This is a genomic window from Streptomyces sp. NPDC050161, assembly GCF_044460025.1.
In the GTDB taxonomy this organism is placed as follows: domain Bacteria; phylum Actinomycetota; class Actinomycetes; order Streptomycetales; family Streptomycetaceae; genus Streptomyces.
In genome coordinates this window covers 228,245-334,706 of record NZ_JBITJM010000007.1, presented here as the reverse complement: position 1 = coordinate 334,706, position 106,462 = coordinate 228,245, and the positions used below count along the sequence as shown (strand labels likewise).

Genomic DNA, 106,462 nt, shown 5'->3' with positions numbered 1-106,462 from the left:
GCGGGTCTCGCGGCGCGTTGTGAGGTGCAGGTGGCGTATGCGATCGGCAAGGCGGAGCCGGTGGGTCTGTTCGTGGAGACCTTCGGTACCGCCACCGTCGACACCGACAAGATCGAGCAGGCCATCGGCCAGGTCTTCGACCTCCGCCCCGCCGCGATCATCCGCGACCTGAACCTGCTCCGCCCGATCTACGCGCAGACCGCGGCTTACGGGCACTTCGGCCGTGAGCTGGACGACTTCCCCTGGGAGCGCACCGACCGCGTGGACGAGCTGCGTAAGGCGGCGGGTCTGTAATCCCGCTGCCACCCGGCACCGCATGACGAACGGCCTCGGACCTGATGGTCCGGGGCCGTTCGTCATGCGCCGCTGTCAGTGGCGTCTGCTAAGACTGGATGCTGTGAGCAGGGAGAACGGGTGTCCGGGGGCGGAAGCGGGTGCGGGTGAGCAGTTGGCCCTCATCCGGGAGAGCGTGCGGGAGACCAAGGCGTCGCGGGCCAAGCCGCGGACGTGGCGGGGGGCCGAGCTGGCGGCGGAGCTGCCGGTGGCGCGGGTTCTGGTGGACAAGGGCCTGGTGCACCTCGACCGGTACTTCGACTACGCGGTGCCCGCCGCCATGGATGCCGAGGCGCAGCCCGGGGTGCGGGTGCGGGTGCGGTTCGGCGCGGGGGAGAAGGGGGGCAGGCGCGAGGGCGGCAGGCTGGTCAGCGGGTTCATCGTGGAGCGCGCGGCGGAGAGCGATTTCCGGGGGGTGCTGGCGCCGCTCGCGCAGGTGCTGTCGTCCGAGCGGGTGCTGACGCCCGAGCTGCTGGCCCTGTGCCGGGCCGTCGCCGACCGCTACGCCGGCACGCTCGCCGACGTCGTGCAGCTCGCGGTGCCGCCGCGCAGGGCGCGCGCCGAGGCGAAGGCGTCACCTGCTCCCTTGCCGGTCAACGAGCCACCGGATGCCGGGAGTTGGGAGCGGTACGGTGCGGGGCCCGGGTTTCTGGAGGCGCTGGCGCGGGGGGACGCGCCGCGGGCGGTGTGGACGGCACTGCCGGGGCCGACCTGGCCGCAGGAGCTGGCCCGTGCGGTGGCGGCGGCGCTGGCGTCGGGGCGTGGCGCGCTGGTGGTGGTGCCGGACGGGCGGGCCGCGGCGCGGGTGGACGAGGCGCTCGGCGAGCTGATCGGGGCGGGGCGGCACGTACTGCTGACCGCGGACGCCGGGCCCGAGGAGCGCTACCGGCGGTGGCTCGCGGTGAGCCGTGGCGCGGTGCGCGCCGTGATCGGGACGCGGGCGGCGATGTTCGCGCCGGTCGCCGACCTGGGTCTGGTCGCGCTGTGGGACGACGGGGACGCCAGCCACAGCGATCCGCACGCTCCGCAGCCGCACGCCAGGGAGGTGCTGATCCAGCGCGCGGTGGGGGAGCGCGCCGGGTTCCTGCTCGGCGGGCTGAGCTGCACCGTCGAGGCGGCTCAGCTGGTCGAGACGGGCTGGGCGCGCCCGCTGGCCGCCGAGCGCGAGCGGGTGCGGGCCGCCGCCCCCCGGGTGCGGACGGTCGGGGACGGCGACGAGGCGCGGGACGCGGCGGCCCGCGCGGCGCGGCTGCCGACCATGGCGTGGCAGGTGGTGCGCGAAGGACTCAAGCAGGGGCCGGTGCTCGTTCAGGTGCCCCGGCGTGGCTACGCCCCCCGGCTGGCCTGCGAACGCTGCCGGGCACCGGCCCGCTGCCGGGCCTGCGCGGGGCCGCTGGAGTCGCAGGATGCCGGTGAGTTGGCGTGCGCCTGGTGCGGTCGTCAGGAGCCGGACTGGCACTGCGGGGAGTGCGGCGGCGCCCGGCTGCGCGCCCAGATCGTGGGCGCCCGGCGGACGGCGGAGGAGCTGGGCCGGGCGTTCCCCGCGGTCCCGGTGCGGACGTCGGGCCGCGATCACATCCTGGCGACGGTGCCCGACGCTCCCGCCCTGGTCGTGAGCACGCCGGGCGCCGAACCCGTGGCCGAAGGTCCCGGGTACGCCGCCGCGCTGCTGCTGGACGGCTGGGCGCTGCTGGGCCGACCGGATCTGCGGGCCGGGGAGGAGGCGCTGCGCCGCTGGCTGGCCGCCGCGTCCCTGGTGCGCGGCCAGGAGGCGGGCGGCGCGGTCGCGGTGATCGCGGAGCCGACGCTGCGGCCGGTGCAGGCCCTGGTGCGCTGGGATCCCGTCGGGCACGCGGTCCGTGAGCTGGCCGAGCGGGCCGAGCTGGGCTTTCCGCCGGTCTCCCGGATGGCGGCGGTCGCCGGCCGTTCCGAGGACGTCGTGGAGCTGCTGCGGGCCGCCGAACTCCCGCCGGGGGCCGAGGTGTTGGGGCCGGTGCCGCTGCCGGTCGCGGATCCCGGCCGACCGCGGCGGCCCGGCGATCCGCCACCGGGCGAGTCGTGGGAGCGGGCGCTGGTGCGGGTCAGACCGGGCCAGGGCGCGGCGCTGGCGGCGTCCCTGAAGGCCGCCCGCGCGGCGCGCCTGGTCAAACGGGAGGGGGAGGCGGTGCGGGTGCGGATCGATCCGCCCGATCTCGGGTGAGATGACGCCGCGGCGGGTGGCCGGGAACCCGATGGCGGGGGAGAGGGCCCGGCGCTCTCGGCGTGGGCCCGGCCCCGGCGGCGCGTCAGCCGTTGCGCGGGCCGGGGAAGGCGCCGGGCCGGGTCTCGTCCCGGGCGCCGGGCGAGGACTGCGTGGGCATCGTGCGGGCGGCGGGGACGGACGGCTTGCCGGGCAGGCCGGCGACGGTCACCGGGCGGGCCGCGGGCGCTTCGGGCGAGCGGGAAGCCGGTTCCCCGCCGTCGGCCGCGGGCTGGGCGCCGGCCCGGCGGCCACCGTAACGGCGGTGCACCGCCTGCTTGGTGACGCCGAGCGCCGAGCCCACGGCGTCCCAGGAGAAGCCGAGCGAGCGGTCGAAGTCGACGGCGGCGGTGACGAGTGTTTCGACGCTGTCCCGCAGCTCCTGGGCGAGGCGCACGGTGGGGGCGGGCGCGCGCCCGTAGACGACGAAGCCCGCGGAGGGGCCGGTGCGGCGCGGCCGGTAGACGTTGCCGAGCTGCGCGGTCAGGGTGCGCAACGCGTCCACCTGCCGGCGTACCCGCTCGATGTCGCGCACCAGGAGATGCAGGCTGGCGCGCGCCTGGGCGTCGTGGGTTGCGTGGTCGGCCATGGGCAAGCCTCTCGAACCGGCGTGGAAAAGGAAGGATGAAGACGACTGGGCCGTCCGGGCGGCCCGGTGGTGGGTCAATGCTGTTTGACCAACGCGGCAGCAGCGGATCGGGTCACGGTGTGGGGGCGTACGAGCTTGTGCGCGGGGCGCGGCCGGGTGCGTACGCCCCCGCGTGGAAACCGTCCGCGACCTGCGGCCCAGGCGCTCCGCCCGACCGTCTGCATGCCAGGCGTCGCAAGCCGGGCAGGACTTTGCGGGCACGTCCTAGACTGATGCGTCGTTCCGCAGCGTGTGAGAGGTAGTGCGCCACCCATGAGGCTCGTCTTCGCCGGTACCCCCGAGGTCGCCGTACCCGCCCTGGATGCTCTGATCGCCTCGGACCAGCACGAGGTTGTCGCCGTCGTGACCCGGCCCGACGCGCCGGCCGGCCGCGGCCGGCGGCTGGTCGCGAGCCCGGTCGCCGAGCGCGCCGAAGAGGCGGGCATCGAGGTGCTCAAGCCCGTGAAGCCGGGGGACGAGGACTTCCTCGCCCGGCTGCGTGAGATCGCCCCCGACTGCTGTCCGGTCGTCGCCTACGGCGCGCTGCTGCCGAAGGCCGCCCTCGGCGTCCCCGAGAAGGGCTGGGTCAACCTGCACTTCTCGCTGCTGCCCGCCTGGCGCGGCGCGGCGCCGGTGCAGCACGCGGTGCTCGCGGGCGACGAGGTGACCGGCGCCTCGACCTTCCAGATCGAGCCGGGCCTGGACTCCGGTCCTGTCTACGGCGTCCTGACGGAAGAGGTGCGCCCGACGGACACCAGCGGCGACCTGCTGACGCGGCTGGCGTTCGCCGGCGCGGGACTGCTCGTCGCGACGATGGACGGCATCCAGGACGGCACCCTGCACGCCGTCCCGCAGCCGTCGGAAGGCATCTCCCTCGCGCCCAAGATCGAGGTCGAGGACGCGAAGGCGGACTGGTCGGCGCCCGCCCTGCGGGTGGACCGCCTGGTGCGCGGCTGCGCCCCGGCCCCCGGTGCCTGGACGGTGTTCCGCGGCGAGCGTCTGAAGCTGATGTCCGTGGCGTCCGCAGGTCCCGACGCCGATCTGCACCTCGCGCCCGGCGAGATCGCCGCCACGAAGAAGGCCGTGTACGTCGGCACCGGCAGCCATGCCGTGCAGCTCCTCTGGGTCCAGCCGCAGGGCAAGAAGCCGATGCAGGGCGCCGATTGGGCGCGCGGGGTCCGTATCGAGGCCGGGGAGCTGATGGGCGAGTAGCGGGCCGTCCGGGCGGGGCGGCGCGACGGGCGGGTGACCAGCCGTCCGTCCCCGTCCCCGCGCGGGATCGCGAACCGCTCCGCGTAGGCTGGTCACAGACCTCTCTTCTCGTATCCGGAGCACCTTTTCTGTGAGCCAGCAGCCGCGCCGTCGCCCCAGCAAGCCCTACCGCCGCCCGCAGAAGGACCCGGTCAGGATCCTCGCGTTCGAGGCGCTGCGGGCCGTCGACGAGCGGGACGCCTACGCCAACCTCGTCCTGCCGCCGCTGCTGCGCAAGGCGCGCGAGAGCGCCGACTTCGACAGCAGGGACGCCGCGCTGGCGACGGAACTGGTCTACGGAACGCTGCGCCGCCAGGGCACCTACGACGCGATCATCGCGCAGTGCGTGGACCGTCCGCTGCGCGAGGTCGACCCGCCGGTGCTCGACGTGCTGACGCTCGGCGCGCACCAGCTCCTCGGCACCCGGATCCCGACGCACGCGGCGGTCAGCGCGAGCGTGGAGCTGGCCAGGGTCGTCCTGGGCGACGGCCGGGCGAAGTTCGTCAACGCCGTGCTGCGCAAGATCGCCGCCAACGACTTCGACGGCTGGCTGGAGCGGGTCGCGCCGGACTACGACGAGGACCCCGAGGACCATCTCGGCCTCGTGCACGCCCATCCGCGCTGGATCGTCTCGGCCCTGTGGGACGCGCTCGGCGGCGGCCGGGCGGGCATCGAGGACCTGCTGGAGGCGGACAACGAGCGGCCCGAGGTGACGCTGGTGGCGCGCCCCGGCCGGTCCACCGCGCAGGAGCTGCTGGACGCCGTCGGCGAGGACAGCGCTCTGCCGGGGCGCTGGTCGCCGTACGCGGTACGGCTCGCCGAGGGCGGTGAGCCGGGCGCGCTGGACGCGGTCCGTGAGGGGCGCGCCGGCGTGCAGGACGAGGGCAGCCAGCTGGTCGCCGTCGCGCTGGCCAACGCGCCCGTCGAGGGCAGCGACCGTGCCTGGCTGGACGGCTGCGCGGGCCCCGGAGGCAAGGCGGCGCTGCTGGCCGCGCTGGCGGCGGAGCGCGGCGCGGCCCTGCTCGCGTCCGAGAAGCAGCCGCACCGTGCCCGTCTGGTCGCCCGCGCGCTGGAGGGCAACCCCGGTCCCTACGCGGTGATCGCCGCCGACGGCACCCGGCCCGCGTGGCGCCCCGGCTCCTTCGACCGGGTGCTGGTGGACGTGCCGTGCACCGGTCTCGGCGCGCTCCGCAGGCGGCCCGAGGCGCGCTGGCGGCGCCGGCCCGACGACCTGGAAGGCTTCGCGCCGCTCCAGCGCGAACTGCTCCGCCAGGCGCTGGCGGCGGTGCGGGTCGGCGGCGTCGTCGGCTACGCGACCTGCTCCCCGCATCCGGCCGAGACCCGTGCCGTCGTGGACGACGTGCTCAAGGGGCACGGCGGAGCCCCCGTCGAGGTCGAGTGGATCGACGCCCGCCCTCTGATGCCCGGCGTCCCGGCGCTCGGCGAAGGACCGGACGTCCAGCTGTGGCCGCATCTGCACGGTACGGACGCGATGTACCTGGCACTGCTGCGCCGGACGGGCTGAGGGGCGCACACACCGCCCCTGACGCCGGGACCGACCAGGCGCTGCCCGGCCATGTGCGCTCCTTGCCAGGTCCTACGACTCGTCAGGTCCTACGACCGGCTCACGGGGCGGCGTGCTGTGCGGGACAGTACGTGTCGTGCGCGGGCCGCTTCCCGGTGGCCAGGTAGTCGGTCACGGCGTCGTTCCCGCAGGCGTTCGGGCCCGTCAGGTAGGCCACGTGCCCGCCCTGGTCGACGGTGACCATCCGGGCGCGCTCGCCCAGGGCCCGGCGCGTCCGCAGCGCCCCGGGCAGCGGGGTCGCCGGATCGCGGAGGTTCTGCACCATGAGCACGTCGGAAGGGCCCCGATCGGTGATCTTCACCTTTGGCTCCGCCGGGGCCGGCCAGAAGGCGCACGGCCTGACGTTGGCCGCGAACGCGCCGTACATCGGGTAGCGGGCACGGTCGGCTGCGACGTTGTGCTGATACGTCGTCAGGGCCGTCGGCCAGCGGGAGTCGCCGCAGATCACCCCGAGGTAGGCGGCGGGGTAGTTGTCGCTGTACGCGCCGCCGCCGACGTCGCCGGAACCCGGGGGCGGCTGGTTCGTGTCCAGGGCGTGCCAGATGGCGGCGAGGCCGGCGAGGTCGCTGTCCGCGCGCATCATCGCCGCGGTGACGACGCGGAAGGTCGTGCCGTCGTACCCGTGTACGGGCTTGTTGCCGAGACGCGCGGCGAGTTGGAAGTACTTCTCGCGTACCGCGGCCGGTGTGCTGCCCAGGTGGTACTGCCGGGACGCGGACGCGGCGAACTTCGCGAAGTCGGGGAAGCGGTTCTCGAAGCCCGCGCCCTGGCTGCGCAGCGCTTCGGCATCGTAGCCATCGGGCGGCAGGCTGCTGTCGAGCACGATGCGGTCGCCTCGGTGGGGGAAGAGGGTGGTGTACACCGCGCCGAGGTAGGTGCCGTAGGACTCGCCGTAGTACGAGATCTTCGGCACGCCCAGTGCTGCCCGGATCCGGTCCATGTCCCGCGCGGTGTTCGCGGTGGTGAGGTACGGCAGCAGGTCCGCGGTTTTCGACGTGGTGCACTGTGTGGCGAGCCTTTTCGCGGCAGCGGCCTGCGCCGCCACGTCGGCGGCGTTGCCCGGGGTGGGCGGGTTGGCCGCCACCTCACCCTGAGCACGAGTGAAGCCGCAGGTCACAGGGGCGCTGTGGCCGACGCCTCGCGGATCGAACCCGATCACGTCATAGCGGTCGCGCACCTTCTCGGGCAGCTTCATCAACGCGGGAACGGGGAGTCCGGGCAGGCCGGGGCCCCCGGGGTTGAGCAGGAGTACGCCGCGCCTCTCGGCCGGCTTCGTGCTCGCCAGACGGGACACCTCGACATCGATCGTCCGCCCGTCGGGGCGGCGGTAGTCCAGCGGCACCGCGAGCCTCGCGCACCGCAGTGCCGCCTCCGCCGGACCGGGGCACGCGCCCCACCGCAGCGGCGACCGGGATGGCGCGCCCGCCTGCGACCGGGACGGCATGTCTGCCGTGGTCATCTGCGCTATGCCCGCGGTCACCGCCGCCGCGCCCACCGTGACGGCGAGCGCCGCGAGCCAGGTCCTGCGCATGGTTGTTCTCCTCACTTCGGGACTTCGAGACTTCGGGACTTCGGGACTTCGAGAGGGCAGTGGGTGTCGGCGCGCTCGGGCCGGAGCGTCAGCCGCCCGCGAGGGAGGCCGGCCGGACGGCTGCCGCTGCCCGCTTGCGGCGCCTGCGCAGCAGCACGACGACGAGCGCGAAGACCTGGAGCACGAGTTCCAGGCCGGGCAGGTCGGCGGTCACCTCGGAGTGGACGTGTCCGGTGCGGCGGATCGTGCCGACGGGCTCATCGTCGTCGCCGATCATGGTGTGCTCCCGGTCCGCCGCCGCGGTCTGCCGGAACGGGATGACTTGCCCGGAGCACGTCATGTTCCAGCTGCGGCGCACCCGGTCCGTGGTCGCGACGGCGGTCCCGTCGGAGTCGAGCAGTTCGTGGTCACCACTGAAGCGGTGCGTGCGGACGACGTAGTCGACCCCGCGCAGTGTGAACCGCGCGCCGATGTGGCCTCTGCGCAACGAGAACGTCGTCAGCGCCCGGCCGTCCTCGGTCAACTCGTATTCCTGGGCCGGCAGTTGGATCCTCTTCGCGTGCAACATGCCCTCATCGCAGCATCGGCCCGCCGGCCGGACCCATGTCATTTGTCATGCACGACCGGTGACAATCCGAACAGGGGCGCCGACCACGGGTGGGCCATGCTTGCCTGCATGACCCTGCATCACCCCCCGGACCACCGCTTGGGCGTCCCGCGGCAGCCCGGCCCTGACATGACCGACGTGGGTGCACGCGATCCGGACGAGTTCTCCGTCGACCAGTGGCCGGACTGGAGTTTCTGGAAGGACCAGCCGGACAGCCCCCGGGCAGGCGGCCGGGGCCGCGTGACGGTCACCACGGCCACGGCGCTGGCCTCCCTCGCCTTGATCGCACGGGCCGAGGACATCGCGCACGGCTCCCGACCTCCCCTGCTCACCTCGCTTGCGATCGGCCTCGTCGCCTGCTACGGCATCGGCTGCGTCCTGGCGCCCTGGTACGGGCCGGTGACGCTGCGCCGGGGACGCATCGCCATCGTGGCCGTGATGTTCCTGCTCGGCGCGGCACCGGCGGTGCTTCTCGCGTCGCCGTCCCACCTGACCGATCTGACCTATGCCCTCTCGATCGGACTCATGCTGCTGCCGCTGCGCCATGCGCTGCTGCTCGGCCTCGTCACGGTGCTGGGGCAGATCGCCTGGATGCGCCTCGCCCAGGGCGAGGTGGCCTGGGCGCAAGTGGCCATCCTCGTCGGCGTGACCGCGGCACTCGGCACCGTCTTCGCGCTCAACTTCACGATCGGTCACCTGCGGGCCGCGCGCGAGCAGGTCAAGCGGCTGGCCGTGCACCAGGAACGGGAACGGGTCGCCCGGGACATGCACGACATCCTCGGCCACACCCTCTCCACGATGACCGTCAAACTCGGGCTGACGCGCCGCATCCTGGAGTCCTCCGCAGACGTGGCCGTCGCCGTCGGCCAGGTCACCGAGCTGGAGAACATGGCGCGCACGGCGCTGTCCGACGTGCGGGCCACCGTCTCGGACTACCGCACCCTGTCGCTGGACAGCGAGCTCGCCGGCGCCCGCATGGCGCTGCGCGCCGCCGGCATACGGGCCGATCTGCCCGCCGCGACCGGCACCGTGCGCGCCGAGCTGCGCGAGGTCTTCGGCTACGTCGTGCGCGAGGCGGTCACCAACGTGCTGCGGCACTCCGACGCCGAACTGTGCACCGTCCGCATCGGGCCCGACCGGGTCGAGGTCACCGACAACGGCAGTCCCACCGGCCGGGCGAGCGCCGGGAACGGTCTCACCGGCCTCACCGAACGGCTGGCCGCCGTGTCGGGCACCCTCGAACACGGGCCTGCCCCCGGCGGCGGGTTCCGCGTCGTCGCCCGCGGACCGGCGATCCCCCTCACACCTCAGCAGGAAGCCGAACCGACATGATCCGTGTCCTGCTGGCAGACGACCAGGCACTCGTACGCGGCGCTCTTGCGGCCGTGCTCCGGCTGGAGCCCGACATCGACGTGGTCGCCGAGATCGGCACCGGCACCGAGGTGCTGGCCGCCGCGCAGCGGACCGCGCCCGACATCGCGCTGCTCGACGTACAGATGCCCGGCCGGGACGGCCTGACCGTCGCCGCCGATCTCCAGCGGGCGCTGCCCGGCTGCCGCACCATCATCTGCACGACCTTCAGCCGGCCCGGCTATCTCTCGCGGGCGATGTCCGCGGGCGCGGCCGGATACGTCGTGAAGGACTCCCCGCCCGAACAACTGGTTGACGCGATCCGCCGCGTCCACGCCGGCCTGCGCTTCGTGGACCCGGCCCTCGCCGCGGAAGCGCTGGCCGGCGGCGCGAGCCCGCTGACCGGCCGCGAGGCGGACGTGCTGCGCGCCGCCGCCGATGGCGGCACCGTGGCCGACATCGCCAAGGCGCTCCGGCTGTCCCAGGGCACCGTGCGCAACCACCTGTCGTCGGCGATCGGCAAGACGCAGGCCCGCACCCGCGCCGAGGCGGCCCGGCTCGCGGAGGCCAACGGCTGGCTGTGATCGCCGCCGGCCGCCACCGGGACAGGGCCTCAGCAGGGTTCAGGGAACTCGCGGGATACCGCATGACCAGCAGGGTGACGCGGCATCACGGGCGCACCCACATGGCCGAGACCGCTGGGCACGAGGGTTGAAAATGAGCTCGCCCGTCGTTGCGTCGGTGGTGGCGGGCGGTTCGGGGCGGACTCTGGGGCCATGTCTCATCATCTCAGTGGCCCGAACCTCCGCTCCCCGCTGGGGGATGCCCGGCTGGATATGACGGACCTGTTCGCGTTCACGGTGCCGGGCGACCGCACCGTGCTCATCCTGAACGCCAACCCCATCGCCCCCACCGGCGGCGCCGCGTACCACCCGGACGCCGTCTACCGGATCAACGTCGACACCGACGGCGACAACCAGGCCGACATCGCCTTCAGTTTCGTCTTCTCCGAGCCGCAGAACGGCAAGCAGACGGTGACCGCGTACCGTGCGACCGGGCAGCAGGCCCGCTCGCACGAGGCCGCCGGCGAGAAGATCTTCACCGACGAGCCCGTGTCTTTCGGGTCCGAGCCCGAGGTGGCCGCGTCCGGCCGGTACCGGTTCTTCGCCGGACTGCGCAGCGACCCGTTCTTCGCGGACCTCGACGGCATCGTCAAGGAATTCCAGTGGACCGGTGTGGACTGGGGCGCCGACAAGAACATCTTCGGTATCGCGCTGGAAATGCCGACCGCGGAGCTCAGCCCCGACCCGGCCATCGGCGTCTGGGCCCGGGTGAGCGTCCGGCAGAACGGGCAGCTCAAGTCCGTCGACCGCGGCGCCCACCCCTCGGTGACCGCCTACTTCAACGAGGAAGACGCGAAGGACGCGTACAACGAGGGCGAACCCGCCGACGACTGGAACACCTACCTCCGGCCCTGGACCGCGGTCCTCGCGCACACCGGCGGCTACGACGCCAAGGCGGCCGAAGAGACGCTGCGCACCATCCTGCCGGACGTCCTGCGCTACGACCGGTCCCAGCCCGCCGCCTACCCCAACGGCCGCACCCTCACCGACGATGTCGAGACGGCACGGATCGACATGGTCTCCGGAGGCAAGGTCCCCAACGCGGGCATCCCGCCGCACACCGACCTGCTGCCGGACTTCCCGTACCTGGGCCATCCCCACCCCGCCCGGAACGGCGGCTGAACGACCCGATCCTCGTGCCCCCGTGCCCCCGTGCCCGGCAAGAGGTACGGGGGCACGGCCGGTTCGTCCACCATCGCGATCAGCGCCTCGTCGGGGCGGACGATCAGACCGGCCCACGGGCCGTCACCGTCCCGGCTGCCGCAGAGCGGTGCACACGCACAAGGGGCAGCCTCTCCGCCTCCCTCGTCCTGGGATGCGCACTCGTCTGCCGGCGACGCCTGACATCACTGCGAGAGGAGTTCCCAGGGTCGTGAGGCGTCTTTCACGGGAGGGGGACGACATTGACAGCGATGGGGCCTTTGGGGCCCTGCTCGACCTGGTACTCGACCCGTTGGCCTTCTTCCAGGGTCCGGTATCCCACGCCCACGATCGCCGAGTAGTGGACGAAGACGTCCTGACTGCCGTCATCCGGTGCGATGAACCCGTACCCCTTGTCAGCGTTGAACCACTTGACCGTGCCGAAGTTGACCAGGGCGCGCAGATTCTGCGACGGGCCGGCGGCCGGCTGTCCGGTGGCGGCCTGGGCAGGCAAAGAGGCGCCCGCCACGGTGCAGAGTGCGAGGGCAGGCGTGCAGAGCAGGGCAGCGGACCACCGCGCCCGGCCGCGCCGGGGTGAACGAGTCGTCCGTGTCTTCTCGGTGCCGATTCCGCTGTTGCCTGCGCGGGACTTGCTGTGCATGGGGAACCTCTTTCGATGGGTGCCTGGGCGGGCCGGGTGCAGCTGCTGCTTCTTTTGAGGCACGGGGAGCGTGGTCGCGTCTCGGGGTGGTTGAGGTTGCCCGGGGCCCCGCTGTTCCGCCGCGGCCGACGTGTTCCTGGACTCGCTCGGGAATCCGAGCCGCGTCGGCTGGAGACAGCAGCGGCTTCCATGCTTCGGGCTCCGCTCCCGGAACGGAGCCCGAAACGATGTCACCAGGTGATCAGCGCATAGCCGGGTCCTGCGTTCCTGCCGGCCGTTCCGGGGGTGCCGGCGGAGCCCCCGGAGCCGTCGTCGCCTCCTCCGATGCTGCCGGCCCCGTCACCGCCGTCACCGCCGCTGCCGCCGCTGCCGCCGTCACCGCCCCGCCCGCCGACCCCGGTCCCGCCGGGCGGGGTCACCGCGCCGCCGGGCGCGGAGCCTCCGGCACCTCCCGCACCCCCCGCCCCGCCCCGGCCACCGGCCTCACCCGGACCGGGAGTGGAGCCGCGCCTGCCCTCGCCGCCGGTGACACCCGCACCGCCTGCGCCGCCGCCCTGCCCGGCGGATCCGAGCCTGCCGGACAGGATGGTCTCGTTGGTGCCGTCGCAGAAGCCCGGGGCGCGGCGGGTGTCCGCGGCGCCCCCGGCGGACGCCCCGCCCGATGTGCCGCCCGAACCACCGGGATTCGTGACCCCGGTCCCGCCGCCGTCACCTCCGCTGCCGGCGCCTCCGGCCGGGCCCGCCCCCGCCGGGGTGCCCTCGGCGCCCCCGCCGCGCGCCAGCGCCCCCTCAAAAGTGCGCTGCTCTGTTACCTCCACAGTGGTGCCGTTCTGGGGTCCGTACCCGGCCCGGCTTCCCCCGCTTCCGGAGGACCCTGACCTGCCGTCGGCAAGCACAGATCCGCCGTTACCGCGGCTGCCCCCGGCCCCGCCGCCTCCCGGACGCGACACGGTGGAGGACGTGAAGAAGTCAACCTCCAGCTCATCACCGGGGACGACAGGAAGCGTGCAGGCGACATAGGCGCCACTGCCGCCTCCACCACCGCCCCCGCCACCGCTGCCCCCGGCCCCGCCACCGCCGCCACCACCGCCCAGCGTGTCGGGGATCCCGAGGTTCGACCCGCCGCCGCCACCACCCCCACCGCCTCCGCCCCCACCGCCGCCGGCCGCCCCCGGTCCGCCGCCGCCCCACAGATACATGGTCACCGACGTCACCTTCGCCGGAACCGTGAACGTGCCGCTGCCGGTGAACGCCATCTGACCCGCCAGGCGAGGGGCCCGCAGATCTTTGGCACTCGCCGCTCCTGCGGAAGAGGGCGCGGCCAGGACACCTGCGGTGGCGGCCAGGACGACCAAGGCCGCAGACAGCGCGGGAAGCCGGCGCGGCACCTTCGAGACGGTGGACGATGACAACGCTGTTCTCATGGGCTCTTCTCCCTGCTACGAAGCTGCTTCGACTGTGCGGCGGTGGCGCGGTCGCCCCGGACGAAGCCCGCCGGCATGCCGATCACGAACCACAGACCGCGAAGGCTTTCGGGGATATGAGGTCTCTGCACGTTCCTGAGGGCGCCTCGCTGCCCTGAGGCCGCGAGGGCAGCGGGCCGGTCGCGCCTTCACACGGATGTGATGGGTCCATGCCCAGGACGGCACACGCACACCCTGCCGCCACCCGTCAGGGGAACGGCGCATCGATGCGAAATCCCCGGAAACCCGCGCCCAGCGCACACCGGCCCCACCAGCACCCGGCTCGGGCGCGCACAGACACGACAGCGCTCCCCGCCGAGGCTCTGCTTCCACGGTCCGCTCGGACGGTGTCAACGGCCTTGTGGGCAGCGTGTGTTGCCCGGTGCGTCCGGACGTCGGACGGTGGTGCCGAGGGTGCCGGGCGCGTGGATCGGGCCGGGGAAGGGGGCAGGGGAGGCGCAGGGAAGGGTGGGGAAGCGGATCCGCCTCGCGCGTCGGCCCCGGGGCAGTCGGAAGCGGGCGGAAGGGGCCCGGGAGCCCGCTGCGAGGTGGCCGCTCGGGCAGGCCATACTGGGTGCATGGCCTTGATCAACCCCAGCATCCTGTCCGCGGACTTCGCCCGGCTCGCCGAGGAGGCGAAGGCGGTCGAGGGCGCCGACTGGCTTCATGTCGACGTCATGGACAACCACTTCGTACCGAACCTCACGCTCGGCGTGCCGGTCGTCGAGTCGCTCAGCAAGGCGACGGACACCCCGCTCGACCTGCACCTGATGATCGAGGACCCGGACCGCTGGGCGCCGCAGTACATCGAGGCGGGGGCGGGTTCGGTGACCTTCCACGCGGAGGCCGCGGCGGCGCCGGTGCGGCTGGCGCGGGAGATCAGGGCGCAGGGCGCGCGGGCGTCGATGGCGCTCAAGCCGGCCACGCCGATCGAGCCGTACGAGGATCTGCTGCCCGAGCTGGACATGCTGCTGATCATGACGGTGGAGCCGGGATTCGGCGGCCAGGCGTTCCTGGACATCATGCTGCCGAAGATCCGGCGGACCCGTGAACTGATCTCGCGGCACGGCCTTGAGCTGTGGCTCCAGGTGGACGGCGGGGTCTCGGCCTCGACCATCGAGCGGTGCGCCGAGGCGGGCGCGGACGTGTTCGTGGCGGGCTCCGCGGTCTACGGCGCGGACGATCCGGCCAAGGCGGTCCGTGACCTGCGCGAGAAGGCCGACGCGGCGACGGCGGCGAGCTGGGGCTGCGCCCACTGATCCGGCGGGCGGGGCGCGTCCGCCTCGTCCCGCTTCTTTCATCCTTGCCCCGCTCCCGGTTGTCCACGGCGCCACCCCGCGTTCACACCCAAGGGGTGGTCGTGGTCCCCGTCGGCCCCGGGTTTCTGAAAGGATGAGCAAAGACTCGATCAGATGCGCAACAGGGGAGATTTTCGTGGTAGCCAGCCGCCCGCAGTCCGGTATGGGCCCCGCCGAGCTGGTGCAGGCCGCGGCCATGGCCCGCCGCTTCTATCTGGAGAGCAAATCGAAGATCCAGATCGCGGAGGAGTTCGGCGTCAGCCGGTTCAAGGTCGCCCGGGTGCTGGAGACGGCCCTGGAGCGTGATCTCGTACGGATCGAGATCCGGGTGCCGTCCGAGCTGGACGCCGAACGCTCCGACGCGCTGCGGGCCCGCTACGGCCTGCGGCACGCGGTCGTCGTCGAGTCGCCGGCCGACGCGTCCGAGGACGCGGCCGACCCGGAGAACCTCGGCGAGGTCGCGGCCGACCTGCTCGGCGAACTGGTCGCCGAGGGCGATGTGCTGGGCCTGGCCTGGGGCCGGTCCACCATCCACATGGCGGCGGCCCTGCACCGGCTCCCGCCGTGCACCGTCGTCCAGCTGACCGGCGTGTACGACGCGGGCACCGCCGACCGGGGTTCGGTCGAGGCGGTGCGCCGGGCGGCCGACGTCTCCGGGGGTGAGGCGCACCCGATCTACGCGCCGATGCTGCTGCCGGACTCGGCGACCGCCGCCGCGCTGCGCGGCCAGACCGGCATCGCCAGGGCCTTCGACTACTTCGACAAGGTCACCGTCGCCTGCGTCTCCATCGGCTCCTGGGAGCCCGGTGTGTCGACCGTCTACGACATGCTGGGCGAGGACGAGCGCGAGCACTACGCCTCGCTCGGCGCCGCCGCCGAGATGTCCGCGCACCTCTTCGACGCCGACGGCCGCCGGATCGGCCGCGATCTGGGCGAGCGCTGCATCACGGTCGAGGCGGACCGGCTGCGCCGCATCCCCGAGGTCGTCGCCATCGCGGGCGGCCGGCGCAAGGCGGCGGCGATCGGCGCGGTGCTCCGCTCCGGACTGGTGACGAGCCTGGTCACGGACACCGCGGCGGCCGACCACCTGCTGCTGGAGACCGGCCCCGGGCCCCGCCCCGCCCTGGACCGCGCGGACCCCGACGGGGCGTGACGCCGGGCCGGAACGGCGGATCGGGGCGGCGGGTACCGCGCCGCCGCCACCGGCGCGCAGCACGGCCACCGCTGTGACAGCATCGGCGCCATGATGATCCGTTCCGCCCCACGTACGGCCACCGCCGTCATCGGTGCGCTCCTCGCCGGTCTGCTGCTGGTCCTCACGGGATGTTCGACGGGCGGTGCGGGCAAGGGGAGTTCGGGCGCGCCGGGACCTGCCGGTACGGCCGCCTCCGCCACCCGGTCGCCCGGCGCCTCCGGCGCACCGTCCTGGGCGCACGGCATGCCCGTCGTCCCCGCGTCGGGACTGCCCAGCCAGGCCAGGGACACGCTCCGGCTCATCGACGCGGGCGGGCCCTTCCCGTACCCGAAGGACGGCACGGTCTTCGGCAATTACGAGCGGCTGCTGCCCCGCCAGACGCGCGGTTACTACCACGAGTACACGGTCCGTACCCCGGGATCGCGGGACCGCGGCGCGCGCCGGCTGATCACCGGTGACCGGCACGAGACGTACTACACGGACGATCACTACCGGTCCTTCAAGGCGGTGCTCCGATGACGGGTTCCGTGCCGGTGCCGCTGGTGGCGGTGCTCGACGGCAGCACACCTCCCGGGGTGCTGTCCTGGCCCGCCGAGCGGCCGGTCGCCGACGCGCTGGCCGCGGCGGCCGAAGCGGGCTGGAGCGGCGCCGCGCTGGATCTCGAAGGCGCCGCCGACAAGGCGGAGTTCCTGGACCGCTGCGCCCGCGCGCTGCGCTTCCCCGACTGGTTCGGCGGCAACTGGGACGCGCTGGCCGACTGCCTCACCGATCTGTCCTGGTGCCCGGCGGGCCGTGGCCGGCTGCTGGTGGTCACCGGCTGGCAGTCCTTCGCCGCCGCCGCTCCGCAGGATTGGAGTGTGGTCGAGAACGTACTCGCCGACGCGGTGGCGTACTGGCGCGGCACGGACACCGGACTCGCCGTGATCCTGGCCAGAGGCCCGTCGCGGCGGGAGCGCTGAGAGCGGTGTCCCGGGGCGCGGACGGCGGCGCGAGCGGCCGTTTGTCGCATCGCACAGGACGCCCCGACGAGTAGTCGGATGATCGCATCACTGCAGGTGGTGACCCGTATCCTGGCGGTATGCGATTCCTGAACCCGAAGAACGGTGCCCTCGAAGAGTGTTCTTCGGTGCCGTACGACCTGACGTACGACGACGTGTTCATGGTGCCCGGCCGCTCGGCCGTGGGCTCCCGGCAGGGCGTGGATCTGTCCGCGCCGGACGGCAGCGGCACCACCATTCCGCTGGTGGTCGCCAACATGACCGCGATCGCCGGCCGCCGGATGGCCGAGACCGTCGCCCGCCGCGGCGGGCTCGTCGTCATCCCGCAGGACATCCCGATCGACGTCGTCACCGAGGTCGTCACCTGGGTCAAGCGCCGGCACCTGGTCCTGGACACGCCCATAGTGCTGTCGCCGATCGCGACCGTCGCCGACGCCCTGTCGCTGCTGCCCAAGCGGGCGCACGGCGCGGGCATCGTCGTCGAGGGCGGCCGGCCGGTCGGCGTGGTCACCGAGCACGACCTGGCGGGGGTGGACCGCTTCACCCAGGTCGCCGAGGTCATGAGCCGGGACCTGCTGGTCCTGGACGCGGACATCGACCCGCGGGAAGCCTTCAACCGCCTGGACGCCGCCAACCGCAAGCTGGCCCCCGCGGTCGACGCGGACGGCATGCTCGTCGGCATCCTCACCCGCAAGGGCGCCCTGCGCGCGACCCTCTACACCCCGGCGACGGACGCCGACGGCAAGCTGCGCATCGCCGCCGCCGTCGGCATCAACGGCGATGTGGCGGGCAAGGCGAAGGCGCTGCTGGCCGCCGGTGTGGACACCCTCGTCGTGGACACCGCGCACGGTCACCAGGAGTCGATGATCAGCGCGGTCAAGGCCGTACGGGCGCTGGACCCGCAGGTGCCGATCGTGGCCGGCAACATCGTCGCCGCCGAGGGTGTGCGCGACCTCATCGAGGCCGGCGCGGACATCATCAAGGTCGGTGTCGGCCCCGGCGCGATGTGCACCACCCGCATGATGACCGGCGTCGGCCGCCCGCAGTTCTCCGCGGTGCTGGAGTGCGCCGCCGAGGCCAGGAAGTACGGCAAGCACGTCTGGGCCGACGGTGGCGTACGGCACCCGCGTGACGTGGCGATGGCGCTGGCCGCCGGTGCCTCCAACGTCATGATCGGCTCGTGGTTCGCCGGCACCCTGGAGTCGCCGGGCGACCTCCAGCACACCGCCGACGGCCGTCCGTACAAGGAGAGCTTCGGCATGGCCTCGGCCCGCGCGGTGCGCAACCGCACGAGCGAGGAGTCGTCGTACGACCGGGCCCGCAAGGCACTGTTCGAGGAGGGCATCTCCACCTCGCGGATGTTCGTCGACCAGGCGCGCCCCGGCGTCGAGGACCTGATCGACTCGATCATCGCCGGTGTCCGCAGCTCCTGCACCTACGCGGGCGCCGCCTCGCTGGCGGAGTTCGCGGAGAAGGCGGTGGTCGGCGTGCAGAGCGCGGCCGGCTACGCCGAGGGCAAGCCGCTGCACGACAGCTGGAGCTGATCAGCGGCGCCCCGTACCCGCATGGCGCAGGCCCCGCACCGGAGCGATCCGGTGCGGGGCCTGCCGCATGTGCGGGGCCTGCCGGGGCGCCCCGCTGTCCGGCGGGCGGTACGGCGTACGGCCGCCGTACGATCGGACGGTGGGCGCGCAACGAACGACCGCCCGCCGCTCCGGTGCGCAACGATCGTCCGTGGTTGCGCAAGGAACCTGCATTACGGCAGGTCAGCGCCTGGCCGTAAGGTCAAGCGCTGTACGTGGAGTGGCGGGGACCGCCTGCTCGGCGGTCTCCTGCTGCGGGGTGTTTCGTCGCGCCCGCATGCCGACCGCTGCCCGGTCGCCGTCATCCGGACCATCTGACCGGCAGCGATAAAGGAGCCACCCCAGTGTTGGACCACGGCGCAGCCCCACCCGCAGGGGACAGCGACCCACGGCGGCCCTCCTCCGGGGGCCTCGGCACCCGGCTGATGCGGCGCAAGCCCGTCGAGCGGCTGGTCGCCGAGGGCGGTCAGGGTGAGGGCGGCACGCTCCGCCGCACGATGGGCATGTGGCAGCTGACCATGATCAGCATCGGCGCCACGCTCGGTACCGGCATCTTCGTGGTCCTCGGCGAGGCCGTCCCCAAGGCGGGGCCCGCCGTCATCATCGCGTTCGTCATCGCCGGCGTCACGGCCCTGTTCTCCGCCCTGTCCTACGCGGAGCTGGCCGGCACCATCCCGGTGTCGGGGTCGTCCTACTCCTACACGTACGCCACCCTCGGCGAGCTGGTCGCCTGGGTCTGCGGCTGGTGTCTGATCCTGGAGTACGGCGTCTCGGTCGCGGCCGTCGCGGTCGGCTGGGGCCAGTATCTGAACGAGTTCCTGGCCGGCACGATCGGGGTCACCATCCCCGACGCGCTCTCCCAACCGCCGGGCCACGGCGGCATCTTCAACCTGCCGGCGCTGCTGGTCGTGCTGCTCGCGATGGTCTTCCTGCTGGGCGGCGCCAGGGAGAGCGCCCGCGCCAACACGATCATGGTCGCGGTGAAGATCGTCGCGCTGCTGCTGTTCTGCGGCGTCGCCCTCCAGGGCGTGAAGTCCGGCAACTACCGGGACTTCATGCCGATGGGCATGGCGGGGGTCAGCGCCGCGGGGGCCACGCTGTTCTTCTCGTACATCGGCTTCGACGCGGCCTCCACGGCGGGTGAGGAGGCCAAGAATCCGCAGCGCGACCTGCCGCGCGCGATCATGCTCTCGCTGGTGATCGTCACGACGCTGTACTGCCTGGTCGCCGCGGTGGCCGTGGGCGCGCTGCCCTGGAAGAAGTTCGTCGGCTCCGAAGCCGCGCTGGCCGGCATCCTCAAGGACGTCACGGGACAGGACGTCTGGGCCGTCCTGCTGGCCGCGGGCGCCGTCGTCGCCATCGCCAGCGTCGTGCTCACCGTGCTCTACGGGCAGACCCGCATCCTCTTCGCGATGTCCCGGGACGGCCTGGTGCCGAAGGTGTTCTCCAAGGTGCACGCGAAGTCAGGCGCCCCCCGGGTGAACACCGTCATCGTCTCGCTGTTCTGCGGGGTGCTCGCCGCCGCCGTGCCGCTCGGTCAGCTCGCGGACGCCACCAGCATCGGCACCCTCTTCGCGTTCGCGCTGGTCAACGTCGCGGTGATCGTGCTGCGCCGTACCCGGCCCGACATGAAGCGCTCCTTCCGTACGCCGCTCTCGCCGCTCTTCCCGGCGATCGGCTTCGTGCTGTGCGTCTACATGATGGGCAGCCTGGGCGTCGTGACCTGGGTGGTCTTCGGCATCTGGATGGCCGTCGGCCTTGTGGTCTACTTCGGTTACGGCTTGCGCCGGTCCCGATTGGCCACGGCAGAGAAGTGATCCACCCGCAGTGCGACTGAACGACCTCGACGAACGTATCGTCCACGCCCTCGCCGAGGACGCCCGGCGCAGCTACGCCGACATCGGCCAGGAGGTCGGGCTCTCGGCGCCCGCCGTCAAACGCCGGGTGGACCGGCTGCGGGCCGAGGGCGCCATCACGGGATTCACGGTACGGGTCGACCCGGCGGCGCTCGGCTGGAAGACCGAGGGCTACATCGAGCTGTACTGCAGCCGCAACACCTCGCCCGAAGCGATCCACCGCGGCCTGTCGCGCTATCCGGAAGTGGCGTCCGCCTCCACCGTCACCGGCGAGGCGGACGCCATCGTCCAGGTCTTCGCGGCCGACATGCGCCACTTCGAGCGGGTACTGGAGCGGATCGCCGGCGAACCGTTCGTGGAGCGCACCAAGTCGGTGCTGGTCCTCTCGCCGCTGCTGCGCCGCTTCAGCTCGGGTACGCCGGGCTGAACCCGCAGGTCACGGCCGCGGCGACCCCGAAGATCCCGGCCGCGGCGCCACACCTGGGAAGCTGGAGCCCCACCGGAACGGCCGGAACGATCTCCAGGACAAGGGGGGCCGCCACCCGATGACGCGCGACCCGCACATCGACCTCAATCTGCTGACCGCACTGGACGCCCTGCTCGAAGAGGAAAGCGTCGCCGCAGCCGCCGACCGGATGGGGCTTTCGGGGCCCGCCATGAGCCGCACCCTCGGCCGTATCCGCCGCGCCCTGGGCGATCCCGTCCTGGTCCGCGCCGGGCAGCAGATGGTGCCGACGCCGCGTGCCCTGGAGATCCGCGCCGAGGTGCGGCGGCTGGTCGAGGCGGCGCACGGGGTCTTCGCGCCGCCCGCGCCGGTCGACCCGGCACAGCTCGACCGGATCTTCACGATCAACGCGAACGACCTGCTCATCACCACCGTCGGTCCCGGCCTCGTCGCCCGCATCGCCCGCGAGGCGCCGCAGGTGGTGCTGCGCTTCATCGGCGAGAGCCACGTCGATCTGCCGCTGCTGCGCGACGGCGCCGCCGACCTGGAGCTGGGTGTCATCGACAGCCGCGAGCCCGAGGTCGTGACCGAGCCGCTGTTCGCCGACCACGGGGTCGCCGTGGTGCGCGAAGGCCACCCGCTCACCGAGGCCCGCCTCACCGCCCGCCGCTTCGCCGACGCCCCGCACCTCAACTTCTCCCGCCGCGGCCGGCTCACGGGACCGATCGACGCGGCCCTCGCCGACCTGGGGCTGCGCCGCCGGGTGATCGCCACCGTCCCGACCTTCGCGGCGGCGCTGCTGATGGTGCGGGACAGCGACGCGGTCGGCCTCTCCACCGAACGGCTCGGCGCCGTGGCGGTCCGGGGCCTCGGACTGCGGACCCTGGAGATCCCGCTCGGCCTCCCACCGATGCCGATGGCCATGGCCTGGCATCCGCGGCAGGACGCGGACCCGGGACACCGCTGGCTGCGCGGCCTGGTACGCGAGGTGATGACGGCCGCTGCCGGTGCGCCCCCGCAACGAATCGCCGCTGAGCGGCCGTAACGCGCAACGAATCGTCCGTCGACGCGCAACGGTGCCGCCTTGTCCCCGGTGATCAGCGGCCCGTACCGTCAAGGCGTCCCACCAGAACCGTCCCGCCGAGGGGTCTCATGTCGTCGCTGCGCACCGCCCTGCTCCAGAGTTCGGGCACGCCGGGCGATACCGCGCACAACCTGCGGATCCTCGATGACGCGGCGCGGGACGCGGCGGCATCCGGTGCCGGACTGCTCGCCTGCCCCGAGATGTTCCTCACCGGCTACGCCATCGCCGACGGCGTCCACCGGCTCGCCGAGACCGCCGACGGCGCGAGCGCGGCGGCCGTCGCCCGGATCGCCGCCGACCACCGCCTCGCGATCCTCTACGGCTACCCCGAGCTCGACCCCGACCCCGGCAGCGACGCGGTCTACAACTCCGCCCAGCTGATCGGCCCGGACGGCGCCCGGCTCGCGAACTACCGCAAGACACACCTCTTCGGCTGTTTCGAGCGCGAGTGGTTCACCCCCGGCGCGCAGCCGGTCGTCCAGGCGGAGCTGAACGGCCTCCGGATCGGCCTGCTGATCTGCTACGACGTGGAGTTCCCCGAGAACGTCAGGGCGCACGCGCTGGCCGGCACCGATCTGCTGCTGGTGCCCACCGCGCAGATGCACCCCTTCCAGTTCGTCGCCGAATCCGTCATTCCGGTGCGCGCCTTCGAGAGCCAGATGTACGTCGCGTACGTCAACCGGGTCGGCGCGGAGGGCGAGTTCGAGTTCGTCGGACTCAGCTGCCTCGCCGGTCCTGACGGCGTCGTACGCGCCCGCGCGGGCCGCTCGGAGCAGCTGGTGCAGGCCGAGGTGGACGCCGCCTTCCTCACCCGGTCGCGGTCGGAGAACCCGTACCTCGCCGACCGGCGCCCCGGGCTCTACGGCTCGCTCGCCTGACCGCAGCCCCGCACCTCACCACACCCTTCCGGGCCGCCGCCCGCACCCACCTCCCGCCTGCCGTCCGACCTGCCCGCAAGGAGTCCGTACCCGATGACGTCCACGGTGCCCACCGCAGCCCACCACGCGGATGCCCAGCCGCCGATCACCATGTTCGGCCCGGACTTCCCGTACGCCTACGACGACTTCCTCGCGCACCCCGCGGGCCTCGGCCAGATCCCGGCGACGGAGCACGGCAAGGAGGTCGCGGTCATCGGCGGCGGCCTCTCCGGCATCGTCACCGCCTACGAGCTGATGAAGATGGGCCTCAAGCCCGTCGTCTACGAGGCGGACGAGATAGGCGGCCGGCTGCGGACCGTCGGCTTCGACGGCTGCGACCCGTCGCTGACCGCGGAGATGGGCGCGATGCGCTTCCCGCCGTCCTCCACCGCCCTCCAGCACTACATCGACCTGGTGGGCCTTGAGACCCGGCCGTTCCCCAACCCGCTGGCGCCCGACACCCCGTCGACCATCGTCGACCTCAAGGGCGAGTCGCACTACGCCCGTACGGTCGACGACCTGCCCGAGGTCTACCACCAGGTCATGGACGCCTGGAACGCCTGCCTCGAAGAGGGCGCCGACTTCTCCGACATGAACCGGGCGATCCGCGAGCGGGACGTCCCGCGCATCCGCGAGATCTGGTCCCGCCTGGTCGAGAAGCTCGACAACCAGACCTTCTACGGCTACCTCTGCGACTCCACCGCCTTCAAGTCCTTCCGGCACCGGGAGATCTTCGGCCAGGTCGGCTTCGGCACCGGCGGCTGGGACACCGACTTCCCCAACTCCATCCTGGAGATCCTGCGGGTCGTCTACACCGAGGCCGACGACCACCACCGCGGCATCGTCGGCGGCAGCCAGCAACTGCCGCTGCGCCTGTGGGAGCGCGAGCCAGGCAAGCTCCTGCACTGGGCGCAGGGCACCTCGCTCGCCTCGCTGCACGGTGGCACGCCGCGCCCCGCGGTGACCCGGCTGCACCGCACCGCGGGCAACCGCATCACCGTCACCGACGCCGACGGCGACATCCGCACCTACGAGGCGGCCGTCTTCACCGCGCAGTCCTGGATGCTGCTGTCGAAGATCGCCTGTGACGACGCGCTGCTGCCCATCGACCACTGGACGGCGGTGGAGCGCACCCACTACATGGAGTCGTCCAAGCTGTTCGTCCCCGTCGACCGGCCGTTCTGGCTGGACACCGACGAGGAGACCGGCCGGGACGTGATGAGCATGACGCTCACCGACCGGATGACCCGCGGCACCTACCTCCTGGACAACGGACCCGACGAGCCGGCCGTCATCTGCCTCTCCTACACGTGGTGCGACGACAGCCTCAAGTGGCTGCCGCTGAACGCCAACGAGCGGATGGAGGTCATGCTGAAGTCGCTGTCGGAGATCTATCCCAAGGTCGATATCCGGCGGCACATCATCGGCAACCCGGTGACCGTCTCCTGGGAGAACGAGCCCTACTTCATGGGCGCCTTCAAGGCCAACCTGCCCGGCCACTACCGCTACCAGCGGCGCCTGTTCACCCACTTCATGCAGGACCGCCTCCCCGAGGACAAGCGTGGCATCTTCCTCGCGGGCGACGACATCTCCTGGACGGCGGGCTGGGCCGAGGGCGCCGTCCAGACCGCCCTGAACGCGGTGTGGGGCGTGATGCACCACTTCGGCGGCAGCACCGACGCCGCGAACCCGGGCCCCGGTGACGTCTACGACGAGATCGCGCCGGTCGAACTCCCGGAGGACTGACACCAGGGGCGGCCCCTGTGGCCGCCCCTACAGCCCGGCCGCGCGTACCCCCGCGTACAGTTCGGCCGCCTGATCGGCGAGTTCGCCGCCGTCGGCGCAGTGCGTCTGGAGGTCCAGCAGCACCTCCTGCGCCCCGGCCCGCTCGGCCTCGGCCAGATCCTGCACGATCTGGTCGAGGCTGCCGCTGTACGGGCGGCGCCCGGCGGCCGGCAGCGGCGCGCCGGTCGGCTCCGCCTCGACCCGCAGACAGACCGCGATCTCCGCCGCGTCCCGGCCGTGCCGCTCGGCCGCATCCGCCAACTTCCGCCGCTGGAAGGCCAGTTGCTCACCCGTCAGGTGGGCAGGAAGCCAGCCGTCGGCCCGCCTGGCCACCCGCTCCAGGGCCCGGCCGCCGGCCGCCGCCAGATACACGGGGACCGGCCGGGCGGGTTTGGGCCCGACGTCGGACGGCGCGATCTCGGCGTAGCGGCCCGAGTACGCCACCGGATTCCGGCCCCAGACCGCGGCGCAGACGTCCAGCAGCTCGTCCAGCTGGGCCCCGCGGTCGGCGAAGCCGGTGACCTTGGCCGCGCGGTACTCGTCCTGCGACCAGCCGGTCCCGAATCCGGCCAGCACCCGGCCGCCGCTCGCCGCGTCGAGCGTCGCGAGCGTACGGGCCAGCGGGAACGGCGCGTGCAGCCCGGAGACCAGCACGCTGCTGCCCAGACGCACCCGGCGGGTGACGGCGGCGGCCAGCGACAGCGTCACCAACGGGTCGGCGCAGGAGTGGTAGTGGTCGAGCCAGGGGACACCCGCCGTGCCGTAGAGGCCGTCCAGCGGCGCACGCGGAAGCAGCGCCCGCTCGTAGACCCACACACTGTCGTATCCGGACCGTTCCGCGGTGCGCGCCACCTCCAGCACGTCGTGCCCGGGGTCGTACTGCGCCATCTGGGGCAGCCCCAGTCCCAGCCGTAGCGTCATGGGCGCACCCTACGGCGGCGGTCCGTCCGGCGGAACCGGCGCGGCCGTGCGCCGCGCGGCCGGTGCGGAAGGCTCAGCCCAGCGGCGTCAGCAGGCAGCGGCCCACCAGGCCGACGCTCGCGTCGAGCCGTTCGGCGAACTCGTCGGCGAACTCCGGCAGCCGGCGTGCGCCCCACAGCATCCGGGCCGCGGCCCAGGCGCCGTCCCTTGCCATCTCCAGGCTCCAGGAACCTGCCAGGTGGGTGAGCGGATCGGCGATGTCCAGGAGGTCGGGTCCTGGCATCAGGCGTTCCCTGATCCGCTCCTCAAGGCCGGTCAGGACCGTGCCGACGCGGTCGAAGTCCCCTTCCAGGTGGGCCGGTTCACAGCCCAGGGCGTGGCAGGTGTCGACCACGGCGAGCGCCAGGTCGTGCCCGATGTGGGCGTTGATCCCGGCCAGCGCGAACTGGAGGGGACGCACGCCGGGATGGCGTCTGAGCTGGAACAGCGGACGCCAGCAGGCCGGGGTGGGCAGCCCCGTGGCGGCGGCGTCCACCGCGGCGAAGTACCGCCGGGCGAACCGCAGATCCAGCTCGCCGGCGGCCGACGGGTCCTGGAATCCGCCGCCCCCGATCCGCCGGTCCACCTCTTCGGTGACCGCGAGGTACACGCCGTTGAAGACGGCCACCCCGTCGTCGGCGGGCAGCGCGGCGTCCAGCGCCCGCATCCGCGCCAGCGCCTGTGCCGCGCCGCCGGCCGCGTCGGCGGGGAGCCGCCGCGCCCGCTCCGCCCTGTCCGACGGGCTTTCGCCGCCGCACTGCTGAGTAGTCGTCACCGGCTCAGCGTGGCACCTTGCGTGTGAACAATGCGGAGAGCCGTGTGGCTTTGACCGGATCGGGGTAATAACCGGCGCGCCCTCTTGTGGCTTTCGGCCGTTCAGCGAGCGCAACAGACCTTTGAGAACCGCATACTTTCGGCGTCCCGGGAAGCGTTCAACGGACAACGCGGCGCCGAATTCCGGAGGTTGCAGTATGTCCCGAAGACTCGCCGCCGCACTGACCGCCCCCCTCTTCGGCCTGAGCGCGATGCTGGTCGCCGCCGCTCCCGCACAGGCCGTACCCGCCGACAAACCCCGGGTCCTGAAGACCTGGACGGAGACCGGAGCGTCCAGCTACACCACCTGGGTGGCGGCTCGCGGAAACCAGTCGAAATGGTCCGCGTACGGATTCGACTGGTCCACCGACTACTGCTCAAGTTCACCCGACAATCCCCTGGGATTCCCCTTCCAGATCTCCTGCGCGCGGCACGACTTCGGGTACCGCAACTACAAGAAGTCGGGTGGCTTCGCGGCGAATAAACCGCGGCTCGACAGCGCGCTGTACGCGGATCTCCGGCGTGTGTGCCTGCGCTACTCGGGCGCGTCGAAAGTCTCCTGCAATGCGCTGGCCTGGACGTACTACCAAGCCGTGAAGAAACTCGGCTGAACGGGACGGCGGGGGAGCCCGAAGCGGGCGGCGGGTCGCTGCCGCGCTTCCCGCCCCCGCCGTTCGCTCCGCCCCGGCCACGACGTCGCGCCGCGGCCTCCCCGTGCCGTCGGCCGGTGATCCCTAGCAGCTCACGGGCGCCGGAAACACCCTCGGGTTCGGTTTGTCCAGAAGCAATCGTTCGACTATGAATCACCTCGGCTCTGTGACGTGCAGGGCGTCGCGGATGTGGAGTGTGATCATGGCTGGTTTCGGGTGGAAACTGCACGGAGACGGGCGTCACCTGGAGCCGGGGGAGGTGGTTAAGCCCGGCGAACGCCTCACCTGGGGGCGGACGATCGGGCTCGGCGCCCAGCACGTGGTCTCGATGATCGGGGCGTGTTTCGTCGCCCCGGTGCTCATGGGCCTGGACCCCAGCCTCGCCCTCATGGCGTCCGGCGTCGCCACCGTGCTGTTCCTGGTGATGACGCGCGGACGCATCCCCAGCTACCTGGGCTCCTCCCTCTCGTTCGTGGGAGTCTCCGCGGTGATCGCGGGCCAAGGGGGTGACGCCGGCACCCTGACCGGCGCGATGCTCGTGGTGGGCGCGTGCCTGGCAGGCTGCGGCATCGCCATCCACGTCCTCGGGCCACGGGTCATCCACGCGGTGCTGCCGCCCACGGTGACCGGCGCCGTCGTCATGCTCATCGGCTTCAACCTCGCGCCCGTCACCGCGTCCACCTACTGGCCGCAGGACCAGTGGACCGCGCTCGCGACGATGCTCTTCACCGGCCTCGCGCTCGTCGTCCTGCGGGGCTTCTGGTCGCGCATCGCGATCTTCCTGGGCCTGGTCTTCGGCTACGCGCTGTCCTGGGTGCTCGACCGCATCGCGGGCCCGATCCACTCGGTCAACGGCGCGGGCAAGCTGACCGACCACTGGCGGATCGACTTCTCCGGCGTGGCCAAGGCCGACTGGATCGGCGTCCCCACCTTCCACGCCCCGAACTTCTCGGCGTCCGCGATCCTGGTCGCGCTGCCCGTACTGGTGGCCCTGGTGGCGGAGAACGCCGGGCACGTCAAGGCGGTCGGCGAGATGACCGGCGATCCGCTGGACGACAAGATGGGCATGGCGATCGTCGCCGACGGCACGGCCACGGTCGTCTCGACGGCGGTGGGCGGCCCCGCCACCACGACCTACGCCGAGAACATCGGTGTGATGGCGGCGACCCGCGTCTACTCCACCGCGGCCTACACCGCTGCGGCGGGCTTCGCCGTGCTCTTCGGCCTCTGCCCGAAGTTCGGTGCGGTGGTGGCCGCGATCCCCGGCGGTGTGCTGGGCGGCATCACCGTCATCCTGTACGGGATGATCGGCCTGCTCGGCGCGCAGATCTGGGTGCGCAACAAGGTGGACTTCACGGTGCCGCTGAACCTCATCCCCGCGGCGGCCGGCATCGTCATCGCCATCGGCGGCGTCTCGCTGAAGTTCACCGACACCTTCGAACTGAGCGGCATCGCTCTCGGCACGCTCGTCGTGCTCACCGGCTACCACGCGCTGCGCTGGCTCTCCACCGCGGCCGGTCAGCGCCGTACGCCCCTCCTCGACGCGGGGACCAGTGATGACGACGGATCCGCGGGCAAGGACGGCTGAGGCGTTCCGCGGTCCCCGGCGCGGCGGGGACCGCGGAGGCGGCGTGGCCGGGCCGGGGTCGCGGACGTCCCGGGCAAAAACATTCTGAGCAGCCGCTTACGATGGTTTCGTTCTGTACTACTTGCACCACCCGTACCCACGGCTGCGTCCGCCGGCCGGCGAGCTGTGCCTCACCGGCCGACGGCGTTCCGCGCGCCCCGCACGGCAGCCGTACCGAGCACTTCAGGAGCACCACCCGTGAGCGTCGAACCCCGCCAGGCCGCGAGCCCCGTCCCCTACGGGCAACTGGTCCCCGTCACCGTCCACTTCGACGACCTCGACGCGCTCGGCATGCTCCACAACTCCCGCTTCCCGCTGCTGGCCGAGCGCGCCTGGGCCGCGTACTGGGAGGGCCACGGCTTCACCTTCGACGGCGACTGGTCGGCCGCGGGCGACATGTGCAACGTCATCAAGGAGATGAAGATCTCCTACGAGCGCCCCGTCACCGGCGCCGGCCGCTACGCCGCCCACCTCTGGGTCGAACGCGTCGGCCGCACCGGCCTGACCTACGGCTTCCGGATCTGCTCGGCCGACGGCACCGAGACCTACGCCAGGGGCCACCGCGTCCTGGTCCGCGTCGACCCGCAGGCGCTGCGCCCCACCCCCTGGTCGGACCGTGCCAGGACGATCGCCACCGGGCTGCTGTGGAGCCCGGAGCCGTCCGAAGCGGCCGACGCCGCGGCGTGACGGAAGGCGGACGCCGGTCCCGGAGGGCGCTCAGGCCCGCCCCGCACCGCCGGCGTCCGCCGTCCCCCGGCTGCCGTCCGCCGTCGTACGGCCCGGCAGCCGCAGCACCCGCGCCCCCACGATCAGGCCCGCCGCCAACACCGTGACCAGCGTGAACGACGCCGTCAGCGAGGTCGCCTGGGCGATGCCGCCGATCGTGGAGGGCGCGATGAGGCCCGACGTGTAGGTGATCGTCGCGACACCGGCGATGGCCTGGCTGGGGGCGGGGCCGCTGCGCCCGGCCGCCGCGAAGGCCAGCGGTACCACCACGGCGATACCGAGCCCGATCATCGCGAACCCGGCCAGCGCCATCGCCGGCTGCTGTGCCGCGACGACCAGCAGGCCGCCCGCGGTGGCCAGCGCGCCGCCGCCCCGCACGGTGCGTACCGGGCCGAACCTGGCCACCACCTTGTCGCCCGCCAGCCGCACCGCCGCCATCGTGCAGGAGAAGGCGGTCGTGGACGCGGCGGCAAGACCCGCGTCGGTGTGCAGCACGTCGCGCAGGTAGACCGCCGACCAGTCCAGGCTCGCCCCCTCGGCGAACACCGCGCAGAACCCGACGGCACCGATGACCAGCGCCGCCTTCGGCGGCAGGGTGAAGCGCGGCGGCGGGTGCGCGTCCGGGGCGCTGCGCAGATCCAGCACCCCGCCGCAGGCGGCCGTGCCGATGACGGTCAGGACCAGCGCGGCGACGCCCAGATGCAGCCGGGCGTCCGTCCCCGCGTGCGCGGCCACCGTGCCGGCCGCCGAACCGAGCAGCGCGCCCACGCTCCACATCCCGTGCAGCCCCGACATGATCGGCCGCCCCAGCCGCTCCTCGGTCTCCACCCCCAGGGCGTTCATCGCGACGTCCGCCATCCCGGCGCTCGCGCCGTACACCAGCAGCGCGCAGCACAGCGTGATCAGGCCGGGGGAGAGGGCGGGCAGGATCAGCGCCAGGGTCCACAGGGCCAGCAGCCCGCGCAGCGCGGTACGGGCTCCGAAGCGGTGGCTGATCCGCCCGGCGAGCGGCATCACCAGGGACGCGCCGATCGCGGGGAAGGCCAGGGCGAGGCCGAGTTGGCCGGTGCTGATGCCGACGTGGTCCTGGATCCACGGGATGCGGGTGGCGAAGTTGCCGGTCACCGCGCCGTGCACGAGAAAGACCAGGGCGATGGCCCAGCGCGCGCGGCGCAGCGAGGTGCGGGGGTTTTCGTCCGAGGGACGTGGGGGCGGATGGGTCGCGTCACAGACGTCATGGCCGGCCATGCGCCGTAAACTATCAGGAACCCTGCCTGTTAATAAGAGGGTGACTTCTGGAAAGATTCCGCCATGCATGCACCGCGCACGGTGGCCACCGGCCGTACCGCGTCCCCGAGCACCGCCCGGCGGATCAACGACCGGCTTGCCCTGCAACTCCTGCAATCCGAAGGCCCGTTGACGGCGAACCAGCTCAAAGCGCTGACCGGCCTGTCCCGCCCGACCGTCGCCGACCTCGTCGAACGCCTCCAGGAAGCGGGCCTCATCGCGGTCGTCGGCGAGAGCGGCGCCGCGCGGCGTGGCCCCAACGCCCGCCTCTACGGCATCGTCGCCGACCGCGCCCACCTCGTCGGCCTCGATCTGCGGCCCCACCGCGCCACCGTCGCCGTCGCCGATCTGCTCGGCCGCACCCGCGCCGAACACAGCGTCTCCATCCGCCCCGGCACCCCGGCGAAGCGGGCGGTGGCGGCCACCCTCAAGGCTCTGGACACCGCGCTGCGGACGTCCGGCGCGTCCGGCGCGCACACCCTCGCCGTCGGCGCCCCCGGCCTCGTCGACCCGGCGACCGGCAGGCTCGGCGGCACGGACCGGCTCTCCGCCTGGCACGCCGACCTGATCGCGGCGCTCCGTGCCCGCCCGGCGCCGGTCCTGCTGGAGAACGAGGTCAACCTCGCCGCCATCGCCGAGCAGCGCGACGGCGCGGCCCGCGACCGTGACACCTTCGTGCTGCTCTGGCTGAGCCACGGCACGGGGGCCGCGGTCGTCCTGGACGGCAGGCTGCGCCGCGGCGCCTCCGGCGGCACCGGCGAAATCGGCTTCCTGCCCGTCCCCGGCACCGCGGCCCTGCCCTCCGCGCACGGCTGCGACGGCGGCTTCCACTCGCTCGCGGGGTCGGCGGCGATCGTCCGGCTGGCGACGGAACACGGCATCACGGCGGGCGCGGCGGCCCGGGACGGCGACGTCCCCCCGGACGGCGGCGCGCCGCCCGCCGAAGCCCTCGTACGGGCCGCCCTCGCGGACCCGGAGGGTGGTGACGCCTTCCTCGACGCGCTCGCCGGGCACATCGCCATCGGCGCGGCGGCGGTCAGCGCCGTACTCGACCCCGGCTGCGTGGTGCTCGGCGGCGAGATCGGCCGAGCGGGCGGCACGGAACTCGCAGACCGGGTCGGTGCCCGGCTCGCCCGGCTCTCACCGCTGGCCACCGAGGTGCGGGCGGGCACGACCGGCGGCTCCGGCGTGCTGCGCGGCGCGGTGCTGGCGGCGATGGACGCCGCGCAGGAGGAACTGTTCGCGGGCGGCGGCTGACCGCGCCGACGGCCGGGGCCCGCCTCCGCACCGCCCGTTCCCCGCACCGCCCGTTCCCCGTACGGCCCGTCGCGCGTACCGGCCTCACTCGTACGGATGGCCCCTCGGGCTCAGGCAGGACGCCCCGCCCGCGCCGCGAGGAACGCCTCGTACGTCCCTTCCCCGACGGCGTGCTCCGGGGCGAGGATGCCGCCCGCCCGGAGCGCGGTCGCCGCCCTGCCCGGCAGCCACAGCGGCACCAGCAGCCGGCGCCGGCCCGCGTACCGCAGGGTGAGCCGGATCAGTGCGCGGGTGTCGAGCACCTCGGGCCCGCCCATGTCGGCGACCCGGCCGGCCGGCGGCGCGGACGCCAAGTCGGCCAGCCGGCCGGCCACTTCACGCACCTCGATCGGCTGCACCCGCACCCCCGTCGGCACCGGCAGCACCGGCGAGCGGGAACCCGCCTTCACCACCCTCAGCACCAGGTCGTGGAATTGCGTGGTGCGCAGCACGGTCCAGCCGATGCCGGATTCCTCGATCGTCCGCTCCACCGCCCGCTTGGTGCGGTAGTAGCCGATCGGCACCCGGTCCACGCCGACGATCGAGATGTAGACGAGGTGCCCGACGCCGGCCGCCCGCGCCGCGGCCACCAGCCGTCCCGCGGCCTCGCCGTCCCCGCCCGACGGCGTCGAAGCGCAGTGCACCACCGTGTCGGCGCCCGCCACCGCCGCCGCGAGACCGGTGCCGTTGCGCAGGTCCACCGCGTACGTCCGCAGTCCCGGGCGCGGCGGGCCCTGCGCGGGCCTGCGGCTCAGCGAGCGGACGTCGTGGCCGTCGTGGAGCAGCCGGTCGACCAGGGGCCGCCCGAGTGCGCCCGTGCCGCCGGTCACCAGAATTGTCGCCATCGGGGATCAGTCCTTGAGGTCGGAGTCGTGCGGGAGGTTCCCCGTGATGACGGTTCACCCGCCGTATCCGTGACATCCGACGTGCCCGTGGCTTGTGAGACAGCCCACAGGCTTCGCCCGCATGGCCGTCGATCAGCCGTGGCAGACTGGCCCTGTACTGAAATGAGCAGCAGCGCACTCCGGGGTCGGTGTAATTCCGAACCGGCGGTAACAGTCCGCGACCCGTCCGCAGCCAGCGGCCGGTTGAGCAGGTGAAATTCCTGCACCGACGGTGAAAGTCCGGATGGGAGGCAGTGCGCGGCGGGCGAGCTTCGGTATACCGCCGTCGGCGGCACACCCGGTGCGTTGTTCCGGGTGGGCTCTCTGTTTTCCGGCCGGTATGCCATGGCTTGTTTCCGCTTCTGTCGTCCAGACAGCCCCGGAGTCCGTGCCCGAAGAGGCAGGAGGACCCGGTGGCCACCACAGAACCCGCCGAGACCGCGGCGATGCGCCGTGCCATCGAGCTTGCCGCCCGCGGCCTCGGGCACACCAGCCCCAACCCCGTCGTCGGCTGCGTCGTCCTGGACGCCGACGGCCGCACCGCGGGCGAGGGCTGGCACCGGCGCGCCGGCGGCCCGCACGCCGAGATCCACGCACTGCGCGCGGCGGGCGAACGCGCCAGGGGCGGCACCGCCGTGGTCACCCTGGAACCCTGCAACCACTCAGGTCGCACCGGACCCTGCGCCCAGGCGCTGATCGACGCCGGTGTCGCCCGCGTCGTCTACGCCGTATCCGACCCGAACCCGACCGCGACCGGCGGCGCCGTCACCCTCGCCGAAGCCGGGGTCGACGTCGAGGGCGGACTGCTCGCCGACGAGGCGGCGGCCGTCAACGAAGCCTGGCTGACGTCCGTACTGCGCGGCCGTCCCTTCGTCCTGTGGAAGTACGCCGCCACCCTCGACGGCCGGATCGCCGCGGCGGACGGCACCAGCCGCTGGATCTCGTCGCCCGAGTCGCGCGCCGACGTGCACCGGCTGCGCGCCCGCGCCGACGCCGTCATCGTCGGCTCCGGAACCGCCCGCGCGGACGATCCCCAACTGGGCGCCAGGATCAGCGGGTTGACGGACGACGAGGTCAGCCAGCCGCTGCGGGTCGTCGTCGACTCCGGCGCCTCGGCCGTCAAGCCCGGCGCCCGGGTCCTGGACGGCACCGCGCCCACCCTCATCGCGGTCGCCGACGACGCCGACACCGCCCACCTCGAAGGACTCGCCCCGCTCGTCCGGCTGCCGCGCGCCGCCGGTGGCCGCGGGCTGCACATCCCCGCGCTGCTCCAAGCGCTCCACGAACGCGACGTGCGCTCCGTACTCCTGGAAGGCGGCCCGACCCTCGCCGGGGCGTTCCTCGCCGCGCGCGCCGTCGACAAGGTCGTCGGCTATCTCGCGCCGGTGCTGCTCGGCGCGGGCCCCGCCGCCGTCGGCGACGCCGGAATCACCACCATCGGGCAGGCGTTGCGACTCGATGTGACCGAGACCGCGCGGCTCGGCCCCGACCTGCGCATCACCGCCACTCCCACCCGCCACACGCTCCACGAGGAGAACTGAAGTGTTCACCGGAATCGTCGAAGAACTGGGTGAGGTCACCGCCGTCGAGAACCTCGGCGACGCCTCCCGCTTCCGCCTGCGCGGCCCGGTCGTCACGGACGGCGCCCGGCACGGCGACTCCATCGCCGTCAACGGCGTCTGTCTGACGGTCGTGGACACCGCCGACGGTGAGTTCACCGCCGATGTGATGGCCGAGACCCTCAAGCGCTCCAGCCTCGGCGCCCTGACCGTCGGCTCGCGGGTCAACCTCGAACGCCCCATGGCGCTCGGCGGCCGGCTCGGCGGGCACCTCGTCCAGGGGCACGTCGACGGCACCGGCACCATCACCGGCCGCACCCCCGGCGAACACTGGGAGATCGTCACGATCGCGCTGCCCGCCGGGCTCGCCCGCTACGTCGTCGAGAAGGGGTCGATCACCGTCGACGGTGTCAGCCTGACCGTCGTCGACGCCGCCGACGACCACTTCACCATCAGCCTCATCCCCACCACCCTCGCCCTGACCACCCTCGGCATCAAGAAGACCGGCGACCCCGTCAACCTGGAGGTCGACGTCCTCGCCAAGTACGTCGAGCGGCTGCTCGGCGCGGGCGGCGAGGGCGGCAAGGACCGGGAAGGGGCCGTCCGGTGAGCGCCCTGACCTGGCTGAACGGCGAGGCGTTCACCGCCTTCGGACAGCACGTCATCTGGTCCGACATGGTCGGCAACACCATCGGGCTCGCCGCCCTGGCACTCGGCTGGCGTCGCTCCATATGGACCTGGCCCGCCCAGTTCCTGTCCGGCGTCATCCTCGTCGCCGCCTACGCGTCCGCCCACCTCAGCGGCGGGGTCGGCAAGCAACTGCTGGTCATCGGTGTGGCGCTGTGGGGCTGGCGGGCCTGGCAGCGCGGCCGTCGGCAGGCCCAGGACGGCTCCATCGCCGTCCGCTTCGCCACCTGGCGCGAGCGCGGGCTGCTGATCGGCGGCACCGCGCTCGGCACCGCCGCCGTCGGCGGGCTCTTCACGCTCGTCCCGCAGCTGTCCTGGAACCCCTGGCCCGACGCCTACATCTTCGTCGGCACGCTCGCCGCGATGGTCGCCCAGGCGCGCGGCCTGGTGGAGTTCTGGTTCGCCTGGCTGCTGGTCGACCTCGTCGGCGTCCCGCTCGCCTTCAGCAGCGGGCTCGCCTTCTCCGGATTCGTCTACGTCGTCTATCTCGCGCTCGTCGCGTGGGGCATGCGCGACTGGTGGCTGCGCTCGCGGACGAGCGCCGCCGCCGTCTTGGAAGGAGCAGCGGCATGACCGCACTGCAGAGCTGGTACGAGTCCGCCGACGACGCGGACCTGACGCTCGATCCCGTCGAGCGGGCCATCGCCGACATCGCGGCCGGCCGGCCCGTCGTGGTCGTCGACGACGAGGACCGCGAGAACGAGGGCGACCTGGTCATCGCCGCGGAGAAGGCCACCGCCGAGATCGTCGCCTTCATGATGAGCGAATGCCGCGGCCTGATCTGCGCCCCCATGGAGGGCGCCGACCTGGACCGGCTCGGGCTCCCGCAGATGGTCGAGCACAACACCGAATCGATGCGGACCGCCTTCACCGTCACCGTCGACGCGACCCCGGAACACGGCGTCAGCACCGGCATCTCCGCCGCCGACCGCGCCACCACCCTGCGGATGCTCGCCTCAGGCGCCACCGTGGCCGGCGACTTCGTGCGCCCGGGGCACATCTTCCCGCTGCGCGCCAGGCCCGGCGGCGTCCTGGTCCGCAACGGCCACACCGAGGCGGGTGTCGACCTCGCCCGGCTCGCCGGACTGCGCCCGGCCGCCGCCATCGTGGAGATCGCCGGCGAGGACGGCGCGATGCTGCGGCTGCCGGAACTGGTGCCGTTCGCCCGCAAACACGGCATCGCCATCATCTCCATCAAGGACCTCATCGCCTACCGCAGGACGTCCGCCCCCACCGTCCGCCGCGAGGCCGAGACCCGGCTGCCCACCGCGCACGGCGAGTTCACCGCGTACGGCTACCGCTCCACCGTCGACGGCGTCGAGCACATCGCGCTGGTCGCAGGCGACATCGGCGACGGCGACGACGTCCTGGTCCGGGTCCACTCCGAGTGCCTGACCGGCGACGTCTTCCACTCGCTGCGCTGCGACTGCGGACCCCAGCTGGAGGCGTCGCTGGAGCGGATCGCCACCGCCGGCCGCGGCGTGGTCATCTACCTGCGCGGCCACGAGGGACGCGGCATCGGCCTGCTGTCCAAGCTGCGCGCCTACGCACTCCAGGAACAGGGCCACGACACCCTGGACGCCAACCTCGAACTGGGCCTGCCCGCCGACTCACGCGACTACGGCGCCGGCGCCCAGATGCTCCAGGACCTCGGCGTCCGCTCGGTCCGGCTGCTGACCAACAACCCCGACAAGGCCGCGGCCCTGATCCGCGACGGCCTCAAGGTCAGCGGCCGGGTGCCGATGCCCGTGCAGGCGGGCGAGCACAACCTCCGCTACCTGCGCACCAAGCGCGACCGGATGGGCCACGACCTGCCGTGGCTGGACGCCGGACACACCGGCGACTGCGACAACCGGTAGCCGCGGACCCCGCCCCCACCCACCGTCAGCACGCACAACATCACCCGTACGAGGAGAACCGTGAGCGGCAAAGGCGCACCCGAACTGACCGTGAAGAACTGCGGAGACCTGCGGGTCGCCGTGATCGCCGCGCAGTGGCACGAGCAGATCATGGACGGCCTGGTCGACGGCGCCCTGCGTGCCCTGGCCGAGCTGGGCATCGACGAGCCCACGCTGCTACGGGTGCCCGGCGCCTTCGAGCTGCCCGTCGTCGCCAAGGTCCTGGCCGGGCGCGGTTACGACGCGGTGGTGGCGCTCGGCGTCGTCATCAAGGGCGGCACCCCGCACTTCGACTACGTCTGCCAGGGCGTCACCCAGGGCCTGACCCAGGTCGCGGTCGACACCGGCGTCCCGATCGGCTTCGGCGTACTGACCTGCGACACCGAACAGCAGGCCCTGGACCGCGCGGGCATCGAAGGATCCACCGAGGACAAGGGCCACGAAGCGGTCACCGCGGCGGTCGCCACCGCCGCCACCCTGCGCACCGTGTCCGAACCCTGGCGCTGACCGGCCGCCACCCTTCAGGGGTGGCGCTGCGCCCCCGCCCGTCGCCCTCCGCCACCCTTCCGTGGTGGCGCTGCGCGCCGCTGCGACATTGCCCGCTAGGGTAGGGATCACCATGTCCAAGAAGACTTTCGAGGAGCTCTTCTCCGAGCTCCAGCAGAAGGCCGCCACCGGCGACCCCGCGTCCTCCCGTACCGCCGAGCTGGTCCAGGCCGGCGTCCATACGATCGGCAAGAAGGTCGTCGAAGAGGCCGCCGAGGTCTGGATGGCCGCGGAACACGAATCGGACGAGGCGGCGGCGGAGGAGATCTCCCAGCTCCTCTACCACCTCCAGGTCATGATGATCGCCAAGGGTCTCACCCTCGACGACGTCTACAGCCACCTCTGAGCGCCCCCGCTCACCACTCAACACCCCACCCACCGAAGGAAGTCCACCTCATGCTGCGCATCGCTGTCCCCAACAAGGGTTCACTGTCCGAGCCTGCGTCGGCGATGCTCCATGAGGCCGGCTACCGCCAGCGCAAGGACCGCAGGGAACTGGTCCTGGTCGACGCCGAGAACGAGGTCGAGTTCTTCTTCCTCCGCCCGCGCGACATCGCGGTCTACGTCGGCTCGGGCAAGCTCGACATCGGCATCACCGGCCGCGACCTGCTGCTGGACTCCGGCTCGCAGGCCGAGGAGATCCTCCAGCTCGGCTTCGCCGGATCGACGTTCCGTTACGCCACCCGCCCCGGCACCGCGAAGGACGTCACCGAGTTCGGCGGCATGACGGTCGCCACCTCGTTCTCCGGCCTGGTCACCCAGCACCTCGCCGACAACGGCGTGGACGCCTCGGTCGTCCACCTCGACGGCGCGGTGGAGACCGCCATCCAGCTCGGCGTCGCCGAGATCATCGCCGATGTCGTGGAGACCGGCACCACCCTGCGCAACGCCGGTCTGGAGATCATCGGCGAGCCGATCCTCAAGTCCGAGGCCGTCGTCATCCGCCGCACCGGCGCCCCCGCCGACGACCCGAAGGTGCGCCAGTTCCTGCGCCGCATGCAGGGCGTCCTGGTGGCCCGCCGGTACGTGATGATGGACTACGACATCCGCGTCGAGCACGTCGAGAAGGCCGTGGGCCTCACCCCGGGCCTGGAGTCGCCGACCGTCTCCCCGCTGCACCACGAAGGCTGGGTCGCGGTCCGCTCGATGGTCCCGTCCAAGGACGCCCAGCGCATCATGGACGAGCTGTACGACCTCGGCGCCCGCGCGATCCTGACCACCGGCATCCACGCCTGCCGACTCTGACCCGCGGCCGTCGAACGGCCCGCACCACCGCATGCCCACGAGACGGAAGACCGACGACGTGTCCGCGCCCGCACCCCTGCCCAGCCTCCCGGTGACCTTCCGGCCGACCCGTACCCGGGCCGTCCTGTACGGCGTCGGCCTCGCCCAGTTCGCCGCGCTGACCGCCATCGCGCTGGCGCTGCCCGCGCTGACCGGGGGCGAGCGGCTCAGCTTCATCTTCACCGGACTCGTGGTGCTCGCCGTCCTCCTGCTGCTCGCCCGCCCCAAGGTGATCGCGCGGCAGGAGGGCCTCACGGTCGTCAACCTCACCACCCGGCGCGAGCTGGACTGGGCCCAGGTGCTGCGCGTCAACCTCCGCAACGGTGACGCCTGGGTCCATCTGGACCTCGCCGACGGCACCAGCCTCCCCGCGATGGGCATCCAGCCCGGCATCGGCAGGGAGCACGCCGTCCGCGACGCCCGCGCGCTGCGCGCGCTCGCCGAGAGCCACGGAACCGGCGGTTCCGCCGCCGCGTGACCCGGCCGTGGGTGACCTCGCTCTCCGAGGTGTTCCCCGCCGATCCGCGCCCCGCTGATTACTCTGTTCCGCGGGGCGCTCTTCACGCCCTGCCCCGCCCCGGGGCCACTGCGACCTGAGGAGTGACTCCCTCCAGCAATGGATGGATCGTCCTGTAGTACCTGCGCCGCCCCTCCCCGACCCCCGCGGACGACGGAGGCGGCGGCATGACCGGCCCGCTGCTGCTGCTCGCCGCCGCCCTCGTACTGATCCTGGCCAACGGCTTCTTCGTGGCCGCCGAGTTCGGGCTCGTCACCGTGGAGAAGGCCGAGGCCGAGCGGGCCGCCGCCGAAGGCGACCGCCGCGCCGCCACCGTCGTATCCGCGCTCCGCGAGCTGTCCTTCCAGCTGTCCGGCACCCAACTGGGCATCACCATCACCTCGTTGGTCGTCGGCATGCTCGCCGAGCCCGCGCTCGCCGAGCTGCTGAACGGGCCGCTGACCGCGATCGGGCTGCCCCGGGGCGCGGTGCCCGGTATCGCCGTGGTGCTCGGCATGCTGCTGGCCTCTGCCGTCCAGATGGTGATCGGCGAGCTGGTGCCCAAGAACTGGGCGGTCTCCAAGCCGCTCCAGGTGGCCCGCTTCGTCGCCGCCCCGCAAGACGCCTTCTCCCGCTTCTTCCGCCCGGTGATCACCCTGCTGAACACCGTCGCGAACCGTCTCGTCCGGGCCCTCGGCGTGGAGCCGACCGACGAACTGGCCTCCGCCCGCACCCCCGGCGAACTGGTCTCCCTGGCCCGGCACTCCGCCCAGGCGGGCGCCATCGAGCAGGACACCGCCGACCTGTTCGTACGCAGCCTGTCCCTCGGCGACCTGACCGCGGAGAACGTCATGACACCTCGGGTACGGGTCAGCGCCCTGCAGGCTTCGGCCACCGCCGAGGACGTCGTCAACCTCACCCGCGCCACGGGCCTTTCCCGCTTCCCCGTCTACCACACCCGCCTCGACGAGGTCGTCGGCATGGTGCACCTCAAGGACGCGCTGGCGATCCCGGCGCACGACCGGCTGCGCACACCCGCGGGCCGGCTCGCGGTGCCGCCCCTCCAGGTGCCGGCGACGCTGCCGGTGGCGCCGCTGCTGGAGCGGCTGCGCAGCGAGCAGCCCATCGCGGTGGTCGTCGACGAGTACGGCGGCACCGCCGGTGTGGTCACGCTGGAGGACATCATCGAGGAACTCGTCGGCGAGGTGCGGGACGAGCACGACCGGGTGGACCTGCCCGAGCTGGGCCAGGCTCCGGCCGAGGACGGCAGGCCCGCCTGGGACGCCGACGGCGGCTGCCGGGTCGACAGACTGCGGCGGATCGGCCTGGAGGCGCCCGACGGGCCGTACGAGACGGTGGCGGGAATGGTGGCCCACATACTCGGCCGGATCCCGGCCCCCGGCGACATCGCCGAACTCGACGGCTGGCGGCTGCGGGTGCGGCTGGTCTCGCACCACCGCGCCGAGCGGATAAGGATCGTGCGCACGGCTCCGGCCGGCGCGGCACCGGCCAGGGAAACCGTCGGCGCCGGAGCGGAGGTGGCACGATGAGCGCCGCCCAACTCCTGCTCGCCGTCCTCCTCGTGCTCGCCAACGGCTTCTTCGTCGGCGCCGAGTTCGCCCTGGTGTCGGTACGCCGCAGCCAGATCGAGCCGCTGGCCACCGAGGGTTCCAAGCGGGCCCGCCAGGTGCTGCACGGTCTGGAGAATCTGCCGCAGATGATGGCGGCGGCCCAGTTCGGCATCACCGTCTGTTCCCTGACGCTCGGCGCGGTCGCCGAGCCGACCGTCGCCCACCTGCTGGAGCCGGTCTTCCACGCGGTACATCTGCCGGAACCGCTGATCCACCCGCTCGGCTACGCCATCGCCCTCGCCCTGGTGGTCTTTCTGCACCTGGTCATCGGCGAGATGGTCCCCAAGAACCTCGCGATGGCGGCGCCCGAGAAGACCGCCCTGTGGTTCAGCCCCGGACTCGTCGCCTTCGCCCGCCTCTGCCGCCCGGTCACCGCGCTGCTCGGCGCCTGTGCCCGGGGCGTGCTGCGGATCTTCCGCGTCGAGCCCAAGGACGAGGTCGAGGCGGTCTTCACCAGCGAGCAGCTGACCCATCTCGTCGAGGACGCGGGGCAGGCGGGCCTGCTCGCCCCGGCCGAACAGGAGCGGCTCGCGGACGCGTTGGAGCTGGGCAGCCGCCCGGTCACCGACGTACTCCTCGACCCTGCGGGCCTGGTGACCGTCGACCCGACGGTCACCCCGCGCCAGGTCGAGGAGCTGACCGTGAAGACCGGCTACTCCCGCTTCCCGGTCTGTGCATCCGGCGGGGCGTACATGGGATATCTGCACGTCAAGGACGTGCTGGACCTGGAGGAGCGGGACCGTGCGGTACCGCAGCGGGTCTGGCACCCGATGGCGACGCTGCGCGCCGAACTGCCGCTGGACGACGCCCTGACGGCGATGCGCGGCGCCGCCTCCCACCTCGCCGCCGTCGCCGGGCCCACCGGCCGGGTCGTCGGCCTGGTCGCGCTGGAGGACGTCCTGGAGATGCTGGTGGGCGAGATGCGGGATCCCGCCCACCGCACCGCGAGCGGCAGCCACGGCGCCCGGGACGCGCGCCCGGTGGCCGCCGATGCCCGCCTCGGCGAGCCGCGCGACGGCTCGCAGCCGCACGCGGGCGCGGTGCCGCAGGACGATCCGGCGTACCAGGACCGGGCGCTGGCGGGCTGACCGGCAGGTCAGGGGCCGGCGCCGGTCAGTCCGGCGGCGGCCCCTGCGGGTCGGGGCCGCGGCCCGACAGCACCTCGCCGTACGCCTGCATCAGATCGGGCAGCCGCAGCGTGGCGAGGTCGTCGCGGCCCGGGGTGCCGCGCCAGGTGGAAAGCCGCAGGTCGCGGTAGGCGCAGCTCTTCTCGTACAGGGTGCGCAGGAAGCGGCCGTTGCCGAGTTCGTCGATCCAGCCCTGTTCGACGACGTGGCCGCTGATGCTGCACAGCTCGTCGCGTGACTCCTCGTCCCAGCGGTCGCCGTTCTCCGCCGCCAGCACCTCGCCGATCGCGGTCAGTTCCAGCGGCCGGTAGCTGGGGAAGTCGACGCGGGAGGTGAAGCGGGAGGACAGGCCCGGGTTGGCGGCCAGCAGGCGGTCCATGCCCTCCGGGTAGCCGGCGAGGATGACGACGAGCCGGTCGCGGTTGTCCTCGGCGCGTTTGAGCAGCACCTGAAGGGCTTCGTCGCCGTACGCGTCGCCCTTGCTGTAGCCGGAGTTGGCCAGGCTGTACGCCTCGTCGACGAAGAGCACGCCGCCCAGCGCCGAGTCGATCAGCTCGTTGGCCTTGACGGCGGTCTGGCCGAGGAACTCGCCCACCAGGTCCGCGCGTTGGGCCTCCACCAGGTGATCGCCGCCGAGCAGCCCGAGCGCGTAGAAGACCCGCCCGAGTATCCGGGCCACGGTCGTCTTGCCGGTGCCCGACGGGCCGGAGAAGACGAAGTGCCGCTTGGGCGGCTGCACCGGCAGCCCCTGCCCGGCCCGCAGTCCGGCCATCCGCAGCTGCGCGGAGAGCGCCCGTACCTGGCGCTTGACCGGCTCCATACCGACCATCCGCTCCAGCTCGGCCAGCGCCTTCTCCAGGAGTACCGGGTCGGCGGGCCCGGCCGGCAGCCGTTCGGTGCCGCGCGGCACCGGCGCCGCCTTGTTCCGCGCCGGACCGGCCCCGCCGAGCGCGCCGCCGGCCCCTTCGGGGGCGCCCGTCTCGCCGCCGCCCAGCAGCTCGCGCCCGTCGACCGGGTCGAGCGGGGCGAGCGGGTCGAGGTCGCCGCCCACCTCCTGGCCGAAGCCGGATGCGGAGACCGCGGCGAGGTCCCCGCCCTCCTCCAGGCCGTCCGCCTGGGCGATGGCGGCGAGCCGCGCGGTGGTGTCCATGAACGCCTGGTCGACGCGGTGCACGGCGCGGTAGAGGGGGAGTGCGGCGGCCGAGCGGCCGGTGCCTTCGTGCGCGCGGGCCAGCCAGTAGCGCAGCTCCTTGCGCTGCGGCTGCTCGCTGCGGCAGCGCATCAGGGCGGTGGACAGCAGCGGCGCGGCCTGGCCGTACATCTCCAGGCGCACCCGCGCCATGCCGCCGAACAGCCCGGCCTCGATGCCCAGCGCGGGATCGTCGAGCAGCGGTTCGGTGTGCCGTACCAACTGGTCCCAGTCCTTGACGAGATAGCCGCGGCAGGCGTGCAGGAAGCGGACCTGGGGATCGGTGTCGACCGGCGGGCAGCAGGCCAGCGCCTGGTCGAGTTCGGCGATGTGGCGGCCGTCGAGCCAGTGGGAGGCGTGCGCGAGCAGCAGGTCACGGCTGGTCTCCAGCACCGGCTGGACCCACCAGCCCAGCCAGTACCAGGAGTTGAGGGACCGTCGGTGTCTGGCCCGCTGCTCGCCGAAGCGGTCGCGGTGGCGGTGCATGCGCAGCAGCGCGGTGGAGGTGTCGGCGCGCAGCGCGTGCAGCCCGAGCCAGGCATCCGCCATCGTCGGGTCCAGCCGCACCGCGGCCCGGAACTCCTCCTCGGCCTGCGGATACGCGCCGACGGTGTACGCGTCGACCGCGCGCAGCCAGGCGAGTTCGGCCGGGGCGGGCGGCGTGCCCTGTGTGCCGGAATCCATCGCGTCCCCCCACAAAAAACGTACCCCCGTGGTGTGCCGCCGGACGAGTGCCGGACCGCAGTCCGCCGTGAACCGGCGTCCTTGGGGCGGGAGTTGCCTTCACCGCGCGCGTCGCCGGTCCTCGCCCGTCCTTCGGTGGCACCGACTCGCATGGTACCCGCGGTATCGGTGCAGGCCGTAGGGGGCGGTGCGGGGAGAGCGGCAGGACCGGCGCGAAGGGTGCGGTGACCCTGGGTGAGGAGGACGCGGCGCCGAGGGCGGCAAAAGGGAAATCAGGGCAGAACGAAGCCCCCGATCACGGGGGAACAACCGGGGGCTTCGCGACTGCGGGCGGTCCGTCAGAACCGCACAATGAGAACGTAAGTCCTGTACGCCCCCCAGGTCAAGCCGAGTTGGGGCACTCGGCGGGAGCTGTGCGGAGATAGTCCGTGTACGGTTCATGTCTGGTAACGGAGCGTGAAAATACCGGGAGTTCAGCCGTCGGCTGCGGGCCCCATGCGCACCTCGTACCCCAACTTTCCCTGGAGCACCAGGAGATCGGCGTACGGCCGGGACGGGTCCGCCGCGAAGTGCGCGCGCTCCGCCGGGATCCAGCCATCCCAGAAACCGGAGAGGTCGGGTCCGTCCCGCCGCCGCCCCCGTTCCCAGGAGTGCGCGTCCGCCAGCTCCATCCACAGCAGGCACGCCAGGTACGGCCGCAGCGCACGGCGCCCGCTGCCGACTCCTTCGACCAGCACCACCGGCGCCGGCTCCAGCTCGCGCGCCCCGGCGAACGCGCCGCGCACCCAGTCGTAGACCTCGTAGCGCGCCCGGCGCCCCCGGGACAGCGGCTCCAGCAGCTGCGTACGGAACCGCTCGGCCCAGTCGAAGAGCTGCTCGTGCGTGGCGAGGTCGTCGGTCGGTACGACGGGCGCGCCCCCGAGTGCTTCGGACAGCCGCCGGGCGAAGGTGCTCTTGCCGGAGCCCGCGTGCCCGTCGACGCCGATCAGCCGCACCGGCCCGCAGGACGGCGGCAGGGCGCCGAGCCGGGCCGCGAGCGGCGCCAGATCCTGGTTCATCGCGCCAGCGTACGTCAGTGGTCTGCACCAATATTGCCGCCGCGACGCGCGTCGAACCGCTGGCCGAAGCCCGGCAGGAACGGCGATAGTTGATTGCCTGCCGACGGGTGGGGCCCGGGTACGTCGCCCGGCCACCGCGCCCGCCGCCGTGCCGATCCGACCCGCGTTCCGCCCGCCGAACCGACTGGGGGATCCCCGATGACCAGCTCAGCGCCCCGCCGCACCGTCCTGGCCGCCGCGCTCGCAGCGGCGGCCGGCGCCGCGGCCCCCATGGCGTCCGCCGCGCCCCGCCCCGCCGCACCCGCCACACCCGCCCCCACGGAACCCGCGGCCCCCCGGCCGCAGAGGAGCCTTGTGGACTACCACGCCTGGACCACAGCGGCCGACTGGCGCTCCGGCCGCGCCGACGGCACCCGCGTCGTGTCCGGCCGCCGCCCCGGCCTCACCCTCGCCACCCCCGTGGGCACCGCCGACTACCACGACCCGCACACCGGCAGGACCGCCACCTGGGAATACGCCACCTGGACCGGCCCCCGGCACACCCTCACCGTCCCGGCCACCGAGATCATCGCCTCCTGGAACGCCCACACCCCGCCCGGCACATGGCTCACCGTCGAACTGCGCGCCACCTACGGCGACGGCGTCCGCACCCCCTGGTACGTCATGGGCCGCTGGACCTCGGGCGACGGCGAGGCCGACATCCGCCGTACCTCCGTCGACGGTCAGAAGGACGGCCGGAGCAGCGTCTCCACCGACACCCTCGCCCTCGATGACCCGTCCGGCGGCCTCCGCCTGACGGCTTATCAGCTCCGCCTCACCCTCCACCGCACCCCGGGCAGCGACCGCACGCCGACCGTCTGGCGGCTCGGCGCGATGGGCTCGGACGTCCCCGACCGCTTCGAGGTCCCCGCCTCCCGGCCGGGGGATGCGACCGGCAGGGAACTCGAGGTACCGCGCTACTCGCAGGAGATCCACAAGGGCCAGTACCCCGAGTACGACAACGGCGGCGAGGCGTGGTGCAGCCCCACCTCGTCCCAGATGATCATCGAGTACTGGGGCCACAGGCCCACCCCCGAAGACCTGGCCTGGGTCGACCCCGCCTACGCCGACCCCCAGGTCTGCCACGCCGCCCGCCACACCTTCGACGGCCAGTACGCAGGCTGCGGCAACTGGCCGTTCAACGCCGCCTACGCCGCGACCTACCCCGACCTCCAGGCCGTCGTCACCCGCCTGGACTCCCTCACCGACATCGAGCACCTGATCCAGGCGGGCATCCCCGTCATCACCTCCCAGTCCTTCCTGGCGAACGAACTCGACGGCGCGGGCTACGGCACCGCCGGCCACCTGATGACCGTCATCGGCTTCACCGCGTCCGGCGACATCATCGCCAACGACCCCGCCTCCAAGGACGACGCCGCGGTCCGGCACGTCTACCCGCGCCGCCAGTTCGAGAACATCTGGCTGCGGACGAAGCGGTATGACGACAAGGGGAAGGTCAAGGGCGGGTCCGGGGGTGTGTGTTACCTGTATTTCCCGGTGGAGTTGACGGGGGATCAGGGGCGGGTGTTGGGGGAGGTGGGGGTCCGGTGAGGTCTGGCCCCTCGTCCCTGACCTGAAGCCGCCGCCCCTTGCCCCTCAGGACCGCACCGCCCCGGAAGCCGATGGTTTCGTGAGGGGTTCCCGGTCGGCCGGTGTGGTGACCCGGCCCTCGTGGAGGAGATGGAGGGTGTCGGTGTAGGGGGTGATGAGGGGGAGTTCGTGGCTGACGAGGACGAGGGTGAGGTGGCGGTCGGTGCGGAGGTGGGTGAGGAGTTCCAGGACTGCGGTGGCTGTTACCGGGTCCAGGGCGGAGGTGACCTCGTCGCAGAGGAGGAGGTCGGGGCCGGTGGCCAGGGCGCGGGCGATGGAGGCGCGCTGGCGTTGGCCGCCGGAGAGTTCGTGGGGGTAGCGGTCGGCGAAGTCGGCGGGGAGGCCGACGTCGTCGAGGAGTTGGCGGACCCGGGCGGGCCTGTGGGGCCTGGCGACCGTGCGGTGGAGCTGGAGCGGGCGGGTCAGGGAAGCGCCGATGGTGCGGGTGGGGTTGAGGGCGCCGAGCGGGTTCTGCGGGATGAGTTGGATGCTGCGTTGCTGGGTGCGGCTGCGTTTGCGGACGTCGGCGGGGAGCGGCTGTCCGTTCCAGGTGAGAGAGCCGGCGTTCGGTTTCTGGAGTCCGGCCAGGGTGCGCAGGAGGGTGGTCTTGCCGGAGCCGGACGGTCCTGTGATGCCGGTGGCGGAGCCGGCCGGTGCGTGGAAATCCGCGTCGTCCAGGGCCTGGTGGGTGTGGCGGCGGTGGGTGAAGGCGACGTGGAGGCGGGTGGCGCGCAGGCCGTCGGCGGGGGTGTCCGGACGGTCGGGGGTGCGGGGGCGGGCGGGTTCGCGGGGCGGGGTGCGGGGTGCGGCCTCGGCGGGTGTGCCGAGGGCGGTGACGGTGTCGGCGCAGGCGTCGACGACGTGCGGGTCGTGGCAGGACAGGACGATGCTGATGTCGCGGGTGGCGGCGAGGCGGCGGAGCAGGTCGGTGATCTCGTCGCGCAGCGCGGTGTCGAGGCCGGCCGTGGGCTCGTCGAGGAGGAGGACGTCGGGGCGTCGGGCCAGTGCGCGGGCCAGGGCGAGGCGGCGCTGTTGTCCGCCGGACAGGGCGCCGGGGCGGTGGTGGGCGAGCGCTTCGGGGAGCAGGCACTCGGCCAGCAGCGCCGTGACCGCGCCGGGTGTGGCGTCGTCGGCGACCTCCGCGATCAACTGCGCGGCGGTCATACGGGGGTTGAGGGCGGAGCCGGGATCCTGGCCGACGTAGGCGATGCGGCGGCGGCGCAGGGCGCGCAGTGCGTCGGGGGTGAGGGCGAAGACGTCCTGGCCGAGGATCCGGACGGTGCCCGAGGTGCGGTGGGCGCCGTGGGGGAGGTCGCCGATGAGGGCGCGCAGCAGGGTGGTCTTGCCGGAGCCGGAGGGGCCGGTCAGCGCCGCGATCCTGCCCGCTTGCAGGCTGAGGTCGGTGGCGTTCAGCAGGACCGGGCCGTGGGACAGGCTGATTTCGAGGTCGGTGACCGTGACGGGTGGCGGCGTGCGGGACGTGTCCACGGGCGTGTCCTGGGGTGTGAGTGCGGGGTGGCCGGTGGTCATCGCAGGGCGGACCGGCGCGCGGTGGCCGGTGCCAGGGCGTTGGCGGCGAGGTTGACGCTGATGGCGAGCAGCCCGATGGCCAGGCCGGGGGCGACCACGGCCCAGGGGTTGAGGAGGATGCCGGGGCTGTTCTCACGGATCATCAGCGCCCAGTCCGCCTCGGGTGGCTGGGGGCCGAGCTGGAGGAATCCGGCCATCGAGATGACGTAGACCCCGTCGACGAAGCGCAGGCCGAACAGGGCCAGGACGACGGCGCGGAGGTTGGGCAGGATTTCGCGCAGCGCCAGGTGGGTGGTGCCCTCCCCGCTCGCGACGGCCGCCTCGATGAAGCCCGCGCCGGCGAGCGGGGCGGCTGCGCTGGCCACGATGCGCACCGCGTAGGGCGTGCCGAGCGCGATGGCGGCCAGGGTGATGGCAGGCCGCCCGCCGCCGGGCCAGGCCAGCGCGATGAGCATGATGCCGAGGACCGGCGGCAGCAGGATGGCGGTGTCGGATGCGCGCTCGATCAGGCGTCCGAGCCGGGGGCTGAGCACGGCGTAGCAGCCGAGCAGGGTGGCCAGGGCGGTGACGGCGAGCGACACGATCAGGGCGTTGCCGATCAGGGCGCTGCCACCGTTGAGCAGTCGGCTGAGGACGTCGCGGCCGAGCTGGTCGCCGCCCAGGACGGCTTCGGCGCCGGCTTCCGCGTAGGGGGCGGTGACGGGTTTGTCGAGGGGCCGGGCGGCCAGCGCGGGGCCCAGCACCGCGGTCAGGACGAGCAGGACGGCGGGGGCGACGGGCAGGAGGATCCGCGGCCAGGTGCGGCGCGCGGGCCGCTGGTCGAGGACCGCGGTGGCGCTCATGAGCGGGCTCCCAGGGTGCGGGCGCGGACGAGGTCGGCGAGGAGGAGGACGACGGTGATCAGGGCTGCCGCGCAGGCCACGACGGCGGCGATGACGGGGGTGTCGCGGTCGGCGACGGCTCCGGCCAGCACGGTGCCGATTCCCGGGTAGTTGAAGAGGGTCTCCACCACCACCGTGCCGCCGAGCAGCATTCCGGTGGATGTGGCGATGCCGGTGGCGATGGCGGGCCAGGCTCCCGGCAGGGCGTGGCGCAGCAGGACCCGGCGCAGCGGCAGTCCGTCCAGGTGGGCGGCCTCCACGTGGGGCGTCGCTGCCTGGTCGGCGAGGGCGGCGCGGACGATCCGGGTGTTCCAGCCGGTCTGCGGGACGGTCAGCGCCAGTACCGGCATCACCAGCATGGTCCAGCTGGCCGGGGCGCCGTCCCCGCCGGTGACGGTGGCGGCGGGCAGCCAGCCGGTCCACAGGGCCAGCACCAGCAACAGGCCGATGGAGACGACGAATTCGGGCAGCGCGAAGGCGGCGGTCGAGGTGAGGTCCACCACCCGGTCGACGACGCCGCGCGGCCGGGCGGCGGACCAGATGCCGAGTGCCAGCGCGGCGATGACGGTGAGCACGAAGGCGGTGCTGCCCAGCACGATGGTGTTGGGCAGCGGCGCGGCGAGCAGGTCGGTCACCTGCTGGCCGCGGGCCGATGTGCCGAGGTCGCCGGTGGGCAGGGCGGTGATCCAGTCCCAGAAGCGTTCCCACACCGGCCGGTCCAGGCCCAGCAGATGACGGCGGGCGGCGATTCCGGCGGCGCCCTCACCGCGTTCGGACGTCGCCGTCGCCGCGTCGCCCGGCAGCAGTTCGATCGCCGCGAACACCACGGCGAGCAGGATCAGGAGCATGGCGAGGCGTTTGCCCAGCACGGATGCGGTCCGCAGGGCGAGTAACCCCGCGCGGCGTGCCGTCGATGCCGTCACGGGCCGGGTGGCGGCCTCGGCCGGGGGAGCGGTGGTTCCGGTCATGGGGCCAGCCAGACGTTTTCGAGCTGCACGCGGCCGTAGCCGGGGAGCTTGGGCAGGCCGTGGACCTTGGGCGCGGCCAGGTCGATGCCCTCGGCCACGCCCCACAGCAGGTAGCCGGAGCGGTCGTGCTCGATCTGCTGGAGGTCGTGCAGGGCGGTGGCGCGTGCGGCGGTGTCCGAGGTGGCGATGGCCTTGTGGTAGGCGGCGTCGAAGTCCTTGTCGGACCAGTCGGCTTCGTTCTGGCCGGATCCGGTGGTCATGGTCTTGGAGGCGAAGAAGACCACGGAGTCGTTGGTGCCCCAGTAGTTGGTGTAGAAGTCGCCCTTGAGCCAGGTCTTCTGGTAGAAGGTGCCGGATTCCTGCTTGACGACCTTGACCTTGATGCCGGCCTCGCGGGCCTGGGAGGCGAAGAGCGTCGCGGATTCGGCGAGTCCGGCGACGTCTTCGGTGGTGACCAGTTCGTAGGTCCTGGAGAAGTCGAACCCGGCTTCCTTGAGCAGCTTTTTCGCCTTCGCCAGGTCGCGGTGGCGCTGCGGGATGTCCTTGGCGTAGTCGGGGTCGCCGGTGCCGAGCATGTCGTTGCCGACGGTGCCGTATCCGGACAGGGCCTGCTTGACCATCGCCTCGCGGTCCACCACGAGTTTCATCGCCTCGCGGACCTTGGGGTCGGCGAACGGGCCGCTGGAGGTGCGCATCACGATCGGCATGGCCATGTCGTTGGGGCGCCGGACGATCTGGATGTCCTTGCGGGCGGCGGCGGTACGGGCGGCGACCGCACCGGCGTTGGATGCCACGTCGATCTGACCGGACATCATGGCGTTGGCCATCGCCTGCGGGCTTTCGAACATGGTCACTTCGATGGCGTCGAGGTGGACCTGCCCGCCGTGCCAGTGCTCGTTGCGCAGCAGGCGGGCGTTGCCGCCGCGGTACCAGTCGAGCGTGAAGGGCCCGGTGCCAGGCGACGTGGCGATGTCCTTCTCGGGGGTGTCCTTCTTGAGGATGAACGTCGACAGGCGGGTGAGCGAGGGCAGTTCGGCGTTGGCGTAGTCGGAGACGAGGACGACGGTGCCCTTGCCGTCGGCCGTGATGTTCTTCGCCTGGATGCCGGGCAGCCGGGCCGCGCCCGCGGGGGTGTGGCGCAGCCGGCGCAGCGACCACACCACGTCGTCCGCGGTGACCGCGGTCCCGTCGTGGAAGGTCGCTCCCTTGGCGATGGTGAAGCGCCAGGTCTTGAGGTCCTTCGATGGCGTGAAGGTGTCGGCGAGGCGGCCGACGGTGTTGTCCTTCAGGCCGGGCGCGGTCAGCGTGTCGTAGACGAGGGCGATGACCAGGTAGTCGCTCTCGTTGCCCTGGCTGCCGTGCGGGTCGCGGGTGATCGCCGAGGAGCGGCCGAGTGCGCCGATGCGCAGCGTGCCGCCCTTTCTGGGTTTTCCGCCGGAGTCGGATGAGGCCGCACCGTTGCCGCCCGTGCAGGCGGTCAGCAGGGCGGCCACGCCTATGCCGCCGCCGGCCCACAGCGCCTGTCGCCTGGTGAAGTCCACGTTGCCTCGCTCCGCTCAGTTCCGGTCGGATCCCACTGCTTAGGTTTGCCTACCCTGATCCTGGCTGATTCCGCAAGGCGATAGGCACCGATCACGGGAATTGGTCGACGTCAACCGGCCCTTTAACGGCGAGAGTTGAACGAACCCGGACACACGGCCGCAAAATTTAGTTAGGTTTGCCTTACCTTACGGCTGTGGGTACCTTCGTCACCGTCCGCCAGACACCGGGCACGGAGCGGAACCGCCAGGCCCCCCGTGCCGGTCCGTCAGGCGTGCTGCGCCCTGCCCGTCCGGCGCCGCACCGCACCTCACTCCCCGCCTTCAACGGAACGGATTACCTCGACATGAGCACGGGAGCCGCACCCGTTCGTCAGCTCGACGCCGCCTGCGTCGGGGAACTGCGCCACGCCGCCGAGAAGATCCTCACCGAATTCGGAACCTCGGCGACCTCCCCCGAACTCCTCGCCCGTGTCGCCGAATTCGCCGGCGATCTCAGTGACCTGCTGCGCCACGCACTGCGCCCCGTCGACACCGACGACGGCCTGTTCATCCTGCGCGGCCTGGAGGTCGACGACGCCGGAATAGGCCCGACGCCCGGCAGTTGGGCCACCGCGGGCGACCGCGCCGCCGTCCACGACATCGAACTGCTGCTGCTCGCCACCGTCATGGGCAACCCCATCGCGTGGGAGGGCCAGCAGGACGGCCGCTTCGTGCACAACATCGTCCCCGCCCCGGGACACGAGACCGAACAGACCGGCGCCAGCAGCACCGTGCTGCTCAGCCCGCACACCGAGGACGCCTTCCACCCCGGGCGCGCCCACCTGCTGATGCTCGGCTGCATGCGCAACCACGACCACATCGCCACCACCGCGGCCGGCATCCGCAACGTCCGGCTCGACGAGGCGGACATCGCGACGCTGACCAGGCCCGCGCTGCCGATCCTGCCCGACGACGCGTACACCGAGGCCCAGGGCTACGCGGACCGGGCGCCCGCACCGGTGCCCGTCCTCTTCCGCGCCGACGACGGCCTGACGCTGCGGTTCGACCCGGCCTACACCCCGCTCGCCGACGCCGACGCGGAATACCGCGCCGCCTACGGGCGCCTGGAAGCCGAACTCGCCCGCGTCTCACGGGCCGTGAGCCTGCACCCCGGCGAGGTGCTGATCGTCGACAACGACCTCGTCGTGCACGGCCGGGTGCCCTTCCGTGCCCGGTACGACGGCACCGACCGCTGGCTCAAGCGCGCCTCCGTCCGCGTACCCCGACGCGGCACACGCCCCCTGGCCGAACAGGACGAGCACGGCTACGGTCAGGCCGCCATCGAAGCCCACGCAGCCTGAGCGCCCACCACGCACCGAGGACGGACATGACCGACACCACCGTGGCCCACCAGGCCCGTTCCCTCCCCGCTGACGACACGACCCTGCGCGTCCTGTCGAAGAGCGACCTCGCCGGGATCGACATATCCCTGGCCGATGTCGTCGCCACCGTGGAAGGCGCCTACCGCACCCTTCAAGCCGGAAATTCGGACAACCCCCGCAAGCTCACCGTCAAGCCCGACGACGGGCACTCGGTCTCCTACGCGATGCTGGGCAGGGACGGCTCCCGCAACGTCGTCGCGATCAAGACCTCCTACAAGCACGGACTCGACAAGGGCCGCGAGGCACAGCACTACTACACCTCGCTGACCCTCTACGACGACGTCACCGGGCTGCCCGTCGCGATGATGGACTGCGGGCGCATCGGCTCGCTGCGCACCCCGGCCGTCTCCGCGCTGCTGGCCCGCGAATGCGCCAGGCCCGGCGCCCGCAGCGCCCTGGTCATCGGCACCGGCACCCAAGGCCGCCTGGCCCTGCCCTTCCTGCTGACGACCCTGCCCGACCTGGACCGCCTGATGCTCTTCGGCACCCACTCCGAGGGCATCGCCGCCGTACGCGAACAGCTGCGCGCGCACTTCCCCGAGCGGGACGTGGAGATCGTCACCGACCTGCGGGCCGCCGCGGCCGACGCCGACATCATCCTCGCCACCGCGGGCGGCCACACCCCGGCCGCCGTCGAATCCGGCTGGCTCAAGCCCGGCGCGCTGTCGGTCCTCGTCGGACACGGCCTCGCGCCCTCCACCCTCCACCAGGCCGACCGCGTCGTGGCCACCAGCGAGGCCCAGATGAAGGTCACCGGCACCGACATGGCCGACGAGCACGGTGAATTCCCCGCCGTCGACACCGAGTTCCCCCCGGTCATCGCGGGCATCACCGCGGGCCGCAGGTCCCCGGCCGAGCGCATCTTCGCCTACAACAGCGGACTCGTCGTCACCGACATCGCGCTGGGCCACCGCTTCGCCCAGCTCGCCCTGGACCAGGGCCTGGGAGTGCAGGTGCCGCTGTGGCAGTGACCGGACCGCACCCCGCGACCGTGCCGACGCTGCCCGCCCACACCGACCCCGACACCGACCGGGTCCTGGACAGCGGCCTGCTGCACGAACTGTCCTACGCCTTCGGCGGCCCCTTCCACTTCCTGCTGCCGCACCGCTTCGACGCGAACCTCGCCGCCTTCCGCGCCGCGCTCCGCGACGCCGGGGTCGAAGGGCGGGTGTACTACGCGAAGAAGGCCAACAAGGCCGCGGTGTGGATGGAACGCTCCGCCGCCCACCAGGCAGGCGTCGACGTGGCCAGCGCGGGCGAACTCCGCGAGGCACTGGGACACGGCGTACGCGGCGAGCACATCGTCGTCACCGGACCCGCCAAGAGCGACGAACTGCTGCGCCTCGCCCTCCTCCAGGGCTGCCTGGTCGCCGTCGACGCGCTCGACGAGCTGGACCTGCTGATCACCCTGGCGCTGACCGGCACCGTGCGCCCGGCCAGGCTGCTGCTGCGCCGCCTGCCGCCCGCACAGCCGCACAGCCGCTTCGGCATGACGACCGCCGAGCTGGAGACCGCGCTCGACCGGTGCGTACACGCCCGGGACGCGGTACGGATGGAGGGCTTCAGCTTCCACCTGTCCGGCTACGCCACCCAGCCGCGCGCCGACCTCGCGGGCGAACTCGTCGACCTGTGCCTCAAGGCCAGGGTGCGCGGGCTCCAGGCCGACCGGATCAGCATCGGCGGCGGCTTCGCCGTCGACTACAGCTCCGCCGACCGCTGGCACACCTTCCTCGCCGGCCAGCGCCCCGAGCACTACCACGCGCACAAGACGTTCCAGAGCGGCGACTTCTACCCGTACCACTCGCCCGTCGCCGGAGCCGACGCCCTGCGCACCATCCTGGCCACCGTCCCCGAAGGCGGCCAGGACACCCTCGCGGCCCGGCTCAAGGACACCGGCACGCTGCTGATGATGGAGCCTGGCCGCGCCCTGCTGGACAGGGCGGGCGCGTCCGTCTTCTGCGTCCAGGGCGTCAAGGACCGCGACGGGTACCGGATCGTGACGGTCGACGGCACCAGCCTGAGCCTGTCCGAGCAGTGGTTCAACAGCGAGTACCTGCCCGACCCGCAGCTGGTGACCCCGGCCGGGCGGGCCCGCGGCGGCGCGGTGCACCCCGCGTGCGTGGGCGGCGCGTCCTGCCTGGAGTCGGACATGGTCACCTGGCGCAAGATCCCCTTCCCCGCCCGGCCCGGCGTCGGCGACCTGCTGGTCTACCCGAACACCGCCGGCTACCAGATGGACTCCAACGAGTCGCCCTTCCACGACCTGCCGCTGCCCACCAAGGTCGTACTGGACCGCCTGGACGGCCGCCCGCGCTGGCGCCTGGACCGCCGGCCCGCCTGCTGACCCCCTTCGAACGCCCAGGAGTCTTTCCCATGAACGAGGCACTCGCGCGCCCCGCCGTGGTCTCCCGCATATCCGACCTCATCGGCCGCACCCCGCTGCTGGAGCTGTGCCGCACCGAAACCGGCAGCCGTCTCCTGCTCAAACTGGAGATGTACAACCCCACGGGCAGCGCCAAGATCCGCATGGCCCGCGCCATGGTGGACGCCGCCGAGCAGGACGGCACCCTGCGCCCCGGCGGCCGGATCATCGAATCCACCTCCGGCAACACCGGCCTCGGCCTGGCCGTCATCGCCGCCGAACGCGGCTACACCTTCACCGCCGTCGTCGACCACCACGCCGCCGCCGACAAGCTGCGCGGCATGAAGGCCCTGGGCACCGAACTCGTCTACGTCGTCGACGACGGCACCGAGGAGTTGGCCACCGCCGCCCGCGAAGAGCTGGCCGAGGACATGGCGCGCGGCCAGGACAACACCATCTTCACCGAACAGCACAACAACCCCGCCAACGGCGTCGGTTACTTCCCCGTCGCCCACGAAATCCACCAGGCGCTCGGCACCGTCGACGTCCTGATCGGCGCGGTCGGCACCGGCGGCATGCTGTGCGGCACCGCCCGCGAACTGCGCAAGCTGGCACCGGACTTCACCACCGTCGGCGTCGAACCCAAAGGATCCATCGCCTTCGGCGGCCCCGCCCACGACTACTACCAGTCAGGCACCGGCACCCCCGAAGGCGCCGAGATCGGCGCGCTCGTCGACTTCGACCTGATCGACGAAGGCGTCAAGGTCGGGGACGTGGAAGCCTTCGCCACCGCCCGCGCACTCGCCCGCACGGGGCTGCTCATCGGCGGCTCGGCGGGCGGGGTGCTCCACGAGGCCCTGACCCGCCTGCCGTCCCTCCCACCGGACAGCACTATGGTCGCCCTGGTCAACGACGGCGGCGAGAAGTACATGGACACCGTCTTCAACGACGACTGGATGCACGCCCGCAACCTCCTCGATCCCGCCGTCGAGCGCGAGATCGACGAGAAGCTCACCAAACTCCGCAGGATTTGATGCCAGCCATGTCACTGACCACCCTCATCCGCGACAGCCGGGCCCTGGCCACCCTCGCCGTCCCTCTGATCCTCACGCAGCTCGCGCAGGTGGCGCTGACCACCACCGACACCGTGATGATGGGCATGCTCAGCACGGCCGACCTCGCGGCGGGCGGGCTGGCCATCGTCCTCTTCAACCAGCTGCGGACCATGGGCGTCGGCCTGGTCACCTCCGTCGGCAATCAGATCGCCGCCGCCGACGCGCGCGCCGAGACGGAGCGGGACGGCGCGGCGCCCGGGGACACGGGGCACGGGAGCGGCGACGAGGTGCGCAAGATCGTCCGGGCCAGCCTGGCCGTGGCGACGCTCGCCGGCATCGCCGGGGCCGTGCTGATGCTCCTCATCGGCCAGGCCCTGACCTTCCTGGGCCAGGAGGCCGACGTCGTCGACCGCGCGCAGACCATGCTGCTGGCCCTCGCACCCGGCCTGCTGCCCTGCCTGTGGTTCCAGGCCATCCGCCAGTTCACCGTCGGCATGCGCCGCCCGCAGGCCCTGCTGCAGATCACCATCGCCTCCGTCGCCGTCAACGCCGGCCTCAACTGGGCCCTGATCCACGGCACATGGGGGCTGCCGAAGCTGGGCCTGCCCGGTGTCGGCGTGGCCACCTCGCTGGTCTACCTGCTGACCTGCCTGGCCCTGTACCTCTCGGCGAAGAAGGACCCGGTACTCGGCCCGCTGCTCAGCGTCAACATCGCCAAGGCCGACCGCGCCACCGTCCGCCGCCTGATCCGGCTCGGCATCCCGATCGCCGCGACCTACGGTTCCGAGGCCGGCTTCTTCTCCGTGACCGCGCTGATGGCCGGCTCCTTCGGCAGCGCAGCCCTGGCCGCGCACACCGCCGTCAACCAGCTCGTCTACATCGTCTTCCAGGTCGCCGTCGGCCTCTCGCACGCCGCGTCCATCAACGTCAGCCGCGAACTCGCCCTGGACCGGCCCGAGAACGCCCTGCGCATCAAGAACACCGCGCTGGCCTGCGCGGGCGCCGTGATGGTCGTCGTGGGCATCGTCTACGTCACCCTCCCCGACCTGGTGCTCAGCCCCTTCTTCGACACCGGCAGCGCCCGCGACGCCCAGGCGGTGTCCATCGCCACCCACCTGCTCCTGGTGATCATGGTCCTCCAGTTCTTCGACTGCGCCCAGAACATCGGCGTCGGCCTGCTGCGCGGCCTCGACGACACCAAGAGCGGCTTCCGCATCACCCTCATCGGCTACTGGCTCATCGGCCTCCCCGCCGCATGGCTGCTCGGCTACGCCGCCGGACTCCACACCCTCGGCATCTGGCTCGGCCTGCTCACCGGCCTCGCCGCCACCGCCATCCTGCTGCTGCGCCGCTACAGCGCCTCCCTCCGCACGAAGTTCACCGTGGAACAGGCGGTTCCGGCGGCCTAGGGATGGTCGTCGAGGTCCCGGACGGGCCGGGGCCTCGACGACGAGGACCCCGCCCCCGAAACCGCCCGGCCGCGGCCTGTCAGGAGGTGAGGACGGAGATGCCGTCGCCCAGCAGTTTCCACCCGAGAACGAAGAACAGGACGGCCATCACGGCGACGTTGTGCTGAGCTGCCCAGTCCTTCCAATTGCCGAGCGTGGTTCTCGCCCGCTCTCCTCCGAGGAAGAAGATTCCCAAGGGGGCCAGCAGGCCGAGGGTGGCGATCAGAACGAAGATCGCCAGCGAGGCGACCTGCTGCCCGACCGGCAGTCCGGCCGAGCCGATCGCGGCGCCCGCGGCGATGGTCAGCGGGGCGTTCTTGGCGTTGAGCGCGGCCAGGGCCGTTCCGAGCCCGAAGACCTTGACCGGCGTGAGGCGGTCGATCGCGCCCATCCACTTCGGCAGCTGGGCCTGCGAGGGATCCGCCGGGCGGCGGTGCCACTGCCGGGCGCCGAAGAGGACGAGGAGCACGCCCAGGGCGAGCTTGAGAACGCCCACCCAGGTGGCCGGGTGATCGTGGGCGGAGGCACCCGCGGGTGAGGCGATCGCCAGCATCACCGCGCCCAGCGCCGACAGCCCCAGGATCCAGCCGACGGCGAACAGCGGTCCGTTGAGGCGTCCGCGCGGCGTGGCGAGTACGAGGATGACGGCGATGATCGGGAGCGGGCTGATCGCGACGCCGGCCGCAAGACCCAGCACGTCACCGAGAACTTTGCCCATGGTTGCCTCCGGTGGGGGCGGAAGTGCCTGCCCGGGAACGTGACGACGACGTACTCGGCACCTCCCGGTCCATCTTCCTGCGCCCGGCCGGATCTGTCCTCGGGAGCTTCCCGGGACGCGAGGACCCCGTATCGGTCTGCCGCACCCGCGTCGCTGCACCTGCGCCGCCGGAGATGCGAGGCGGCGCAGACGCAGTGAGGATGAAGAGGCGAGGGCGAGGGCGCTCCATGTCCGAGCGCTTGGCGACCCTCGCGCCGATCCGTGGCAGGAGAATCCCACGATGACTGCGACGTCAGGGGCAGCCCAGCCCGAGCGCCCGGGTATGAAGGACGGGGTGTGTGGCGAGTTCACCGTCTTCACCAAGATCAAGCCGGGCCATGCCGAGGCGATGCGTGAGGATCTCGCCACGCTTGCCGGCGGGTCGGCCGACGTGAAGGCCCGTGGGGCGCTGCGCCAGATCGGCACCCTGCACGATGCACGCCATGTGCTGTTCGACAACGACACCCGGCACATGTTCGCCAGCGTCTTCGACGGCTCCTGGGACACCTATATCGACGACTTCGGCAAGACGGCGATCGGGGGCCGCTTCGACAAGGTCTTCTCGCACACCGAAGGGTTCCCCGGCATCAGTGATCCAGCGGTGAAGGACTGGTTCGTTGCCCAGCAGGAGCCCGCGGGGGTCTTCGTCAGCTCGTACCCCGATCTGACCGTTCAGCAGATCTGGAAGGACCAGCGCGTGAACGAGGCATTCCAGGCGGTGCTGGACACCCCCGAGTTCCGGGCGGCGCTGGAGAACCCGGCCAACGCGGAGTTGGTGAGCACTCCGGCCTTCCAGAAGCTGCTGGAGGAAGCCTCGGCCTAGAACCGGACACGGCCCCCCTCATAACCGACCCGACACCGGTGGACCGCGTCGGATGGCGCGGGCCGGCCGTGGCAGGGCTGCCCGGACAAGCACCGATGTGGAGGCACAAGCGATCATGAACACGGTGGCGAGCGGCAGCGCGCCGGGTGTGCGCGTCGAGATCGACGACGTCCAGAGCGGGGCGCTGCGCCCGCGGCCGGTGCCGTACGAGGGACGGTTCATCTTCCTGCGCGTCGACGACCGCCACGCCGGACGCGCCCTGCTGCGGCGGCTGCTCCCGTTGACCTCGGCCGGTCTGCCCGACGTGGACCGGAGCCGGGATGCCTGGGTGGCGGTGGCATTCACCTATCAGGGGCTGAAGGCCCTGGGGGTGCCGCAGGAGTCGCTCGACAGCTTCCCGCGGGCGTTCCGCGAGGGCATGGCCGCTCGGGCGGAGCTGATCGGTGACGTGGGCGAGAGCGGACCGGCCCACTGGGAGGCACCGTTCGGAACGGGCGATGTGCACATCGCGTTGAGCGCCCTGTCATCCGACGCGGCGCAGCTGGACAAGGAGTGGGAGCGGGCCCGCGTCGCCTACGAGGACATGCCGGGCGTCCAGGTGATCTGGCAGCAGGAGGTCCACCAGCTCCCGACCGGGCGCACCACCTTCGGATTCCGCGACGGCATCAGCCATCCGAACATCGAGGGTGTCGGACTGCCGGGCTCCAACCCGCAGGAAGTCCCCATCAAGGCCGGTGAGTTCCTCCTCGGCTACCCCGACGAAACCGGCAGCCTGCCGGCCATGCCCAGCCCCGATGTGCTGGGCCGCAACGGGACCTATGTGGCCGTGCGCAAGATCCACACCAACGTGGCGGCCTGGCGCAGGTACCTGCGCGCGAACACCTCCAACGCCCAGGAGGAGGCGCTCCTGGCGGCCAAGATGGTCGGCCGCTGGCCCAGCGGGGCGCCGCTGGCCCTGACCCCGGAACACGATGACCCGGAGCTGGCGGCCGATCCGCACCGCGTCAACAACTTCCTGTACCGGGAGAACGACGACCGGGGCTTCCGCTGCCCGGCGGGTGCGCACATCCGGCGTACCAACCCCCGCGACGCCACCATCATCGGCGACGCGCGGATGCACCGCCTCATCCGCCGCGGCACCACCTACGGCCCGCCGCTGCCCGACGGCGTACTGGAGGACGACGGTGCCGACCGGGGCCTGGTCGGCGTCTTCATCGGGGCTCACCTGGAGCGGCAGTTCGAGTTCATCAAGGCCGAGTGGGTCAACGACGGCAACTTCATCGGCTACCCCGGCGAGAAGGACCCGGTGGCCGGCCATCACGACGGAACCGGCAGCGCCACCATCCCGGAGAAACCGGTCAGGCGCCGGCTGCGGAACCTGCCCGGCTTCGTGGTCACCCGCGGCGGCGAGTACTGCTTCCTGCCGGGTCTGCGCGCCCTGCGCTGGCTCGCCGACCTGGAGGACTGAGCCCCGCCCTCCGACGTCAGCCACCGTCCCCGAGGAGAGGCCGAAGCCATGGCAGCACAGTTCGTCCGCTACACGCCGGACGTCGAAGACGAGGACCCGCACTTCGACCGGAACCTGCAGACGGTGATCGAGAAGACCGAGAGCTACATCACCGAATCGGTCGGCGCCGGTGGCACCGGACGGGCACTCCGCGACGCCCATGCCAAGGGCTACGGGCTGGTCCGAGGGCAGGTGGAGATCCTGGACGGGCTTCCTCCCGAGTACGCCCAGGGCATCTACGCGACTCCGGGAACCCACGACGCGCTCATCCGCTTCTCCAACGGCTCGCCGCACGCCGGAGCCGACGCGCGACTGGGCAGCGCCACCGGACTGGCACTGAAGATCTTCGACATCGACGGCCCGACCCTGCTGGAGGACGAACCGGGCACCGGCACCTTCGACTACGCCAACATCAACGCACCGGTCTTCTTCTGCAACACGGTCGAGCACTACCTGTTCATCCAGGAGTTGTTCCTGAACGCGCCGGCCTACTTCTCCCAGGGACGGCCCGGCGCACATCGCTTCTTCACCGAGTTCGTGACCGGAAAGGGCACGCTGGACCAGGACGACTGGGCGTGGGACGAGTTCTTGGCCTTCCTGCGCCTGTCCAAGATCCCCCCGGTCAACGTCCTGCTGTCGAGCTACTGGACGATGGGCGCGGTCAGGCACGGGGACTACATCGCCAAGGTGCGCATCACCCCCGACCCGCACTCCGCCGCCGCGGTGGTCAGGCGCGCCATCGACCCGGCCGCCGCGGCAGAGGTCTTCCGACCGGCCCTCCAAGCCGAGCTGCAGGAGCGGCCCTACGCCTTCGACATCCAGGTCCAGCTCTGCACCGACCTGGAGCGGATGCCGGTGGAGGACACCACCGTGGAGTGGCCCGAGCAGCTCTCGCCGTCCGTCACCGTGGCCAAACTGCGGCTGCCGCAGCAGGACATCTCAGGACCGGCAAACCTGGAGAAGATGGACTCACTGTCCTTCACGCCCTGGCGGGTCACCGCCGAGCACGCCCCGCTGGGCAACATCATGCGCGCCCGCAAGGAGGTCTACCGGCACTCCTCCATCGCGCGCCACAGGCTCAACCAGCAGCCGCGCACCGAGCCGCGCAGCGCCGACGAGGTACTTGGTGCCTGACCACCGCGACGGTGCGTCAACCAAGGCCGCCGGGCCCCGCGGCTCGATGCCGTCGTCACCGTCGCGGACCTAGGTCTCCTCTCCGCTCCCGGAGACCGCCCCGGCGACCCCGCCGCCTGTGCCCACCGGGGCGGCGGTGTCGTCGCCAGCGTTGTCCGCTCCCTGCTCCTCGCGGCGCTTCTGCGCGAGTTCGGCGGCCAGCCGGTCCGAGTACAGCCGCATTTCCGCTTCGCCTCTGAGTTCCCACATGTTGACCTCCAGGAGTGGGGGCGCGCCCGCTGACCCGTCACGTCGCCCGGATGCGGCGCGCCGGCCGTCATCGCCTGTTCCCTACCCCCTGGACGGCCCGTTCTCCCTCGAACTCCCCTTGTTTACAGGGCAGTTGGCGTCCTGGTCGAAGCCCCGCTCAGGTCACGTCCTGCTGCCGGAAGCCGGGGCCGGGCCGCGGAAGGTGTTGCGGTAGCTGGTGGGTGAGACGCCGAGTGCCGCCTGGAGGGAGTGCCGGAAGGAGGCGGCCGTGCCGAAGCCGGCGTCCGCGGCGATCCGGTCGATGGGCAGGTCGGTCTCCTCCAGCAGCTGCCTGGCCCGTTCGATGCGCTGCTGGGTGAGCCACTGCACCGCGGTGATGCCCACCTCCTCACGGAAGCGCCGGGTGAAGGTCCGTACGCTCATGGATTCCTGCGCGGCCAGCTCCTGGAGGGTGAGCGGCCGGTCGAGGCGGCTGAGGGCCCAGGCGCGGGCGTTGCCGGTGGAGGAGAACTGCGGCTCGCGGACCGGCCGTTGGATGAACTGGGCCTGGCCGCCGTCGCGGTGCGGCGGTACGACGGTGGTGCGGGCGACCTCGTTGGCGACGGACGCACCGTGATCGTTGCGGATCATGTGCAGGCACAGGTCGATGCCGGACGCCTCCCCGGCGGATGTGAGGACGTCCCCTTCGTCGGTGTAGAGCACATCGGGGTCGAGGCGGACGGCGGGGTACAGCTGCCGGAAGTGTTCGCAGGACTTCCAATGGGTGGTGGCGCGGCGGCCGTTGAGCAGTCCTGCGGCGGCGAGGACGAAGGCGCCGGTGCAGATCGAGGCGAGCCGGGTGCCGGGCCTGATGTGCGCGAACGCCTCGGCCAGGGCCGCGGGCAGCCGCCCTTCGGTGTACGTCTCGTCGTCCTCGTGCGTGGCCGGGACGATCACGGTGTCGGCCTCCCGGAGTGCCCGCGTGTCGTGTGCCACGTGGAGGCAGAAGTCGGTGTCGGTGCGGACCGTGCCGGGGACGGTGGTGCAGGTCGCGACCTCGTACAGCGGCGTGCCTTCGGGGGAGACGGCGGCGCCGAAGAGTTGGTGGACCAGGCCGAGTTCCATCGGAAGCACCCCGTGCCGCACCAGGACGGCGACCCGGTGGCGTCCCGGATGTACGAAGACACTCATGGCCAGATTTTTGCACATGCTGGCCATCTGGCTACTCGTTCCCTCCGTGCCGCAGCCGCAGCATTTCCGGTATGACGCAGACGCTGAAACCCCCGCCCGTGGTCCAAGGCCGCAGGGGCATACACCGCGCCTGGTGGGTGGCGGCCGTCGCCGCCCTGGCCATCATGAGCGCGGGCGCCTTCAGCACCATGCCGGGGCTGCTGGTCAACCCGTTGCACCAGCAGTTCGACTGGTCGCGGGGCTCGATCGGCTTCGCGATGTGGGTGAACATGGCGCTCAACGGCCTGGCGGCGCCGTTCGCCACCTCCCTGATGGACAGGTTCGGCCTCCGGAACGTCGTCGCCGTCGCCCTCGGCATCATTGCCGCCGGTGCCGTCCTGACGACGTTCATGACCCACGCCTGGCAGCTGACGCTCTACTGGGGCTTCCTCGTCGGCCTCGGTTGCGGCTCCATCGCCATGGGCTTCGCGGCGATCGTCGTGGGGCGCTGGTTCACCCGCAGGCGTGGCCTGGTGACCGGCATCCTGACGGCGGCGAGCGTCTTCGGGCAGTTCGTCTTCCTGCCGGTGCTCTCCTCGGCCATCGACCGCTACCAGTGGCGCCCCGTCACGGTGACCGTGGCACTGGTGGCGCTGGTCCTCGCGCCACTGGTGTGGCTGCTGTTGCGCGATCACCCCGCGGACGCGGGCCTGAAGCCGTACGGCGCCGAGGTGTTCACGCCCAAGCCGGTCCCGGTGCCGGGTGCCGCCAGGCACGCGGTGCAGGTGCTGTGCCACGCGGCCAGGACCGGCCCGTTCTGGCTGCTCGCCGGGACCTTCGCCATCTGCGGCGCCTCGACCAACGGCATCATGTGGACCAACTTCGTCCCCGCGGCGCACGATCACGGCATGCCGCCCACGATGGCCGCCTCGCTGCTCTCGCTGATCGGCATCTTCAACGTGGCGGGCACGATCTTCTCCGGCTGGCTCACGGACCGCATCGACCCCCGGCTGCTGCTCTGCGTCTACTACGGCATGCGCGGGATCTCGCTGGCCTGCCTGCCCACCCTGCTCGGCCCGCAGGCCGGCTGGCCGCTGATCGTCTTCGTGGTCTTCTTCGGCCTGCTCGACGTGGCCACCGTCCCGCCGACCATCGCGCTCTGCGCCATCCGGGAGATCTACGGTGAGCGCAACAGCGCGATCGTCTTCGGCTGGACCCTGACCTTCCACCAAGTGGGCGCCGGACTCATGGCGTTCCTCAGCGGCATGGTCAGGGACGCGCTCGGCTCGTACGACACCGCCTGGCTGGCCTCCGGTGCGCTGTGCGGGGTCGCGGCGCTGATGGCGATGGCCATCAGGAAGCCGGCCCCCGCCGGGTGAGCCCCGGGCGCCGCACCCCTCCCGCAGGACGGAATCCCGGCCGGTCGCGACAGGCTTGATCATGACGTGCTCATGACACTCTTACCTCCGAGTCCGCGCGCTCAGCCGTGACGGTGGTCGCGAACAGCTCCTGGCCCTCCTGGTGGGCGGTGACGCGGATGCGCGCGCGGTCCTGTGCGGCGGGGAGCGCCTGCGCCTCGATCCAGCAGTCGGCGTCCAGTTCGGCGAACCGGCTGAAGTCCGACTCCATGCCGACCGGCACCAACTCGGGGGAGTGCGCCACCGAGTGCGCGGCCTGGCGGGCGGCCTCCAGGAGGAGCATCCCGGGCGCGTGGTCCACCTGGTGGTCGAAGAGCACGGGGTGCGTGGCGTCCGCCCGCAGCCGCCACCGGCGGGGCGTGCCGGTGGGGGAGAGGACCACGTCCTGGGACCGGTCGCGCGCCACCTGGCTCGGCGGCACGGGCGGCGTGAGCGGTTCGCCGTGCGCGAGGGAGGGGCCGGTGCCGGCGTGCCCGCCGCGCAGCCGCCGGTAGACGGCGTGGTTGTGATTGCTGAAGCAGGTCTGCGCGGTGCCGAGCCGTTCGCCGTCCCGGAAGGCTTCGATCTCCAGGGACAGGGACGCCAGATGGCCGCCGCGGCTGCGGACGTCCGCGCAGGTCGCCCGTAACTCCAGGGCGACGGGCGAGGTTTCGGTGCGGAGCGCGCCGCTGTCGAGGGTGTAGTGGAAGGACTTCCAGATCTGGTGATGGCCGAACGGCACGTCGTAGGCCATGTGCGACAGCAGCGGGATGGTCTGCCGGATGGTCTCGACGAACAGCAGCGGGTCGTGGCGCCCGTTCCGGGAGGTGTAGAAGCTGTGCGCCCGCGGCCACTGCGCGGTGAGGGTGAAGGCGTCGGGCGCGGTGCGCTCCCAGCCGGTGATCAGCACCTCGGCGACCGCTGCCTTGTGCACGTACTCGCTGGGCACCGAGCGGGTCAGCGTCGACGGCCGGGCGGCCGGTCCGTGGCGGGGAGCAAGCTGCGTGGTGGTCATGCGCGTTCCCTCTCGTCGTGAGACGTCGTGGGCATGCGGGGGCTGCGGCATCCGTCAACTCGGGTGCAGCCCGGCCTCGTTTAAAGTAGAGAGTGCTCGTTTTGTTTGTCGAGGGGTTCAGGGAGAGGGACTGATGGCACAGCCGAAGCAGGAGCGCGCCGTGCGCACGCGCGCAGCGATCATTCACGCGGCGGCTGAGGTCTTTGACGAGCGAGGATTCAACGGAGCCAGCCTGAGCCGGATCCTGGAACGGGCCGGCGCGACGATGGGCGCCCTCTACTTCCACTTCGCGTCCAAGGAGGCGCTGGCGAAGGCGGTCATGGCGGAGCAGGCCGCCGACCTGACGCTCACCCCGGGCGAGGACGGGCTGCAACGCCTCGTCCACCTCACCATGGATCTGGCGCGCGGCATGCAGCACGATGTCCTCCTCCGGGCCGGCGTACGACTGGCCGTGGAACAAGGGGGGTTCGGCGTGCGGGACAGCACCGCGTACGAGCTGTGGATCGACGAGTTCCGCCGGCAGCTCGTCGCCGCCCGGCTGCGCGGCGAGCTGGTGGCGGGGGTGGACGAGGAGGACTTCGCGCGCACGCTCGTCGGTGCCTACACCGGCACCCAGTTGCTGTCCAAGATCACGACCGGGCACGCGGACCTGCCCGCGCGGATAGCGTCCCTGTGGCGCTACCTGCTGCCGGCCATCGCCACCCCGCAGGCGCTCTCCTGTCTTGAGGTCCGCGTCGAGAACGGCGAGGCGCTGACGTGAGCCCGCGGACCATGGTGCTGACCGGCCCGACGGGGTTCATCGGCGGCGCCGTTCTGCGGTCGCTGTGCGAGAAGCGGAAGGGCGCGACGCGCATCAGGGCCGTCGTACGCGGCCCGCAGCCCCGGCTGGACGCGATGCCAGGCGTTGAGTGCGTACGCGCCGACCTGGCGGACGCCGCCTCGCTGCGCGGGGTCTGCGCGGACGCGGAGACGCTGATCCACGCCGCCTCCTACGTCGGGCGGGACGAGGCGCGCTGCGACGCGGTCAACCGGCGCGGCACCGCCGCCCTGATGGCCGACGCCACCGCGTCCGGCGTACGGCGGATCGTCCACCTGTCGACGGCGGCGGTCTACGGCAGGGGTCCGCACCACGGGATCGACGTGGACGAGGTGACACCGGCACCGGGGTCGGCGGCGAGCCGCAGCCGACTCGCCGCCGAGGAGTCCGCGCTCGCCGCCGGTGCCCTCGTCCTGCGCGCGGGTCTGGTCATCGGTCCTGGCGACCGCTGGGTGGTGCCCGCACTGGCCGAGCTGGCCCGGCGGGTGCCGGGCCGCTGGAATGGTGGTCGCGCGCTGCTCTCCCTCGTCGCCGTCCACGACCTGGCCCGTCTGATGACGGCCGCCGCCGACGCGGAGGCACCCGTGCGCGGCGTCCACCACGCGAGCCACCCGGATCCGGTGCGCAACCGGGACCTGATGGACGCCCTTGCCGCGCACGGCGTACTCCCGCCGCTCGACGGTGACCTGTCCCGGTCCGCCTGCCTGGAGCAACTGCGGGCCACGGAAGGGCGGGTGAGTGAGCGTCAGTTCGTGCTGGTGGCCGACGACCATCACTACCGCAGCGACCGGATCTGGCGGGAGACCGGATGTTCCCCGGGGCCCGGACCGCTCGCCGGGCTCGGCGCGGCTGCCCGGTGGTACCGGACGCACCTGGAGGCGCACCGCCCCGGGTGACCGCCCCGTCTACCGCGGTCCTTCGGGGGGCCGTACGTCGAGCGGTTCGACGCCGGCGGCGATCCGCGGCAGCACCAGGTCCCAGATCTCGCTCAGCAGGTGCCGGCTCCCTGGGGTGTGGTCGCCGCCGCGCCGCGCCGCCGCCTCCAGATCCGAAACCAGGCAGGCCACGAACGCGGCGACCACCTCGGGCTCCGCGCTCGCCCGCATGCTCTTCTCCTCGCGGGCCCGCCACAGCAGTTGACGCACCTCGGGCATCCACGCGGTGCGCCAGTCGGGTTGGGCCGTCGCGCTCTCGTGGGAGAGCCGGCCCGCCGCGCGTACGGTGTCGTCCTCGTGGAGCAGCCGGGCGAGCGTGTGCGTGAGGGTGATGACGCGTTGCAACGGCGGTTCGCCCTCAAGGCCGGCGTGCTCCGCCGCGTCGCGGGTGGTGGCGGAGCCGTGTGCGCACACCGCGTCCGCCAGGCAGCTCTTGGCCGGAAAGTGGAAGGTCAACGCCCCCATCGTCACCCCGGCCGCCTTGCTGATCCGGGCCAGGGAGGTGCCGTTGTACCCGTGCCGGGCGAACTCCGACGCGGCGGCGTTGACGATGTGACACTGCGTCCGCTCCGCCCGCTCCTGCATCACCATGAGCGCCGGACCGCTCTGCCCCTCCGGGACGGCCGCGCCCCGGATTCCCCCAACTCCTCTCGGCGGCGGCCGGGTTCTGCGCCGACGGGCTTCCTCGGCCGGGGTGCGGCACAGGCCGGAGGTGTTGGGGTGGGTGTCACAGGGGTCTCCTTGTCGTCGTGGGCTGCCCGTGCGCCTTCAGCCTTCCGATCCGGCCGGGATGCTGCGACGCCGACTTGGCAAAGACGCAGCCACTTGATCGCAACGCGGCGCGACTTCGCAAAGTAGGAAGCAGCGGATCAGCCAGCCTGGAAAACAAAGAGAGTACTCTCTATTGTTGTCGTCCTCCGACGGACGAGCATGCCGGGAGGGCGCCTCGGATGGTTGTGCACCGCTCACGTCACACACCAGCCGCCACCGACGCGGCCGTCCGCCTCTTCGCCGATGAACTGTTCGCGCATCTGCCCAGAGCCGATCAGCGTCGGTGGGCACGGGAGTACCTCCTGGCGCTGCTCGTCACACCGGGCAAGAAGACGATGCGGAACCTGGCCGGAGCGGTGTCCGGCGCACCGGGTGCGCCGCATTCGCTGCGCCAGTTCCTCAACGCCAGCCCCTGGGACTGGCAGCCCGTCCGGCAGTTCCTGGCGCGGTGGGTGGCGCACCGCCTGAGCCCGCAGGCGTGGACGATCGCGCTCGCGGTGCTGCCCAAGCGGGGCGAGCACTCGGTCGGCGTGCACCGCCGCTTCGTCCCCGAGGCCGGCCGCACGGTCAACTGCCAGCTCGGCATCGGGGCGTTCCTCTCCTCGGCGGAAGCACATGTTCCGGTCGACTGGCGGCTGGTGCTCCCGGAATGCTGGACGAGCGAGACCCGCCTGCTCCGGCACGCGCGGGTACCCGCGGGGACGCGGCACGAGCCGCTGCCGGCACACGCCCTTGGCCTGATCACGGCCCTGGCGGACGCGGTGAACCTGCCGTCAGCCCCGGTGCTGGCGGACATGCGGGCGGTGCCGGAAGCCGGGGAGTTGATCTCCGCGCTGCTCGACATGCGACGGGACTTCGTGGTCGAGGTCGCAGGGAACACACCCGTCCGGCCGGCCCTGGGCGCGTGCGCCGCGGCGGGCGACGACGGCAGCCGGGCCGCGGCGCTCCCCGCGTACCAGGCGCCACGCCTCTTTGCCCACCACCCGGCGGTCACCACCACGGTGGCACTCCGGGAGGGCGGGGACCGGCCGGTGCGGGTGGTGTCCTGCCCGATCCGGCCGCCCGGCGAAGACACCGTCCGCGCACGGCCGTTGAGCGCCTGCCGGCTCATCGCCGAGATCCCCGGCCGTGGTGGCGGGGCGAGCCGCTTCTGGATCACCAACCGGGTCCGCGGGCGGCTCGACGAGACCCATTCCCTGGCCCGGCTGTCCGACACGACCTGTGCCGCGCTCCGCCACCTGGAGGAGGACTTCGGCCTCATGGACTTCGAGGGCCGCTCGTTCCCCGGCTGGCACCACCACATGACGATGGTGTCCGCGGCCTACGCCTACCGGCAGCTCTCCGCGCCCGTCGGCCTGCGGGAGGCGGGGCACCCTCATCGACCGGGCAGGACCGGAACGGCCGGCGTCGCCGGGACGGCACGGATGACGCGGGCATCCGAGGACCGGTGAGGCGTGATGGGCCCGTGCGGGAGCCGGTGTCATCGCGCCGGGACCGGCGGGAAAGCGTCGATCACCGGCTGACAGCCGGGAAGGGAGAGGGTGCGGTGCGGTTCAACCTTATCGGCCCGTTCGAGATCATCGCGGACGACGGAAGGGTGTGCGTCCCGAGCGCGCCCAAGGTCTGCCAGACCCTGGCTCTGCTGCTGAGCCGCCACAACGAGGTCGTCACACCGGACTGCCTCATTCAGGAGCTGTGGGGGGAATCCCCGCCGCGCAGCGCCGTCACCGCTGTGCAGACGTACGTCTACAGCGCACGCAGAATCTTCGTGAAGGAACGGCTGGCGCCCACCGGCCGGACCCTGCTGTCCACCAAACCGCCCGGCTACCTCATGGAATTGGAGGACGGCGAGGTCGACACCCGGATCTTCGAGAATCTGCTGGCGCGCGGGCACGCGGAATTCCGGGCGGGGAATCCGGAGTGCGCCGTACAGCAGTTACGGCGGGCCCTGGCACTCTGGCGCGGACCCGCACTGTGCAACGTCCCCGTCGGCAATGTGCTCGCCGGTCACACGGCACACCTCGAAGAACTGCGGATCCATGCACTGGAGTTGAGCATCGAGGCGGAACACCATCTGGGGCGGCAGCGGGAGACCATTCCCGAACTGCGGGTGCTCGTCCACCAATACCCGTTCAACGAGTGCTTCCACGGCCATCTCATTTCCGCCCTGAACCACGCGGGACGGCGGGCCGAGGCGCTTCAGGCATATCGCCAGGTGCACCGGATTCTCGACCGGGAGCTGGGACTTGAGCCCTCGCCCGGTCTTCAGCGCCTGCAATACCAGGTGCTGAATCCCTGACCGGGTCCTGCCGCGCGAGGCGACCGTCGTCATCGGCCTGATGCGCGTCGCGGGGGAGGCCGGGCATCAGGCCGAAGACGAGGGCCGCCTCGCCGTGCGGTTCAGGCCGGCAGCGGGTCGGCGAGGGTGCAGGGCTCTCCCTGGTGCTGGGCCAGGAGATGGGGTACGGACGCCCGGGTGAGCGGGGTGAAATCGCGGGCCGCAACGAATTCCGGCCGCTTCGAAGGCGCCGAGAACGGTTCCCCGCAGATGTTCTCCACGCTGTTGAACACGATGAAGACGTTGGACCGGGGGAACGGGGTGATATTGCCGCTCGACCCGTGCATGCAGTTGCAGTCGAACATCGTGGCGGATCCCGTGGCACCGGAGAAGACCTCGATCCCGTGCTTGTCGCCCAGGACGGACAGGCTGTCCTGGTCCGGTGTGCCGACCATGGGCTCCACCAGAGACTGCTTGTAGTAGTCGGCCGGCGTCTCGCCGATGCACGAGACGAACGTCTTGTGCGAACCCGGCATGATCATGAGCGCGCCGTTGTGCGCGAAATTCTCCGTGAGCGCGATCGAGATACTCACGGCACGCATCCTGGGCATGCCGTCCTCGGCGTGCCAGGTCTCGAAGTCGGAGTGCCAGTAGAAGTCCCTGCCCTTGAAACCCGGCTTGTAGTTGACCCGGGTCTGGTGGACGTAGACGTCGGAGCCGAGAATCTGCCGGGCCCTGCCGTGCACGCGCGGGTCGGAGACCAGCTCGGCGAATACCTCGCTGATTTTGTGGACCTCGAAGATGGACCGGATCTCGTCGGAGTCCCGCTCCACGACGGTGCGCTCGTCGCGCTTCAACGCCGCGTCTTCGGAAAGGCGCCGCAACTCGGCGCGATAGCGCTCCACTTCCCTGGGCGTGAGGAGCTGATCGACGGAGAGAAAACCGCTCTCGGAGAACGAGGCGAGGGTTTCGGCGTCGAGGGGACCGTCCTCGGGGGCGCCGTAGACCACGGGATCCTTGCGGAAAAGGAGGGCCGGTTCGGTGGCTTTGCGGGTGGGGTAGACGTCCGTCGGACTGGGCAGCGGGCTGTGGGTCATGGGTGCTCTCCGATCCTCAACTGCGGTGCCGGTGCGGGTCTGTGCTGCGCGGACGGCTGCCGCGGGTCACGGCGTCCCGTCGGGTGTGAGCAGGGGATACACACCGTTCTCGTCGTGCACCTCGCGCCCGGTGCAGGGCGGATTGAAGACGCAGACGGCACGCATGGTGGTGACCGCGCGCACGGTGTGGTGTTCGTGGCCGTCCAGGAGATACATCGTTCCCGGGGACAGCTGGTGCTTCTCACCGGTCTCCTCGTTCAGCAACTCGCCGTGGCCCTCTATCCAGTAGACGGCTTCGATGTGGTGGGCGTACCACATGCGGGTTTCCGAACCGGCGTACAGCACGGTGTCGTGCAGCGAGAAACCCACTCCCTCGCGGGCCAGCACCATGCGGCGACTGCGCCAGGTATCGCCCTCGACATCCCTTTCGGTTCCCGTGATCCCGTCAAGCGATCGGACGATCATGCGACTCCTCAATTCCTGTGCGGTATGCGGTATTTCCGGAGCGGTGGCTCTCCGGTACGGGGTCGGAGGTGATTACGCGCCGAGCGGGCCGATGCGGTAGAGCGTCTCGGGCTCGTGACCGACGGGGAACAGCTCAGGGCCCAGGAGCGGGGAACGGTGCACTTCCGCTTTCCGGTCGCGGGCGAAAGCGGAAAGGAACCGGTCGGATTCGATGTTGTCCGGCGTGACCGTGGCCTCGACGAAGCGGTACCGGTTGCCGGCCAGGTGATGCAGCATGCGGCGGGCGAGCCCTTGCCCGCGTTGTGCCGCGTCCACCGCGGTCTGCCAGACGAACAGCGTGTCCGGGTACTCGGGCCTGGCGAATCCGGTGATGTATCCGCACACGCCGTCAGCCGACCGTGCGACCACCGACGTCGTCGCGAAGTCCCGGCACCACATGACGTAGAAATAGGGCGAGTTGAGGTCGAGGGATTTCGCGTCGCGGGCGATGCGCCACATCTCGCGCCCGTCCGTGAGCCGCGGGGTCTCCAGGCTCACGTCCATGAGTGACGCGCGGTCGGGCTGCCGTAGGCTCAACTTTGCCGACATTGATTCACACTCTTCTCAGCGGTGTTCCGGTGCACGGGATGGGCTCAGCGGATGGGCAAGGGCCGGGAGCGGGCGGGGATTCGCGTCTGTGGAGCGGTGCCCGGAAATGGTTCGCCGGACGGCCCGTCGAACCGTTTCCGGATACGTCCTAGGCCGGACGGTGCCCCAGGATGAAGGTGAACCGGTCGGGGAAGTCCAGATGGGGCGTGGTGTGGGTTTCCCGGATTTCTTCCAGGCCGCGGGCCAGCTCGTCGTCGGAGAAGTTCGAGAGCACCGACATCCAGCGGTCGGCGACCAGGCGGAGCCAGGTTTCCCTTTCGATCGTCGCCTGGAATTCGTCGTAGTCGATGGTCGTTTCGAGGCCGGCGCCGCGCATCGCGGCGGCTATCCGCTCCGGCTCCGGCTGTTCCACGGCGAAGCGGTCGAGCGCCGCCTGGAAGAGCGGGTACCCGATCTTCGGGGGCAGGGCGATGATGAGGAACCGGCCGCCGGGCGCCAGCAGGTGGGACAGGCCGGCCAGCGTGTTGTCCAGGTCGCTGAAGTGATGGACGGCTTCCTTGATCACGATGGAGTCGAAGGACGCGTACGGAAGCTCCACACGGCGGGCGACCACGTCCTCCGCCGTCGCCTGCACCGGGTGGAGGCGCGGATCGTCGGGGAACAGGTCCAGCAGGGGCGCCGAAGGGTCGATGCCGAGCACGGGGGTGCTCGGTGTGGCGTAGGGCAGCAGGCGCCGCAGGAACAGTCCGGTGCCCACCCCGATGTCCGCGATCCGGTTCCCTTCCTTGACGTCGAGGCGGGCACGTATCTCCTCCGCCATCCAGTCCGGATATTCGGGCCGGTTCTCCCACAGCGCGTTGTAGATCTCGGCGAGCTTGGCGTAGTGGCTCTCAAGTCGCTGATCCATCACGTGATTCTCCTCGGTTCCGGGTGCGTGCATCCGTCGCGGAATTTCCGGTCTGTTCCGTCTGCTGCGCAGGTGTGTACGGGGCCCCGTCTTCACTCAGCGCGCTGTCCACCCAGCGCCGGAATTCAGCTATCCGGTACTCGTAGGGGGAATGGATCTGCGCGTCGTCGAAGTGGGGGGAATGCGTGCCCAGTTGCACGCGTTCGCAGGCTTCGAAGTCCTCACGGTTCGTGGCGTCGATCACCTTGACCGCGTCGGCGGGGTCGAAGCCGGGCTCCCGGACGGCGTCGGGGTGGAAGAGCCAGTCACCCACCACCCGGGTGCGGCTCGGCCCCAGCGGTTCGAGCCGCATCCAGAACACGTGGTCGGGTACGAATACCAGCGAAGCGTTCGGCCACAGCAGGATTCCGTAGAAGGTGTGCCCGTCAGCGGCCGGCACCCCGGGGAGTTTGGGGGCGATGGCCTGACCCGATGACGAGAAACCCGTTGCTCCGTCGGCGAGTTGGGCCCCGAGCCCCTGCGGGCCTGTCACCGTGCCGTATCCGCCGCGGAACTGCGGGACCGCGGCGCACAGTTCGGCATGCATGGTGGGGCAGTGGTAGCACTCGTCGAAGTTTTCCCAGAGGATCTTCCAGTTCGCCTGCACGTCATAGGAGATGGAGTGCGCGATCCGGAGATCTTCGGTGCCGTAGTGCGGAATGGGATTGAAATCGTTCCCGAACCGGGCTCGTATCAGCGGGTCCACCTGGTCATCGAGCGGTGCGGCAGCGGGATCCAGATTGATCCATATGTAACCGAGCCATTCGGTGGCGGACGCGGTGTGCAGGTGCCGGTCCTTGGTGCCGGGCGGCATGGCGTCGGCCCAGGGCACCCCGACGAGCCGGCCGTCGAGGTCATAGGTCCACCCGTGATAGAGGCAGCGGATGGATCTGCGGAAACTGCCCTGGTCATCGAGGCAGAGCTGGGCTCCGCGATGCCGGCAGAGATTCACCAGGGCACGTATCCGGCCGTCTCTGTTCCGGACGACCAGCAGGTTCTCGCCGCCGAGATCCACCCGGATGAAGGAGCCGGCTTCGGGAACTTCTGAGGAGTGGGCCACACACATCCATTGCCGCCCGAATATCCGGCGCTGTTCGAGGTCGAAGACCTCTTGGCTGGTGTAGCGCGTACTGTTCCAGGTGACCACGTGGGCTACCTACTCTCCCTCTCGGATGCGGTGTCACCACTCTCGCGGGAACGGCCTCGTGAGCCGCCTCGGAGTTGTACGCAGTGGATTGTTGAGAGCCGTGGTCAAGGCGTTCTCAATGCGTACTCAAACGGGCCCGTGGCCTGCTGCGCGTCGGCGTGGAGCGGAGGAAGGCGGAGCGGGGGAGCAGGCCGCAGGGGGAGGGCAGGTGCGTTGCCGGATGCACGCCTTCCGGGCAGCGAGGACCCGTGGTTGACGACGAGCCGGGGGAGCCGTCAGGTCGCGGAGGTGGTTCCCTTCATCGCCTCGCCCACGAGATCGAGGGCCAGATCGCGGGCGTGACGCACCGGGAGACGGGCGTCGGTGAACCAGTCGTCGGTGGCTTCGGGGTGCGGGCCGACGACCGCGACGCGGCCCTTCCCGAACGGCGCGGCGAGCGCGGCGACCGTGCCGTTCGGATAGGTGGCCAGAACGGTCGCTTCGGCGTCGTCGTCGAGCTCGAAGAGCGGGCCGTCCTGGAAGAACACGCTCCGCGTCCGCCCCCGCCACTCCACGTCGACCAGGGTGTCGTCGTCGCCTCTCACGGTGGCGCCGCGTGAGGAGATGTACTGGTCGGTGTCGCCCGGCAGCAGCGCGAACCCCGGGGTGGCGCCCGCCAGATACCCGCCGAGACAGAAGCCCAGATAGCGGCCACCGCCCCGGACAAAGTCACGGATGGCCTCGCGCTGCCGCCTCAGGTGCCGGTAGCCGTGCGCCAGGGTGCCGCCGCCCGGCTGGGCGTAAACCTGGGCACGGGCCAGCACGTCGGCCGTCAGGGGCAGGGCCTCGCGCGGGCCCGTGTAGCGGACGTCCAGGTTCCAGGGGCCGGCGGCCAGCAGTTCGGCCACGGCTTCCGCGCAGCCGGCCGGCAGCGAGGCGGGGCCGCGGTAGACGAGCGCCAGCGGGCGGTCCCCTATGTCCCCTATGGGGGGCACGGCGGCGCTCCGGCCGGTGAGCGTCCGGCGCAACGAGGTGAGGATGCCGTGGTAGGTCATGGGCTTCTCCCCGGGCTGTCAGGAGCGTGGGCGGCGGGCCGCTCGGTGACACCTTCGGCCGGGATGCCCCGCCAACTGGTGCCCGGGGCGAGGTGCTCGCCCTTCATGAGCAGCGAGAGCGCGCCGAGGCTGACGTCCTCGCCGACCACGCCGTCGTACAGCACGATCGCGCGGGTGCCGACGCTGGCGCCGTCCCGGATGGTGACCGACGCCATCTTCATCACGCGGTCCTCGAACAGGTGCGTCTGCAACGAGACTCCGGGCCCGACGGCGGCATCGTCGCCGATCTCCACCAGGTCGAACTCGGTGAGGAACGTCGTGCCGATCCAGGCGCCCCTGCCGATGTGGGTGCCGAACCCGCGCAGCACCGTGGGGAGGAACGGCGTCCCGATCAGGAGCCCCACACCGGCCGGCACCGCCGCCGCCTCGAACAGGCCGGTGATGAACTCGGTGCGACGCACGAACAGGCTCCACAACGGCTCGACCCGGGGCCGGTAGGTCCCGATGACCACCTGCTTGACCGCGGCGCAGTACCCGACGACCGCGAAGCCGGCGGCGACCGCGAGGAACGGTGAGACGAGCGCCGTCCACGGCAGGTTCAGGGCACGGGTGACCGCGGCGAGCCCCAGCAGATACAGGTAGAGGCTGCCGCTCAGCAGCGACGCGGGCATGGTGACGCGGAAGAACTCGATGGCCAGACGCTGGAGCACGGCCTTGCGGCTCGGGCGGAACGTCAGCCGTTCGGGGAACGAGCCACTGCTCTGGCGCACCGGCAGGTCGATGGCGGGAGAGCCCAGCCAGGTGGTGCCTTCGGGCACTCCGCTCCGCGGCGGCACCGTGCCCACACCGATCAGCGAACCCCGCCCGGTCCGCGTCCCGGCCGGTACGACGGCGGCGTTGCCGACGAAGGCACGCTCTCCCACCTCGGTCGTGCCGAACGCGACCTGGCCGCCCGCGAAGGTGGCCGCGCCGACGTGCGCCATGTCCGCGACGAAGCTGCCGTCGCGGAGGGTGAGCAGGTCGGGGTCGATGTGCGCGGCGGTGGAGACCTCGGCGCCCCGCCCGATCCGCGCGCCGAGCAGCCGCAGCCACGGCACCGTGTAGAGGGTCGCGTAGAGCGAGTTGGTGTAGCCGAGGCTGAACTCCAGCAGCTTGTCCGACAGCCACTTGCGCAGGCCGAGCGAGGAGAACACCGGGTGCACACCGACCGGTACCCGCGGCAGCACCAGGTGCTTGCCGAGGGCGACCACCGCGCAGACGGTGACGACGAACACCGGCCCGAACAGCACGGCCCCGATGAGTCCCCCGAGGACGCCCCAGGTCAGCACCGCCCACCAGAACAGCGCGACACCGGGAAGCGCCATGGTGAGCGAGGCGGCCTCCAGCAGGACCAGGCCGCCCAGCGCGGCGGCGATCCGCCGCCACCCGCCGGTGTCCGCAGGGTTGCGCAGCATCGTCTCCACACCGGGGGCGAGCGTGTCCGTCGCGGAAGGCGGCGATCCGGTCCAGCGCGCGCCGTCCGGGACGGCCTCGCCCTGCCCGACGACGGACTGCTCGCCGAGCCCCGCGCCGGCCCCCATCCGCGCCCCCGGTTCGAGCACCGCGTTGGCCCCCACGTAGGCGTCCGGGCCGATGTCGATCGGCGCGACCGTCAGCCAGCCGTCCGCCACCCGCCACGGGATCAGCGAGACGCCGTACCCCACCGACGCGCCACCGCCGATACGTACCAGCGCGGGCAGCGACACCGCACCCGTGGCGATCGTCGTACCCGGCCCGACGCGCGCACCGAGCAACCGGAGATACGGGCCCATCAGGGGCGAACCGCTCAGCACTTGGAGCGGAGCGAGGCCCAGCAGCATGTTCGCCGCCCACAGCCGTAAGTAGGTCCGGCCCCACAGCCGGTAGCGGCCGGGACGGATCCCCGCCGACAGCGGGCGGACGAGCACGGCCGGCAGGATCCACCGCACACCGGCGTAGCCGATCAGCGCGGCCACCACCAACTGCGCCCAGAGCCCGCCCGTGATGCGCCCGTCGTGCGCGCTGAACACCTGGACCACAGGAAGCGTGAACAGGAGCGCCAGCAGGTAGATGATCACCGCCTGCGCCGTTCCCGCCGCCGCGAGGGTGCCCCTGCCGTGGCGGATGTGCTCGGGGCGGGGCGGCGCGGTCGGCCGCCCGGACCGCTCCGCGCCGCCCAGCTGCGCCGCCAGCCCGCGCACCGTCGGATGTGCGTACAGGTCGCGCAGTGCGGCCGTCGTACCGACGCCCCGGTCGCGCAGCATCGTCACCACGCGGGCCGCCAGCAGCGAGTGGCCGCCGAGGTCGGTGAAGAAGTCCGCCTCGGCCGACAGACCGTCGGGCTCGATGCCCAACACCTCGGCCCAGGTGTCCCGTACCCGCCGCTCCAGCTCGTCCGCGACGGCCACCACCGGGCCGCCGCCCACCATCCGCCGCCCGGTGGGCGCGGGAAGTCTCTTGCGGTCCACCTTGCCGCTGGCCATCTCGGGAAGGCCGGGGAGCAGGTCGACGTAGGACGGCACCATGTACCCGGGCAGCCGGTCCCGCAGCCGTCCGTGCAGCCGCGCGACCAGGGCTTCCTCCTCGTCCGTGCAGCCCGGCGCACGGACCACGTAGGCGGCCAGCTCCCTGGTACGGCCCTCGCGCTCCGCGGCGGCCACCGGGGCGGTGACCGCCTCGGCCACACAGGGGTCCTCCAGCAACACGCTGTCGATCTCGCCCAGATCGACCCGGTAGCCCCGGATCTTCACCTCGGCATCGGCCCGCCCCAGGAACTCGATGTCCCCATCGGCGGTCATCCGCCCCAGGTCTCCCGTCCGGTACAGCCGGCCGCCGTCCGGTGCCAGGGGGTGCTCGATGAACCGGTCCGCCGTCAGGTCAGGCCGCCCGACATACCTGCGCGCCACACCGGCGCCCCCGATACAGATCTCCCCGACCGCGCCGTCCGGTACGGTCCTGCGCTGCTCGTCCAGGAGCACCACGGAGTAGGTCGGCAGCGGCCTGCCGATGGTCACGGGCCGCCCCGGTACCACCGTCGTCCAGGTGGCGGTGACGGTGGTCTCGGTCGGCCCGTACGTGTTGAGCATGCGGCGCCCGGGGCGGCTCCACCGTTCGACGAGCTGGGCGGGGCAGGTTTCACCGCCGACCACGAGGCCGCGGACGCGCGGGAGTTCCTGGGGGATCGTCTCCAGCAGCGTCGGCACGCAGTACAGCATCGTGATCGCCCGGCTTTCGAGGAACTCGCCGAGTTCGGCACCGAGCCGGGCGGAGCCGTCGGGACCGGCGACGACCGTCGCGCCGACCGACCACGTCGGCCAGATCTCCTCGATGGAGAAGTCGAAGGAGATCGTCATCCCCTGGTAGACCCGGTCGTGGGGCTGCACGTCGTAGATCCCGGGGACGACGTCGAGGAAGCTGCAGATGCTCGACTGGGCGATCTCCACCCCCTTGGGTCGGCCGCTCGAACCCGAGGTGTACATGACGTAGGCCGCGGGATCGTGGCTGTCCTGGCCGTAGGGATGCCCCGCGCCGTCCGGGCCGACCGGCGGCCGGGTCGTGGGCGCCGCGGCCAACGCGCGCCTGCTGGACTCCCACTCGATCACCGGGCACCCGAGACCTTCGACGGCCGGGGCCAGCGCCGACGTGGTCAGCACCAGGTCGGCGCCCGCGTCCCGGGCGATGTAGGCGACCCTGTCCCGGGGCGCCGCCGGATCGACGGGCACGAACGTCGCGTCCGCCTTCCCCACCCCGAGCAGGGACACGTACATGTCCACCGACCGCGGCACCAGTACCACCACGCGTGCCTCCCGGCCGATGCCGAGCCCCTTCAGGTGGTGGGCCAACTGGTTGGCGCGGGCTTCGAGTTCGCGGTAGGTCAGGGTCTGCCCCGCGCACTCCAGCGCCACGGCCGACGGGGCGCGGTCACAGGTGGACTCGAAGACGAAGTGCAGGCGTCGGCCCGCCCCGTTCGGCGACGTCCCGCCCGGAACAACGGCCATCTCCCTTACCTGCTCCCCTTCATTGCGCCTTCATCGCGCACGACGGCGCGTCCGCCGGCCGGCACCCGCGGGCCACGGCTCCGCCCCGGTGCCGGCGCCCCCGCACCGCCCGGCCCCGGGGCCCGCCCCGCAACTCCGCCACGGGCCGGGCACGGTGGGCACGTCGTCGATGACACGGACCTCGCCGTGGGCGGCGCTGATGCCGCCCGGCACCGAAAGGTTCGGGTTGGCCGCCACCACCGTGGCGGGCACCTCCTCGGCCGCACCCGGTGAAGCGGATGCACTCACTACACCCAGTGAAAGGGCCCCGCCTCCACTTTGCATCCCGAGCAATCCGCGCTCGCCGCACAGCGGCCATCCCAAGGGCCCTGACCTGCGAAAATCGCGCCCCGCGTCGCGCCTGCGCCGCACCTCTCACGATCCGGATCTCACGTTCCGGGCGGCCGGGACGTCTACGAAGTGACGAGGCAGTTTGCAGGAAGAGGCGGCGGGCCGCAGGGCCGGTCCGCTGTGGACCGAAGGGACGTGAAGAGACGATGACGCGCACGCATGCGGTGATCGGTTCGCCGCTGGGGGACCTGACGGCGGTCGCCGATGACGGGGCGCTGGTGGGCCTGTACTTCGCGACGCATCGAGGACGCCCAGGGACGGAGGAATTCGGCGAACGCGACGACGCGAGCTTCGCCCTGATACGTCATCAGCTCGGCGAGTACTTCGCCGGCGAGCGGGAGACCTTCGACCTGCCGCAGGAACCCGCCGGGGACGCCTTCGACCACCGGGTGTGGAAACTGCTCACGCAGATCCCGTACGGCCGGACGCGGTCGTACGGTGACCTCGCACGGGAGTTGGGCGACGTGTCGCTGGCACAGGCGGTGGGGGCGGCCAACGGCCGCAACCCGCTGTGCGTGATCGTGCCGTGCCACCGTGTGGTGGGCGCGGACGGGAGCCTGACCGGCTACGCGGGCGGGCTGGACCGCAAGCGGTTCCTGCTGGACCTGGAGGCGCCGTCGGCGGCGGACGCGGGCCGACTTTTTTGAAGTCCGGTCTCACGTTCCGGGCCTGCGCGTCGTTTACGGAGTGTGACCTTGCAACCTTTCGAGCAGATCGTGCATGACCACGGGCCCATGGTGCTGCGCGTGTGCCGCGCGGTACTGGGCCCGCAGGACGCGGAGGACGCCTGGTCGGAGACGTTTCTGTCGGCGATGACGGCGTACCCCGGCCTTGATCCGGACGCCCACGTGGAGGCGTGGCTGGTGACGATCGCGCACCGCAAGGCGATCGACATCGCCAGGGCCAACGCCCGCCGCCCGGTGGCGGTGGACGAGATCCCGGAACGCCCTGGGGACGGCGACCGGCCCGAAGCGTGGGACGGAGACCTGTGGGCGGCGCTGAAGGCGCTGCCGCAGCGGCAGCGCCAGGCGGTGGCCTACCACTACCTGGCAGGGCTGCCGTACCGGGAGATCGCCGCGCTGACCGGCGGGAGTACCGACGCCGCACGCAGGGCGGCGGCCGACGGCATCAAGACCCTGCGTACCACCTATCCGAGAGACGACACCGCAAAGAAGGGAGCGGCCCGATGACCGCATCCGACGAGGAGACCGGGAACCCTTTCGCCGGGCTGCCCTGGCAGGACGAGCCGACGCTCGCCCGGCTGCACGAGCGCCTGGAGGCACAGGCCCAGCAGGAGGGAGTCCTGGACGTCGCCTACCGCACCATCGACACACCGGTCGGCGCGCTGCTGCTGGCCGCCACCGACCAGGGGCTGATGCGGGTCGCCTACGAAGTACAGGACCACGAAGCGGTGCTCCAACAGTTGGCCGACAAGGTCAGCCCGCGCATACTCCAGGCCCCGACCCGCCTGGAGAGAGCGGCCCGCCAGCTCGATGAGTACTTCGCGGGGCAACGCACCCGGTTCGAGCTGGAGTTGGACTGGCGGCTCTCCAAGGGCTTCCGCCGCGACGTCCTCGTACACCTGCCGGACATCGCCTACGGCCACACCGAGAGCTACGCCGAGGTCGCCACCGCGTCCGGCAGCCCGAAAGCGGTACGCGCGGTGGGCACGGCGTGCGCGACGAACCCCCTGCCCGTGGTGGTGCCCTGCCACCGCGTGGTGCGCTCGGACGGCACCGCGGGCGGCTACGTCGGGGGAGAAGGGGTCAAACACACCCTGCTGACATTGGAGCGAACGGCATGAGCAGCACCGCCACGCAGAATGCGAGCACCCGCACAACGACCGTGGCGCGGCGGGACGGCTTTGCGAAGAAGGTGGCAGCGGCCGACTGGCAGGCGGTCACCGCGGAGCTGAACGACTACGGCTGCGCGCTGCTGCCCCAGCTGCTCACCCCCACCCAGTGCGCCCAACTCGCCGCGCTCTACGAGGAACCGGAACGCTTCAGGACCACGGTGAACATGCAGCGTCACCGGTTCGGAGCGGGCGAGTACCGCTACTTCGACACCCCGTTCCCCGAGCCGGTCCAGCGGCTGCGCGAGGAGCTGTACCCGCGGCTGACGCCGATCGCCCGCGACTGGTACGGCAAGCTCGGCCGGGAGGCGGAGTGGCCCGACGACCTGAAGGAGTGGCTGGAGATATGCCACCGGGCGGGCCAGGACAGACCGTCGCCGATCCTGCTGCGCTACGAGACGGGTGACTGGAACGCCCTGCACCGGGACGTCTTCGGCGAGAAGGTCTTCCCCCTCCAGGTCGTGATCAACCTGAACGCGCCGGGCGAGGACCATACGGGCGGGGAGTTCCTGCTGGTCGAGCAGCGCCCGCGGGCGCAGTCGAGGGGCACGGCCACCCTGATCCCGCAGGGCCACGGGCTGGTGTTCACCACCCGCGACCGCCCGGTCCGCTCCCCGCGGGGCTGGTCGGCCTCCCCGGTACGGCACGGCGTCTCCGCGATCCGCTCGGGCCGGCGTCACACCCTGGGCCTGGTCTTCCACGATGCCTGACCGGCCATCGGAGACGAAGGCGCGGGTGCCGTGGCGCACCGTGCCCGACGAAGGAAGCGACGAGGAATGAGAGGGAGTGACGAGGAATGAAGGAGGGGCAGGCGCCGCCGGACGGTTGGTCACCGAAGACCACCCGGCCGGTGGCCACACCACCTTCGCCGCCGCTGACCCAACCGGAATCCGACGCGGTCATCCGCCTGTTGGAGGCGATGAGCCCCCGCCCGGTCACCCTGGTGACCGGCTCGTCGCGGGACGCCCCCGCGCGCCGGGCCGCGCAACTGCTGGCCGACAGGTGGCAGGAGCGCGGAGGTGAGGTGATCGACGCGGTCGACTGGCCCGAGGACGCCGCGTCCTGGCTGCGGCAGGCCCGGCGCTTCACGACCGCCGCTCCCGACGCCTGGCTCGTCACCGGAACCCTCACGGGCTGGGTGCAGATGGGCCGCCGCCTGACCGTGTCCACCACCTGGGATCCGGCCCGCACCGTGGCGACGTCCGGCCTCGCCCACGACGACCTGATCGCCCGCGGAGGCATCGGCACCTTCGACGGCCTGCGCGGCGCCCACCGCGACGGCAGCACCTGGGAGATCATCCGCACCCTCCGCGTCGACCACCCCCCACCCACCCCACAGATACAGCCGCGATGAACGCCGCCCCCCATCCGCTCGGCAGTGTCATCGCTTCCGCCGCCGCCCCGTTCGCAGCACCCTCCCGCTTCTGGCCTCCCGCACCGTTTTGCTGTGACGGCAAAGAAGGTTGCCGTGCCGGAGTGGGTGCGCGCATGGTCTGCATCGGAACGGAGGTCCTGCAAATGAAGGAGCGAACGGTGCGGCAGGTGAACGGACGGCAGGCGAACGACTCGTCGGCCGAGCGCGATCAGCGGTACGAGGTCGTGGTGATCGGAGGTGGTGCCGCCGGTCTGAGCGGGGCGCTGATGCTGGGGCGGGCGCGGCGATCGGTGATCGTCATCGACAGTGGGCAGCCGCGCAACGCTGCGTCCACGGGAGTCCACGCCTACCTCGGCCGGGAGGGCGATGCGCCCGGCGCGTTGCTGGCCGACGGGCGGGACGAGGTGCGGGCGTACGGCGGCCGGTTCCGGGAGGGCACCGTCGTATCCGCGGCGCGGGACGGCACGGGCTTCGTCGTACGGCTCGCCGACGGCGGCACCGTGCACGGCAGGCGGCTGCTGGTGACGACGGGGCTGGTGGACGAGCTACCCGAGGTGCCGGGTCTGGCCGAGCTGTGGGGCTCGGACGTCCTGCACTGTCCGTACTGCCATGGCTGGGAGGTACGCGACCGGACGATCGGGGTTCTGGGAACCGGGCCGTTGGCGGTGCACCAGGCACTGTTGTGGCGGCAGTGGAGCGAGCGGGTCACGCTGTTCCTGCACACCGCCCCCGAGCCGAGCGACGAGGAGTACGAGCAGCTCGCCGCCCGCGGCATCGCGGTGGTGGACGGTGAGGTGAGCGCCGTGGAACAGGCCGACGGACGGCTGACCGGGATACGGCTTGCCGGCGGCACGGTAGTCCCCTGCCAAGTGCTGTGTGTGGCCCCGCGGTTCGTCTCCCGCGCCGGATTCCTGGACGCCCTCGGTCTGGAGCCGGCCGACCTGGAGCGGGCCGGGACGGTGATCGGCAGTCACCTACCTGGTGACGCCATGGGGCAGACCGCCGTACCGGGAGTGTGGGTGGCGGGCAATGCGACCGCCCCGACCGAGCAGGTCATCGGCTCCGCCGCCGCAGGGGCACGCGCTGCCGGTGCCATCAACGCCGACCTGATAGCCGAGGACACCAGGGTCGCCGTCGCAGCCCGTCGCGTCGGCGAACCCTTCTCCCCGGAAGCGGAACGCGAGGTGTGTGAGCGCGTCCTCGCCGACCGTCGGCACGGACTGTGACATCCACCCCTGCCGCCCCTCTCACCCCACACCACCACGAAAGGCCCGCAACGATGACCAGCACCCCGGCCGCTTCCGCACACGGCACAAATGGCCTATACAACACGGCACTTGACGCCAAGCCTGGTGCTTCCCCTGACGTCGGCCCTGGCGCCATCTCCGACACGGCCTCCGACGCCGCCCCCGACGCCGGGTCGGCCTCGACCGAGGAGTTCTGGGACGCCCGCTACCGCGCCGCCGACAAGATCTTCAGCGGCAACCCGAATTCCGCACTGGTCCGTGAGACCGACGGGTTGCGCCCCGGCACGGCGTTGGAACTCGGGTGCGGCGAAGGGGCGGACGCCGTCTGGCTCGCTTCGCAGGGCTGGCGTGTCACCGCCACCGATGTATCGCCGACCGCTCTCCAGCGCGCTGCCCGGCAAGCTGCGGCGGCGGGCGTGGGCGACCACATCGACTGGCAGCACCACGACCTGGACGCGTCGTTCCCCGAGGGGGAGTTCGACCTGGTCTCCGCCCATTTCCTGTACCCGCCGCTTGCCGAGGCCAGAGAGCGGATACTGCGCACGTCTTCCCGGGCCGTCGCACCCGGCGGGCTGCTCCTCATCGTCAGCCACGCGGGCCCCCCTTTCTGGGACCACGACCTCGCCCCGGATCTGCACTTCCCCACCCCTGAGGAGATCCTGACCACGCTCGGCCTCCCGGCCGGGCAGTGGGAGGTACAGGTCAGCGAGACCTACCAACGCCCCGCGACCAGCCCTGCCGGGGAGTCAGGCACCCGCGCGGACAGCACCCTCAAGCTCCGACGGCACTTGGTGTGATCCGAGGGGGAGCGCGAATCGGGTTGGGGCCTGCGGTGATCGGAGCGTCTCACCGGTCCCCATCACAGGCCCCTCGCCGGGCCCCACCAGACCCCTGGCAACGAACCCCCTGAACAGGGAAAATTCACACTCACTTATGCTTTACAGGTTGTTTACTGCATCTTTCCTGGGAAAGTGGGGGTTCGTGTGAAGCTGTCCCGTGTTTCATCCGTCGTCGCAGCTGCCGCGATTGCGCCTGCCGTTCTGTTCGCTTCTCCGGCCGTTGCTGCCGACGCCACCGCTGCGCCGGCCAACTCCGCCCCTGACGCCGCACCGGACGCCGCCCCTGACGCGAAGCCGGATGCGAAGTCGGATGCGAAGCCGGACGCGCAGGGGAAGACGAAGGCTGACGAGGACAACTTCTTCGCCATCCTCAGGATCCTGGCTGACGAGAACTCAGGTTTTGGAGTCAGGCAGGCCGCCGAGGCGGCGCTCAACGGCACCCCTGAGGACCGGGTGCACTTCCTGGAGGTCGGCCGACAGGATGCCCAGGACGTGGATGACCGGGTGCGGACCTCGCAGATCTACAACTTCGGCGGCCCCAGGGTGAGGAAAGCCGCCCTTGAGGCACTGAAGGGCACCCCGGAGGACATCCGGCACTTCCTGGCCGTCGGGCAGTACCAGGCCCGTCAGGCGGACGACTTGGTTCGCACCGTCCAGATCTCCAGCGTCGGGGGTCCTGCGGTGAAGGCAGCCGCCCACAAGGCACTCAGGAGCGGCACTCCCGAGGACATCCGCCACTTCCTGGAGGTCGGCCAGTACGAGGCCCGCGCCAAGGACAAGGCGGACGAGGAGAAGGCCGCCAAGGAGAAGGCCGCCAAGGACAAGGCCGCCAAGGACAAGGCGGACAAGGAAGCGGCCAAGAAGAAGCCCACGTCCGGCGCCGATGACAAGAACGGCGAGGGGAGTGAGTCCGCCGCCGGTGATCAGCACGAGCAGCACGGCGGCGACCGCGGCGACGGCGTCAAGCCGGCCGTCGCGCCCGGCCCGGACGCCGCCAAGTCCTCGCAGGGCACCACCATTCCCGCCTCCACGGCCGCTGGTGCCGAGCTCGCCGCCTCCGGCGTCGGACCCGCCACTCCGTGGGCGATCGGTGGCAGCGCCATCGCCCTCACGGCCGGCGCCGGCCTGATCCTGGCCTCCCGCCGCCGCACCTCCAACGACTGACCTCGAACGCCGAACGCTGAACGCCGAACGCCGATAGGGTCGCGGGCATGCGAGGCGTGCGGGTGGTGCTGGTCGGGGGGACGTCGAATGCCGGGAAGTCGACCGTCGCCCGGGTGGTGGCGGAGCGGCTCGGGTTCGCGTATCTGTCGACCGACAGGCTGGCGCGGCACCCGGGGCGGCCCTGGCGGACGCCGGAGCGGGAGGTTCCGGCGCATGTCGCCGAGCACTACGGATCGCTCACGGTGGATGAGCTGATGACCTCTGTTCTGGACCACTACACACGGCTGTGGCCCCGAATCGAGGAGTTGATCGCGGACCACGCGGCCGGGCCGGATCACGCGGCCGGTCCGGGTGCCGGGGCCGGCCTGGTGCTGGAGGGTTCGGCTCTGTGGCCGGTCAACGTCGCGGAGTTGAAGGCCCCGCACACCGCGGCCGTGTGGCTGACCGCCGACGTGACTGTTCTCCGGGCCCGGGTGCGCGAGGCAGGCCGTTACGCGGAAGCGTCCGGCGAGGAACGGCACTTGATGGATCAGTTCCTGGCCCGCACCGTGCGCTATCAGGCGCTCATGGTGGACGCCGTCGACAGGCTGGGCCTGGAACGTATCGATGTGGGCGGCCACCGGTCCGTCGGGGAACTGGCCGACGCGGTGCTCGCGACGGTCGGCGCGCAGCGTTCGACCGGACGGTCGTGAGGCACGGCGGGCGCGAACCTCACGGTCGCGCCCGCCGCCGGTGATGGCTGCTCAGTGGGCGAAGCCCCAGTCGAGCATCTTGGTGGCGTCGTCGAAGCGGCCCTTGTCGTCCCTGAGGATCGCGCCGACGAGGGTGCGGTTGTCCCGCTTGGCGGCGAAGACGAGGCAGTAGCCGTCCTCCGGGCCGCTGCCGGTCTTGACACCCAGGGCACCGTCGTAGCTGCCCAGCAGCTCGTTGGTGTTGTTCCAGGTGTAGTACCGGGTGTGGCCGTTGGCCGCCGGGGCCTCGGTCTTGAACTGCTTGTTCTTCACGACATCGGCGAACACCGGCTGCAGCATCGCACGCTGGCCGAGCTTGGCCAGGTCGCGGGCGGTGCTGTGGTTGTTGCCGTGCGAGATGCCGTCGTAGGTGTCGAAGTGCGTGCCGGTCATGCCCAGTTGCTGCGCCTCGGCGTTCATCTGGTCCACGAAGTCGGCGATCCGCGCGTCCTGGGTGTCCCCGTGGCCGAAGTTGTCGGCCAGGGCCCGCGCGGCGTCCGCGCCGGACGGGATGAGCATGGCGTGCAGCATCTGCCGGACGGTCAGCTTGTCGCCGGTCTGGAGGTCGGCGGTGCTGCCGCCGACCTTCTGGACGTAGTCCCGGTACTCCTGCTTCACCTCGATCTGCCGGTCGAGCAACTCCGGGTGCTTGAGCACGACCACGGCGGTCATGATCTTGGTGGTGCTGGCCATCGGCACGCTCTCGTCGGCCTTGGCCCCGGCCCACATCTCCCGCTCCTGGCTGCCGTCGCGGGCGTCCAGCAGGAAGGCGTGGTCGGCGTTGATCTTGGGAGCGTCCTGGTCCTTCGCGTCCTGCGCGTCGGCTGCCTTGTCCTGGACGGCGTGCTGCGCCGCCCGGGTGGGCTGGGACTGCTGCTGCGCGTCCTGGTTGTCGTCGGCGGAGTGCGTGGCACCGGGGGTCGCTGCCTCGGCGAGGCCGCCGGCGGTGATCGGCAAGGCGGCTCCGACGAGCGCGACCATCGCGATCCGGACTCCGGTTCGGTGTATGCGGTTGGGGCGGGCGTGGGCACCCATGGGCGTCCCTCCTGCCGGCGTAGGGACGCCGGTGTGTAGTGGAAACTTGGTTCATACCGAACCTACTTGGGCGATGACAGCGACCGTCAAGCCGGCTATGTCATAGCCACGTAACGAGGTTGACCCCCGTGGAGATGTTGTGTGGGTGACTGGTGGAGCCTGTGAGGTCGCTCGCGCGTGGTGACCGGCCGACTCCCCTGGGGCACCGGAGTCCGTCGGTGCCCGATTCGCAGGTGCCGGCCGTCAACACCCCTGTGGCCAGCACGTTTTGACGGTGCGGCGGCCCGTTACGCCCGGCGGCGTGCCCGCTTTTGCCCGATCGTTCGAGGGGGGCAGGTGGGGCTGTGGGGTTGTGGGTCCGGACCTTCCCCGGCACCTCTCACGGGCGCGCGTTTCCACGGCGGTTGGGCCGGGGTGGTCGTAGGCGTACGGCGGTGGTCCGGATGCCGCCGGGTCAGGAGTCGCTGAGCAGGCGGCTGCGGTGCGAGCGGCGGCGGGCGGCGGCTTCCAGGGCGTGGATCTGGAGGCCGAACTGGTCGACGTCGGTGAGCTGGGTCGGGAACGGGATCCGTACGTCGTGATGGCCGCCGGCGTATTCGAGGCGGAGGGTGACGCCGTACCGGTCGAGGGCGAGCGGGACGGCGCGCTGTGTTCCCTGGACGAGGCGGGGTTCCACCAGGCGGATCAGCAGCCGTACGAGGTCGTGGTGGTCGTCGACCAGGTGCGTGAGCATGCTTGCCTCGCAGGTGGCCAGCGGGTCGGCGGTGGCGGCCATCAGGTCGGCGAGGCCCACGGACGCCTTGGCCGTCATGGTGTCCAGGACGGCGCGGGTGAACTGCATGCACCGGCCGTTGGCCGAGTCGGGGCGCGGGGGTGAGGTCAGCCAGCCCATGACGGTGACGCGGGCGCGTACCCGGTCGCGGACGGCGGTGGGGGCGACGTCGGTGAATTCGAGGGTGGCGGGCACCCGTCGCGGCGCTGTGTGGCCGGGGCCGGGCTCGGGTTCGTCCGTCAGGGGGTGGAGGTGGATGTGCTGGGTGAGGCCGGGCTCGTTCAGGCGGGACACCTCGGTGCGGGACTCGTCGGTGATCAGCGTCATCGACTGGGCCGAGGCCAGGATGGTGCGGATGCGTTCGGCGTGCGTGGGCTGCGCGGGCGGGCTGTTGAGGGTGCGCATCCAGATCTCCACGATAGAGAGGTTAGGTTAGGTTTACCTAACTTACCCGGGTGGGGGGATGCTTCGCCACCGGACCCGCCACGGGACCGGCCACCGGTCGACGAGCACCCCGCACGGCAGGCTCGCGGCCGGCCCGGACGAGGTGGCGTGACCCGGAGGAAAGGGCGGCCGGAACTGACCCTCCGGCAGGAACATGCCGTGCCCTGCATACGATGTGCGGATGCTTCCCTTCGCCCCGGCGATCTTCTGCTTCGCCCTCTTTCTTGTCGGCGTGCTGCGTGACCGGCGCCGGTTCAGCAATGCCGTGTTCCTGGGTTTCGCCGTCGTGTTCAGCGTGATCGGGTGGGTGGCCGAGGTCGGCAGCAAGTCCCCCGTCGTGGGCGGCATCGCGATCCTGGCGATTCTGGCGGTGCTGACGCTGGGCATCGTCGTGTTCGGTGTCTTCCTGATAGCCAACGGCGTGCAGATGCTCCGCAAGGAAGGCCGCAGCCTCGGCAACTTGATGTCGCTGCTGACCGGATTGCTGATCCTCGCCGTCGCCGTGCTGCTGGTCGTGGCGATCGCCCGGCACACCCCGACCCTGGTGGTGATCACCGGCACCGTCATGGCGCTGTTCGGCTACGTCGGATTCCTGTTCCTGTGCTTCGTCGGCTACGCCTTCCTCTACGGGCGCCTGCGGGTCAGGCGCGACGCCGACTACGTGGTGGTGCTGGGTTCCGGCCTGATCGGCGGGCGCCGGGTGCCGCCCCTGCTGGCCGGCCGGCTGGAGCGCGGACGCGCCGTCCACGAACGGCTCTGCGCACGCGGCGGCCGGCCGGTGCTGCTGACCTCCGGCGGGCAGGGGCCGGACGAAGAGCTGCCGGAGTCCCACGCCATGGCCGACTACCTGGTGGAGCGCGGCTTCCCGGCCGACCGGATCGAGCGGGAGGACCGCTCCCGCACCACCGAGGAGAACCTCAGGTTCAGCCGGGCCCTCATGGAGAAGGCGAACCCCGACTACCGGTGCGTCATCGTGACCAACAACTACCACGCGTTCCGCGCCGCGTTGACGGCACGTAGGTGCGGCGTCAAGGGACAGGTCGTGGGCTCGCCCACCGCCGCGTACTTCTGGCCCAGCGCGACGCTCCGCGAGTTCGTGGCCGTATTCCTGGAACACAAGGTGATCAACCTCGGCATCTGCCTGCTGTTCATCCTGAGCGGCTGGGGCCTTTGGCAGGCCATCGGACTCGCTCGGGGCTGAGTGACGAACTGGCGTGACAGATGCGGCGGTTGGCGCGCGTGGGCTATGGGTTACGGCGCCCGTAGCACGGTGTGCAACGGCTCGGCTGCCGCTTCCACCGCGGGCCGGGACAGGTGCAGTGCCGTGTGGAAGTGGTCGCCGGTCTCCGCGCCGTGCGGATCGTCACCTGCGGCGGTGACCGCGGCGATGGCGTACTGCCGTTCCCGCGCGTCGGTGAAGCGCCGCTGGGGATAGGTGCGGGCGGTGTCCTTCTCGGTGACCAGACCGTGCTCGGCCAGGCCGATGGCGATGTCGCCGTAGGAGCCGGTGCGCAGCACGAACGCGGCCACCCACGGCGGTCGTTCGGTGCTGTCCAGCAGCGCGTGAAACGTACGGGCGCTCAGGAAGCTGGCGCCGCCGGTCACGGTGATCAGCCGGACACCACCCGCGGCCCGGCGCAGCGCAGGGGTGGGCGGCGCCGTTTCCAGGTTCTCGGCGAACGCCGCGTCCAGCAGGCCGGCCGCGCGCGCATAGGCGAGGGCAGGCGCGGCGATGTCGAGACCGATGACCGGCACCGCGTCGCTGCGGCGGCGCGCGGCGTAGTACGCCAGGTCCGCCTCGATCAGCTCGGCGGTGGTCCAGCGGGCGGCCTGCGGCGAGGTGTAGCGGGTGTGCAACTCGTCCCAGGTCACATGGTGGTTGAGCAGGGCGGCGTTGATGCCGTACGAGCAGCAGACGTCCAGGACCGTGGCCCGCCTGTCGCCGCCCTCGCCCGTCGGACCGGGGATGCCGATGTGGTGTGCGAGGCGGCGGAAGAGGCCCTGGGCGTAATGCGGCGTGCGGTAGCCGAGCGGCCCCAGGGTGCGGAAATAGGGGCGTGGGTCCGGCTGTGTGTAGATGTCGTCGAAGCGTGTCATCCGTGCGGGTGCACAGGAGCCGTGGTTGCGGTGCGCGGCAGTCATCAGGGGGCCTCCTCGGACCGGTGCAGCAGAAGTAGTGCCCGGGGCCACCGATGCGGAAGATGACGGGGAGGAAACCGGCCACGGCCGGACGCGCCGGCCGCCGCTCAGGCCCGCTCGGGTTTGCGGGCCTCGATGAGGGTCCGGCTGGAATGGGCGAGGAACGCGCCCTCGGCCTCGATCTTGTCGTGCAGCGCGCGCAGCCGGTCCCGGTACCGCTCCACGGTGAAGCCGGGGACCGTCCAGACCACCTTGCGCAGGAAGTAGACCACCGCGCCGATGTCGAAGAACTCCATCCGCAGCCGCTCCATGCGCACGTCCACGATCTCAAGACCTGCGGCCCGCGCCGCCGCGGTCTCCACATCGGGATGACGCTTGCGGCGCAGCTCGTCGGAGAGCGGGCCGAGGAAGAACTCGATCAGTTCGAAGACGGTCTCGGGGCCGACGTGCTGCGCGAAGTACGTCCCGCCGGGCCGCAGCACGCGGGCGATCTCCGACCACCACACCGTCGCCGGCTGGCGGCTGGTGACCAGGTCGAACGCCGCGTCGGCGAACGGCAGCGGCGGCTCGTCCCGGTCCGCGACGACGACCACGCCGCGCGGGTGCAGCAGCGCGGTCGCCCTGGCCAGGTTCGGCGGCCAGGATTCGGTGGCGGCCATCACCGGCGGGAACCGGTCCGCCCCCGCCAGCACCTCGCCGCCACCGGTCTGGACGTCGAGCGCCGCCGACACGGTGGCCAGCCGCGCGCTCATCAGCCGCTGGTAGCCCCAGGAGGGGCGCGCCTCGGTGGCCCGGCCGTCCAGCCAGGAGAAGTCCCAGCCGTCCACGGACACCGAGTCGGCCTCGTCGACGAGTTCTTCGAAGGTGCGTGCCATGCCGTCATCATCGCCCACGGGACCGGCACCCGCGCAGGCGCGGTGCGCTGGTGTGCCGCCGGCCCGACCGGAGCGGGCACGGAAGGTCGGGTGCGGCAGGGTGGGTGCTTCCTAACGTGAGAGGCACAAGGGAAGGGGACCGGGGTGCTGGAGCGGCTGAACCAGGCCATGGAGTACATCGATGACCGCCTCGACCAGCGGATCGAGCCGGCCGTGTTGGCACGGATCGCGCTGACGTCGGAGTACCACTTCCGGCGGCTGTTCTCCGCGCTGGCGGGTCTGCCGCTGTCCGCGTACATCCGGCGCAGGCGGCTGACCGTCGCGGGCGCCGAGGTGCTGGCGGGGGAGCGGACGCTGCTGGAGATCGCGGTGCGCTACGGCTACACGTCGGGCGAGGCGTTCGCGCGGGCGTTCCGCGTCATGCACGGCGTCGGGCCCGGCGAGGCCAGGCGGTCGGGCGCGGCGCTCCAGTCGCAGCCCCGGATGTCCTTCCGTCTCATTGTCGAAGGGAGCAGCAGCATGCGATACCGGGTCGTGGAGAAGGAAGCGTTCCGGGTGGCGGGGAAGAAGGCGCGCGTACCGCTCGTGCACGAGGGCGTGAACCCGGCGATCGTCGCGTTCATCCGGGGGATCGCTCCTGACACCGTGGAGCGTATGAAGCGCCTGTCCGACCAGCAGCCGGACGGCATCGTCGCGGTCAGCGACGACCTCGCCGACAGCCGCGCGGAAGGCACCGAACTGGACTACTACCACGGTGTGGTGACGGGCGCTGAGGTGCCCGCCGACCTCGACACGCTCGCGGTGCCCGCCGGTACCTGGGCCGTCTTCGAGAGTTCGGGGCCGTTCCCGCAGACGCTCCAGTTCCTGTGGCGGGACGTGTTCACCCAGTGGTTCCCTTCCAACCCGTACTGGAGCAGGCCGGGCCCTGAGATCCTGCGCACCCGGCTGTCGGACGACGCCGCGCAGGCGGACGCGGAGCTGTGGATTCCGGTGGAGCGGACCGGGGACTGACCGGATGCCGTGCGGCGGCCCTCCCCGGACCGCCGCACGGACGGCCGCGGCGGGCCGCCGCACACCCCGACCGGTCACGAACCGCCGTGGGACGGCCCGAAGAACTCGATCGCGGCGATGGCCACCTGCTTCTTCGCGGTGCTGTACACCGAACGCACGGTGAAACGCACCGAGGTGACGTTCTGGAACCTGAAGGGCCGGTGCTGGAAGCCGCTGCCCTGGTCGAGGACGATGTCCTGGGTGGTGACCTTCCCGTCGTCCGTGGTGATGCGGGCCTCGATCCGGTGCGGGAGCGAGCTCTTGCCGAGGGTGTCCGCGTGCGTCGACTCGCCCGGTGTGATCCCGATGTCCAGCAGACGGGCCGGCTCGTCGAAGCGGGCCTCCAGCCACTCCCCTTCGCCCGGTGTGACGCCGGGGCCCCACCAGGTGTTGTTGAACGGGTCGAACGCCAGGTTCGGCCCGTGGCCCGGATAGGAGCGCTTGGCCTGGTACGAGTCCGGGGTGATCGGGGCCCGCTTCGAGAAGTGGTCGCGTATCGCGTCGACGGCCTGCCCGGTGTGGAACAGGCCCGTCACCACCAACGCCACCACCGCGGCGCCCACCACCCAGCGCAGGATGCGCCCCAACTGACGGCGCAGCCGCGGACGGTCACCGGCCCAGGGGGCCTCCCGGTTGCGGTGGTCGCGCAGCCGCCGCCACCACGGCCTGCGCGCCGGGTTCACCGGGCCGCTGGCCATGGGCATCGCGCACCGTGCGCAGAAGTGCCGCGTCGGCTGGTTGGCGGTGCCGCACCAGGGGCAGGCGATGCCGCCCATGAGTTCCGGCTCGCTCGGCGCACGGACCTCGGGCCGGGCAGGCGCGGGACGTCCCGGCAGGACCGGGGCCACCGAGGGAGGCTGGTCCTGCGGGGCCTGGGGGTCGGCGACCGGGATGAGCAGTGCCCTGGCCCGGTCGGTCGCCGAGTCGGCGCCGCCGCCCGTCTCAGCGGGGAGCGGTCCGGCGTCCGGGCCACCGCCCGCGGCGTGTCCGGCAGGCTGCCCGTCCTGTTCCGCCGGCCGGTCGGCGGGCCGGCCCGCACCGTACGCGGGGGCGGCCGGTGACGCCGGTTCCGCCGCGGCGGGTGCCGCCCCGTCCTGCCGGACCGGCGGCAGTTCCTCGGTGTCGGAATCGGCCTCGTCCGGCTGCGCGCCACCGGGTTGCGCGCCGCCGGCCGACGGGCCGGTGTTCTCCGCAGGCGTGCCGGATGCGGCTGCCGAACCGGGGGTCCAGCGCAGCACCGCACCGCAGGTGTCGCAGAACGGCGCTCCCGGCTCGTGCCGCGTGCCGCACTGGTCGCAGGCCAAGGCGCGTTCTTCTCCCCCGCGGGCGCCGGAGGCCCGGCTGCTGGTCATGTCGGTGAGGTCCTTTCCGCTGCGGTCACCTGGACCGTGTAGGGCATGTGGGCGGGTCGGGCGGCTGCCACCAGGTCGTCGAGACGGTGGGTGTCAGCGGGGGACGGGTCGGCGAGCCGGACGGTGACGTGCAGCCGGGGGCGCGGCTCACCGGGGGCCGGGCCGCGCGGCCGGGCGCTCCAGGCCGAGCCGCCGCTCTCGGTGATCTCCGGCTCCACGCCGAACGCCAGCCGCACCGCCTCGGTCAGCCCCTTGCGGGTGCCCCGGACGCGGTGCAGATAGGCGGCAGCGGCGACCGCGGCCCGCAGCCGCGCCTCGGACCCCGCCTCGTCGTCCTCGATGCCGTCCGTGTCGGCGCCGATCCACCAGCCGATCCAGCGGGTGAAGTCGACCGGGGCGAGCGAGGGCGTGAAGTACGAGTCCAGGCAGTCCAGGACGCTGAGGATCGGCGCGAGCACCTCGTCGAGCCCGGCGACGAAATGCTGCGCCAGGACGTCGTCCGCGAAGGCGGCGGGCAGCATCTCGCCCAGCGGCGCCGAGGAGTCGAGGCCGTCGATGGATCCCCTCACGAGCCGTCCCCGATCACCCGGACGCGGTGGTCGAAGGAGAAGACCAGGGACGGCGCGTCGAGATCGATCCGGTCGGTCTGGTCGCCGCGCTTGCCGGTGAGCGGGTCGGCCGGGTGCAGCAGCACCTCGTCGACCAGCTCCACACCCGCCACGCGCTGGAGCACCGCGAAGATCTCGCCCGCCTGGACGGGACGGCCGAACGGCCAGCCCTTCCCGTCGGCCCCGCCGGTGAGCGGGTCGATGTGCCGGTACAGCGCGTCGTGCGCCTGCCGCCGTACCCGGTCCACGTCGACGCCGCGGAAGGCGTGCAGCGTCGCGACGACGGTGATGCCCTGGTAGTAGGGCGGGCCCACCGCCAGCCTGGTGCCGATCAGGCGCCGTTCGTCGAGATAGCGGGTGACCCGGTCGAGCAACGAGTCGGCGGGCACCAGCTGTTCGAAGCGGAGCCGCCCGCCGGGGTCGGGCACCGCCTGCGGGACGACCAGGACCCGCACCGCGTGCGCGCCGTGCTCGTCCTCGTCGCCTGCCAGGCAGGTGATGCGGGCGGTCTCGGGCGCGGCCCTGCGGGCCAGCTCCTCGTAGTCGCGCAGGGTCACCGCGCGGTCCTGCGCCCGGAGCGTGATGGGGGCGCGGGCCCTGGCCTCGGCCACCGTCTCGCCGTCCACCCCGCCCTGCGCGGCCTCGCGGTTGGTGACCTCGGCGACGTAGGGCACGGAGTCACGCAGGGCCCGGATGGCGCCGCGGGCGACGTTGCCGGTGCGGCCACCGCCGGTGCGGTAGTGCCGGGCCCGGATGGCGGCGCCCTTGGGCGGCACGGCGCCGTACCTGCGCAGCGAGCCGTCGGGTTCGCGGACCGCGGGGCCGAAGGCGATCTCGCCGGTCGCCGCGTCGAGGGTGAGATGGCGGTCGTCGGGCCCGGACGCGGCGAAGTGCGGGACGACCTCCCAGTCCACCCAGCCGTCGTACTCGGCGACTTGGAGGCGCAGCGGGGGAATGTCGCCGACGACGGGCGAGTGGGCAAGACGCAGCCGCTGCCCCGGCAGTCCGGTGGCCTCGCCCAGGGTCTCGTCCGAGATCCGCTCGGCGTGCACGGCGGGCACCGTACCGCCCAGCGTGAACGCCTCCGCGGCCCGCACGGTGGGGGAGGTGGTGAAGAAGGGCTGGCCGGTCTCGGGTTCGGTGACCCGGCAGCGCACCCAGCCCGCCTCGTTGCGGCCCGAGCGGGAGAGTATGTGCCCGCCGGGTATGTGCAGGACGACGTCACCCGGCCGGTTCAGACCACCGGTGGTGTCCTCGTCGACCTCGCACACCACCCACCCGTCGGCGGTCCACGCCTCCCACACCAGCGGGGGCTGCCGCGGGTCCACGCCGACACCGTCGACCTGGCTGTCGAGGCGCAGTGCCACCGCGCAGTGCGGCACGGCGGCGCTGAGCCCCAGCAGCATGCAGTCGCCCGGCCGGGGGGACTCGGTGAAGCACAGCAGGTCCTCGCCCTCGGCCAGCTCCGTCGTGCGGTCGGCGACGGGCTGCCCGTCGTTCTGCACCGCAAGATGCCTCAACTCGCAGGGAATCACGGTCAGTTCGCGCTCGGTGGCGAAGACCACGGGCTCCTCGCCGTCGGCCCGCACGGTGGCGGTCTCCGTCCCGACGGGGACGAGGACCGGGTCCTCCTGCGCGGCGGAGAGCCAGAACGTCATGTCGGTGCGCGCGGCGGACGGCGGGAAGAGGGTGATCCCGACGAGGTCGAGGAAGGCCAGGTGGTTCTTGTCGGGGACACGGTTGAGGCGGTAGACGATCTGGTCGGCCATGTGGGCGACCGTCTCCACGAGGGTGACGCCCGGGTCGGACACGTTGTGGTCGGTCCACTCCGGGGCGCGTCGCTGGATGTAGCGCTTGGCGTCGTCGACGAACTGCTGGAAGCGCCGGTCGTCGAGGTTGGGGGAGGGCAGTGCCATCAGCGGTCGCTTTCGGTGGCCGGTCCGCCCGCGCCGCCGGGCGCGGATCCGGAGCCGGATACGGAGTCGGTGTGGGGCCCGTCGTGGGCGGGGATGACGTAGAAGGGGAAGACGAGGTTGCGGGGGTTGTTGGTGCCGCGGACCGCGTAGCGCACGTCGATGAAGAGCACCCCGGGTTCGTCGGCGGCGGTCACCTCCACCTCGTGCACCTCGATCCGCGGTTCCCAGCGGTCCAGGCTGGTGTGCACCTCGTGCTGGATCCGGCCCGCGGTGGCCTCGTTGATCGGCGCGAAGACCATGTCGTGGATGGCGCAGCCGAATTCGGGGCGCATCGGCCGCTCGCCCGGGGCGGTGGCCAGCACCAGATGGATGGCCTCCTCGATCTCCCGCTCACCGGTGACCAGGGCGATGCCTCCGGTCGGGCCGATGCGCAGGGGGAACGCCCACCCCGAGCCGACGAATTGTTCCGGCATCAGATCACCGGTATCCCGTCTGCGGTGACATAGCCGACCAGCGCGACCTCCGCGCCTCCGATGGCGATGTTGCCCGGCGCCAGGATCTGGAGGGCCGCGCCCGCCAAGAGGTTCGCCTCGGCCCCGGCCGCCATGTGCAGCATGCCGCCCACGTCGATCATGCCGGCGCCCGCCGCGTTGAGGTTGAAGACGCCACCTGCCTGGAGGCCCAGTTCGGCACCGCCCTTGACCGACATCGCCCCGCCCGCGGTCAGGTTCATGGCACCGCCCGCGGTCAGGTTCATCACGCCGCCCGACCTCAGGTTCAGGTCGGCGCCGGCCTCGACGTCCACCATCCCGGCGCCCTTGATGCTGACCCGGCCCGCGCTGTCCACCGTGATCTCGGTCTTGGTGCGGTCCAGTTCGATGGTCAGCCGGTTGTCGCCGGTCCGCAGCCGCACCCCGCGTTTGCGCCGGCCGGACTTCTGGCTGAGCAGGTCCATGCGGTTGTTCTCCCGGTCGGCGACGGTGTGCCGGCTCGCCTTCCCGCTGATCCGGTCGTGCAGCGGCACATCGTTCACATCCGGCTCGTCCTTGCCGTTGTAGAGACCGCCGATGACGTACGGATGGTCGAGCGCGCCGCGGTCGAAGGCCACCAGCACCTCGTCCTTGACGTCCAGCGGGATGATGCTGCCGCCCTCGACGCCGCCCAGCTGCACGGTGCGGGTCCAGTCACTGACGTACTTGTCGTCGAGCCAGGGGAACTGCAACTTCACCCGGCCCTGCTTCAAGGGGTCCTTGATGTTCGTGACCAGCGCATTGGCCACGCTCGGCAGCTTCGGCGCCGCCGGGGTGCCGCCCGATGCGAGGCCGTACAGGGACCGCCACTGCCGGCCGCTGACGGTCACCCACGTCTCGTAGTGCCGGCCCGATTCGAAGACGTGCCGGACGGCGGTCGCGGTGTACTTGCCCTCGAAGGGCTCGCCGACGTCGGTGAGGGTCACCGGGTGGTCGGGGCGCAGCTTGGGCGCGCCGCGTACGGTGACCACCAACTCGGCGAAGGACGCGGTGACATCGTCGGCCAGCGACTGCGCCGCCCGCTTGACCTGCGGATCGCTGTCGTAGGGCGTGCCGGTCTCGATCAGGTTGCTGGCCCTGAACGCCTTGGCGGCCTTGCCGGGGGTGATGCCGATGCCGAAGCCGGAGTTGCTCGACGTGTCGGCCGTGCCGAAGAGCGGCTTCTTGGCCTCGACGTCCCAGCCGCGCGCCTCGGCCTTCGGCACCTGGTCGGCCGAGGTGACGGCGGCCCGGCAGCGCAGGATGTCGACGCCCCCCTGGAGCACGTACGGGCTCTTGTCGCCCGGAGTGCTCTTCGGCGGCGCCCCGGCCGCCCGGTCGGGGCTGACGAAACGGAAGTTGCCCTTCTCGTCGAGGAACATCACCTTCTCGTTCTCGTCGGCGAGACGGCTGAGGAAGTCCCAGTCGGTGATGTTGTCCTGGGTGATGAAGTTGTAGGTGCCCTTGGTGGGTTCGATCTTCCCGATGGCGATGCCGCTCGCCTTCACCAGCTTGCGGACGATGGCGGCGGCGGTCATCTTCGTGTAGCCGGTCACCCGCCGCTGCCGGAGCAGGCGGTGACCCAGGTCGTAGCCGCGGACGACGGTGAAGGTGCCGGTGCCGTCGTAGTCCGTCTCCAGGCCCGTGACCTCGCCGGTGATCAGCGGGTCCTGGGCGCCCTTGCCGTCGGCGACGGGCGCCAGCTTGATCCGGGTGCCGAGCTTGATGCCCGCCCCCTGGAGAACCTTGCGCTTCGGGTCACGGAAGGTCAGCTGGAACGCCCCGGGCACACCGGCTCCGAGATCGACCCAGGCGCCGGTCAGCAAGGGCATGAGGAGGGGCGACAACGGCGTTTCCTTCACCGTGACGTGAATGACGCTGGAGTAGGAGATCTTGGGCATCAGGAGGTCACCTCCTCGACGGCGGGCAGGATGAGTTCGGTTCCGGGCGAGACACGGGACGGGTCGTCGATGCCGTTGCTCTCGGCGATCACCCGCCAGGCGCCGGCGTCCCCGTACTCCCGCCAGGCCAGCGACGGCAGCGAGTCACCCGCGATCAGCCGGTGCACGCGCCGCGCGGTGAGCGCGCCGGACGTCGGGTTCTGCCCCTTGGTCTTGTCCGGTATCTCCCGCATCTGGACCTGACAGGTGGCCCGGATCGGCACACCTGTGGTGCCGAAGAGCGTGTAGGTGGCGTCCACGGACGCGACGTACGCGGTGAAGCGGGCGGTGGAGAAGGCTCCCCACTGGAAGATCACCCACGGCGTGGAAGGCTGCTTGGCGGCGAGGCTCGCCGAGGTCACCTCACAGCAGGAGAACAGCGCCTCGACCTTCTTCAGCACCTCGTTGGAGTCCGGGTCGTCGGACGAGTCGAGGAAGACGTCCATGCTCAGTTCGCGCGGATCGGGGCCCATGAACTCCGGCAGCGCGCCGTCGCGCACCGCCGGTGCCGGAGTGGTCTTCCAGTCCGCGCGGCGGCTCAGCGAGAGCTGCGACGGGTTGAAGTCGAAGCTGAACGTCTTCATCAGCGCGCCGGGTGTGGTGCTCTGGCCGATCGGCGGTTCGTGGATGGCGAGCGAGGCGCGGACCAGGCTCTTGCCCGCACCGCCCTTGCCGCCGCTCCTGCCGCCGCCCTTGCCTCCTGACTTGGCCATCACGCGGCCCCCGCATCCGTGAATCCGTGGTGGGTGATCTCCAGGACCTCGGTGGCGACACCCGGGTTCGCCGGGTCGAGCGAAGGCCCCTGCCAGCGGACCGGCAGTACGTCGATCAGCCCCCAGCGGGCGACCAGCGAGCCGTCCGCGCGCAACGCGGCGATCTGCGCGGTGGGGCGCTTGACGCCGGTGGCGACCGAGGAGATCCAGGCCGCGACCTTCGACGTGTCGGGAGTGAGCGGGCGGGTCAGCCGGATGCTGGAGAAGGTGACGCGGGAGGGGAGTTGCCACACGAAGCCGTTGTTGCCGCCCTCCTGGTGGTGCTCGATCTCCACCTCCGACGACAGCCCTTCGCAGCCGTTGAAGAACCCCAGACTCTCGCCGTCGATGGTCAGGGTGAAGAAGATGGTGGATCCCGGGTCGAGATCGCTGGGCATCGGGGACGGCCTTTCGTGTGCGGGCTTGTGTGGTCTGGCTGAGGTCCGGGGGTCCGCCGCCGGGCGCTCGGCCGCGGTCAGCGGCGCGGGTCGCGGAGTCTGCCGATGCGCTCCCGGTCCATCCGGAGTTCGATCTTCAGCCGGGGAACCAGCGAACCGATCAACCTGTGTACCAGCTCATCCAGTTGGCCGTCCGTCAGCTTACGTGCGTCAAAATGGGCGTTGACATGGTCCGATGCGCTCCTCTTGCGCTTTTTGCCCTTGCCGCTCCCGCCGCTGCTCTTCTCCCCGTCGCCGCCCGTTCCTTCCGCTGCCCGCGAGGTATGCGACGACGTGCGGTGCGTCGTCGCCGGGGCGGACTCCGGCACCCGCTGGACGGTGGGGACGGACGGTGCGGGCGCCGCGGCCGGAAGCGGCGGCGGCGTCACGGGGCGGACGGCAGGCGGCACTTGCGGCGCCTTCGCACCGCTGCGCTGCACCGGCAGGACCGGCAGGGCCGACGGAGCCGGGACAGCGGATGAGCCGAGGCGGACGGGGGGAGTGCGCGGCACCGGAGCCGGCCCGTCGCCGGAGACGGCGCGTTGCACGGGTACGTCGCCGGACGGCGGACCGCCGGGCGCGGGGGCCGAACCGATGCGCACCGGCCGGACCGCTCCCGCACCACCGGCCGTGGAACCACCAGGCCGTTCCGCGGAACCCGATGGCCCGGCGGGGACGGTCCCGGAGGCGACGGGCACTGTGGGAACGGGCGCCGCGGGAGGTGGTGTTGAGGGAAGGGGTGTTGACGGAACGGGTGCGAACTGCGCGGGCATGGGAGGCGCCGACCGGGACGGAACGGGACCGGACCTGACAGGTCCCGTGGGCGCACCGCCGCGGGAACGGCCGGCACCGGTTGGCGCGGTGAGGCGCTGCACCATCGGCCGCGCGGACGCCCCGCCTCCTGCCGCCGGGCTGCCGGAAGGCGCCGAAGGCCCCGCCCCGCCCGGAAATCCGGCCCCAACGGGCCGCCGCACAGCGGCATTCCCACCGGCCCCGGCCGCATCCGGCGGCACGGCACCCGGCAGCGCGGGCCCGCTCCCCTGGGACATCGGCACCGGCGCCGGCGTCGCCGCGGCGCGCTGTGCCACCGGGCCCGCCGACCCCGAACGGTCCCCGGCAGGACGCACCGCAGGCGCGGCCCGCCCCGTCGCATGGCCGAGGGGGGCAGCACCTCCGGAACCCGTGGCCGCGCCGGAGCCTGGCCTGGCGGTGGCGCCAGGGGCGGCCTGTGGCGGGGTACGGCGGAGCGGCACGGCGCTGGGCGTACGGCGCCGCTGCACGGGAGTGCGTCCGGGCGCGGCAGCCGGCAGAACGGGCGTCAACGGCCGGGCCGATGACAGGGGGAGGGTGGCCGCCTGCCTGCTGCCGCCCGCCCGCGTCTGCGCGTCAGGCCGAGGCCGAGCTTGCGTCTGTGTCTGGAGCTGCGTCTGAGGCTGTGCCTGGGTTTGCGCCTGGGACTGTGTCTGCGCTGGCGTCGGCTTCTGTGTCTGAGGTTCGGCGGGGCTGGGCTCGGGGCGTACCGGTCCGTGCCCGGCGTCCGGGACCGCCGTCGGTCCCGACGGCCGGACGCCGTCCGTCTCAGCGGCGGGCGATACGGCACGCTGCACGGGCAGTTCGCGACCGGCCACGGGTCCTGGACGCACCGGCGCCGTGACCGGCCCGGCTGCTCGGGAGACCCCGGGACCGGTGGCGGGCGAACCGGTTCGCGGCGCGCTTGCTCCGGAGGGCAGGGGCTTCCCGACCCCCAGGGCACGCTGAACCGCAGGACGCCCCGCAGTCGGTACGGACCGCTCTCCGGCCGATGCCGTACCCGGCGCGACCGGCCTGACCGGCGCGCCTGCTGTGGGAGCTGTGGGCGCAGCTGGGGCAAGTACGGGAGAAATGCTGGGAGTTGACGGCGGCTCGGTCGTGGCCGATGCGGTGGGCGGCGACGGCAGGGACGCCGGGGACGGCGCAGAAGGCGAGGCCGACGGCGTGGACGGTGCCGACGGCGGGTGTGCCGTGCCCCCCGGCCCGACGGGCTCGTTGCCCTGCGGCCGTCCCGTACCGCTGGTGGAGCCCGAGCCCGAGCCCGTCCCGGTCCGTGCGGCGGACGCGGCAGCGGAACGCGACACATCGCCCGGTACACCAGGCGTAGCAGGCGTAGCAGGCGTACCGGGCACACCGGATGCACTGGGCATACGAGGCGCGTCCAGCCCGCCGGGTGCCGTCGATCCGGGCCGCTGCGGCGCGCTGCCGGGTGTCCGGGTGGCCGGTGAGCCGGGGGATGCCGCCGCTCGCTGTACGGGGGTGGATCCGGGTGCGGCGGGCGGGCGCAGGCCGGGGCCGCGCGAGGTGGGGCGGGCCGTTCCGGGGGCGGCGGTGGCCGGCCGGGTCATCGGGACGGCGCTCTTGCCGGGGTTGGTGCCGGTGGCCGGGGCGACGGGGCGCGCGTCCGGGGGCGGCGTGGTCAGCGGGGCGCCCAACAGCGGGCGCCTGCGGGCCTGTCCGGTCGTCGGGCCACCGGTCGTCGCCGTGGGCTCGGACCGGGGCGCCGGTGCGGAAGGGGCGGCAGCCGTGGCGGGGCGCGGGGACGGCGTGCCGTCAGCGGGCGCGCCGAGACCGGCCCGCGCCGCCGTGGGCCGGGCCGATCCGCTGGTACGCCGCTGGACCGGAGCCGTCGCCGCGGCCGTCGTCGGCCCGTCCTGTGCGGACGGCGCGAGCGGCGGCCGGGCGGGATCCGGGGCCGGGCCGGGGGAATAGCCCGGCCCCGGAGTCGAGGGGGCGGCGGACGCGCGGACGGCGCGCTGCACCGCGAGGGGTACGTCGAGGCCGACGGGGGCGGACGGCGCCGGGGGAGCGGGCGGACCGGAGGGCGCGGCGGGAGCGGCGGCGGACGGCCTGGACGGCGCGTCCTCGGCAGGAGACGCCGCCTCCCGTGCCGGACCTTCCGACGCCGGGGTCTCCGACGCCTCAGGTACCCCTGGTGCCTCCGATGCCCCTGATGCCCCTGACGCCTCCGATGTCGTCGGCCCGGCAGGGGTGCCGGGCCCCGGGCCCGCCGAACCGGTCGTCCGGCTCGGGGGCTTCGTCGCGGCCGTGCGGGCCGCCACCGTCGGCAGGGCCCGCCGCTGTACCGCGGGCGAGGCCGGTGCCGTGGTCAACGTGGCGGGCCTGGCGGCCCGTTCGGCGCCGGACGGGACCGGCGCGATCCGCGGCCCCGCAGGGCGGCGGACCGGCAGGGCGGAGGCGGCAGCGGCCTCAGGGCCGGGCGTGCCCGCACGGGAGGTGACCGCGTCGCCCACCGGGGAGCCGGGCTCGGCGGGTTGCTGCGGAGCGGCCACCGGCAGGGTCAGCGACGGCATGTCGAGCGCGGCCGACGGCCCCGTCGACGGGGTGAGCAGGTCCTTGACCAGGCCGCCGGGGCCGCCGTCGAGTACCGCGTGCGACAGCGTCCCGGCGAAGGACGGGTTCTGCCAGGTGGTCAGCGAGGCGCTGAAGCCGGGGTCGGCGACGTGCCCGGGCGACCGGGTGCCGGACGTCCGCTGGATCGGCGGCAGCCCGGCCCAGCCGGCCGGACCCCTGCGGTCCTGGCCGGCGGTGCCGGTGCCGTCGGCGGGGCGCGGCTCGGCCGCCGGTGCCGGTCCTGCCGCCGGTGTGCCGCCGTTCCCGGCTGCCGTGCCGGGTGCGGCGTGCGGCCGTCCGCGCAGCCTGTCGAGGAGTCCCATCAGCCCTCCGTCGATGCGCGCGTGACGAGGGAGGCGATCTCCTCGGCGTAGCGCCGCCGGTCACGGTGTTCGAGGTCCAGGATGTCCTCCAGACTCCAGTGGAAGTGGTAGGCGACGTACGCGATCTCCTCGTGAATACGGTCGGCCGCGTACGTCACGATTCCCCCAGGCGGCTCCCGCCCAGCTCCACCTCGAACGGCTGCTCGCAGTGCGGGCAGGTCACTCCCGCCCTGGTGTGCCCCTCGGCGTTGACCTGACGGTAGAAGTCCTGGAGGAAGGCCAGGTCGGAGGCGAACATGTTCTCCACGACGCCGTCGTGCACCTGGGGCAGCGTGCCCAGCCGGGTGATGACCCGGCCGAGCAGCACCACCGACAGATAGGCGGGGTTCTCCTGCACCCTGATGTCCCGCAGCGGGACGAGTTCGTCCCGGGCGGTCGCCAGACGCATGGAGCCGCTGCGGTGCACGGTGCCGGAGTCGTCGACGTAGCCGCGCGGCAGCTCGAACGCGAACTCGGTGCGCAGCCGCTGCTCTTCGGGCTCCGGGGCCGTGGCCTGCGGCACGGCCCCGGGGGTCTCGTCCGTGGCGGCGGACGGGTCGGCCGCCACGGACGAGCGGGTGGTCGTACGGCGCATTACTCGATGACCAGTTCTTCGAAGGTGATGGTGACGCTCTCGGTCAGCGCGGATGCCTCGCCGGCCTTGACCGTGCTGGTGTCGACCTTGCTGCACCAGGCGTTGCGCATGTTGTAGCGCTTGACCGGGTTGTTCATGTAGTCCATCACCATGATCGTGGCGTTCTTGCGGGCCATGTCCATCTGGCCGTTGACCGACTGCGTGATCCACTGGTTGAACGCCGCGGACTGGGTCATACCGCGTACGACGGTGCAGGTGCCCGCCTTCTTGACGCCGGGCAGCTTCTTCGTGACGGGCTTGCCCTGGCTGGAGACCTGCTGGTACTCGATGACGTCCTGTTCGATGCTCAGGCCGCTGACCTCCTGCAGGTACTCGACCATGACGCCGTCGATCTGGAGGCCGAAATTGTGTGAGGTGAGAGCGTCACCGGGCTGAAGGCTCATGAGGCGCTGTCCGTCCCTTTACTGCGTGGTCCGTCCGTGGTGGTGGACGGAGAAGTGGTGAAGTGGCTTGAAATCAGGCGATGTTGAGGGCGGGAGGGCCGCTGTTGCGGCGCGTCCGCTGTGCGGGGCGGCCGGGGTCGCCCCCGGCGCGAACCGCTACTCCTCCAACTCGCCGCTGCCGCTGGAGAACTGGGCCAGACGGAAGATCACGAACTCGGCGGGCTTGACGGGCGCGATGCCGATCTCGCAGATCACCCGGCCGAGGTCCACCGACTCCGGCGGGTTCGACTCGGCGTCACACTTGACGTAGAAGGCGT

At 72.1% G+C, this 106,462-nt stretch carries 100 protein-coding genes, 1 pseudogene and 1 riboswitch (1 of these 102 only partly in view); of the genes and pseudogenes, 58 read left to right on the top strand and 43 right to left on the bottom strand.

Annotated features, from left to right (window positions below):
• A partial coding sequence (locus ACIBK8_RS15835; RefSeq protein ID WP_399042376.1) for a methionine adenosyltransferase domain-containing protein occupies positions 1 to 294 on the top strand: 294 nt, incomplete at its 5' end.
• Positions 295 to 397: 103 nt separating this feature from the next.
• Positions 398 to 2,533 (top strand): primosomal protein N', encoded by a 2,136-nt coding sequence (locus ACIBK8_RS15830; RefSeq protein ID WP_399042375.1) that lies wholly within the window; start codon positions 398 to 400, stop codon positions 2,531 to 2,533.
• An 85-nt stretch (positions 2,534 to 2,618) separates the two neighbouring features.
• On the opposite strand, the gene ACIBK8_RS15825 is transcribed toward ACIBK8_RS15830, so the two are convergent.
• Positions 2,619 to 3,161: a hypothetical protein gene (locus ACIBK8_RS15825; RefSeq protein ID WP_399042374.1), complete on the bottom strand. Its 543-nt coding sequence runs from the start codon at positions 3,159 to 3,161 to the stop codon at positions 2,619 to 2,621.
• A 312-nt stretch (positions 3,162 to 3,473) separates the two neighbouring features.
• On the opposite strand from ACIBK8_RS15825, the gene fmt reads away from it, so the two are divergent.
• Together fmt and ACIBK8_RS15815 are read left to right on the top strand one after the other, a co-directional pair.
• Positions 3,474 to 4,412 carry a methionyl-tRNA formyltransferase gene (gene fmt, locus ACIBK8_RS15820; RefSeq protein WP_399042373.1) on the top strand — a complete coding sequence of 313 codons (939 nt, stop codon included), beginning with the start codon at positions 3,474 to 3,476 and terminating at the stop codon, positions 4,410 to 4,412.
• A gap of 130 nt (positions 4,413 to 4,542) precedes the next feature.
• Positions 4,543 to 5,976 (top strand): RsmB/NOP family class I SAM-dependent RNA methyltransferase, encoded by a 1,434-nt coding sequence (locus tag ACIBK8_RS15815; protein WP_399042372.1) that lies wholly within the window; start codon positions 4,543 to 4,545, stop codon positions 5,974 to 5,976.
• A gap of 100 nt (positions 5,977 to 6,076) precedes the next feature.
• Here ACIBK8_RS15815 and ACIBK8_RS15810 read toward each other — a convergent pair whose 3' ends face one another.
• Positions 6,077 to 7,567, bottom strand: a complete 1,491-nt coding sequence (locus ACIBK8_RS15810; protein WP_399042371.1) for an alpha/beta hydrolase — start codon at positions 7,565 to 7,567, stop codon at positions 6,077 to 6,079.
• Between the two features lie 88 nt (positions 7,568 to 7,655).
• A complete protein-coding gene (locus ACIBK8_RS15805) occupies positions 7,656 to 8,135 on the bottom strand; it encodes a hypothetical protein (RefSeq protein WP_399042370.1) in 480 nt (159 codons plus the stop codon).
• A 108-nt stretch (positions 8,136 to 8,243) separates the two neighbouring features.
• Here ACIBK8_RS15805 and ACIBK8_RS15800 point away from each other — a divergent pair, with 108 nt between their 5' ends.
• The 3 genes from ACIBK8_RS15800 to ACIBK8_RS15790 all read left to right on the top strand — a co-directional run bounded on the left by ACIBK8_RS15800 (position 8,244) and on the right by ACIBK8_RS15790 (position 11,269).
• The gene (locus ACIBK8_RS15800; protein ID WP_399042369.1) at positions 8,244 to 9,506 is read left to right on the top strand and encodes a sensor histidine kinase; all 1,263 of its coding nucleotides are present in this window, start codon (positions 8,244 to 8,246) and stop codon (positions 9,504 to 9,506) included.
• Entirely contained in the window at positions 9,503 to 10,108 is a 606-nt protein-coding gene (locus tag ACIBK8_RS15795; protein ID WP_399042368.1) for a response regulator, read from the top strand. Before ACIBK8_RS15800 ends, ACIBK8_RS15795 begins: the two co-directional genes overlap by 4 nt.
• Positions 10,109 to 10,300: 192 nt before the next feature.
• Positions 10,301 to 11,269 carry a DUF4331 family protein gene (locus tag ACIBK8_RS15790; protein ID WP_399042367.1) on the top strand — a complete coding sequence of 323 codons (969 nt, stop codon included), beginning with the start codon at positions 10,301 to 10,303 and terminating at the stop codon, positions 11,267 to 11,269.
• 262 nt (positions 11,270 to 11,531) lie between these two features.
• On the opposite strand, the gene ACIBK8_RS15785 is transcribed toward ACIBK8_RS15790, so the two are convergent.
• Positions 11,532 to 11,741 (bottom strand): cold-shock protein, encoded by a 210-nt coding sequence (locus tag ACIBK8_RS15785; RefSeq protein WP_399042390.1) that lies wholly within the window; start codon positions 11,739 to 11,741, stop codon positions 11,532 to 11,534.
• Positions 11,742 to 12,178: 437 nt separating this feature from the next.
• Entirely contained in the window at positions 12,179 to 12,766 is a 588-nt protein-coding gene (locus ACIBK8_RS15780) for a hypothetical protein (protein ID WP_399042366.1), read from the bottom strand.
• 1,223 nt (positions 12,767 to 13,989) lie between these two features.
• On the opposite strand from ACIBK8_RS15780, the gene rpe reads away from it, so the two are divergent.
• From rpe to ACIBK8_RS15730, 10 genes are all read left to right on the top strand, one after another.
• Positions 13,990 to 14,670 (top strand): ribulose-phosphate 3-epimerase, encoded by a 681-nt coding sequence (gene rpe, locus ACIBK8_RS15775; RefSeq protein WP_393687749.1) that lies wholly within the window; start codon positions 13,990 to 13,992, stop codon positions 14,668 to 14,670.
• A gap of 202 nt (positions 14,671 to 14,872) precedes the next feature.
• Positions 14,873 to 15,862, top strand: coding sequence for a sugar-binding transcriptional regulator (locus tag ACIBK8_RS15770; RefSeq protein WP_399042389.1), 990 nt, complete (start codon positions 14,873 to 14,875; stop codon positions 15,860 to 15,862).
• Positions 15,863 to 15,952: 90 nt separating this feature from the next.
• On the top strand, positions 15,953 to 16,423 hold the full coding sequence (locus ACIBK8_RS15765) for a ribonuclease domain-containing protein (RefSeq protein WP_399042365.1): 471 nt from the start codon (positions 15,953 to 15,955) through the stop codon (positions 16,421 to 16,423).
• Positions 16,420 to 16,863, top strand: coding sequence for a barstar family protein (locus ACIBK8_RS15760; RefSeq protein WP_399042364.1), 444 nt, complete (start codon positions 16,420 to 16,422; stop codon positions 16,861 to 16,863). The genes ACIBK8_RS15765 and ACIBK8_RS15760 overlap by 4 nt, the downstream gene beginning before the upstream one ends.
• A 119-nt stretch (positions 16,864 to 16,982) precedes the next feature.
• The gene (locus ACIBK8_RS15755; RefSeq protein ID WP_399042363.1) at positions 16,983 to 18,446 is read left to right on the top strand and encodes a GuaB1 family IMP dehydrogenase-related protein; all 1,464 of its coding nucleotides are present in this window, start codon (positions 16,983 to 16,985) and stop codon (positions 18,444 to 18,446) included.
• A gap of 383 nt (positions 18,447 to 18,829) precedes the next feature.
• A complete protein-coding gene (locus ACIBK8_RS15750; protein WP_399042362.1) occupies positions 18,830 to 20,302 on the top strand; it encodes an amino acid permease in 1,473 nt (490 codons plus the stop codon).
• A gap of 10 nt (positions 20,303 to 20,312) precedes the next feature.
• Positions 20,313 to 20,768, top strand: a complete 456-nt coding sequence (locus ACIBK8_RS15745; protein WP_393687758.1) for an Lrp/AsnC family transcriptional regulator — start codon at positions 20,313 to 20,315, stop codon at positions 20,766 to 20,768.
• A gap of 118 nt (positions 20,769 to 20,886) precedes the next feature.
• Positions 20,887 to 21,831 carry a LysR family transcriptional regulator gene (locus tag ACIBK8_RS15740; RefSeq protein WP_399042361.1) on the top strand — a complete coding sequence of 315 codons (945 nt, stop codon included), beginning with the start codon at positions 20,887 to 20,889 and terminating at the stop codon, positions 21,829 to 21,831.
• A 107-nt stretch (positions 21,832 to 21,938) separates the two neighbouring features.
• A complete protein-coding gene (locus ACIBK8_RS15735) occupies positions 21,939 to 22,748 on the top strand; it encodes a carbon-nitrogen hydrolase family protein (protein ID WP_399042360.1) in 810 nt (269 codons plus the stop codon).
• 93 nt (positions 22,749 to 22,841) lie between these two features.
• Positions 22,842 to 24,533, top strand: a complete 1,692-nt coding sequence (locus ACIBK8_RS15730) for a flavin monoamine oxidase family protein (protein ID WP_399042359.1) — start codon at positions 22,842 to 22,844, stop codon at positions 24,531 to 24,533.
• Positions 24,534 to 24,560: 27 nt separating this feature from the next.
• On the opposite strand, the gene ACIBK8_RS15725 is transcribed toward ACIBK8_RS15730, so the two are convergent.
• Both ACIBK8_RS15725 and ACIBK8_RS15720 read right to left on the bottom strand, forming a co-directional pair.
• Entirely contained in the window at positions 24,561 to 25,493 is a 933-nt protein-coding gene (locus tag ACIBK8_RS15725) for a TIGR03619 family F420-dependent LLM class oxidoreductase (protein WP_399042358.1), read from the bottom strand.
• A gap of 73 nt (positions 25,494 to 25,566) precedes the next feature.
• Positions 25,567 to 26,208 carry a DUF5995 family protein gene (locus ACIBK8_RS15720; RefSeq protein WP_399042388.1) on the bottom strand — a complete coding sequence of 214 codons (642 nt, stop codon included), beginning with the start codon at positions 26,206 to 26,208 and terminating at the stop codon, positions 25,567 to 25,569.
• Positions 26,209 to 26,503: 295 nt separating this feature from the next.
• Here ACIBK8_RS15720 and ACIBK8_RS15715 point away from each other — a divergent pair, with 295 nt between their 5' ends.
• The 3 genes from ACIBK8_RS15715 to ACIBK8_RS15705 all read left to right on the top strand — a co-directional run bounded on the left by ACIBK8_RS15715 (position 26,504) and on the right by ACIBK8_RS15705 (position 29,309).
• Positions 26,504 to 26,956: a phospholipase gene (locus tag ACIBK8_RS15715; protein ID WP_399042357.1), complete on the top strand. Its 453-nt coding sequence runs from the start codon at positions 26,504 to 26,506 to the stop codon at positions 26,954 to 26,956.
• A gap of 241 nt (positions 26,957 to 27,197) precedes the next feature.
• Positions 27,198 to 28,583, top strand: a complete 1,386-nt coding sequence (locus tag ACIBK8_RS15710) for a uracil-xanthine permease family protein (RefSeq protein WP_399042356.1) — start codon at positions 27,198 to 27,200, stop codon at positions 28,581 to 28,583.
• A gap of 237 nt (positions 28,584 to 28,820) precedes the next feature.
• The gene (locus ACIBK8_RS15705; protein ID WP_399042355.1) at positions 28,821 to 29,309 is read left to right on the top strand and encodes an acyl-CoA thioesterase; all 489 of its coding nucleotides are present in this window, start codon (positions 28,821 to 28,823) and stop codon (positions 29,307 to 29,309) included.
• 30 nt (positions 29,310 to 29,339) lie between these two features.
• Here the strand turns inward: ACIBK8_RS15705 and ACIBK8_RS15700 are convergent, their stop codons facing one another.
• Positions 29,340 to 30,596: an MFS transporter gene (locus ACIBK8_RS15700; protein WP_399042354.1), complete on the bottom strand. Its 1,257-nt coding sequence runs from the start codon at positions 30,594 to 30,596 to the stop codon at positions 29,340 to 29,342.
• A 63-nt stretch (positions 30,597 to 30,659) separates the two neighbouring features.
• Here ACIBK8_RS15700 and ACIBK8_RS15695 point away from each other — a divergent pair, with 63 nt between their 5' ends.
• Complete coding sequence (locus tag ACIBK8_RS15695) at positions 30,660 to 31,892, top strand: ROK family transcriptional regulator (protein ID WP_399042353.1); 1,233 nt, start codon at positions 30,660 to 30,662, stop codon at positions 31,890 to 31,892.
• Between the two features lie 110 nt (positions 31,893 to 32,002).
• Here ACIBK8_RS15695 and ACIBK8_RS15690 read toward each other — a convergent pair whose 3' ends face one another.
• The gene (locus ACIBK8_RS15690; protein ID WP_399042352.1) at positions 32,003 to 32,776 is read right to left on the bottom strand and encodes an SDR family oxidoreductase; all 774 of its coding nucleotides are present in this window, start codon (positions 32,774 to 32,776) and stop codon (positions 32,003 to 32,005) included.
• A 170-nt stretch (positions 32,777 to 32,946) separates the two neighbouring features.
• A riboswitch (FMN riboswitch) is annotated at positions 32,947 to 33,077 on the top strand.
• Between the two features lie 151 nt (positions 33,078 to 33,228).
• Here ACIBK8_RS15690 and ribD point away from each other — a divergent pair.
• The 10 genes from ribD (at position 33,229) to ACIBK8_RS15640 (ending at position 42,004) form a co-directional block, all read left to right on the top strand.
• On the top strand, positions 33,229 to 34,356 hold the full coding sequence (ribD, locus tag ACIBK8_RS15685; protein WP_399042351.1) for a bifunctional diaminohydroxyphosphoribosylaminopyrimidine deaminase/5-amino-6-(5-phosphoribosylamino)uracil reductase RibD: 1,128 nt from the start codon (positions 33,229 to 33,231) through the stop codon (positions 34,354 to 34,356).
• Between the two features lies 1 nt (position 34,357).
• Positions 34,358 to 34,984, top strand: coding sequence for a riboflavin synthase (locus tag ACIBK8_RS15680; RefSeq protein WP_399042350.1), 627 nt, complete (start codon positions 34,358 to 34,360; stop codon positions 34,982 to 34,984).
• Positions 34,981 to 35,634: a nicotinamide riboside transporter PnuC gene (locus ACIBK8_RS15675; RefSeq protein WP_399042349.1), complete on the top strand. Its 654-nt coding sequence runs from the start codon at positions 34,981 to 34,983 to the stop codon at positions 35,632 to 35,634. The genes ACIBK8_RS15680 and ACIBK8_RS15675 overlap by 4 nt, the downstream gene beginning before the upstream one ends.
• Entirely contained in the window at positions 35,631 to 36,920 is a 1,290-nt protein-coding gene (locus ACIBK8_RS15670; protein WP_399042348.1) for a bifunctional 3,4-dihydroxy-2-butanone-4-phosphate synthase/GTP cyclohydrolase II, read from the top strand. The genes ACIBK8_RS15675 and ACIBK8_RS15670 overlap by 4 nt, the downstream gene beginning before the upstream one ends.
• A gap of 60 nt (positions 36,921 to 36,980) precedes the next feature.
• Positions 36,981 to 37,466, top strand: a complete 486-nt coding sequence (gene ribH / locus ACIBK8_RS15665; RefSeq protein ID WP_393687786.1) for a 6,7-dimethyl-8-ribityllumazine synthase — start codon at positions 36,981 to 36,983, stop codon at positions 37,464 to 37,466.
• 112 nt (positions 37,467 to 37,578) lie between these two features.
• On the top strand, positions 37,579 to 37,851 hold the full coding sequence (locus ACIBK8_RS15660; RefSeq protein ID WP_399042346.1) for a phosphoribosyl-ATP diphosphatase: 273 nt from the start codon (positions 37,579 to 37,581) through the stop codon (positions 37,849 to 37,851).
• 50 nt (positions 37,852 to 37,901) lie between these two features.
• Positions 37,902 to 38,750 (top strand): ATP phosphoribosyltransferase, encoded by an 849-nt coding sequence (hisG, locus tag ACIBK8_RS15655; RefSeq protein WP_393687788.1) that lies wholly within the window; start codon positions 37,902 to 37,904, stop codon positions 38,748 to 38,750.
• Positions 38,751 to 38,781: 31 nt separating this feature from the next.
• Positions 38,782 to 39,267, top strand: a complete 486-nt coding sequence (locus tag ACIBK8_RS15650) for a PH domain-containing protein (RefSeq protein WP_399042345.1) — start codon at positions 38,782 to 38,784, stop codon at positions 39,265 to 39,267.
• A 206-nt stretch (positions 39,268 to 39,473) separates the two neighbouring features.
• Complete coding sequence (locus ACIBK8_RS15645; RefSeq protein ID WP_399042344.1) at positions 39,474 to 40,835, top strand: hemolysin family protein; 1,362 nt, start codon at positions 39,474 to 39,476, stop codon at positions 40,833 to 40,835.
• Complete coding sequence (locus ACIBK8_RS15640; protein WP_399042342.1) at positions 40,832 to 42,004, top strand: hemolysin family protein; 1,173 nt, start codon at positions 40,832 to 40,834, stop codon at positions 42,002 to 42,004. Before ACIBK8_RS15645 ends, ACIBK8_RS15640 begins: the two co-directional genes overlap by 4 nt.
• Positions 42,005 to 42,029: 25 nt before the next feature.
• Here the strand turns inward: ACIBK8_RS15640 and ACIBK8_RS15635 are convergent, their stop codons facing one another.
• Together ACIBK8_RS15635 and ACIBK8_RS15630 are read right to left on the bottom strand one after the other, a co-directional pair.
• Positions 42,030 to 43,916 carry an AAA family ATPase gene (locus ACIBK8_RS15635; RefSeq protein WP_399042340.1) on the bottom strand — a complete coding sequence of 629 codons (1,887 nt, stop codon included), beginning with the start codon at positions 43,914 to 43,916 and terminating at the stop codon, positions 42,030 to 42,032.
• A gap of 473 nt (positions 43,917 to 44,389) precedes the next feature.
• Positions 44,390 to 44,974: a uridine kinase gene (locus ACIBK8_RS15630; RefSeq protein ID WP_399042339.1), complete on the bottom strand. Its 585-nt coding sequence runs from the start codon at positions 44,972 to 44,974 to the stop codon at positions 44,390 to 44,392.
• Between the two features lie 198 nt (positions 44,975 to 45,172).
• On the opposite strand from ACIBK8_RS15630, the gene ACIBK8_RS15625 reads away from it, so the two are divergent.
• Positions 45,173 to 46,564, top strand: a complete 1,392-nt coding sequence (locus ACIBK8_RS15625; RefSeq protein ID WP_399042338.1) for a peptidase C39 family protein — start codon at positions 45,173 to 45,175, stop codon at positions 46,562 to 46,564.
• Between the two features lie 45 nt (positions 46,565 to 46,609).
• Here the strand turns inward: ACIBK8_RS15625 and ACIBK8_RS15620 are convergent, their stop codons facing one another.
• The 4 genes from ACIBK8_RS15620 to ACIBK8_RS15605 are packed head-to-tail and all read right to left on the bottom strand — an operon-like array spanning position 46,610 to position 51,523.
• Positions 46,610 to 48,091, bottom strand: a complete 1,482-nt coding sequence (locus ACIBK8_RS15620; RefSeq protein ID WP_399042337.1) for an ABC transporter ATP-binding protein — start codon at positions 48,089 to 48,091, stop codon at positions 46,610 to 46,612.
• Positions 48,092 to 48,129: 38 nt separating this feature from the next.
• Positions 48,130 to 48,975, bottom strand: coding sequence for an ABC transporter permease (locus ACIBK8_RS15615; protein WP_399042336.1), 846 nt, complete (start codon positions 48,973 to 48,975; stop codon positions 48,130 to 48,132).
• Positions 48,972 to 49,982, bottom strand: coding sequence for an ABC transporter permease (locus ACIBK8_RS15610; RefSeq protein ID WP_399042335.1), 1,011 nt, complete (start codon positions 49,980 to 49,982; stop codon positions 48,972 to 48,974). The genes ACIBK8_RS15615 and ACIBK8_RS15610 overlap by 4 nt, the downstream gene beginning before the upstream one ends.
• Complete coding sequence (locus ACIBK8_RS15605) at positions 49,979 to 51,523, bottom strand: ABC transporter substrate-binding protein (protein ID WP_399042334.1); 1,545 nt, start codon at positions 51,521 to 51,523, stop codon at positions 49,979 to 49,981. Before ACIBK8_RS15605 ends, ACIBK8_RS15610 begins: the two co-directional genes overlap by 4 nt.
• A gap of 194 nt (positions 51,524 to 51,717) precedes the next feature.
• Between ACIBK8_RS15605 and ACIBK8_RS15600 the strand changes: the two genes are divergently transcribed.
• Genes ACIBK8_RS15600 through ACIBK8_RS15580 form a run of 5 tightly spaced genes read left to right on the top strand, consistent with a single transcriptional unit; the run spans position 51,718 to position 57,770 of the window.
• Positions 51,718 to 52,863: a TauD/TfdA family dioxygenase gene (locus ACIBK8_RS15600; protein WP_399042333.1), complete on the top strand. Its 1,146-nt coding sequence runs from the start codon at positions 51,718 to 51,720 to the stop codon at positions 52,861 to 52,863.
• A 26-nt stretch (positions 52,864 to 52,889) separates the two neighbouring features.
• Positions 52,890 to 53,915, top strand: a complete 1,026-nt coding sequence (locus ACIBK8_RS15595) for an ornithine cyclodeaminase family protein (RefSeq protein ID WP_399042332.1) — start codon at positions 52,890 to 52,892, stop codon at positions 53,913 to 53,915.
• A complete protein-coding gene (locus ACIBK8_RS15590; protein ID WP_399042331.1) occupies positions 53,906 to 55,288 on the top strand; it encodes a Y4yA family PLP-dependent enzyme in 1,383 nt (460 codons plus the stop codon). The genes ACIBK8_RS15595 and ACIBK8_RS15590 overlap by 10 nt, the downstream gene beginning before the upstream one ends.
• Positions 55,289 to 55,317: 29 nt before the next feature.
• On the top strand, positions 55,318 to 56,340 hold the full coding sequence (locus tag ACIBK8_RS15585) for a cysteine synthase family protein (RefSeq protein WP_399042330.1): 1,023 nt from the start codon (positions 55,318 to 55,320) through the stop codon (positions 56,338 to 56,340).
• An 8-nt stretch (positions 56,341 to 56,348) separates the two neighbouring features.
• Complete coding sequence (locus tag ACIBK8_RS15580; RefSeq protein ID WP_399042329.1) at positions 56,349 to 57,770, top strand: MATE family efflux transporter; 1,422 nt, start codon at positions 56,349 to 56,351, stop codon at positions 57,768 to 57,770.
• A 79-nt stretch (positions 57,771 to 57,849) separates the two neighbouring features.
• Here the strand turns inward: ACIBK8_RS15580 and ACIBK8_RS15575 are convergent, their stop codons facing one another.
• A complete protein-coding gene (locus ACIBK8_RS15575) occupies positions 57,850 to 58,527 on the bottom strand; it encodes a GAP family protein (RefSeq protein ID WP_399042328.1) in 678 nt (225 codons plus the stop codon).
• A 280-nt stretch (positions 58,528 to 58,807) separates the two neighbouring features.
• Here ACIBK8_RS15575 and ACIBK8_RS15570 point away from each other — a divergent pair, with 280 nt between their 5' ends.
• From ACIBK8_RS15570 to ACIBK8_RS15560, 3 genes are all read left to right on the top strand, one after another.
• Positions 58,808 to 59,389 (top strand): hypothetical protein, encoded by a 582-nt coding sequence (locus ACIBK8_RS15570; protein ID WP_399042327.1) that lies wholly within the window; start codon positions 58,808 to 58,810, stop codon positions 59,387 to 59,389.
• 115 nt (positions 59,390 to 59,504) lie between these two features.
• Positions 59,505 to 60,857 carry a Dyp-type peroxidase gene (locus ACIBK8_RS15565; RefSeq protein ID WP_399042325.1) on the top strand — a complete coding sequence of 451 codons (1,353 nt, stop codon included), beginning with the start codon at positions 59,505 to 59,507 and terminating at the stop codon, positions 60,855 to 60,857.
• 48 nt (positions 60,858 to 60,905) lie between these two features.
• Positions 60,906 to 62,030 (top strand): catalase family protein, encoded by a 1,125-nt coding sequence (locus ACIBK8_RS15560; RefSeq protein WP_399042324.1) that lies wholly within the window; start codon positions 60,906 to 60,908, stop codon positions 62,028 to 62,030.
• A 69-nt stretch (positions 62,031 to 62,099) separates the two neighbouring features.
• Here the strand turns inward: ACIBK8_RS15560 and ACIBK8_RS15555 are convergent, their stop codons facing one another.
• Positions 62,100 to 62,279 (bottom strand): hypothetical protein, encoded by a 180-nt coding sequence (locus tag ACIBK8_RS15555; protein WP_399042323.1) that lies wholly within the window; start codon positions 62,277 to 62,279, stop codon positions 62,100 to 62,102.
• A gap of 162 nt (positions 62,280 to 62,441) precedes the next feature.
• Entirely contained in the window at positions 62,442 to 63,449 is a 1,008-nt protein-coding gene (locus ACIBK8_RS15550) for a GlxA family transcriptional regulator (protein WP_399042322.1), read from the bottom strand.
• A gap of 71 nt (positions 63,450 to 63,520) precedes the next feature.
• On the opposite strand from ACIBK8_RS15550, the gene ACIBK8_RS15545 reads away from it, so the two are divergent.
• A complete protein-coding gene (locus ACIBK8_RS15545; protein ID WP_399042321.1) occupies positions 63,521 to 64,807 on the top strand; it encodes an MFS transporter in 1,287 nt (428 codons plus the stop codon).
• A gap of 70 nt (positions 64,808 to 64,877) precedes the next feature.
• Here ACIBK8_RS15545 and ACIBK8_RS15540 read toward each other — a convergent pair whose 3' ends face one another.
• Positions 64,878 to 65,840, bottom strand: coding sequence for a ScbA/BarX family gamma-butyrolactone biosynthesis protein (locus ACIBK8_RS15540; RefSeq protein WP_399042320.1), 963 nt, complete (start codon positions 65,838 to 65,840; stop codon positions 64,878 to 64,880).
• Between the two features lie 133 nt (positions 65,841 to 65,973).
• Between ACIBK8_RS15540 and ACIBK8_RS15535 the strand changes: the two genes are divergently transcribed.
• Both ACIBK8_RS15535 and ACIBK8_RS15530 read left to right on the top strand, forming a co-directional pair.
• Positions 65,974 to 66,600 (top strand): ScbR family autoregulator-binding transcription factor, encoded by a 627-nt coding sequence (locus tag ACIBK8_RS15535; protein ID WP_399042319.1) that lies wholly within the window; start codon positions 65,974 to 65,976, stop codon positions 66,598 to 66,600.
• The gene (locus ACIBK8_RS15530; RefSeq protein WP_399042318.1) at positions 66,597 to 67,553 is read left to right on the top strand and encodes an NAD-dependent epimerase/dehydratase family protein; all 957 of its coding nucleotides are present in this window, start codon (positions 66,597 to 66,599) and stop codon (positions 67,551 to 67,553) included. The genes ACIBK8_RS15535 and ACIBK8_RS15530 overlap by 4 nt, the downstream gene beginning before the upstream one ends.
• Before the next feature lie 9 nt (positions 67,554 to 67,562).
• On the opposite strand, the gene ACIBK8_RS15525 is transcribed toward ACIBK8_RS15530, so the two are convergent.
• A complete protein-coding gene (locus tag ACIBK8_RS15525) occupies positions 67,563 to 68,183 on the bottom strand; it encodes a TetR family transcriptional regulator (protein ID WP_399042316.1) in 621 nt (206 codons plus the stop codon).
• Positions 68,184 to 68,542: 359 nt separating this feature from the next.
• On the opposite strand from ACIBK8_RS15525, the gene ACIBK8_RS15520 reads away from it, so the two are divergent.
• Entirely contained in the window at positions 68,543 to 69,814 is a 1,272-nt protein-coding gene (locus tag ACIBK8_RS15520; protein ID WP_399042315.1) for an IS701 family transposase, read from the top strand.
• Between the two features lie 95 nt (positions 69,815 to 69,909).
• Positions 69,910 to 70,662 (top strand): BTAD domain-containing putative transcriptional regulator, encoded by a 753-nt coding sequence (locus ACIBK8_RS15515; RefSeq protein ID WP_399042314.1) that lies wholly within the window; start codon positions 69,910 to 69,912, stop codon positions 70,660 to 70,662.
• Between the two features lie 179 nt (positions 70,663 to 70,841).
• Here the strand turns inward: ACIBK8_RS15515 and thpD are convergent.
• From thpD to ACIBK8_RS15480, 7 genes and pseudogenes are all read right to left on the bottom strand, one after another.
• Positions 70,842 to 71,738 (bottom strand): annotated as a pseudogene (gene thpD, locus ACIBK8_RS15510) (ectoine hydroxylase); the annotation flags it as partial.
• A gap of 66 nt (positions 71,739 to 71,804) precedes the next feature.
• A complete protein-coding gene (locus ACIBK8_RS15505) occupies positions 71,805 to 72,203 on the bottom strand; it encodes an ectoine synthase (protein ID WP_399042313.1) in 399 nt (132 codons plus the stop codon).
• 72 nt (positions 72,204 to 72,275) lie between these two features.
• The gene (gene ectA, locus ACIBK8_RS15500) at positions 72,276 to 72,791 is read right to left on the bottom strand and encodes a diaminobutyrate acetyltransferase (protein ID WP_399042312.1); all 516 of its coding nucleotides are present in this window, start codon (positions 72,789 to 72,791) and stop codon (positions 72,276 to 72,278) included.
• Between the two features lie 148 nt (positions 72,792 to 72,939).
• Positions 72,940 to 73,698, bottom strand: a complete 759-nt coding sequence (locus tag ACIBK8_RS15495) for a class I SAM-dependent methyltransferase (protein ID WP_399042311.1) — start codon at positions 73,696 to 73,698, stop codon at positions 72,940 to 72,942.
• A complete protein-coding gene (locus ACIBK8_RS15490; RefSeq protein WP_399042310.1) occupies positions 73,682 to 74,884 on the bottom strand; it encodes an aromatic ring-hydroxylating dioxygenase subunit alpha in 1,203 nt (400 codons plus the stop codon). The genes ACIBK8_RS15495 and ACIBK8_RS15490 overlap by 17 nt, the downstream gene beginning before the upstream one ends.
• 275 nt (positions 74,885 to 75,159) lie before the next feature.
• A complete protein-coding gene (locus ACIBK8_RS15485) occupies positions 75,160 to 75,918 on the bottom strand; it encodes a BPL-N domain-containing protein (RefSeq protein WP_399042309.1) in 759 nt (252 codons plus the stop codon).
• Complete coding sequence (locus ACIBK8_RS15480) at positions 75,915 to 79,934, bottom strand: Pls/PosA family non-ribosomal peptide synthetase (RefSeq protein ID WP_399042308.1); 4,020 nt, start codon at positions 79,932 to 79,934, stop codon at positions 75,915 to 75,917. The genes ACIBK8_RS15485 and ACIBK8_RS15480 overlap by 4 nt, the downstream gene beginning before the upstream one ends.
• Positions 79,935 to 80,470: 536 nt before the next feature.
• Here ACIBK8_RS15480 and ACIBK8_RS15475 point away from each other — a divergent pair.
• The 9 genes from ACIBK8_RS15475 to ACIBK8_RS15435 all read left to right on the top strand — a co-directional run bounded on the left by ACIBK8_RS15475 (position 80,471) and on the right by ACIBK8_RS15435 (position 87,493).
• Positions 80,471 to 80,971: a methylated-DNA--[protein]-cysteine S-methyltransferase gene (locus tag ACIBK8_RS15475; protein ID WP_399042307.1), complete on the top strand. Its 501-nt coding sequence runs from the start codon at positions 80,471 to 80,473 to the stop codon at positions 80,969 to 80,971.
• Positions 80,972 to 81,019: 48 nt separating this feature from the next.
• The gene (locus tag ACIBK8_RS15470; RefSeq protein ID WP_399042306.1) at positions 81,020 to 81,514 is read left to right on the top strand and encodes an RNA polymerase sigma factor; all 495 of its coding nucleotides are present in this window, start codon (positions 81,020 to 81,022) and stop codon (positions 81,512 to 81,514) included.
• Positions 81,511 to 82,128: a methylated-DNA--[protein]-cysteine S-methyltransferase gene (locus tag ACIBK8_RS15465; RefSeq protein WP_393687844.1), complete on the top strand. Its 618-nt coding sequence runs from the start codon at positions 81,511 to 81,513 to the stop codon at positions 82,126 to 82,128. The genes ACIBK8_RS15470 and ACIBK8_RS15465 overlap by 4 nt, the downstream gene beginning before the upstream one ends.
• Complete coding sequence (locus ACIBK8_RS15460) at positions 82,125 to 82,886, top strand: 2OG-Fe(II) oxygenase (RefSeq protein ID WP_399042305.1); 762 nt, start codon at positions 82,125 to 82,127, stop codon at positions 82,884 to 82,886. Before ACIBK8_RS15465 ends, ACIBK8_RS15460 begins: the two co-directional genes overlap by 4 nt.
• Before the next feature lie 86 nt (positions 82,887 to 82,972).
• Complete coding sequence (locus ACIBK8_RS15455; protein ID WP_399042304.1) at positions 82,973 to 83,530, top strand: hypothetical protein; 558 nt, start codon at positions 82,973 to 82,975, stop codon at positions 83,528 to 83,530.
• Between the two features lie 164 nt (positions 83,531 to 83,694).
• Positions 83,695 to 84,777 (top strand): NAD(P)/FAD-dependent oxidoreductase, encoded by a 1,083-nt coding sequence (locus ACIBK8_RS15450; protein ID WP_399042303.1) that lies wholly within the window; start codon positions 83,695 to 83,697, stop codon positions 84,775 to 84,777.
• 53 nt (positions 84,778 to 84,830) lie between these two features.
• Positions 84,831 to 85,595 (top strand): class I SAM-dependent methyltransferase, encoded by a 765-nt coding sequence (locus ACIBK8_RS15445; RefSeq protein ID WP_399042302.1) that lies wholly within the window; start codon positions 84,831 to 84,833, stop codon positions 85,593 to 85,595.
• A 186-nt stretch (positions 85,596 to 85,781) separates the two neighbouring features.
• Positions 85,782 to 86,801, top strand: coding sequence for a hypothetical protein (locus ACIBK8_RS15440; RefSeq protein ID WP_399042301.1), 1,020 nt, complete (start codon positions 85,782 to 85,784; stop codon positions 86,799 to 86,801).
• Positions 86,802 to 86,848: 47 nt separating this feature from the next.
• Positions 86,849 to 87,493: a hypothetical protein gene (locus ACIBK8_RS15435; RefSeq protein ID WP_399042300.1), complete on the top strand. Its 645-nt coding sequence runs from the start codon at positions 86,849 to 86,851 to the stop codon at positions 87,491 to 87,493.
• Positions 87,494 to 87,544: 51 nt separating this feature from the next.
• Here ACIBK8_RS15435 and ACIBK8_RS15430 read toward each other — a convergent pair whose 3' ends face one another.
• Together ACIBK8_RS15430 and ACIBK8_RS15425 are read right to left on the bottom strand one after the other, a co-directional pair.
• Positions 87,545 to 88,567, bottom strand: a complete 1,023-nt coding sequence (locus ACIBK8_RS15430; protein ID WP_399042299.1) for a D-alanyl-D-alanine carboxypeptidase family protein — start codon at positions 88,565 to 88,567, stop codon at positions 87,545 to 87,547.
• 454 nt (positions 88,568 to 89,021) lie between these two features.
• A complete protein-coding gene (locus ACIBK8_RS15425) occupies positions 89,022 to 89,744 on the bottom strand; it encodes a DUF2470 domain-containing protein (RefSeq protein WP_399042387.1) in 723 nt (240 codons plus the stop codon).
• 220 nt (positions 89,745 to 89,964) lie between these two features.
• On the opposite strand from ACIBK8_RS15425, the gene ACIBK8_RS15420 reads away from it, so the two are divergent.
• Positions 89,965 to 90,984: a YdcF family protein gene (locus ACIBK8_RS15420; RefSeq protein WP_399042298.1), complete on the top strand. Its 1,020-nt coding sequence runs from the start codon at positions 89,965 to 89,967 to the stop codon at positions 90,982 to 90,984.
• Between the two features lie 50 nt (positions 90,985 to 91,034).
• On the opposite strand, the gene ACIBK8_RS15415 is transcribed toward ACIBK8_RS15420, so the two are convergent.
• Positions 91,035 to 91,925 (bottom strand): hypothetical protein, encoded by an 891-nt coding sequence (locus ACIBK8_RS15415; RefSeq protein WP_399042297.1) that lies wholly within the window; start codon positions 91,923 to 91,925, stop codon positions 91,035 to 91,037.
• A gap of 104 nt (positions 91,926 to 92,029) precedes the next feature.
• On the bottom strand, positions 92,030 to 92,797 hold the full coding sequence (locus ACIBK8_RS15410; protein ID WP_399042296.1) for a class I SAM-dependent methyltransferase: 768 nt from the start codon (positions 92,795 to 92,797) through the stop codon (positions 92,030 to 92,032).
• Between the two features lie 144 nt (positions 92,798 to 92,941).
• Here ACIBK8_RS15410 and ACIBK8_RS15405 point away from each other — a divergent pair, with 144 nt between their 5' ends.
• On the top strand, positions 92,942 to 93,808 hold the full coding sequence (locus ACIBK8_RS15405) for a GyrI-like domain-containing protein (RefSeq protein ID WP_399042295.1): 867 nt from the start codon (positions 92,942 to 92,944) through the stop codon (positions 93,806 to 93,808).
• A 74-nt stretch (positions 93,809 to 93,882) separates the two neighbouring features.
• Here the strand turns inward: ACIBK8_RS15405 and ACIBK8_RS15400 are convergent, their stop codons facing one another.
• The 8 genes from ACIBK8_RS15400 to ACIBK8_RS15365 form a co-directional block, all read right to left on the bottom strand.
• A complete protein-coding gene (locus ACIBK8_RS15400; RefSeq protein ID WP_399042294.1) occupies positions 93,883 to 95,199 on the bottom strand; it encodes an NADase-type glycan-binding domain-containing protein in 1,317 nt (438 codons plus the stop codon).
• A complete protein-coding gene (locus ACIBK8_RS15395; protein WP_399042293.1) occupies positions 95,196 to 95,768 on the bottom strand; it encodes a phage tail protein in 573 nt (190 codons plus the stop codon). Before ACIBK8_RS15395 ends, ACIBK8_RS15400 begins: the two co-directional genes overlap by 4 nt.
• Positions 95,765 to 97,723 carry a putative baseplate assembly protein gene (locus ACIBK8_RS15390; protein WP_399042292.1) on the bottom strand — a complete coding sequence of 653 codons (1,959 nt, stop codon included), beginning with the start codon at positions 97,721 to 97,723 and terminating at the stop codon, positions 95,765 to 95,767. The genes ACIBK8_RS15395 and ACIBK8_RS15390 overlap by 4 nt, the downstream gene beginning before the upstream one ends.
• Entirely contained in the window at positions 97,723 to 98,196 is a 474-nt protein-coding gene (locus ACIBK8_RS15385; protein WP_399042291.1) for a GPW/gp25 family protein, read from the bottom strand. The genes ACIBK8_RS15390 and ACIBK8_RS15385 overlap by 1 nt, the downstream gene beginning before the upstream one ends.
• Complete coding sequence (locus tag ACIBK8_RS15380) at positions 98,196 to 100,133, bottom strand: VgrG-related protein (protein WP_399042290.1); 1,938 nt, start codon at positions 100,131 to 100,133, stop codon at positions 98,196 to 98,198. Before ACIBK8_RS15380 ends, ACIBK8_RS15385 begins: the two co-directional genes overlap by 1 nt.
• Positions 100,133 to 100,885, bottom strand: coding sequence for a peptidase M23 (locus ACIBK8_RS15375; RefSeq protein ID WP_399042289.1), 753 nt, complete (start codon positions 100,883 to 100,885; stop codon positions 100,133 to 100,135). Before ACIBK8_RS15375 ends, ACIBK8_RS15380 begins: the two co-directional genes overlap by 1 nt.
• A complete protein-coding gene (locus ACIBK8_RS15370; protein ID WP_393687874.1) occupies positions 100,885 to 101,322 on the bottom strand; it encodes a phage tail protein in 438 nt (145 codons plus the stop codon). The genes ACIBK8_RS15375 and ACIBK8_RS15370 overlap by 1 nt, the downstream gene beginning before the upstream one ends.
• Before the next feature lie 77 nt (positions 101,323 to 101,399).
• Positions 101,400 to 101,690 carry a hypothetical protein gene (locus tag ACIBK8_RS15365; protein WP_399042288.1) on the bottom strand — a complete coding sequence of 97 codons (291 nt, stop codon included), beginning with the start codon at positions 101,688 to 101,690 and terminating at the stop codon, positions 101,400 to 101,402.
• A gap of 1,552 nt (positions 101,691 to 103,242) precedes the next feature.
• On the opposite strand from ACIBK8_RS15365, the gene ACIBK8_RS15360 reads away from it, so the two are divergent.
• Together ACIBK8_RS15360 and ACIBK8_RS15355 are read left to right on the top strand one after the other, a co-directional pair.
• Positions 103,243 to 104,103: a hypothetical protein gene (locus ACIBK8_RS15360; RefSeq protein ID WP_399042287.1), complete on the top strand. Its 861-nt coding sequence runs from the start codon at positions 103,243 to 103,245 to the stop codon at positions 104,101 to 104,103.
• A gap of 279 nt (positions 104,104 to 104,382) precedes the next feature.
• Positions 104,383 to 105,093, top strand: coding sequence for a hypothetical protein (locus ACIBK8_RS15355; protein WP_399042286.1), 711 nt, complete (start codon positions 104,383 to 104,385; stop codon positions 105,091 to 105,093).
• Here ACIBK8_RS15355 and ACIBK8_RS15350 read toward each other — a convergent pair.
• The 4 genes from ACIBK8_RS15350 to ACIBK8_RS15335 all read right to left on the bottom strand — a co-directional run.
• Positions 105,068 to 105,226 carry a DUF6760 family protein gene (locus tag ACIBK8_RS15350; protein ID WP_227047639.1) on the bottom strand — a complete coding sequence of 53 codons (159 nt, stop codon included), beginning with the start codon at positions 105,224 to 105,226 and terminating at the stop codon, positions 105,068 to 105,070. The genes ACIBK8_RS15355 and ACIBK8_RS15350 overlap by 26 nt on opposite strands.
• Complete coding sequence (locus ACIBK8_RS15345) at positions 105,223 to 105,702, bottom strand: hypothetical protein (protein ID WP_393687881.1); 480 nt, start codon at positions 105,700 to 105,702, stop codon at positions 105,223 to 105,225. Before ACIBK8_RS15345 ends, ACIBK8_RS15350 begins: the two co-directional genes overlap by 4 nt.
• Positions 105,702 to 106,145: a phage tail protein gene (locus tag ACIBK8_RS15340; RefSeq protein ID WP_393687883.1), complete on the bottom strand. Its 444-nt coding sequence runs from the start codon at positions 106,143 to 106,145 to the stop codon at positions 105,702 to 105,704. The genes ACIBK8_RS15345 and ACIBK8_RS15340 overlap by 1 nt, the downstream gene beginning before the upstream one ends.
• A 156-nt stretch (positions 106,146 to 106,301) precedes the next feature.
• Positions 106,302 to 106,462, bottom strand: the 3' portion of a protein-coding gene (locus tag ACIBK8_RS15335; RefSeq protein ID WP_399042285.1) for a phage tail sheath family protein. Its footprint extends 1,432 nt past the window's final position; 161 of the gene's 1,593 nt are visible here — the last part of the coding sequence; its start codon lies off the right edge, out of view — the gene reads right to left on this strand; it ends in the stop codon at positions 106,302 to 106,304.

Bases quoted from the DNA above. Each gene is read 5' to 3' on its own strand.
- ACIBK8_RS15615 (WP_399042336.1), bottom strand. From the start codon at position 48,975: ATGAGCGCCACCGCGGTCCTCGACCAGCGGCCCGCGCGCCGCACCTGG.
- ACIBK8_RS15430 (WP_399042299.1), bottom strand. From the start codon at position 88,567: ATGGGTGCCCACGCCCGCCCCAACCGCATACACCGAACCGGAGTCCGG.
- ACIBK8_RS15380 (WP_399042290.1), bottom strand. From the start codon at position 100,133: ATGCCCAAGATCTCCTACTCCAGCGTCATTCACGTCACGGTGAAGGAA.
- ACIBK8_RS15800 (WP_399042369.1), top strand. From the start codon at position 8,244: ATGACCCTGCATCACCCCCCGGACCACCGCTTGGGCGTCCCGCGGCAG.
- ACIBK8_RS15760 (WP_399042364.1), top strand. From the start codon at position 16,420: ATGACGGGTTCCGTGCCGGTGCCGCTGGTGGCGGTGCTCGACGGCAGC.
- ACIBK8_RS15545 (WP_399042321.1), top strand. From the start codon at position 63,521: ATGACGCAGACGCTGAAACCCCCGCCCGTGGTCCAAGGCCGCAGGGGC.
- ACIBK8_RS15455 (WP_399042304.1), top strand. From the start codon at position 82,973: ATGAAGGAGGGGCAGGCGCCGCCGGACGGTTGGTCACCGAAGACCACC.
- ACIBK8_RS15735 (WP_399042360.1), top strand. From the start codon at position 21,939: ATGTCGTCGCTGCGCACCGCCCTGCTCCAGAGTTCGGGCACGCCGGGC.
- ACIBK8_RS15390 (WP_399042292.1), bottom strand. From the start codon at position 97,723: ATGGCACTGCCCTCCCCCAACCTCGACGACCGGCGCTTCCAGCAGTTC.
- ACIBK8_RS15400 (WP_399042294.1), bottom strand. From the start codon at position 95,199: ATGACCAGCAGCCGGGCCTCCGGCGCCCGCGGGGGAGAAGAACGCGCC.
- ACIBK8_RS15795 (WP_399042368.1), top strand. From the start codon at position 9,503: ATGATCCGTGTCCTGCTGGCAGACGACCAGGCACTCGTACGCGGCGCT.
- ACIBK8_RS15670 (WP_399042348.1), top strand. From the start codon at position 35,631: ATGACCGCACTGCAGAGCTGGTACGAGTCCGCCGACGACGCGGACCTG.
- ACIBK8_RS15555 (WP_399042323.1), bottom strand. From the start codon at position 62,279: ATGTGGGAACTCAGAGGCGAAGCGGAAATGCGGCTGTACTCGGACCGG.
- ACIBK8_RS15370 (WP_393687874.1), bottom strand. From the start codon at position 101,322: ATGCCCAGCGATCTCGACCCGGGATCCACCATCTTCTTCACCCTGACC.
- ACIBK8_RS15635 (WP_399042340.1), bottom strand. From the start codon at position 43,916: ATGGATTCCGGCACACAGGGCACGCCGCCCGCCCCGGCCGAACTCGCC.
- ACIBK8_RS15765 (WP_399042365.1), top strand. From the start codon at position 15,953: ATGATGATCCGTTCCGCCCCACGTACGGCCACCGCCGTCATCGGTGCG.
- ACIBK8_RS15495 (WP_399042311.1), bottom strand. From the start codon at position 73,698: ATGGATCAGCGACTTGAGAGCCACTACGCCAAGCTCGCCGAGATCTAC.
- ACIBK8_RS15645 (WP_399042344.1), top strand. From the start codon at position 39,474: ATGACCGGCCCGCTGCTGCTGCTCGCCGCCGCCCTCGTACTGATCCTG.
- ACIBK8_RS15790 (WP_399042367.1), top strand. From the start codon at position 10,301: ATGTCTCATCATCTCAGTGGCCCGAACCTCCGCTCCCCGCTGGGGGAT.
- ACIBK8_RS15715 (WP_399042357.1), top strand. From the start codon at position 26,504: ATGTCCCGAAGACTCGCCGCCGCACTGACCGCCCCCCTCTTCGGCCTG.
- ACIBK8_RS15435 (WP_399042300.1), top strand. From the start codon at position 86,849: ATGCGAGGCGTGCGGGTGGTGCTGGTCGGGGGGACGTCGAATGCCGGG.
- ACIBK8_RS15570 (WP_399042327.1), top strand. From the start codon at position 58,808: ATGACTGCGACGTCAGGGGCAGCCCAGCCCGAGCGCCCGGGTATGAAG.
- hisG (WP_393687788.1), top strand. From the start codon at position 37,902: ATGCTGCGCATCGCTGTCCCCAACAAGGGTTCACTGTCCGAGCCTGCG.
- ACIBK8_RS15575 (WP_399042328.1), bottom strand. From the start codon at position 58,527: ATGGGCAAAGTTCTCGGTGACGTGCTGGGTCTTGCGGCCGGCGTCGCG.
- ACIBK8_RS15520 (WP_399042315.1), top strand. From the start codon at position 68,543: ATGGTTGTGCACCGCTCACGTCACACACCAGCCGCCACCGACGCGGCC.
- ACIBK8_RS15695 (WP_399042353.1), top strand. From the start codon at position 30,660: ATGCATGCACCGCGCACGGTGGCCACCGGCCGTACCGCGTCCCCGAGC.
- ACIBK8_RS15610 (WP_399042335.1), bottom strand. From the start codon at position 49,982: ATGACCGGAACCACCGCTCCCCCGGCCGAGGCCGCCACCCGGCCCGTG.
- ACIBK8_RS15420 (WP_399042298.1), top strand. From the start codon at position 89,965: ATGCTTCCCTTCGCCCCGGCGATCTTCTGCTTCGCCCTCTTTCTTGTC.
- ACIBK8_RS15595 (WP_399042332.1), top strand. From the start codon at position 52,890: ATGACCGACACCACCGTGGCCCACCAGGCCCGTTCCCTCCCCGCTGAC.
- fmt (WP_399042373.1), top strand. From the start codon at position 3,474: ATGAGGCTCGTCTTCGCCGGTACCCCCGAGGTCGCCGTACCCGCCCTG.
- ACIBK8_RS15805 (WP_399042370.1), bottom strand. From the start codon at position 8,135: ATGTTGCACGCGAAGAGGATCCAACTGCCGGCCCAGGAATACGAGTTG.
- ACIBK8_RS15375 (WP_399042289.1), bottom strand. From the start codon at position 100,885: ATGGCCAAGTCAGGAGGCAAGGGCGGCGGCAGGAGCGGCGGCAAGGGC.
- ACIBK8_RS15630 (WP_399042339.1), bottom strand. From the start codon at position 44,974: ATGAACCAGGATCTGGCGCCGCTCGCGGCCCGGCTCGGCGCCCTGCCG.
- ACIBK8_RS15385 (WP_399042291.1), bottom strand. From the start codon at position 98,196: ATGCCGGAACAATTCGTCGGCTCGGGGTGGGCGTTCCCCCTGCGCATC.
- ACIBK8_RS15535 (WP_399042319.1), top strand. From the start codon at position 65,974: ATGGCACAGCCGAAGCAGGAGCGCGCCGTGCGCACGCGCGCAGCGATC.
- ACIBK8_RS15730 (WP_399042359.1), top strand. From the start codon at position 22,842: ATGACGTCCACGGTGCCCACCGCAGCCCACCACGCGGATGCCCAGCCG.
- ACIBK8_RS15625 (WP_399042338.1), top strand. From the start codon at position 45,173: ATGACCAGCTCAGCGCCCCGCCGCACCGTCCTGGCCGCCGCGCTCGCA.
- ectA (WP_399042312.1), bottom strand. From the start codon at position 72,791: ATGTCGGCAAAGTTGAGCCTACGGCAGCCCGACCGCGCGTCACTCATG.
- ACIBK8_RS15465 (WP_393687844.1), top strand. From the start codon at position 81,511: ATGACCGCATCCGACGAGGAGACCGGGAACCCTTTCGCCGGGCTGCCC.
- ACIBK8_RS15360 (WP_399042287.1), top strand. From the start codon at position 103,243: ATGCTGGGAGTTGACGGCGGCTCGGTCGTGGCCGATGCGGTGGGCGGC.
- ACIBK8_RS15550 (WP_399042322.1), bottom strand. From the start codon at position 63,449: ATGAGTGTCTTCGTACATCCGGGACGCCACCGGGTCGCCGTCCTGGTG.
- ACIBK8_RS15565 (WP_399042325.1), top strand. From the start codon at position 59,505: ATGAACACGGTGGCGAGCGGCAGCGCGCCGGGTGTGCGCGTCGAGATC.
- ACIBK8_RS15770 (WP_399042389.1), top strand. From the start codon at position 14,873: ATGGGCCCCGCCGAGCTGGTGCAGGCCGCGGCCATGGCCCGCCGCTTC.
- ACIBK8_RS15480 (WP_399042308.1), bottom strand. From the start codon at position 79,934: ATGGCCGTTGTTCCGGGCGGGACGTCGCCGAACGGGGCGGGCCGACGC.
- ACIBK8_RS15460 (WP_399042305.1), top strand. From the start codon at position 82,125: ATGAGCAGCACCGCCACGCAGAATGCGAGCACCCGCACAACGACCGTG.
- ACIBK8_RS15485 (WP_399042309.1), bottom strand. From the start codon at position 75,918: ATGACCTACCACGGCATCCTCACCTCGTTGCGCCGGACGCTCACCGGC.
- ACIBK8_RS15810 (WP_399042371.1), bottom strand. From the start codon at position 7,567: ATGCGCAGGACCTGGCTCGCGGCGCTCGCCGTCACGGTGGGCGCGGCG.
- ACIBK8_RS15660 (WP_399042346.1), top strand. From the start codon at position 37,579: ATGTCCAAGAAGACTTTCGAGGAGCTCTTCTCCGAGCTCCAGCAGAAG.
- rpe (WP_393687749.1), top strand. From the start codon at position 13,990: ATGGCCTTGATCAACCCCAGCATCCTGTCCGCGGACTTCGCCCGGCTC.
- ACIBK8_RS15345 (WP_393687881.1), bottom strand. From the start codon at position 105,702: ATGCGCCGTACGACCACCCGCTCGTCCGTGGCGGCCGACCCGTCCGCC.
- ACIBK8_RS15725 (WP_399042358.1), bottom strand. From the start codon at position 25,493: ATGACGCTACGGCTGGGACTGGGGCTGCCCCAGATGGCGCAGTACGAC.
- ACIBK8_RS15585 (WP_399042330.1), top strand. From the start codon at position 55,318: ATGAACGAGGCACTCGCGCGCCCCGCCGTGGTCTCCCGCATATCCGAC.
- ACIBK8_RS15340 (WP_393687883.1), bottom strand. From the start codon at position 106,145: ATGAGCCTTCAGCCCGGTGACGCTCTCACCTCACACAATTTCGGCCTC.
- ACIBK8_RS15415 (WP_399042297.1), bottom strand. From the start codon at position 91,925: ATGACTGCCGCGCACCGCAACCACGGCTCCTGTGCACCCGCACGGATG.
- ACIBK8_RS15445 (WP_399042302.1), top strand. From the start codon at position 84,831: ATGACCAGCACCCCGGCCGCTTCCGCACACGGCACAAATGGCCTATAC.
- ACIBK8_RS15700 (WP_399042354.1), bottom strand. From the start codon at position 30,596: ATGGCCGGCCATGACGTCTGTGACGCGACCCATCCGCCCCCACGTCCC.
- ACIBK8_RS15450 (WP_399042303.1), top strand. From the start codon at position 83,695: ATGAAGGAGCGAACGGTGCGGCAGGTGAACGGACGGCAGGCGAACGAC.
- ACIBK8_RS15755 (WP_399042363.1), top strand. From the start codon at position 16,983: ATGCGATTCCTGAACCCGAAGAACGGTGCCCTCGAAGAGTGTTCTTCG.
- ACIBK8_RS15690 (WP_399042352.1), bottom strand. From the start codon at position 32,776: ATGGCGACAATTCTGGTGACCGGCGGCACGGGCGCACTCGGGCGGCCC.
- ACIBK8_RS15425 (WP_399042387.1), bottom strand. From the start codon at position 89,744: ATGCGCACCCTCAACAGCCCGCCCGCGCAGCCCACGCACGCCGAACGC.
- ACIBK8_RS15650 (WP_399042345.1), top strand. From the start codon at position 38,782: ATGCCCACGAGACGGAAGACCGACGACGTGTCCGCGCCCGCACCCCTG.
- ACIBK8_RS15580 (WP_399042329.1), top strand. From the start codon at position 56,349: ATGTCACTGACCACCCTCATCCGCGACAGCCGGGCCCTGGCCACCCTC.
- ACIBK8_RS15740 (WP_399042361.1), top strand. From the start codon at position 20,887: ATGACGCGCGACCCGCACATCGACCTCAATCTGCTGACCGCACTGGAC.
- ACIBK8_RS15640 (WP_399042342.1), top strand. From the start codon at position 40,832: ATGAGCGCCGCCCAACTCCTGCTCGCCGTCCTCCTCGTGCTCGCCAAC.
- ACIBK8_RS15410 (WP_399042296.1), bottom strand. From the start codon at position 92,797: ATGGCACGCACCTTCGAAGAACTCGTCGACGAGGCCGACTCGGTGTCC.
- ACIBK8_RS15505 (WP_399042313.1), bottom strand. From the start codon at position 72,203: ATGATCGTCCGATCGCTTGACGGGATCACGGGAACCGAAAGGGATGTC.
- ACIBK8_RS15540 (WP_399042320.1), bottom strand. From the start codon at position 65,840: ATGACCACCACGCAGCTTGCTCCCCGCCACGGACCGGCCGCCCGGCCG.
- ACIBK8_RS15560 (WP_399042324.1), top strand. From the start codon at position 60,906: ATGGCAGCACAGTTCGTCCGCTACACGCCGGACGTCGAAGACGAGGAC.
- ACIBK8_RS15710 (WP_399042356.1), top strand. From the start codon at position 27,198: ATGGCTGGTTTCGGGTGGAAACTGCACGGAGACGGGCGTCACCTGGAG.
- ACIBK8_RS15825 (WP_399042374.1), bottom strand. From the start codon at position 3,161: ATGGCCGACCACGCAACCCACGACGCCCAGGCGCGCGCCAGCCTGCAT.
- ACIBK8_RS15475 (WP_399042307.1), top strand. From the start codon at position 80,471: ATGACGCGCACGCATGCGGTGATCGGTTCGCCGCTGGGGGACCTGACG.
- ACIBK8_RS15525 (WP_399042316.1), bottom strand. From the start codon at position 68,183: ATGGTGATGCAGGAGCGGGCGGAGCGGACGCAGTGTCACATCGTCAAC.